Origin of the sequence: Pseudomonas iridis, from assembly GCF_017980685.1 — a bacterium.
In the GTDB taxonomy this organism is placed as follows: Bacteria; Pseudomonadota; Gammaproteobacteria; order Pseudomonadales; family Pseudomonadaceae; genus Aquipseudomonas; species Aquipseudomonas iridis.
The window spans coordinates 170,297-284,169 of sequence record NZ_JACXXO010000002.1 but is presented as its reverse complement, the minus strand read 5'-3'; the positions used below and the strand labels follow the sequence as shown (position 1 = coordinate 284,169).

Below are 113,873 nucleotides of genomic sequence, written 5' to 3'. Positions count from 1 at the left end.
AATTCGCCGACCGCGCCCGTGGCCTGGTGGTCAAGTTGCAGGCCGGCGACGCCGAGTGCCTGGCGCTGTGGACCAGGTTCAAGGACATCTCGCTGTCGCACTGCCAGAAGATCTACGAACTGCTCAACGTCAAACTGACCATGGCCGACGTGATGGGCGAAAGCGCCTACAACGACGACCTGATCAATGTGGTCAACGACCTGAAAGCGGCCGGCATGCTGGTCGAGAGCAACGGCGCCCAGTGCGTGTTCCTCGACGAGTTCAAGAACGCCGACGGCGACCCGCTGCCGGTGATCATCGTCAAGGCTGACGGCGGCTACCTGTACGCCACCACTGACCTGGCAGCCGTGCGCTATCGCAGCGGCAAACTGAAAGCCGACCGCGCGCTGTACTTCGTCGATCAGCGTCAGGCGCTGCACTTCCAGCAAGTGTTTGCCGTGGCACGCAAGGCCGGTTTCGTGACCCATCCGATGGAAATGGAGCACATGGGTTTCGGCACCATGAACGGCGCCGATGGCCGTCCGTTCAAGACCCGTGACGGCGGCACCGTGAAGCTGATCGATCTGCTGACCGAAGCTCAGGACCGCGCCTACAACCTGGTGAAGGAGAAGAACCCGGAGCTTGCCGAAGACGAGCTGCGCAACATCGCCAAGGTCGTCGGCATCGGTGCGGTGAAATACGCCGACCTGTCCAAACACCGCACCAGCGACTACAGCTTCAACTTCGATTTGATGCTCAACTTCGAAGGCAACACCGCGCCATACCTGCTGTACGCCTACACCCGTGTGGCCGGTGTATTCCGCAAACTGGGCAAGGACTTCAGCGAAGTCGACGGCCAGATCGTCCTCGAAGCGGCACACGAACATGAGCTCGCAGCCAAGCTGGCGCAGTTCGGCGAAGTGCTGAACAACGTGTCCGATAAAGGTACGCCGCACATTCTTTGCACCTACCTGTACGACGTCGCCGGCCTGTTCTCGAGCTTCTACGAGAACTGCCCGATCCTCACCGCCGAAACCCCGGCCCAGATGCAGAGCCGTCTGCGTCTGGCCGCGTTGACCGGTCGCACCCTCAAGCAAGGCCTGGAGCTGTTGGGTCTGGAAACTCTGGAGCGTATGTAAGTTGGCTGCCAAGAAAAAACCTGCCCCCAAACGTGGCGCCAGCCGTTACCAGGCGCCTGCGAAGCAGCCGATCCCGGGATGGCTGTGGATGGCCATCGGCCTGACGGTCGGTGCGTTCATCGTGTTCCTGATGAAGCTGGAGCCTGGCAAAGGCAGCGACACGGTCAAGCGCGAGAAGGTCGAGCAACAGCAGAAAGCGAAAATCGCCGAAGCCAACAAGACCCCGCCGAGCCCGACGCAACCGGTGAAGCCGAAGTACGACTTCTACACCCTGCTGCCGGAATCGGAAGTGATCGTGCCGGCGGACGCCGTACCGGAGAAAACCCTGCCGACGCCTCAAGTGCCGACCACACCGGTCACCCCGGCGGAAGCCGCAAAAATCGACACTGCGCGGGCTCAGGCAGCACTGGCGGGCATTACCCCGCCGCCGGCACCTCCGGTGAAAGCAGCGCCGGTGACCAAATTCTTCCTCCAGGCCGGTTCGTTCCGCAAAGAGGCGGATGCGGACAAGGTTCGGGCGCAGATCATTTTGCTCGGCCAGGCGGTGGCGGTTGAGTCGGGTACGGTGAAAGATGAGACCTGGTATCGCGTACTGGTGGGCCCGTTCAGCAACCGTGAGCAGTTGACCACGGCGCAAAAACAACTGGCCGGCAGCGGCTTCAGCAACCTGTTGTTACAACAACGCCAGAGCCGCTGATTTCCTCCCACACGGGCGCCACAAATCCCCTGTAGGAGCTGCCGAAGGCTGCGATCTTTTGATTTTGTTTCAGATCAAGATCAAAAGATCGCAGCCTTCGGCAGCTCCTACAGGGGGTCGCCGTTCGTCCCTCCACGCCCTCCCCGGTTGAAATCCTCTCCACCACCCCCATATGAATGGGCATAGGCATTTTCGCCCCGCTGCGTGGAGACTCTTCCCTTGACCACCATCGTTTCAGTCCGCCGCCACGGCAAAGTCGTCATGGGCGGCGACGGCCAGGTTTCTCTCGGCAACACCGTGATGAAAGGCAACGCAAAGAAAGTTCGTCGCCTGTACCACGGCCAGGTCATCGCGGGTTTTGCCGGCGCCACCGCCGACGCCTTCACCCTGTTTGAACGCTTCGAAGGCCAGCTCGAGAAACATCAGGGCCACCTGATCCGCGCCGCTGTCGAACTCGCCAAAGAATGGCGCACCGACCGTTCCCTCAGCCGCCTCGAAGCCATGCTCGCGGTCGCCAACAAGGATGCATCCCTGATCATCACCGGCAACGGTGACGTGGTCGAACCGGAAAACGGCCTGATCGCCATGGGCTCCGGTGGCGGTTACGCCCAGGCTGCGGCCAGCGCGCTGCTGAAAAAGACCGATCTGTCGGCTCGCGAAATCGTCGAAACCGCACTTGGTATCGCCGCCGACATCTGTGTATTCACCAACCACACTCAGACTATTGAGGAGCAGGATCTCGCTGAAGAAGCCTGACTCGGCCCTGTGCCACGGCTTTTTTCTGCTTGAGGACCGCCAAAAATTATGTCCATGACTCCCCGCGAAATCGTCCACGAACTCAACCGCCACATCATCGGCCAGGACGATGCCAAGCGCGCCGTCGCGATTGCCCTGCGCAACCGCTGGCGCCGCATGCAGCTGCCTGAAGAGCTGCGCGTTGAAGTGACCCCGAAGAACATCCTGATGATCGGCCCGACCGGTGTCGGTAAAACCGAGATCGCCCGTCGTCTGGCGAAACTGGCCAACGCGCCGTTCATCAAGGTCGAAGCGACCAAGTTCACCGAAGTCGGCTATGTTGGCCGTGACGTCGAGTCGATCATCCGTGATCTGGCCGATGCTGCGATCAAGATGCTGCGCGAACAGGAAATGTCCCGCGTTCGCCATCGCGCCGAGGACGCTGCCGAAGATCGCATCCTCGACGCACTGCTGCCGCCGGCCCGCATGGGCTTCAACAGCGATGAGTCGACGAGTCAGGATTCCAACACGCGTCAGCTGTTCCGCAAGCGTCTGCGCGAAGGTCAGCTGGACGACAAGGAAATCGAGATCGAAGTCGCCGAAGTGGCCGGCATCGAGATCGCCACGCCCCCGGGCATGGAAGAGATGACCAACCAGTTGCAAAGCCTGTTTGCCAACATGGGCAAGGGCAAGAAGAAGTCGCGCAAGCTCAAGGTCAAAGAAGCGTTGAAACTGGTGCGCGACGAAGAAGCCGGGCGTCTGGTCAACGAAGAAGAGTTGAAGGCCAAGGCCCTCGAAGCGGTCGAGCAGCACGGCATCGTGTTCATCGACGAGATCGACAAAGTGGCCAAGCGCGGTAATTCCGGCGGCGTCGACGTGTCCCGCGAGGGTGTGCAGCGCGACCTGCTGCCACTGATTGAAGGCTGCACCGTCAACACCAAACTGGGCATGGTCAAGACTGACCACATCCTGTTCATCGCGTCTGGCGCATTCCACCTGAGCAAGCCGAGCGATCTGGTACCGGAGCTGCAAGGTCGTCTGCCGATCCGCGTCGAACTCAAGGCCCTGAGCCCGGAAGACTTCGAACGCATCCTCAGCGAACCGCATGCCTCGCTGACCGAGCAATACTGCGCGCTGCTGAAAACCGAAGGCCTGAACATCGAGTTCCAGCCCGAAGGCATCAAGCGCATCGCCGAGATCGCCTGGCAGGTCAACGAGAAGACCGAGAACATCGGTGCTCGTCGTCTGCACACACTGCTCGAGCGCCTGCTGGAAGAGGTGTCGTTCAGTGCCGGCGATCTGGCCAGCAGTCACGATGACAAGGTGATCCTGATCGACGCTGAATACGTCAACAGCCACCTCGGCGAATTGGCGCAGAACGAAGACCTGTCCCGCTACATTCTGTAGAGCTGCAAGCTGCAAGCCGCGAGCGGCAAGCTGAGTTAAGCTTGCCGCTTGTAGCTTGCAGCTGAAGGCTTTCCCTATGATTCCTACCGACATCAAACTTCACAAAGCCTCGAAAACCCTGACGCTCACCTACGCGTCCGGCGAGGAGTTCACCCTGCCCGCGGAATTTCTGCGTGTGCATTCCCCCTCCGCCGAGGTCCAGGGCCACGGCAAACCGATCCTGCAATTCGGCAAGCTCAACGTCGGTCTGAGCAAGCTGGAACCGGCCGGTCACTACGCACTGAAACTGACCTTCGATGACGGCCACGACAGTGGCTTGTTCACTTGGGAATATCTCTATGAGCTGGGGCGACGTCATGACGCACTCTGGGCCGATTATCTGGCCGAGCTCAAAGCCGCTGGTAAAACCCGTGATCCGGACGAGTCAATCGTCAAGCTGATGCTCTAGTCCGAGGGTCCTGCTCTTTAGAGGGCATTTTCTAACTTCATCTGTTTGAATGCTCCGCTGTGGCGTCGAGGATCGGCCCGCTTGCGAAAAAAATTAAACTCGGGTAACCAATGGAGCTGGCAAGTTCCCTGCAGTGCTCTACGACTGTAAAGCAGCTATGCAGAATTAACGGTCACCCGAGCAGTAGTACCTGGCAATCGCTGTGGAACTGCACAGCAGATAGCCGGGTACTCGTCTCAGGACAATGGAGCGTCGTAGATGAGTAACAAGAATAACGATGACCTGAAGTACCAAGCCTCGGAAAACACCTTGGGGCTTAATCCCGTCGTTGGGCTGCGCGGAAAGGATCTGCTGGCCTCTGCTCGTATGGTGCTCAAACAGGCCATCAAACAACCGATCCATAGCGTCAGGCACGTCACTCATTTCGGCCTCGAACTGAAAAACGTGCTGTTTGGCAAATCCGAACTGCAACCGGCAGGCGATGACCGTCGCTTCGCTGATCCTGCGTGGAGCCAGAACCCGCTCTACAAACGTTATCTGCAAACCTATCTGGCGTGGCGCAAGGAACTCCATGCCTGGATCGACGACAGCAGCCTGTCGCCCAAAGACATCGCGCGTGGCCACTTCGTCATCAACCTGATGACCGAGGCCATGGCCCCGACGAATACCGCGGCCAACCCCGCAGCGGTCAAGCGCTTCTTCGAAACCGGTGGCAAAAGCCTGCTCGACGGCCTCTCCCATCTGGCCAAGGATCTGGTGCACAACGGCGGCATGCCGAGCCAGGTCAACATGGGCGCGTTCGAGGTCGGCAAGAGCCTGGGCGTGACTGAAGGCGCCGTGGTGTTTCGCAACGATGTGCTGGAGCTGATCCAGTACCGCCCGATCACCGAGCAAGTCCACGAGCGCCCACTGTTGGTGGTGCCGCCGCAGATCAACAAGTTTTACGTATTCGACCTGAGCCCGGACAAGAGCCTGGCGCGTTTCTGCCTGCGCAACAACGTACAGACCTTCATTGTCAGCTGGCGCAACCCGGCCAAGGCGCAGCGCGAGTGGGGCCTGTCGACGTACATTGATGCGCTGAAAGAGGCGGTCGACGTGGTCACCGCGATCACCGGCAGCAAAGACATCAACATGCTCGGCGCCTGCTCCGGCGGCATCACCTGCACCGCCCTGCTCGGCCACTATGCGGCGCTCGGCCAGAACAAGGTCAATGCCCTGACCCTGCTGGTCAGCGTGCTCGACACCACGCTCGACAGCGACGTCGCCCTGTTCGTCGACGAACAGACCCTGGAGACCGCCAAGCGCCATTCGTATCAGGCCGGGGTGCTCGAGGGCAAAGACATGGCCAAGGTCTTCGCGTGGATGCGCCCCAACGACCTGATCTGGAACTACTGGGTCAATAACTACCTGCTCGGCAACGAGCCGCCGGTGTTCGACATCCTGTTCTGGAACAACGACACCACACGGTTGCCGGCAGCGTTCCACGGCGACCTGATCGAGATGTTCAAAAACAATCCACTGATTCGTGCCAATGCACTGGAAGTGTGCGGCACACCGATCGACCTCAAGCAGGTCACCGCCGATATCTATTCGCTGGCCGGCACCAATGACCACATCACCCCGTGGAAGTCTTGCTACAAGTCGGCGCAATTGTTTGGTGGCAAAGTGGAGTTCGTGTTGTCGAGCAGCGGCCATATCCAAAGCATTCTGAACCCGCCGGGCAACCCGAAATCCCGATACATGACCGGCGAAGAGATGGCCGCAAATGCCGAAGACTGGCAAGAGAACTCGACCAAGCACACGGATTCCTGGTGGCTGCATTGGCAGGCGTGGCAGGCCGAGCGGGCGGGCAACCTGAAAAAGGCCCCGACCAAACTGGGCAACAAGGCTTACCCGGCGGGCGAAGCATCGCCGGGCACTTACGTACATGAAAGATAGCGGCAAGCCACAGGCTACAAGCCGCAAGCTGAGCAAGTTCTGCTTGAAGCTTGCGGCTTGTAGCTGCTCCACTCTAACCCGAAGGGCCTGACGCATGCCGCAACCGTTCATATTCCGTACCGTCGAGCTGGATGGCCAGACCCTCCGCACGGCGGTACGCCCCGGCAAGCCTCACTTGACGCCCTTGCTGATTTTCAACGGCATTGGCGCCAACCTGGAGCTGGTGTTTCCTTTTGTCGCGGCGCTGGACCCGGATCTGGAAGTGATCGCCTTCGACGTGCCCGGTGTCGGCGGCTCCTCGACGCCCAATCGGCCATACCGTTTTCCTGGCCTGGCCAAACTGACGTCGCGGATGCTCGATTACCTCGACTACGGTCAGGTCAATGTGATCGGCGTGTCGTGGGGCGGCGCGCTCGCGCAGCAATTCGCCTACGACTACCCCGAGCGCTGCAAGAAACTGGTGCTCGCGGCGACCGCTGCCGGTGCCGTGATGGTGCCGGGCAAACCGAAGGTGCTGTGGATGATGGCCAGCCCCAGGCGCTACATCCAGCCGTCGCATGTGATCCGCATCGCGCCGATGATCTACGGCGGCTCGTTTCGCCGCGACCCGACGCTGGCTGCCAGCCATGCCGCGAAAGTGCGTTCGGCGGGCAAGCTCGGTTACTACTGGCAACTGTTCGCCGGCCTTGGCTGGACCAGCATTCACTGGCTGCACAAGATCAATCAACCGACGCTGGTGCTGGCCGGCGACGACGATCCACTGATCCCGTTGGTCAATATGCGCATGCTCGCCTGGCGAATTCCCAACGCCCAGTTGCACATCATCGATGACGGCCATCTGTTCCTGATTACCCGTGCCGAAGCTGTGGCACCGATCATCATGAAATTCCTCCAGGAGGAACGTCAGCGAGCGGTGATGCACCCGCACCCGTCACCGTTGGGAGGCTGATCGCTGCGGCAGGCTTTATGCAGGGCTTTACACAGAGTGCGCAGCAGGACGCCGCGCAGGCAGCAATCCATAACAGCGTCTATGGTGTTCTGGTTCGGTGAGTTTGTTTTTGGCCTGAAGACGAAGGAGTGTTGAGTCATGCGCGACAAACCAGCGACGGGCGTAGTGCCAAGTCCGGCCGTGTTCATCAACGCACAAAGTGCGATCACCGGTTTGCGCGGTCGGGATCTGATCTCGACGCTGCGCAGCGTCGCCGCCCATGGTCTGCGCAACCCGGTCCACAGCGCCAGGCACGCCCTGAAACTGGGTGGTCAACTCGGTCGCGTGCTGCTAGGCGAGACCCTGCACCCCACCAATCCGCAGGACAGCCGTTTTGCCGATCCGGCGTGGAGCCTCAATCCGTTTTATCGACGCAGTCTGCAGGCGTATCTGGCCTGGCAGAAGCAGGTCAAGAGCTGGATCGACGACAGCAACATGAACCCGGAGGACCGCGCCCGCGCCCACTTCGCCTTCACCCTGCTCAACGACGCCGTGGCGCCCTCCAACACCCTGCTCAACCCGCTGGCGATCAAGGAGCTGTTCAACTCCGGCGGCAACAGTCTGGTGCGCGGCCTCAGTCATTTGTTCGACGATCTGCTGCACAACGATGGCCTGCCACGGCAGGTGACCCGTCAGGCTTTCGAAGTCGGTAAAACGGTTGCCACCACACCCGGCTCGGTGGTGTTTCGCAACGAGATGCTCGAGCTTATCCAGTACAAGCCGATGAGCGAAAAACAGTACGCCAAGCCGCTGCTGGTGGTGCCGCCGCAAATCAACAAATACTACATTTTCGACCTCAGCCCGCAGAACAGCTTCGTGCAGTACGCCCTGAAGAACGGCCTGCAGACTTTCATGATCAGCTGGCGCAACCCGGATGTGCGCCACCGCGAGTGGGGCTTGTCGACGTATGTCGAGGCCGTGGAAGAAGCGATGAACGTGTGCCGGGCGATCACCGGCGCCCGCGAGGTCAACCTGATGGGCGCCTGCGCCGGCGGCCTGACCATCGCCGCACTGCAAGGTCATTTGCAGGCCAAGCGGCAATTGCGCCGCATCTCCAGCGCCACCTACCTGGTCAGCCAGCTCGACAGTCAGATCGAAACCCCGGCCACGCTGTTTGCCGATGAGCAGACCCTCGAAGCCGCCAAGCGTCGCTCCTATCAAAAAGGCGTGCTGGATGGTCGCGACATGGCCAAGGTGTTCGCCTGGATGCGCCCGAACGATTTGATCTGGAGTTACTTCGTCAACAATTACCTGTTGGGCAAGGAGCCGCCAGCCTTCGACATTCTCTACTGGAACAACGACAACACACGTCTGCCGGCAGCCTTGCACGGCGACCTGCTGGATTTCTTCAAACACAACCCGCTGACCCACCCGGGCGGGCTGGAAGTGTGCGGCACGCCGATTGACCTGCAGAAAGTCACGGTCGACAGCTTCAGCGTCGCCGGCATGAACGACCACATCACGCCATGGGATGCGGTGTATCGCTCGACCCTGTTACTGGGTGGCGACCGGCGTTTCGTGCTGTCCAACAGCGGCCATGTGCAGAGCATTCTCAACCCGCCCAGCAACCCGAAAGCCGCGTATGTCGAGAACGGCAAAATGAGCAGTGATCCACGCGCCTGGTACTACGACGCCAAACACGTCGACGGCAGTTGGTGGCCGAAGTGGCTGGAATGGATTCAGCAGCGCTCGGGCGCCCAGCACGAAACCCAGATGACCCTCGGCAACCCGAACTACCCACCGATGGAGGCAGCACCCGGTACTTACGTGCGTGTGCGCTGACGCTTAATCGAACTTTTCTAAGAAGACTGGATGAAAACCCGCGACCGGATTCTCGAATGTGCTCTGCAATTGTTCAACGAAAAGGGCGAGCCGAACGTTTCCACCATGGAAGTTGCCAACGAAATGGGGATCAGCCCCGGCAACCTCTACTACCACTTTCACGGCAAGGAACCGCTGATACTCGGGCTGTTCGATCGCTTCCAGAATGAACTGGCACCGCTGCTGGATCCACCGCCGGACGTCGAACTGGCGCCGGAGGATTACTGGCTGTTTTTGCATTTGATCGTCGAGCGGCTGGCGCAGTACCGGTTCCTGTTTCAGGACCTGTCGAACCTGGCGGGGCGATTGCCGAAACTGGCGAAGGGCATTCGTCATCTGCTCAATGCGTTGAAGCGCACGCTGGCGTCGTTGCTGGCGCGGTTGAAGGCTTCGGGGCAGTTGGTCAGTGATACCCAGGCGCTGGGGCAACTGGTGGAACAGATCACCATGACGTTGCTGTTTTCGCTGGATTATCAGCGGATTCTGGATCGCGAAGGCGAGGTTCGCTTGGTCGTGTACCAGATCATGATGCTGGTGGCGCCGCATTTGCTGCCGCCGGTGAAGGTGGCGACGGAGCGGATGGCTTTGCAGTATCTGGAAGATCATGACTGACATCAAAAGCCCCTCACCCTAGCCCTCTCCCGGAGGGAGAGGGGACTGATCGGGTAATGCTTGAGATTTACGCCGACCTGATAGTGCGTTTCCGAATCCGTAATCGATAAGGTCTTTCAGGTCGATGTATAGCGAAAGACACCTCGGTCGGCCCCCTCTCCCTCCGGGAGAGGGCTGGGGTGAGGGTCAGCTTTAAAAACGCACAAACAAAAACGCCCGACCTTCACAGGCCGGGCGTTTTTTTTTGCCCTGAAAAATCAGGACTGACTGGTTGGCGTCGACGGGGTCGATGCAGCAGTCGGGGTTGCAGCCGGGGTCGGTGCAGCGGCGGAGTTCGACGCGCTGGCCGGGGTTGCCGGGGTCGCAGGCTTGGCTGCTGGAGCGGCCGGTTTTGGCGCAGCGGCTTTCGGCGCGGCCGGTTTTTTCACTGCCGGCTTCTTCGCTGCAGCCGGTTTGGCTGCGGGCTTGGCGGCAGCGGTTTTCGCGGCTGGCTTGGCGGCTGCTTTTGCTGCAGGTTTGGCAACCGACTTGGCAGCGGTCTTGGCAGCAGCAACCGGTTTGGCCGCGGCTTTTGCGGCAGGTTTGGCGGCCGCCGTTTTCGCTACGGATTTAACCGCAGCCTTGGCTTTCGCCGCCGGTTTGGCAGCCGCTTTAGCCAATGGCTTGGCCGCGGTTTTGGCTGCTGGCTTGGCCGCTGCAGTTTTAGTTGCCGGTTTTGCCGCAGCGGTTTTCGCCGCCACAGGGCGCGCCTTCTCGCCGGTGAGTTTTTCGATCTGCTTGGTCAAGGTTTCAACCTTGCTGTGCAGGGCCTTGACCTCATTGCGGCTCGGTACGCCCAAGCGCGAAATCGCGCTGTTCAGGCGCTTGTCGAAAGCCCCTTCGAGCTCGTCCCACTTACCCAGCGCGCGATCTTTCACGCCGCTGATGCGCGACTTGGCAGAAGAAGCAGAATCCTTGGCGGCATCGACTTTTTTGCCGACTACAGACTTGGTGAGCTTCTCGGCTTTCTCGCCGTCTTTGACCAATGTATCGAAGAGCTTGCTGCCGTCAGTGTCGATCTTCGAGTACACGCCTAAACCAGCCAGCCAGATTTTGCGGGAGTAGTCTTCGACTTTCCCAATCCACGAGCTGCCTTCTTTATCGGTGTTCTTTTTACCAGCCATCCCGTTCTCCTTAAGATTTACGCGCGACGCGTTCGAGCAATGCCGTCAGCTCATCGAGCTTAGCAGAGAGTGTCTCAACGTCATGTTTAGACGGAATGCCGATACGATTCAAGGCGCTTGCTACACGGGTGTCGAATGCCTTCTCGACCTTGTCGAGCTGAACTTCGACGCGACCCTTGAAAGAACTGACTTCATCCCGGGCTTCGTCGATTTCGGCATTGGCCGCTTCGAGTTTTTCGGTGACGACCTTTTTGCCTTTCTTTTCAACAGTTTGGCCAGCCTTGATCAACTCTTGAAAGTACTCGCCGCCCTCTTGGCCAACCTTGGCGTAGGCACCCAGGCCTGCCAGCCAGATCTTGCGGGCATAGGATTTGACGTCGCTCAGAGCAGAAGTCGAAGCGTCGATTTTTTTCTTCAAAATTACTTTGGCCATGGTGCACCTCACGCGCAGAAGGTTTGAGGAACTGCCCGCGAAAGTGTCGGGCTCAGGCACAAAGTAAGGAGAAAAATTAGAAACGGCACCCTAACAACTGACATAAACAGCAGGGGCACCCCAAAACAATTGTGGGAGCGAGCCTGCTCGCGAATACGGCGTATCAGTCTTTGGTTGAGTCGACTGACACACCGCTTTCGCGAGCAGGCTCGCTCCCACAGGGGATCTCGGTTTATCGAAAAATCGCGATCAGACCAGCGCTTTATCGAGGGCTTTCTCAATCTCGGCTTTGATCATGCCGCTCATGGCCGACATCATCAGGCCCAGTTCCACGTCGACGCGGATCGAGTCATCGCCAACATGCACCGCGCCTTTGACACCCGAGCGCTTGAGATTCAATACGTCGCCCGACCATTGCGGCTCCAGGCCGTATTGTTCATTAAGCTTTTTGGCCAGCTTGTCGGCCTTCTCGCGGGCGGCTTCCTTGCCCAGGCTGTGGGCACGCTCAACACTGATTTTGGCCATTGGGTGGCTCCTTCTTTTTGAATACAGCTATGAATGCTTGTCGGTAAATCTTGACCGCGTCTGCGGCAAATCGTCCCGAAGGTTGCTCATCTTACCTTTAGCCATTCCAAGACAAAGCATGCCCTGGGGATTAGAATGTCGCGCATTCTCTTTTGGTGACAGCGATATGACTGATCAGCGCAAAGGCAGCGATGCCGAACCCACCACTCACTTCGGCTTCAAAAACGTTCCGGAAAGCCAGAAAGCGGAAAAAGTCGCTGAGGTGTTCCACTCCGTAGCCGCCAAGTACGACTTGATGAACGACCTTCTGTCGGGCGGCATGCACCGGTTGTGGAAGCGTTTCGCGATTGAGCTGTCGGGCGTGCGCAGCGGTAATCGCGTGCTCGACATCGCCGGCGGCACCGGTGACCTGACCAAAAAGTTTTCGCACCTCGTTGGCCCGACCGGCCAGGTGGTATTGGCCGACATCAACGAATCCATGCTCAAGGTCGGCCGTGACCGCCTGCTGGATCTGGGTGTGGCGGGCAACGTCGAATTCGTCCAGGCCGACGCAGAAAAACTGCCTTTCCCGGACAATCATTTCGACTGCGTCACGATCGCTTTCGGCCTGCGCAACGTGACGCACAAGGAAGACGCCCTGCGTTCGATGCTGCGCGTGCTCAAGCCCGGCGGTCGTCTGCTGGTGCTGGAATTCTCCAAGCCGACCAACGCGCTGATGTCCAAAGCCTACGACGCTTACTCGTTCGCCTTCATGCCGCTGATGGGCAAGCTGATCACCAACGACTCGGAAAGCTATCGTTACCTGGCCGAATCGATCCGTATGCACCCGAATCAGGAAACCCTGAAGTCGATGATGGTCGATGCCGGTTTCGACCGTGTGACCTATCACAACATGACCGCAGGCATCGTCGCCCTGCACCGCGGCATCAAGCCCTGATGCTGCTCACCGGGCTGCTCGCCAGCGTTGAACTCGGCCTGAACCGGGTGCTGCGTCTCGACAGCACGGCGCTGCCGCGGCTGGCGCATTTGACCGGCAAGGTGATTGCCGTCGATTGCCGCAGTCCGGCGCTGCAGCTGTTCATTCTGCCCAGCGACGAAGGCCTGATGCTGGCCTCGCACTGGGAAACCGGCGTCGATTGCACCCTGCGTGCGCCGGCGTCCAGCCTGCTGAAGCTGGCCCTGAGCAAAGACAAGACCGCGGTGCTGCATGCCCCGGAAGTCGAGCTCGATGGCGACAGCGGCGTGCTGCTGGAGCTGGCCGGCGTGTTGCAGGATCTTGAGCTGGACTGGGAGTACGAACTCTCGCGCTGGCTCGGGCCGGTTGCCACGCAACTGGTTGGCGGTCATCTGCGCAGCCGCGCGCGCTGGTATCAACAAGGATTTGCCAGCCTCAACCAGAACCTCGCCGAATACCTCGCCGAAGAATCGCGCACCCTCGTCGGGCAGCGCGAAGCCGAAGCGCGGTTCAGCGAACTGGACCGGATCAAACTTGATCTGGAACGTCTCGAGGCGCGTTTCGAGCGCCTTTCCCGATCCCTCGACCCAAGCGATAACGCATGAAGCTGCTCGCCGTCCGCCGTCTGCTGCGCATCCAGTCCGTCGTGATCCGCTACCGCCTCGATGACCTGCTGTTCGATCTGCCGCTGCCCTGGTTTCTCCTGGCGCTGCGTTATGTGCTGCCGTGGCGCTGGTTCCCGCGCAAGACGCTGGAGCTGAACCGAGGCGCGCGATTGCGTCTGGCGCTGCAGGATCTGGGGCCGATTTTCATCAAGTTCGGGCAGATTCTCTCGACCCGCCGCGACCTCTTGCCCGAAGACATCGCCGATGAGCTGATGCTTCTACAGGATCGCGTGCCGCCGTTCGACTCGCAGCTGTCGATCAAGCTGATCGAAGAGCAGCTCGGCAAGAAAATCAGCGAAGTGTTCAGCCGTTTCGACGTCCAGCCGCTGGCTTCGGCTTCGGTGGCACAGGTGCATGCCGCGCAGCTGAAAACCGGCGAAGAAGTGGTGGTCAAGGTGATCCGCCCGGGTCTGAAGCCAATCATCGCGCAAGATCTCGCATGGCTGTTCATCCTCGCCCGCGCGGCTGAAAAACTGTCAGCCGACGCGCGTCTGTTGCACCCGGTGGACGTGGTGCAGGACTACGAAAAAACCATCTACGACGAACTCGACCTGCTGCGCGAGGCCGCCAACGCCAGCCAGTTGAAGCGCAACTTCGAAGGTTCGCCGCTGCTCTACGTGCCGCAAGTCTATTGGGACTGGTGCCGGCCGAAAGTGCTGGTGATGGAGCGCATCTACGGCATTCAGGTGACCGATCTGGCGACCCTCGCCGATCAGCGCACCGACATGAAAATGCTCGCCGAACGCGGCGTGGAGATCTTCTTCACCCAGGTGTTCCGCGACAGTTTCTTCCACGCCGACATGCACCCGGGCAACATCTTCGTCAGCACCGTTAACCCGTGGAGCCCGCAGTACATCGCGATCGACTGCGGCATCGTCGGCAGCCTGACCCCGGAAGACCAGGATTATCTGGCACGCAACCTGTTCGCGTTCTTCAAGCGCGACTACCGCCGCGTGGCGCAGTTGCACATCGATTCGGGCTGGGTGCCGGCAGAAACCAAGCTCAACGAATTCGAAGCGGCGATCCGTACCGTGTGCGAACCGATCTTCGAAAAACCGTTAAAAGATATTTCATTCGGCCAGGTGCTGATGCGCCTTTTCCAGACGGCGCGGCGCTTCAACATGGAAGTGCAGCCGCAGTTGGTTTTGCTGCAAAAGACCTTGCTGAACATCGAAGGCCTCGGCCGTCAGCTCTATCCCGATCTGGATCTGTGGAACACCGCGCAGCCGTTCCTTGAGCGCTGGATGCGCGAGCGCGTCAGCCCGAAAACCTTGCTCAGCAACGTGCACAGCCAGTTCGAACAACTGCCGCACCTGGCAAACATGGCCCGCGATCTGCTCGAGCGCATGTCCCAGCCACACGCCTACGACCCACCGCCGCCGTGGCACAAACGCAAGGACGACTGGTTCCTGCGACTGCTCGGTTGTGCCCATCTGGCGGGCGGTGCGATTCTCGCCGCCGGCGGCCCGATGCTCGAATTGGCGCATTGGCCAGCGGGCATCATGGTGGCTGTCGGTTTGTATCTGGTCGTTCGCCGATAGCACGAATCAGCTGCAAGTTATAAGCTGCGAGCTGCAAGCCTGACGATACTGAAACACCGCAATCTGCTTTTACTTGCAGCTTGAAGCTCAAAGCTTTTACCTGCGTTTCGGGAATTGAAGATGAAAAACTGGCTGGACGAGATCAAATGGGACGCTGATGGCCTGGTGCCGGCGATTGCCCAGGATCACAAGACCGGACGCGTGCTGATGATGGCATGGATGAACCGCGAAGCGCTCGAGCTGACCGCCGCGGAAAACCGTGCAATCTACTGGTCACGTTCCCGTGGCAAGCTGTGGCGCAAGGGCGAAGAGTCCGGCCACGTACAGACCTTGCATGAAATGCGTCTGGACTGTGACGCCGACGTGATCATCCTGATGGTCGAACAGATCGGCGATATCGCTTGCCATACCGGCCGTCAAAGCTGCTTTTACCGCGTCTTCGAAAACGGCGACTGGAAAACGGTCGACCCGGTGCTCAAAGACCCGCACGCTATCTATTCCGCAGGACACAAACATGAGTGACACTCTGACGCGCCTCGCTCAGGTACTCGAAGAGCGCAAAGGCGCAGCCGCCGACAGCTCGTATGTGGCCAGCCTGTATCACAAGGGTCTGAACAAGATTCTGGAGAAAGTCGGCGAAGAGTCGGTCGAAACCATTATTGCCGCCAAGGACGCTGCCATCAGCGGCGACTGCAGTGATGTGATCTACGAGACGGCTGACCTGTGGTTCCACAGCATGGTCATGCTCGCCCAACTGGGGCAGCATCCGCAGGCTGTACTGGATGAACTGGATCGCCGCTTCGGCCTGTCCGGACACGTCGAGAAAGCCTCGCGTCCGTCCGCCTGAACAATTTTTAGAGAGGAACAGCAACATGGGCATTTTTGACTGGAAACACTGGATCGTCATTCTGGTTGTCGTGGTGCTGGTCTTCGGCACCAAGAAACTGAAAAACCTCGGCACCGACGTCGGCGAGTCGATCAAGGGCTTTCGCAAAGCCATGAACGACGACGAGAAGCCAAACGTCGATCCGACCGTGACGCCTGCGCAACCGGTACCACCGGTGCAGCCGCAAGCCACCGCTCAGGCCAACCCGCCGCACACCATCGATGTGCAGGCGCAGAAAGTCGAAGAGCCGATCCGCAAAGACGTGTGAGCACTGACTAATGTTTGGTATCAGCTTCTCTGAACTGCTGCTCGTCGGCCTCATCGCCTTGCTGGTGCTGGGCCCCGAACGCCTGCCGGGTGCTGCGCGCACCGCGGGCCTGTGGGTCGGCCGGCTGAAGCGCAGCTTCAACGCGATCAAACAGGAAGTTGAACGTGAAATCGGTGCCGACGAGATTCGTCGGCAACTGCACAACGAACATATTCTGTCGCTGGAGCAGGAAGCACGGAAAATCTTCAATCCGGCTCAGCAAGAGCCGACGCCGGTTGAAGTTGAACATGTCGGACAGCAGACGATTCATGCGCCAACCGCGCCCGCTGCACCTGTACCCGCTCCGGCACCGGCACCGGCAACTGCCACCGCTGTAGCGCCGAAAGATACCGTGCCCGCTACTGCGGAAACTTCGGTTGAACATGTATCTCCAACCGCCGCGCCGATCACACCTGCGCCTCACGACCCCACTCTGCCGCCGCGAGCCCCATGAGCGATCTCCCCGAAAACGACCAGCACATGCCGCTGGTATCGCACCTCACCGAGTTGCGCACCCGCCTGCTGCGTTGTGTGGCGGCGATCTTCATCATCTTCGCCGGGCTGTTCGCCTTCACCCAGCAGATCTACACGTTCGTCTCGACGCCGCTGCGCCAGTACCTGCCGGTCGGCGCGACGATGATCGCCACCGACGTGTCGTCGCCGTTCCTGACGCCACTGAAGCTGACGATGATGGTCTCGCTGTTCCTGGCGATCCCGGTGATCCTGCATCAGATCTGGGGCTTTATTGCGCCGGGCCTGTACAAGCATGAAAAGCGCATCGCGGTGCCGCTTCTGGTGTCGAGCATCATGCTGTTCTACACCGGCATGGCATTCGCCTATTACTTCGTGTTCCCGCTGATCTTCAAGTTCTTCGCTGCAGCCACCCCGGCCGGCGTGGAAATGATGACCGACATCGCCAGCTACCTCGATTTCGTCATGACGCTGTTCTTCGCCTTCGGCGTGGCGTTCGAAATCCCCGTGGCCGTGGTGCTGCTGGTGTGGATCGGCGTGGTCGACGTCGCCTACCTCAGGAAGATCCGCCCGTATGTGATTATCGGCTGCTTCGTGGTCGGCATGATCCTGACGCCGCCGGACATCTTCTCGCAGACCCTGCTGGCCGTGCCGATGTGGATGCTGTTTGAGATCGGCATCCTGTTCGGTGGCCTGATCAGCAAACGCGAACGCCCGGACGAAACCCCGGCCGACGATCACAACGACCAGCCGCCAGCGACCCAGGCATGAACCTGTTGTTGCTCGAGGAGGCCGACTTCATTGCGGCCGACCGTGTGGTGCTGCGCGATCGTCGCCTGACGCATATGCAGGAAGTCCATCGTTCGGAAGTCGGTGACAGCCTGCGCGTCGGGCGCATCAATGGGCTGATGGGTTCGGCTGAGCTGTTGCGGCTGGAGGCGGGTGAAGCGGAACTGCGCGTCAGCCTCGATCAGCCGCCGCCGGCCAAGTTGCCACTGACGTTGGTGCTGGCCCTGCCGCGCCCGAAGATGTTGCGACGCGTGTTTCAGACCGTGGCGACCATGGGCGTGTCGAAGGTGATTCTGGTCAACAGCTACCGCGTCGAGAAAAGCTTCTGGCAGACGCCGTTTCTTGAACCTGCAGCGATTCGCGAGCAATTGATCCTGGGCCTCGAGCAGGCGCGCGACACGGTGCTGCCAGAGATCGTCATCGAGAAGCGCTTCAAGCCTTTTGTCGAAGATCGACTGCCGATGATCACCGCAGGTACACTCGGCCTGGTTGGCCATCCCGGCAACTATCCGCCATGCCCTCGCGCCCTGAGCGTACCGGTGACCCTGGCCATTGGCCCGGAAGGTGGCTGGATCCCCTACGAAATCGACCTGCTGGCCAAGTCCGGCCTGCAACCGGTGCAACTCGGCGATCGTATCCTGCGCGTCGAAACCGCCGTGACCGCCCTCCTCGCCCGCCTCTTCTAAGCGCAACACCGATCCCCTGTAGGAGCTGCCGCAGGCTGCGATCTTTTGATGTTGTTTTAGAAGCAAGATCAAAAGATCGCAGCCTTCGGCAGCTCCTACATTTGCACCGTGCGGGGCCGTCGGATAAGTGGTGTTACAGATTGCCATCACTTGGCCGATACCCTCCCCATAAGTCCAATTAGTGGGTCGGGGAGTCGTCGCATGTACCGTTGGTTAGCCGAGAGTCTTGGAAACGTCAGCGTCAAACGCAAACTGGGAATCGGTTTCGGCCTGGTGCTGCTGCTGACGTTATTGATCACCTTCACCGGCTGGACCGGCATGAGCGGCATCATCAGCCGCGGCGACAAGCTCGGGTTCATCTCCAGCCTTAACGAGCTGACCAAGGATCTTCGACTGGCACGGGTGGACTATGAAGCGCGCCGTGGCGAACAAGGCCCGGGCACGGTAAACGAACTGCTGAGCAACCTCGACAGCGGTCTGCAAACCGCTCGCAGCCTGATCGAACAACCGTCCGATGCCGCCATGGTCGATCAGCAACTGGCCGCCGTTGCCGAGTATAAACGCGCCTTCGCCGATATGACCCAGGCCACCGTGCAGCGCGAAGATGCCCGAAGCAAGCTGGGCGCCAACGCCGACAACGCTGTAGCCAAAATCTCTGAAGTCGAAAAATCAATGCTGCAGGGTGACAGTGTTGCGCAGTTCAACAACGTGATCGAGCTGAGCAAACTGCTGCAACAGGCGCGCTATCAAGTGCGCGGCTACACCTATAGCGGCAAGGCCGAGGCGGAGCAACCGGCCTTGGATGCTATCGACAATGCCCTGAAAAAGCTTGAAAGCCTGCCTTCGCAACTGCCGGAGCAGCACATCGCCAACCTGCAACAGGCCACCGACTCGATCAAGGCCTATCGCGCGGCGGTCGCGCAGTTCCGCGACTCGCAGGTCACCAATGCCAAGTCGCTCGCGCGCATGTCCGCTCAAGGCGACATCCTGATCGACCTCAGCAAGAAGCTGACGGCTTCGCAAACTGTCGTGCGCGACACCGATGCCGCCCACGCCAAGAATATGTTGTTGATCGCCACCCTGCTGGCCTTGGCCTTCGGCTTGCTGGCCGCTTGGGCGATCACCCGGCAGATCATCATTCCGCTGAACCAGACCCTTAAAGTCGCGGAACGTGTAGCTGCCGGCGATCTGACCCACAATCTGGTCTCGCTGCGCCGCGACGAACTCGGCCAACTGCAACGCTCGATGCAGAGCATGACCCAGGGCCTGCGTGAGCTGATCGGCGGGATCAGCGAGGGCGTGACCCAGATCGCCAGCGCCGCTGAAGAACTGTCGGCGGTGACCGAGCAGACCAGCGCCGGGGTCAACAATCAAAAGATCGAGACCGATCAGGTTGCCACGGCCATGAACGAAATGACCGCCACCGTGCAAGAAGTCGCGCGTAACGCCGAAGAGGCCTCAGAAGCCGCCGTCGCCGCCGACCAACAGGCCCGCGAAGGCGACAAGGTGGTTGGCGAAGCAATCGCCCAGATCGAACGTCTGGCCGTTGAAGTCGGCAATTCCACCACAGCCATGGGCGAGCTCAAGCGCGAAAGCGACAAAATCGGCAGCGTGCTCGACGTGATCAAATCCGTGGCCCAGCAAACCAACCTGCTGGCGCTCAACGCCGCGATTGAAGCGGCGCGTGCCGGTGAAGCAGGACGTGGTTTCGCGGTGGTCGCCGATGAAGTGCGCAGCCTCGCGCAGCGCACTCAGAAGTCCACCGAAGAGATCGAAGAGCTGATCGTCGGCCTGCAAAACGGCACCCAGCAAGTAGCGACAATCATGGACAACAGCCGCACCCTCACCGACAGCAGCGTCGAGCTGACCCGCCGGGCCGGTGGCTCGCTGGAAAGCATCACGCGCACCGTCTCGGCGATTCAGGCGATGAACCAGCAGATTGCGGCGGCCGCTGAACAGCAGAGCGCCGTGGCCGAAGAGATCAACCGTAGCGTGCTGAATGTGCGGGACGTGTCGGATCAGACGTCGGCGGCAAGTGAGGAGACGGCGGCGTCCAGTGTTGAGCTGGCGCGGTTGGGCACTCATCTGCAGATGCTGGTCGGGCGCTTCAAGGTTTGAGGTGATTAAGTTGCCTCGGTTCGCTGAGGACCGAGGTGATGCTATCGCTGGCAAGCCAACTCCCACAGGTTTGTAGTCGATCACAAGGTGCGTGTTCAGCCGATTCACTGTGGAAGCTGGCTTGCCAGCGATGGCGTCCGAGAGGACGCCGAAGTTACAGGACCTGGCGTAGAAAAGCCTGAGCTCGCGGGTCCTTCGGCGCATCAAAGAACTCCGCTGGCGAGGCATCCTCCAGCAACTTGCCGTGATCGAAGAACAGCACCCGATCCGCCACTTCCCGGGCGAAACCCATTTCGTGGGTGACGCAGACCATGGTCATGCCTTCCACGGCCAGGTTCTTCATCACGTCCAGCACTTCGCCGACCATTTCCGGGTCGAGGGCCGATGTCGGCTCATCGAACAACATCACCTTCGGCTCCATCGCCAGCGCCCGGGCAATCGCCACGCGCTGCTGCTGACCGCCGGACAGGCGTGACGGAAACTCGTTGGCCTTCTGCGCGATGCCGACCTTTTCCAGCAATGCCATAGCCTTGGCTTCGCGCTCTTTCTTGCCACGCTTGCGCACGACTTTCTGTGCCAGACAGAGGTTTTCCAGCACGGTCATGTGCGGGAACAGATTGAAATGCTGGAACACCATGCCGACTTCGCGGCGGTAGGCGTTGACGTCGGTTTTCGGGTCGGCCAGTTGCAGACCGTCGATGCTCACCGAGCCGGAATCGAACTCTTCCAGGCCATTGAGACAACGCAGGAAGGTCGACTTGCCGGAACCGGACGGGCCGATCACTACCAGCACTTCGCCTTTGGCGACCGAGGTGCTGACGTTATCCACCGCGCGCACCACTTGCCCACGGGTGTCGAAGACTTTTACCAGATCGCGGACTTCAATCACTTTGCGCGAGCCTCCGCTCAAGCCGGCTGGCGATTTTCGACAGCGGCAGGTTGATCAACAGGTACAGACCGGCAACACAGAACAGAATCTCGAACGGCGAAAACGACGTGGTGATGACTTCACGGCCGCTTTTGAGCAGCTCGGTGATGGCGATCACCGACACCAGCGAGGTGTCCTTGACCAGACTGATGAACTGCCCGGCCAGCGGCGGCAGCACTCGCTTGAAAGCTTGCGGGAGCACGACGTGGCGCATCGACTGACCGGAACTCAGGCCGAGCGAACGCGCGGCTTCGTTCTGGCCCCGGGCAATCGACTGCACGCCGGAACGGATGATCTCGGCCACGTACGCGCCTGTGAACAGCGACAACGCGGCGATCCCGGCGAACTCCCGGGACAGGTTCATCACCGTGCCGATGAAGAAGTAGAAAATGAAAATCTGCACCAGCAGCGGTGTTCCGCGCACCAGTTCGACGTAGATGCTCGACAGGTCGCGCAGGGTCGGGTTGCTCGACAAGCGGCACAGCCCGGTAACCAGACCGATCACCAACCCGAGAATGCCGGACACCACCGACAACCAGAGCGTGGTCCACAGCCCCCATAACAGCGGCCCTGCCGCCCAATGCCGAGTAACACCCACGACGTCGCCTTCAGCCACATCGTCGCCCTGAGCGAATTGCAGGCTGTTCTCATCGACGGTCAGATGCTGTTCGTCACCTGCATCGTTGCGCAGGGTGACTTCAGCGCTGCTGCCTTTGCGCACCAGTTCAGTGACGGTGGAAATATCCGTGGCGCGCTGGGATTCTTCGGCTTGATAAGCGAAGTACTGCGGCACACGGTTCCAGCGCCATTCGTAGGACATCAGCGACGTGGCGTAATACAACGCACCGGCCAGACCGATCAGCACCAGCACGGTCAAGACGTGCCAGGGCCATTGGGCTTTTTTATGTTTCATTGCAGGTTCCGGAATTGGTGTTGCTTACAAGGCCCTCTTCGCGAGCAGGCTCGCTCCCACACTGGAATGAATTTCAAATGTGGGAGCGAGCCTGCTCGCGAAAGGGGCGACGCGGTCTGGCAGACCGGCGTTATTCCATGTCCTTGAGCCACTCGGTGCTCTTGAACCACTTGTCATGGATGCGATCGTAGGTGCCGTCTTCGTGGATCTGGTGCAGGAAGTTGTTGATGAAGTTGAGGCTGTCGTAGTCGCCCTTCTTCAGGCCGAAGGCCAGCGGCTCGTAGGTGAACGGCTTGTCGAGGAACACCAGTTTGCCTGCACCGACCTTGGTCACCGCCACGACGTTGTATGGCGCGTCGTAGATGAAGGCGTCGGCCTTGCCGTTGACCACGTCGAGCACGGCTTCCTGCTCGTTGTCGTAGCCGTGGTACTTGGCTTTGGAGATCAGCTTCTTGGCAACCATCTCACCGGTGGTGCCGAGCTTGGAGGTGATGCGGTAGTCGGCGGTGTTCAGGTCTTTATAGGACTTGATGGTGCCTTCCAGCTCCTTGCGGATCAGCAGGGTCTGGCCAACCACGATGAACGGGTCGCTGAAGTTCAGGCGCAGGTTGCGTTCTTGAGTCAGGGTCATGCCGCTGCCGATCATGTCGAACTTGTCGGTCATCAACGCCGGGATGATGCCGTCGTAACCGGTGGAGACCAGCTCCAGTTTGACGCCCATGGCCTTGGTCATGGCTTTGAGGATATCGACTTCGAAGCCAATGATTTCACCGCGCTTGTTGGTCATCTCGAACGGCATGTAAGTCGGATCCATGCCGACTTTCAAGGTGCCGCGCTTGACCGCGTCATCGATTGCGCCCGCGTGTGCCGCATTGACTGCAACCAGTGCCGTGACGCCGACCAGCAGCATCGAGAGATACTTCTTCATCTTCAAGTCCCCAAAACCATTGCGTTTGCGGCGCGAAAACCAACAGTGACGGGCAAAACAGCCCGGGCGCGCCAATTCGGGGACGGATGCTAACGCACTCGCTCTTTTGCACAAGGGTCAATGGGTGATTTGTTTGCCAATCAAGGGCGACCCTCACCCCGGGAGAGGGTTAGGGTGAGGGGCTTTTCAGCAGTCAAAAAAAACCCCGCTACATTAGCGGGGTTTCTTCATCAAGCCGGCTGAGCCTGCAATGCCACCGGTCGCAGCGGCAGCAACGGCGCATGCGGATCGGCTTTCACCGAGGCCCGCCATGCGTCCAGCCACTCGGCGTGACCTTCGGCCCAGACCTGCTCGTGCAGGCGTGCCAAGGCCACCGGGTCGCTCAGCAGTTGCAGGCGATCATGGTTGTTCAGCCCGGCAGGACCGACCTTGATCGCGTGACGCACACGCTCCTGACGCAGCCATTCAATCGGCTCGGCCTGACCGTGACGGGAGGTCGCCAGCGAGCACGCCAAGGCGTTCTGCTGCGGATCGACCACCGCGCGGACGAAGCCGTCGTTCAGTGCGTGCCAGCGATTTTCGTGGGTGTACTGATCGGTGGCCAGCAGTGCCTGTGGCGGATTGTATTCCTCAGGGATGAGAAACAGGCTCTCGTCACGGGACTTGAGGCCCAGACCGACACGGCTGGAAATCACCGACACCGGAATCGACAGCATCAACGAACCCACGATCGGCACCAGCCACCAGAGGAAGCTCGGGTTCAGCCAGATCACCAGCAAGGCCCAGAAGAAGCCCAACAGGGTCTGCGGACCGTGGCGTTTGACCGCCTCGCCCCATGGCGTGGAGTCGTCGTCACGCTGCGGCGAGTTCCAGGTCGCGGCCCAGCCGAGGAACGCGGCCAGAACGAAACGGGTGTGGAAAATCATCCGCACCGGCGCCAGCAGCATGGAGAACAACATCTCCAGCAGCATCGACAGGGTCACCTTGAACTTGCCACCGAACTCTTTCGCGCCCTTGGCCCAGATCAGGATGATGCTCAACAGTTTCGGCAGGAACAGCAGCACGATGGTTGTCGAGAACAGCGCGATCGCCTTCTCCGGGTGCCATTGTGGCCACAGTGGATAGAGCTGACGCGGTTCAAGGAAATACTGCGGCTCCATCAAGGTGTTTACCGCCAGCAGCGCAGTCGACAACACCAGGAAGAAGAACCACAACGGCGCCGACAGGTACGACATCACGCCCGTCAGGAATACCGCACGGTGTACCGGGTGCATGCCTTTGACCAGGAACAGACGGAAGTTCATCAGGTTGCCGTGGCACCAGCGACGGTCACGCTTGAGTTCGTCGAGCAGGTTGGGCGGCAACTCTTCGTAACTGCCCGGCAGGTCGTAGGCAATCCACACGCCCCAACCGGCACGACGCATCAGCGCGGCTTCAACAAAGTCGTGAGACAGGATCGCACCGGAGAACGCCCCTTTACCCGGCAACGGCGCCAAGGCGCAGTGGTCGATAAACGGCTTCATGCGGATGATCGCGTTGTGACCCCAGTAGTGGGATTCACCCAACTGCCAGAAGTGAAGGCCGGCAGTAAACAGCGGGCCGTACACACGGGTCGCGAACTGCTGCATGCGCGCATACAGAGTGTCCATCCCCGACGCACGCGGCGCGGTCTGGATGATCCCGGCGTCCGGCGTGGCTTCCATCAAGCGCACCAGACTGGTCAGGCACTCGCCGCTCATGACCGAGTCGGCGTCGAGGACGACCATGTACTTGTAGTCACCGCCCCAACGACGGCAGAAGTCGTCAAGGTTGCCACTCTTGCGTTTCACGCGACGACGACGGCGGCGGTAGAAGATCTTGCCGAAGCCCTTGGCTTCGCGGCAGACGTCCAGCCAGGCCTGTTGCTCGGCTACGCAGATGTCGGAGTCGTTACTGTCGCTGAGCACGAAGAAATCGAAACGATCCAGGTCACCGGTAGCGGCGACCGATTCGAACGTTGCACGCAAACCGGCGAATACACGCGGCACGTCTTCGTTGCAGATCGGCATTACCAGTGCGGTACGCGCTTCTTTGGCAATCGGCTCGTTGCCGGCACTTTTACCGGAGATACGGTATTTATCGTGACCGGTGAGCAACTCGAGGAAGCCCATCAGCGCGGTCCAGAAACCGGCCGAAACCCAGCAGAACAGAATCCCGAACAGAATCAGGATGCTGGTTTGCAGCGCATACGGCAGCACTTGCGTGGCGGTTTGCAGCAGTGGCTGATGCAGGACTTCTTCCAGATCAACGAACGACCAGCCTTGGTACGGCATGATGCCTTTCATGTACCAGCCGGCGACGATGGTCTGACCGAGCATCAGCACCAGCAAGATATAGCGACGGATCGAACCGACTGTGCGCCAGCGCGCCGCCGGCAGGACGTTCTCGTCCTTGGGCGGTTGCGGCGGGTTGGTGCGGCCAGTCAAGCGGCGCCAGCCGCGCACCAGAATATTGGTGCGCCACGGCTCCGGCACGACTTTGGTCCGACGGATCGGTGGCGTTGCCTTGAGGCTGACCCGACCGCTGGCGTCGAGCACCAGCATTTCCGCTTCTTCAAGCTCTTCAGCGGTGCTCAGTGTCAGGCGCTTGCCCACCGAAGCCTGGGCGGCTTCGGCAGGGGCGTCGAACGTCGAGGACGACAGGCGTTCATGCAACTCGCTGAACGACTGGCAGCCCGCGAGTTCCGCGCGCTGCTCGTCGGTCATCGGCAGATGCGCCAGGTACTCGGACAGAGTCTCTGGCTGTACTTGAGAGTTACTCATCGGCAGGCAACTGATAGCTCCAGGTCTCGGTCAGGACTTCTTCAGTCGGTGCCGATTCCGGTGTGGCTGTGGCCGCGTCCGCAGCGACTGGCTGCTTGGCGTCTTTGTTGGCCTTGTCCTTGGCATCTGCGGCTGGCTTGGCCTCAGCCAGTTTGGCCTCGGCTGCCTTGGCTTCTTTGTCGAGTTTCTCTTGTTGCTTGGCGGCAACCTTGTCGGCCTTGGCAACGGACGAGTTGGACGCCGGCACCGAAGACTTGGCCAGATCTGCCGTAACGATTGGCTGCACCAGAGCGGCACGCAGCTCGGTCGCCTTGCTCGCGTCCTTGATCTTCATGCGCAGGGTCAAACGCCAGCCCTTGGTTTCAGGGTTGTAGCGCACGTTGTTCTCGACCAGCTCGGCATTGTCGCCAACGCTGACCTGGCTGCGAACGTCCGCATCCGGGGCCAGAGCCGCCAGCGATGGACCTTCGAAGTCGACCAGATAAGCAACGCTGCCATCCGGCTGACGGATCAGGTTCGATTGCTTGACGTCACCGGTGGAGCGCAGAGTCTGCGCAACCCAGGCGCTGTCCGGCGCATGAATCGACGCTTCGTCCATGGTCCAGTGCATGCGATAGGCGAAGTCGAGTGGCTGACCTGGCTCCGGCAATTTTTCCGGGCTCCAGAACGCAACGATGTTGTCGTTGGTTTCGTCGGCGGTTGGAATCTCGACCAGATCGACGGTGCCTTTGCCCCAGTCGCCCTTCGGCTCGATCCAGGCGCTTGGGCGCTTGTCGTAGCGGTCGTCGAGGTCTTCGTAGTGGCTGAAGTCACGGCCACGTTGCAGCAAGCCAAAACCACGCAGGTTCTCGACGCCGAATTTGCTCACGGCCAGGTGTTTCGGGTTGTTCAGCGGACGCCAGATCCACTCGCCGTTGCCGGCATGGATCGACAGACCGCTGGAGTCGTGCAGTTCACGACGGTAGTTGAGGACTTTCGACGGCTGGTTGGCGCCGAACAGGAACATGCTGGTCAGCGGTGCGATGCCCAGTTTGCCAACCTTGTCACGCAGGAACATCTGCGCTTTGACGTCGACAACGGTGTCGCTGCCCGGGCGCAGGATCAGACGGTAGGCACCGGTAGCACGCGGCGAATCAAGCAAGGCGAAGATCACCAGGTGCTTGTCGCCCGGTTTCGGCTGCTGAATCCAGAACTCGCGAAAACGCGGGAATTCTTCACCCGACGGCAACGCGGTATCGATCGCCAGGCCGCGGGCCGACAGACCATAGGTGTGACCCTTGCCGACGACGCGGAAGTAGCTCGCACCGAGCATGGTCATGATTTCGTCTTGCTTGTCGGCCTTGTTGATCGGGTACAGCACACGGAAACCGGCATAACCCAGTTGCTCGGTGGCTTTGGGATCAAACTTCAGGTCGCCAAAATCGAAGCGAGTCGGGTCGTATTTGATCTCATCGACGCTGGTAGCGGTGATTTCGTTGATTTTCACCGGTGTATCGAAGTGCATACCCTGGTGATAGAAGGAGAGCTTGAACGGCGTCTTCTTATCAGCCCACTCAGCCTTTTCGGTGAGGAAGCGGATTTTCTGATAGTCCGCGAATTTCATGTCGCGGAATTCGTTCGGCAGGTTGCTGCGCGGGGCTTCGAACTTCTGCCCGGCCAGCTCTTTAGCCTTGGCCGACACATCGTCAAGATTGAACGCCCAAAGCTGACCGGCACTGAGCAGGCACAGGAGCGCCGAACCCGCTACCAGAGCACTTCGCATGCGTTTGGCAGACATTTTTGCTGCATTACAGGGACTAACAATCACGAGCAACCCTCGCCGAAAACAGATCAATAAACCAACGGCCAGATGAGGTGCCTGTGGGGTTTTGGGCTTCGAAAAGCCGACCTTCCAGCACACTCTTGCCAAGTTGGCGAGCATTGTTCCGACTCCGCTAGGGCAAAATGATTCCCCAATCGGATCCGGACAAGTCTCTACCTAAGTCAAAACGGACCAACGAACGCCGATCCCCGTAGCGCGCGATTATCTAGTAGCCCGCATGACAACGCATCAGGGGTAACAAAGTATTTATCGCGAAAAATGCCTGTTTTCAGTCGAAATGCCTTTAAAAGATGTTTCAAGCGCTTTCAGGTCTGTAACAGGAAGGTTACCGGGCCATCATTGACCAGATGCACCTGCATATCTGCGCCGAATCTACCTGATGCCACAGTGCCATGCATCAGTTTCGCTTTGCCTAATAGATAGTCGAACAATTCTTCGCCAAGGGCCGGAGGTGCAGCGGTCGAAAAACTCGGGCGCAACCCGCTTTTTGTGTCGGCAGCCAGGGTGAACTGAGAGACCAGCAGCAACCCACCGCCAACATCGGCGAGAGACAAGTTCATCTTGCCCTCGGCGTCGCTGAATACCCGATAGTTAAGCAGCTTATGCAGAAGTTTGTCGGCGCTGGCACGCGTGTCGTCGGGTTCTACCGCCACCAGCACCAACAAGCCTTGATCGACCGCGCCAACCACCTCGCCCGCCACTTCCACTCGCGCACCGCGTACGCGCTGTAAAAGCCCCTTCATGCTTCTTCGGGCGGCAGATCGAGCAGACGACGCGCCATATTGCCCGCCGCGCGCACCAGCGCATCAGTAATGCCCGGTTCGGATGCGGCGTGGCCGGCGTCGCGGATCACCTGCAACTCACTGTTCGGCCAGGCCTGGTGTAATTCCCAGGCGTTGTCGAGCGGGCAGATCACGTCGTAGCGACCGTGGATGATCACGCCCGGCAGATGAGCGATCTTGCCCATGTCACGAATCAACTGGTTCGGTTCAAGGAAAGCGTTGTTGGTGAAGTAGTGACATTCGATGCGCGCAATCGACAGCGCACGCTGCGGCTCGGAAAAGCGATCGACCACCAGAGGATTCGGCCGCAGCGTCGCGGTGCGCCCTTCCCAGGTCGACCAGGCCTTGGCTGCATGCATCTGGGCGATCTGGTCGTTACCGGTCAGGCGTTTGTGGAAGGCGCTGAGCAAGTCATCGCGCTCGTCCAGTGGGATAGGCGCGATGTAGTCCTGCCAGTAATCGGGGAACAGGCGGCTGGCGCCGGCCTGATAGAACCACTCGATTTCCTGCGGACGGCAAAGAAAGATCCCACGCAGGATCAGACCGTGAACACGCTCCGGGTGGGTTTGCGCGTAGGCCAGCGCCAGGGTCGAACCCCACGAACCGCCGAACAGCACCCATTTGTCGATGCCCAGGTGCTTGCGGATGCGCTCAAGATCGGCGACCAGATCCCAGGTGGTGTTGTTTTCGAGGCTGGCGTGTGGGGTCGAGCGTCCGCAGCCACGCTGGTCGAAGGTGACAATGCGGTAAATATTCGGATCGAAATAGCGACGGCTCTGGGCGTCGCAACCGGCGCCCGGACCACCATGGATGAACACGACCGGCAAGCCTTCCGGTGAGCCGCTTTCGTCGACGTACAGCGTATGGGTGTCATCGACAGCCAGATCGTGCCGGGCGTGAGGTTTGATCTGCGGAAACAAAGTCTGCATTGCGCGCTCCGTAAGGGGTCGAGGTCATCCCTGGGGGGACTTCTATTATTCTGCCGTTTGGCATCATAAACCCGATTTACGTCAATGAGCATGCCTGTGCGCTGTCGCCGCTTGTCAGCCATAAACCAAAGCGGTTTTGAGCCACACAGAAAACCTGTGGGAGCGAGCCTGCTCGCGAAAGTTGTGGGTCATGCAACATAGATGTTGCCTGACCGGCCGCCTTCGCGAGCAGGCTCGCTCCCACAACAAATTGTGTGATTACGTGCGGTAGCGGGATTCGCCCCACTTCAGCAAGCCCTGCAGCAATTCCTTGAGCACCACCTGCGTCGGCTCGGCCAGATCGGCGCGGTAGCGGAACGGTTCGAATTCTTCCATGTAGGTGCACTGCCCCAGTTCCAGTTGCACCGCGTGAATATTTTCGGCCGGGTTGCCGTAATGACGGGTGATGTGGCCGCCCTTGAAGCGCCCGTTCAGCACATGGCTGTAGTCGCTGTGGCGCGCGCAGATCGCCTCCAGTTGAGTCGCCAGCTGCGGATCGCAACTGGCGCCGTTGAAGGTGCCGAGGTTGAAGTCCGGCAGCTTGCCGTCAAACAGGTGCGGGATGATCGAACGAATCGAGTGCGCATCAAACAGCAGCGCATAGCCGAACTCGGCCTTCAGCCGTGCCAGCTCTTGCTGCAAAGTGCGGTGATACGGCGTCCAGATTTGCTCCAGATACGTCGCGCGCTCTTCTTTCGACGGCTCCAGCCCTTCCTTGAACAACGGGATGCCATCAAACAGCGTTGCCGGATACAGGCCGGTGGTGGCCCCGGCGTACAACGGTTTGTCGTCGGACGGCCGGTTCAGGTCGATGACGAAGCGCGAATACTCGGCCGCCAGGGTGCTGGCGCCCAGCGCTTCGGCAAAGTCGTACAGTTGCGGAATATGCCAGTCAGTGTCCGGCAGGCTTTGCGCGTCGCCGATCAGGCCGGCCTCGACCACCGGGGTCAGACGTATACCGGCATGGGGCATGCTGATCAGCAGCGGCACGCGACCTTGTTTGAAATTCAGAACCTTATCCACAACCGCTCTCCTACAGACTTGATTCAACGCCGTGACGCACGACGCGTTTGTCCAGATCGCCACCGAGCCAATACGCCAGATCCGCCGGGCGATCGATCTGCCAGGCGACGAAATCCGCGACCTTGCCAACTTCCAGCGAGCCGTGGGTGGCGGCCATGCCCAGCGCTTGCGCGGCATGAATAGTCGCACCAGCCAAAGCCTCTTCCGGGGTCATGCGGAAACAGGTGCAGGCCATGTTCAACATCAAACGCAGCGACAACGCAGGCGAGGTGCCCGGATTGAGGTCGCTGGCGATGGCGATTTTCACCTTGTGTTTGCGCAAGGCGTCCATCGGCGGCAACTGGGTTTCGCGCAGGAAGTAGAACGCGCCCGGCAGCAGCACCGCGACGGTGTCGGACGCGGCCATGGCGATGGCATCGGCTTCGTCCATGAACTCCAGGTGATCGGCGGACAACGCCTTATAACGCGCGGCGAGGCTGGAGCCGTGCAGCGACGACAATTGCTCGGCGTGCAACTTCACCGGCAGACCGAGTGTTTGCGCGGCGATGAAAACGCGCTCGACCTGCTCCGGCGAGAACGCCAGGTATTCGCAGAACGCGTCCACCGCATCGACCAGACCTTCGGCGGCCAGCGCAGGCAGCATGTCGGTGCAAATGTGATCGATGTAATCGTCGGCGCGATCCTTGTACTCCGGCGGCAACGCGTGAGCGGCCAGGCAGGTGCTGCGCACGCTGATCGGCAGCTCTTTTGCCAGACGACGGATGACCCGCAGGATCTTGCGTTCGTTGGCCAGATCGAGACCATAGCCGGACTTCATCTCTACCGTGGTCACGCCGTCGCGCATCAGGCTTTTCAGGCGTTTGGCGGCGCTGGCGAACAGCTCATCTTCCGACGCTTCACGCGTGGCGCGCACGGTGCTGGCGATGCCGCCACCGGCCGCTGCGATCTCGGCGTAGCTGACGCCTTGCAGACGTTTCTCGAACTCGCCGCTGCGATTGCCACCGAACACGGTGTGGGTGTGGCAATCGATCAGGCCGGGCGTGACCCACGCACCTTGCAGATCATTGACCGCCGGGTAGTCTCCAGAGGGCAATTGATTACGCGGGCCGATCCACTCGATGAGCGCACCGGACGTCACGATGGCGGCATCCTCGATGATCGAGTAGACGCCCTGCGCCATGGTTGCGACGTGGCAGTGTTGCCAGAGGGTTTTCATCCCTTAGTCTCCACAGTATTCAAAATCGATTTCGCGAGCAGGCTCGCTCCCACAGGGGTACGCATTCCGACTGTGGGAGCGAGCCTGCTCGCGAAGAGGTCATCAAAGGCTAGGCAGCAATTTCGCCGGCACCAGCTCGTTCAAACACCGCGAAGCCAGCAGCTCAGTCGCCGCATTGATGTCCGGCGCAAAGAAGCGGTCTTTCTCGTAAAACGGCACTTCCTTGCGCAGAATGGCCCGAGCCTGTTCCAGCTTCGCCGAGGTCTTCAGGCCATTGCGCAAATCCAGCCCCTGCACCGCCGCCAACCATTCCACGGCGAGAATCCCGCGAGTGTTCTCGGCCATTTCCCACAGACGCTTGCCGGCCGCTGGAGCCATTGAAACGTGGTCTTCCTGGTTGGCTGAAGTTGGCAGGCTGTCCACCGAATGCGGGTGGGACAACGCCTTGTTCTCACTGGCCAGTGCGGCCGCCGTCACCTGAGCGATCATGAAACCAGAGTTCACTCCGCCATTGGCCACGAGAAACGGCGGCAGTTGCGACATGTGCTTGTCCATCATCAGCGAGATGCGGCGTTCGCTCAGTGAGCCGATTTCAGCGATCGCCAGCGCCATGTTGTCAGCGGCCATGGCCACGGGTTCGGCGTGGAAGTTACCGCCGGAAATCACATCGCCTTCAGCGGCAAACACCAGCGGATTATCGGAGACGGCGTTGGCTTCAATCGCCAGCACTTCAGCAGCCTGGCGGAACTGGGTCAGGCAGGCGCCCATGACTTGCGGCTGGCAGCGCAGGGAGTACGGATCCTGGACCTTGTCGCAGTTCTGGTGCGAGTCGGAAACTTCGCTGCGCTCACCCAGCAAATCGCGGTAAGCAGCGGCCGCATCGATCTGGCCTTTCTGCCCGCGAGCCGCGTGGATGCGCGCATCGAACGGCGAGCGCGAACCGAGCACCGCTTCAACCGTCAGACCGCCCAGCGCGATGGCGCCCGCAAACAAATCCTCACCTTCAAACAGACCACGCAACGCAAAAGCAGTAGAAACCTGAGTACCGTTGAGCAACGCCAGACCTTCCTTCGCCGCCAGCGTCAGCGGCGTCAGGCCGGCGACTTTCAGCGCTTCGGTCGCTTCCATCCACTCGCCCTTGTAACGCGCCTTGCCTTCGCCAAGCAGCACCAGCGACATGTGCGCCAAAGGAGCCAGGTCGCCGGAAGCACCGACCGAACCTTTCAACGGAATGTGCGGATAGACCTCGGCATTGATCAGTGCAATGAGCGCATCGATCACAACGCGACGGATGCCGGAAAAACCACGGCTGAGGCTGTTGACCTTGAGCACCATTACCAACCGCACCAGCGCATCGCTGATCGGCGCGCCGACGCCGGCAGCGTGGGACAACACCAGCGAGCGCTGGAGGTTTTCCAGGTCTTCGCTGGCGATGCGGGTCGAGGCCAGCAGGCCGAAACCGGTATTGATGCCGTAGGCGGTACGATTTTCGGCGAGGATCTGCTCGACGCAGGCGACGCTGGCTTCAATCTGTTGCGAGGCGCTGTCGTCGAGGGTCAGCTTGATCGGGTTCTGATACACGTCACGCAGTTGGGCCAGGCTCAGTTGGCCGGGAATCAGGTTCAGCGCAGTCATTTTGTGCTCCTTTTGAGAGTTTATTGTTAACTCGCCAGACGCTCCGGAGATGTCCGTTGTCCGTCGCGTCTGCCCTTTTGGGGAGCCGCGCCTTGGCACGCTGGCGTAGATAGATTTTCAGTGCAGATTCGGTAATACGCGGTGCAGCAAATTCGAGTCTTTCAGAACACTCGCGGCGGCGGCGATATCCGGCGCCAGCCAGCGATCCTGATCATAAGCCGGGACCTTTTCGCGCAGCAGTCGCCACGCAACATCGGTGCCCGCGCCGAAACGTTGTTCCTTGAGGAATTCAAACGCCTGCGCTGCCAGCAGATATTCGATGGCGAGGATCTGCGTGCAGTTTTCCAGGGCGCGATGCAGTTTGAGCGCGGCGTTGGTGCCCATGCTCAAGTGGTCTTCCTGCAAACCTGAAGTGATGTAGTTGTCGAGCACCGCCGGTTGTGCCAATTGGCGGTTTTCCGCACACAGCGACGCGGCGACGTATTGCACGATCATCATCCCGGAGTTAACCCCCGGATTGGCCACCAGAAATGCCGGCAGACCGCTGACGTGAGGATTCACCAGGCGATCGAGACGACGCTCGGCAATCGAGCCGATTTCCGCCATGGCAATCGCCAGCAGATCTGCCGCCATTGCCACCGACTGACCGTGCGGGTTGGCTTGCGACATGACGCGGAATTCGTCCGGTGTGCCCAGCAGCAGCGGGTTATCGGTGCAGCCATTGAGTTCACTTTCGATCTGTTTGATCGCATGCTCCAGTTGATCGCGCGCGGCGCCGTGCACCTGCGGAATCGAACGGATGCTCAGCGCGTCCTGAGTGCGAATGCCTTTGCTCGATGCGATCACTTCACTGCCGTCGAGCAATGCACGCAGATTGACGCCAACCTGCTGCATCCCCGGATGCGGTTTCAGCGCAATGATCTCGGCATCGAACGCGGCGATCTGCCCGCGCTGCGCTTCGAAACTCATGGCGCCGATCACGTCGGCCCATTGCAGCAGACGCGTGGCGTCGGCGATGGCCAGGCAGCTGAGGCCAGTCATGCACGGCGTGCCGTTGACCAGACACAAACCGTCCTTCGCGCCGAGTTGCACCGGTTGCAGGCCCTCTTCGGCCAGCGCTTGTTGAGCAGAGGTGATTTGCCCGCGATAGCTGACGTTACCGACGCCCAGCAGCGCGATGCCGATGTGCGCCATGTGGGTCAGATAACCCACCGAGCCTTGCGACGGCACCTGCGGCGTGATGCCGCGATTGAGCAACGCCAGCAGCGCTTCGACCACCTGGCGATGGATGCCGGATTTGCCGTGGCTGTAGTTGTGGATCGCGGCACAGATGATCGCGCGGGTTTGTTCGTCAGCCAGCACCGGGCCGACGCCGCAGGCATGGCTGAGCAAAGTGTTGCGTGACAACTGGCTGAGCTGTTCGTCTTTCAGCGAGACGTTGGAGAGCCCGCCCAGGCCGGTGTTGACGCCATAAGCGCGCTCGCCGCTGGCAACAATGCGCTGGACGATGCCTTGCGCGTTTTCAATGCGCGCCCACGTGTCGCTCGACAGTTCGAGCGGCGCGCCGTGACGGGCGACGGCGACTACGTCTTGCCAGCGCAGGTGGGCGCCAGTGATCACGACTTTTTCAGCCTGGGACATCTTTAACCTCAACCGTAATATTGATGCAGCTTCACTGGCCCTATCGCTGGCAAGCCAGCTCCCACAGGATCTCCAGTGTTCACACAATCTCTGTAGGAACTGGGCCTGCCAGCCCCCACAGAGCCCCCAGTGTTCACACAATCTTTGTAAGACCTGGGTCTGCCAGCCCCTATAGAGTCCTCAGGGTTCACACATTCCCTGTGGGAGCTGGCTTGCCAGCGATGAGGCCAGTAATTGCACTGCAAAACCCAGATCAGACCACCGCAGCCCGCCGCTGCACGAACCGGTCAACATATTCATCCGCCGGCGAATGCAGGATCTCTCGCGGCGTACCAACCTGAATCAGCTTGCCGTCCTTGAGGATCGCAATGCGATTGCCGATACGTACCGCCTCGTCGAGGTCGTGGGTGATGAAGACGATGGTCTTGTGCAGGGTCTTTTGCAGTTCCAGCAACTGGTCCTGCATCTCGGCGCGGATCAGCGGATCCAGCGCGCTGAACGCTTCGTCCATCAGGATGATGTCGGTGTCCGCCGCCAAGGCGCGGGCCAGGCCCACACGCTGACGCATGCCGCCGGAGAGCTGATGCGGGTATTTGTTTTCGTAGCCTTTGAGGCCCACGGTGTTGATCCAGTGCTGCGCCCGCTCGGCGCACAGTTGCTTGCTCTCGCCGCGCACTTTCAGGCCGTAGGCGACGTTGTCGAGCACGCTCTTGTGCGGCAACAGGCCGAAGCTCTGGAAGACCATGCTGATCTTGTGCCGGCGAAATTCGCGCAGGGCTTCCATGTCGTATTGCAGGATGTCCACGCCGTCCACCAGGATCGCGCCACTGGTCGGGTCGATCAGGCGATTGAAGTGGCGCACCAGCGTCGATTTGCCGGAGCCGGACAGGCCCATGATCACGAAAATCTCGCCGGTGCCGATGCTCAGCGACAGGTCGTTGACTCCGACCACGCAGCCGGTTTCGTTCAGCACCTGATCCTTGGTCTTGCCCTGGCCCACCATGGCCAAGGCGTCCTTGGCGCGGTTGCCGAAAAACTTGAAGACGTTTTTGACTTCGATCTTGCTCACGGTTGCGTTGCTCATTTGCTCACCTCATGCCGTGGCCGACCGTATGCCTGAGTAATGCGGTCGATGACCACTGCGAGAATCACGATCGCCAGACCGGCCTCAAGCCCGCGCCCGACGTTGAGGGTCTGAATCCCCACCAGCACGTCTTCACCCAGGCCACGGGCGCCGATCATCGAGGCGATCACCACCATCGACAGGGCCATCATGGTGGTCTGGTTGATCCCGGCCATGATGCTCGGCAGGGCCAGCGGCAGTTGCACGCCAAACAGTTGCTGCCAGCGGTTGGCGCCGAACGCATTGATCGCTTCCATGACTTCGCCGTCGACCTGGCGGATGCCCAGATCGGTCAGGCGAATCAACGGTGGCGCGGCGTAGATCACGGTGGCGAAAATCGCCGGGACCTTGCCCAGACCGAACAGCATCAGCACCGGAATCAGGTACACGAAACTCGGCATGGTCTGCATGATGTCGAGCAGCGGCATCAGTACCGAACGCAGGCGATTGCTGCGCGCCGAGAGAATCCCCAGCGGAATGCCGATCAGCACCGATATGATCGTCGCCACCATCATCAGCGCCAGCGTCTGCATGAGTTTGTCCCACAGACCGACAGCGCCTACGAGGAACAAAAGACCGACGATTACTGCCGTGGTCACGACTTTGCGCGTTGCATGCCAGGCGACGACACCGACGATCGCCAGCATCAGCCACCAAGGCGCTGCACGCAGCAGGCCTTCGAGATTGACGATGGCCCACAGCAGGGTGTCCGAGATCTGGCGGAACACATCACCATAGTTGGTGACCAGCGAATCGACCCAACCGTTGACCCAGTCGGCGATGGAAAAGGTAAAGCTTTCGGGAAACATAAGCGGCTCTCAATCAGAAATCTCAATCAAGCGATGACGGCATATCTCCCGGCCTGCCTCACGGTTGGCCGGGAGGTATCGACCTACAGCGCCGCGTCGATTTTCTTGGCGGCGTCTTCACTGACCCACGCGTGCCAGACTTCAGGATGTTCCTTGAGGAAGATTTTCGCCAGTTTTGGCGACTCGATACGTTCCTTCGCCATGCGTCCCAGATTCTGGTTCAGCAGATCGATCGGCAGGTTGACCTTTTCCAGCACGGCCACCAGCTCCGGGGCCTGCTCGTGGAAAGTCCTGGACAGGCCGACCTTGATCGTCACGGTCTTGTCGACGCCCGGTTTTTCTTCCAGTTTGACCAGATCGACCTGACCCATCAGCGGGGTTGGCGACCAGTAGTAGAAGAGAATCGGCTCGCCACGTTTGTAGCTCGACAGCACCGCTGCATCCAGCGCCGGGCCGGTGCCTGGGCGGAAGTTGGTGTAGCTGTTTTCCAGGCCGTAGCTTTTGAGCATTTCGCTGTTGTCCAGCTCGCAGGTCCAGCCGGCCGGGCAGTTGTAGAAGCGGCCCTTGGCCGGCTCCTCAGCGTCTTTGAACACGGCGGAATACTTGGCCAGATCAGCAATGTTTTTCAGGTCTGGCGCTTTCGGTTCAAGCTTGCGCTTGGCGTCGCCTTCGATCACATAACGCGGCACGTACCAGCCTTCGATAGCGCCCACGACAGGTGCGCCGACACCGACGACCTTGCCGGCCTTCTCGGCCTTGTTCCAGACTTCGCTGCGGCCGACCCACTCTTCGGCAAACACTTGGATGTCGTTGCTGCTCAGGGCGTTTTCCATGGTGATGGAGTTGCCCGGCAGGCTGTCGGTCTTGCAGTCGTAGCCTTTCTCCAGCACCACTTGCATGACGTCGGTCAGCAGCATGCCGCTTTCCCAGTTCAGGCCGGCGAACTTCACCGGTTTGCCTGACTCGCACCAACCGGCGGCCTGGGTGGCACCGGCACTGGCGAGCAGGCCCATGGAAAGCAAAGTGGTCAGCAGGGTCTTGTTCGATTTCATTGTCGTGACGCTCCTAATCATGAATTGGGCTTACGGCAGTCAAGAGGCATCCAGCCCTGTCCACGTCCAATCAGGCCTGCGCCGCAATACGGTTGGCCCCGCTTTTTTCAGGTTGTGCATCGCTGTCCCGCTCGGTCGGCAGAATCAGGTGATCAGGTACGGCGCTGTGCCATTTTTTCGCACAGACGTAATACACGGCGGCGGGCACCACCAGACCGATGATCCAGGAGATATCCACATCACCCAGCGTCGCCACCAAGGGACCTGTGTAGAACTTGGTGGAGATAAACGGCAGCTGCACCAGCACGCCGAACACATAAACGCTGATACCGAGGATGTTCCAGCGACCATAGCGACCATTCGGATCGGCCAGCGCCGGCACGTCATAGCGCTCACGGGTGATGCAGTAGTAGTCCACCAGGTTGATCGCGCTCCATGGCGTGAAGAAGGCGAGCAGGAACAGGATGAAAGACTTGAACGCCCCGAGAAACGAATGCTGACCGAGCAATGCGATCAGGGTTGCCGCACCGACGATGAACAGCACGAACACAAGACGCTGCAGGCGGGACACCTTCAGGTGACCACGGAAACCGCTGATGATGGTCGCGATGCACATGAAGCTGCCGTAGGAGTTCAGCGTGGAAATGGTCACTTTGCCGAAGGCGATGCTGAAGTACAGTAGCGCAGCGGTGGCACCGGTACCGCCCAGACCTACGATGTAAGCCACTTCATGGCCGGCGAATTGACCGTTGGCCGAAGCTGCTGCGAACACGCCGAGGATCATCGCCGCTTGGGCGCCAATCACCGAGCCGGCGCCCGCGGCGAAGAAGGTTTTCACCGAGGAAGTGCTGCTCGGCAGGTAGCGCGAATAGTCAGCCACGTACGGGCCGAAAGCGATCTGCCAGGAGGCGGCGAGCGACACCGCCAGCAGGAAACTGCTCCAGCTGAAGTGGCGGATTTGCAGGAGTGCGCCGACGTCGGTCTGATTCATCAGACGCCAGAACAGAAAAACAAAAGCGATCACGCCGATGACGCTGGCGACACGGCCAATCCAGTGGATCACTCGATAACCGAGCACCGTGACCAACACGATGACACTGGCGAAAATCAGGATGCCGGCGCTGTCGCTGACACCAAACAACTGGCCCAGCGCCTGACCGGAAAGCACGGTTCCGGTGGCGGTAAAACCCAGGTACATCAAACACACCAGCACGATCGGGATAGCCGCGCCATACACACCGAACTGCACGCGGCTGGAGATCATTTGCGGCAAGCCCAGTTTGAGTCCTTGCGCAGCATGCAGCGCCATGACGCCACCGCCGAGCAGTTGCCCGATCAGCAGACCGATCAACGACCAGAACACATCACCGCCCAGCACCACGGCCAGGGCCCCGGTGACAATCGCGGTGATCTGCAGATTGGCACCCATCCACAGGGTGAACTGGCTGAACAGACGACCGTGTCTTTCCACTTCCGGGATGTAGTCGATCGAACGCCTTTCGATCAACGGTTTGTTGCCTGCACGATCGGTGTCAACAGCCATGATTCAACCTCTGTGGATTGTTAGATTCCCTGTAGGAGCTGCCGCATGCTGCTCCTACAGGGTTTTGCGTTTATTTACCGGTAATCATCGGCAGGTTCAGGCCCTGTTCCTTCGCGCAGTCGATGGCGATCTGGTAACCGGCGTCGGCGTGACGCATGACACCGGTGGCCGGGTCGTTATGCAGCACGCGGGCGATTCGCTCGGCCGCTTCGTCGGTGCCGTCGCAGACAATCACCATGCCCGAGTGCTGCGAGAAACCCATGCCGACGCCGCCGCCGTGGTGCAGGGAAACCCAGGTCGCGCCGCTCGCGGTGTTGAGCAGAGCGTTGAGCAATGGCCAGTCGGACACAGCGTCGGAACCGTCCTGCATCGATTCGGTTTCGCGGTTCGGGCTGGCGACCGAGCCGGAGTCGAGGTGGTCGCGACCGATCACGATCGGTGCGGACAATTCACCGCTGCGAACCATTTCGTTGAAGGCCAGACCGAGCTTGGCGCGCAGGCCCAGGCCAACCCAGCAGATACGTGCCGGCAGACCCTGGAAGCTGATGCGCTCGCGGGCCATGTCCAGCCAGTTGTGCAGGTGGGCGTCGTCCGGGATCAGCTCTTTGACCTTGGCGTCGGTTTTGTAGATGTCTTGCGGATCACCCGACAGCGCCGCCCAGCGGAACGGGCCGATGCCACGGCAGAACAGCGGACGGATGTAAGCCGGCACGAAACCCGGGAAGTCGAACGCGTTCTCGACGCCTTCTTCCTGCGCCATCTGACGGATGTTGTTGCCGTAGTCGAAGGTCGGAATGCCTTGCTTCTGGAATTCCAGCATCGCTCTGACGTGCACGGCCATCGACTGCTTGGCCGCTTTGATCACAGCGGCCGGTTCGGTCTTGGCACGGGCGCGGTATTCGTCCCAGGTCCAGCCGGCCGGCAGGTAGCCGTTGAGTGGATCGTGGGCGCTGGTCTGGTCGGTGACCATGTCCGGGCGCACGCCGCGCTTGACCAGTTCCGGCAGGATTTCCGCCGCGTTGCCCAGCAGGGCGATGGAGATCGCTTTGCCTTCTTTGGTGTATTTGGCGATGCGCGCCAGCGCGTCGTCGAGGTCAGTAGCTTGCTCGTCGACGTAACGGCTTTTCAGGCGGAAATCGATGCTGACCTGCTGGCATTCGATGTTCAGCGAGCAGGCGCCGGCCAGGGTCGCGGCCAGAGGCTGAGCGCCACCCATGCCGCCCAGACCGGCGGTCAGGACCCACTTGCCGGTGAGGTTGTCGTTGTAGTGCTGACGACCGGCCTCAACGAAGGTTTCGTAGGTGCCTTGAACGATGCCCTGGCTGCCGATGTAGATCCAGCTGCCGGCAGTCATCTGGCCGTACATGGCCAGGCCTTTGGCGTCGAGTTCGTTGAAGTGTTCCCAGCTCGCCCAGTGCGGTACGAGGTTGGAGTTGGCGATCAGGACGCGCGGGGCGTTGCTGTGGGTCTTGAACACGCCGACCGGCTTGCCGGATTGCACCAGCAGGGTCTCGTCGTCATTCAGGTTGGTCAGGCTCTCGACGATCTTGTCGTAGCACTCCCAGTTACGCGCGGCGCGACCGATGCCGCCATAAACCACCAGCTCTTTCGGGTTCTCGGCGACTTCCGGGTCGAGGTTGTTCATCAGCATGCGCAACGGCGCTTCGGTCAGCCAGCTCTTGGCGGTCAGCTTGTTGCCGCGGGCGGCACGGATTTCGACGTCACGGTGCTTTGTAGGTTTCTGGGTATTGTCAGTCACGAAAAAGACTCCTCAGCGATCAATTCAAACCAACCCTGGCAGTGGGCAAGCAGCCTGTGCGCATCAATGCGCGACAAGCGAATCAGTGGACGCTGCGGACTCATACGCATACGTCTTTACTTGTACATACAAGCATATGCAATCAAGCGGCCAACTTGGTGACGGGGTGTTCAAGAAAAATCGCTGACACGGCTGGAGATCGCCTGAATCAAGGGTTCTGGCGATGATGAAATTTTTCGAGAGAATGGTTTGGCGAGATCGAGGGATGTTACGTAAGTGGGGTTTTGCGCCACGCTGGGGCGTTCGGTAACAAGTTGGTGCGTGGTTGGGAACACCCCAAAAGCAAAAGATCGCAGCCTTCGGCAGCTCCTACAGGGTGTACATCAATCCCACTGTAGGAGCTGCCGAAGGCTGCGATCTTTTGAGGTTATTTGAATCAGCGCGCAGTCAGTTCGATCACGCAGCACGAGGCATTCAAGGCGACTTCAGCCAGCCCGTTGTTACCGTCCAATTGCAGGCAATCATGACGGCCAAGTTGTGCAGTCTTCTCACCGACCACAACTTCAAGCAACTCACTGACACTGAACACCAGCAACGTCCCCGCCGAACTGAAAAACCGTTGCTCGCCATCCAGCCACTGCAACCGCGCGCTGTAACGCTGCGGCGCATAGATCAGGTTGAAGTCGCGAATCGCCCCACCGAGCAAGGTGCAGGAAACCTGGCTCTCGCCGCTAAAGGCAAAGGGGTCGAGCGGTAACAGTGGCGGAGTATCGTCGCCGTCGACGCACAGGGTCATACCGTCACCCTGCAACACGGTAATCACCCGCTGGTAACCGGCAAAGCTCGAAAAACCGCCGGACTCGGCGATGTCGGCAATCGACAGACGCCAGCCGAAACCGTCGAGGCCAGCGCCAGCGTCACGGGTGATTTCTTCAGTGCTGCCGCCGCCGTTTTTCCACGGCATGCGCGGATAGCCTTCGGCACGTAGGACTTTCAGTGAACTCATTTATGCTCTCTATTTATGGAACCGACCTTCCAGACGATGACGGGAACCGGGGTGAATCAGGCGCGCAGCGGTCACCGGCTGACGGCCCGACCACGTGCGACGGCGGATCAGCAGGCATGGCTCGCCTTTTTCGATCTGCAGCAATTTGCACTCGGACGCTTCGGCCAGGATTGCTTCGACCACATGCTCGCCCTCAGTCAGCGGCGCAACCTGGTTCAGATAGGCGTATGGCGTTTGCAGGGTGAAGTCCTGCTTGAGGTATTCCGGGGCGACCAGCGCGTTGACGAAACGGTCTTCGATTTGCACCGCAATATCGTTCTCGTAATGCACGATCAGCGAGTGAAATACCTTTTGCCCTTCGCGCATGTCCAGCGCCAGTGCGCGCTCGGAACCGGCAGCCTCTTCTTCGAGGGTGATGACCTGGCAGGTGTGGCGATGACCGCGGGAGGCGATTTCATCGGCGATGTTATGCACTTCAAACAGCGCGGACTGGCTCTTCGGCTCGGCGACGAAGGTGCCGACGCCTTGCATACGCACCAGCAGGCCGTCGGCGGTCATCTCGCGCAGCGCGCGATTGATGGTCATGCGGCTGAAACCGAGCTGATTGACCAGTTCGCTCTCGGACGGCACGCGGTAGTGCGGCGGCCAGTTACCGCTGTCGATCTGCTGGGTGATCATCTGTTTGACGCGAGCGTACAAGGGCGCCGGACTATCGCCCATGTTCGCGGCCAACGGGGAAACTGGAGGCGGAGTCGGCACGGTGGATCCTTGTTCGTCGGTAGAGGTTGCTAGCTTGCCGGAGTTTACCGGGCAGGCAAACGTCTGTATATGTATATACAAATAACACACGATGGGGTGCTGAACCATGTCCGCCTTCTTTGCCGAACGCGCGCTGCTGCCTAACGGATGGGCCAATAATGTACGTCTTGAGGTCAGCGCCGATGGCCTGCTGACCCAAATCCAGGCCGATTCCACCGCAGATGGCGCCGAACGGTTGAGCGGTCCGTTGCTGCCGGGAATGCCCAACCTACACTCCCACGCTTTTCAGCGAGCGATGGCCGGCCTGGCGGAAGTTGCCGGCAATCCCAATGACAGTTTCTGGACCTGGCGCGACCTGATGTATCGCCTCGTCGGAAAAATCAGCCCGGATCAGCTCGGCGTGATCGCCCGTCAGCTGTACATCGAAATGCTCAAGGCCGGTTACACCTCGGTCGCTGAGTTTCACTATGTTCACCATGACAGCAATGGTCAGCCTTATGCCGATCCGGCGGAACTGGCGTTGCGCATCAGTCAGGCTGCCAGCGAAAGCGGCATCGGCTTGACCCTGCTACCGGTGCTCTACAGCCACGCCGGTTTCGGCGGCCAGACGCCAAACGACGGCCAGCGCCGATTTATCAACAGCACCGAAAACTACCTGAATCTGCAATCGCGTTTGCAGCCCTTGTTGGCGCAGCAAAAGGCGCAATCACTGGGTCTGTGTTTCCACTCGTTGCGCGCGGTGACCCCGCAGCAGATCAGCGAAGTCCTGGCGGCCAGTGACAAGCAATGCCCGGTGCACATTCACATCGCCGAACAACAGAAGGAAGTCGACGACTGCCTGAGCTGGAGCGGTCGCCGCCCGCTGCAATGGCTGTATGAAAACACTGAAGTCGATCAGCGCTGGTGCCTGGTCCACGCCACTCACGCCAACCCGGAAGAAGTCACGCTGATGGCCAAGAGTCGCGCCATCGCCGGCCTGTGCCTGACCACCGAAGCCAACCTGGGCGACGGGATTTTCCCGGCAGTGGATTTCATGGCTCAGGGCGGGCGCATGGGTATCGGCTCTGACAGCCATGTGTCGCTGAGCGTGGTCGAGGAATTGCGTTGGCTGGAATACGGCCAGCGTTTGCGTGATCAGCGGCGTAACCGTTTGTATGGCGCGGATCAGCCGATGGTCGGACGCACGTTGTACGACGCGGCGCTGGACGGCGGCGCTCAGGCATTGGGGCAGCCGATTGGTGCGCTGGAAGTCGGCAAGCGCGCTGACTGGATTGTGCTCGATGGCAACGATCCGTATCTGGCGACGGCGAGTGGGGACGGGATTTTGAATCGCTGGTTGTTTGCTGGCGGTGATCGTCAGGTGCGTGATGTGCTGGTCAATGGCCAGTGGGTTGTGCGTGATGGCCGGCATGCCGGCGAAGAGGACAGTGCGCGTGCCTTCATCCAGGTCCTGCGCGACCTCCTCGGCTGACACGAAACAAAAATGTGGGAGCGAGCCTGCTCGCGAAAGCGGTGTATCAGCAACATTTTCGTTAACTGACACGCCCTCTTCGCGAGCAGGCTCGTTCCCACATTTGATTTGTGGTGGTGTTTAGTTTGAGGTCTTGGCCATCTGCCGATCCGACGCGCGCCAGATCAACCGCGTCGTGTCGTAACCCTGCTGGCGGGCCTTGCTCAACAGTTCTTCGCGCACCACACCGTTGACGGTCGGCGTGCGCGACAGCAGCCACAGGTACTTGCGACTCGGGTCGCCGACGATGGCGGTCTTGTAGTCATCGCTGACGTACAGCACCCAGTATTCGCCCTTCGCCACACCCGGAATCAGTCGCGAGAACCAGTTATCGAATTCGACCCACAACTTGTCGGTCTTGCCCGGCACCTGTGGATAAGCCGTGCCCCTGGCTTCTTCCCACTGCCAGTCCGGGGTCAGGCAGCGATTGAGCACCGCAACGTTGCCGTCAGACTTGAGGGTGTAGCGGGCTTCGGATTGCGCGCAATTGCGCTGGAAGTACATCGGCAAGCGCGCCAGCTCGTACCAGGTCCCCTGATAACGCTTGAGGTTGACGCCGTCGACGGTTTTCGGCGCCAACGAATCCACGCCGGAAGTGGCGCAGCCGGCCAGTACCAGGCCGGCAAAAAGGACAAATAATAACCGCTTCATTTTTCTTCTCCGTGGGCGCGAAGCCCCGGTTTACTTCAGGCCTTGGCCGGAAAACATCAGCACTTTGTCACCGGCGTATTGCACGCTGATAAAGCTGTTCTTGTCGCCCCAGGTGCAACTGGACATGCCGAGCGCGCCCGAGCAGTCAGTCGGTTTGCCGAGCAGGGTCTCCACTTCAGCCTTGGCCATGCCAGCCGAGAGCTTCGCGTAGTTTTCCTGATTGACCTTGCTGCATGCGGCCAAGAGCACGCAAAACGACAGAAGGGCGATAGATCGCAGCGACATTGTGTAACTCCTGGAACGAGGGGGATGGCAGGGTGCCAACCAGAAGCTTAGAAGAGAAAACCGTCATCTGGTTCCGTACACAAAAGGCTATTTATTAGCCCGCCCGTCTGACTTTTACCTTTAAATCAGTCACTTTCCAGGGCTATTGAGCATTTCGTCGCATTTAAGCAAAGCCGCCTAATCTTTGGCGCACGGCGGTCGAAATAAATGGCAGCGCAAAGCCCGATAGTGTGGCAAATTGCCGCCCTTTCTTGACCAGCCCCTTCGCGGTAGTTCATTCGATGACCAGAAACATGAAATTCAGCCACAAAATCTTGTTGGCTGCCGCCCTCGTGGTGGCCGTTGCGTTCGCCTGTTTCATTTTCTTCAACGACTATCGACAACGCGAAGCGCTGAGCAGCAGCACCGAGTCGACCATGCAGGAACTCGGCAGCCTGACCACCAGCAACATCCAGACCTGGCTGGAAAGCCGCATTCAACTGCTGCAGTCGCTGTCCCAACAGGTCGCGGTTGACGGCAACGCCCCCGCCAGCCTGAAACGCATCATCGACTTGCCCGCCTACACCGGCAATTTCCAGCTCAGCTACTTCGGCGGTACTGACGGCGTGATGTTCTCCGTGCCCGCAGGCAACCGCGCGCCGGATTACGATCCGCGCGCCCGTGGCTGGTACAAAGCAGCCAACAGCGCACAGCAGACCATCGTCACCGAACCGTACATTGCCGCCTCGTCGGGCAAACTGGTGATCACCGTTGCCACCCCGGTGCAGCGCCAGGGCCAGATGCTCGGCGTGGCCGGTGCCGACATCGACCTGACCAGCGTCAGCGCGATCATCAACTCGCTGAACTTCGGCGGCCACGGCCACGCGTTCATCGTCAGTGCCGATGGCAAAATCCTGATTCATCCGGACAGCAAACTGGTGCTCAAGACCCTGGCCGAGGCTTACCCCAACGGCGCACCGAAAGTCAGCCCGGGCCTGAAAGAAGTCGAATTCAACGGCAAGACCCAGCTGGTCTCCTTCACCCGCGTCAACGGCGTACCGTCGGCCGACTGGTACGTGGCGCTGGTCCTGGACAAAGACACCGCATTCTCGATGCTCAGCGAATTCCGCACCTCGGCGCTGATCGCCATGGTCATTGCCGTGGTGATCATCATCTTCCTGCTCGGCATGCTGATCCGCGTGCTGATGCAACCGCTGCTGACCATGGGCCGCGCCATGCACGATATCGCCGAAGGAGAAGGCGACCTGACCAAACGTCTGGTCATCCACGGCAACGACGAATTCGGCGCGCTGGGCACATCGTTCAACCGTTTCGTGGAGCGTATCCATACCTCGATCCGCGAAGTGTCCTCGGCAACCGGCCAGGTCAACGAAGTCGCCCTGCGCGTGGTCGCAGCCTCGAACTCGTCGATGTACAACTCCGATCAACAGGCGACTCGCACCAACAGTGTGGCCGCAGCGATCAACCAACTCGGCGCTGCGGCGCAGGAGATCGCCCAAAACGCCGCCCTCGCCTCGCAGCATTCCAGCGAAGCGCGCAGTCTGGCGGTCGACGGTCAGCAGGTGGTGGATAGAACCATCCACGCGATGCAACAGCTCTCGGCGAAGATCAGCGATTCGTGCGGCAACATCGAAACCCTGAACAGCAACACCGTGAACATCGGCCAGATTCTGGAAGTGATCACCAGCATCTCCCAGCAAACCAACCTGCTGGCACTGAACGCCGCGATCGAAGCGGCGCGTGCCGGTGAAGCCGGTCGTGGTTTCGCCGTGGTCGCTGACGAAGTGCGTAACCTCGCGCACCGTACTCAGGATTCCGCGCAGCAAGTGCAGAAGATGATCGAAGAACTGCAAGTCGGCGCGCGTCAGGCGGTCAGCATCATGACCGAGAGCCAGCGCGAGAGCGAAAGCAGCGTCGGCATCGCCAACCAGGCCGGAGAACGCCTGGGCAGCGTGACCCAGCGAATCGGCGAGATCGACGGGATGAACCAGTCGGTCGCAACGGCGACTGAAGAGCAGACTGCTGTGGTTGAGTCGATCAACGTTGATATCAACGAGATCAACACACTGAATCAGGAAGGTGTGGAGAACTTGCAGGCGACGTTGCGGGCTTGCTCGGATCTGGAGCAGCAGGCGGCGCGGTTGAAGCAGTTGGTGGGTAGCTTCAGGATCTGAAGATCAAGGGCTTTACCCCCTCACCCCAGCCCTCTCCCCCAGGGGGGCGAGGGGGAAAGGGAGCCGATTTTCATGCTGTTCAAACCTGAGTTCGACTGGATTCTTTCAGGTCGATGTCGTAATGCCAGGCTACTCGGTCAGTCCCCTCTCCCTCCGGGAGAGGGTTAGGGTGAGGGTAAGCTTCTAGAACCGCGACCCAGGCCCCGAAAGAAACTCGAGTTCCTCAGCCGTAGACTCCCGCCCCAACACCGCATTGCGATGCGGAAACCTTCCAAACCGCGCAATCACCTTCTGATGCCGCTCGGCATAATCCAGATTGTCGGCAAACACTGCCCGCTCCGCTTCCGGCTGTTCAGCCACCAGTTCGATGAATCTGGAAACCGCCTCGTTCTGCACCGCGAGGTTTTCGCAGTGTTCGAACACCAGATAAATGAACACTCGCTGAATGGGCTTTAACTGCCGATCAAAATCCGCAGCAATGCCTTGCGCGACGAGCTTCTGCGCACGCAAATCACCGGAGAACGCTTTGGGCGAGTCGCGAAAGATCATTCGCGGCAGTTGATCGAGCAGCAGCACCACCGCCAGCCAACCTTCGGGACGTTGCGTCCACTCGGTCAATTCGCCAGCCAGGGCCTGATCGACAAAGACCCCGAAACGCGTCTGCGCTTCGAGGTCTTGGCTGTCACGCTTACCGAACCACAACTTGCCCTTGTCAGCCGATATCTCATTCGGTGATTCGGCATTTCCGAACCACCAATCGAGCAACGGCTGCCAGGGCGCGTTCATGGTTTATTCCTTGTGGTAAGCCGTAGCGCGTGCGACTTCTTCTTTCGAGCCCAGGAACACCGCTACACGCTGGTGCAGCCCGTCCGGCTGAATGTCGAGGATGCGCTGGTGACCGTCGGTGGACGCGCCGCCCGCCTGTTCCACGAGGAACGACATCGGGTTGGCTTCGTACATCAGACGCAGTTTGCCAGGCTTGGATGGCTCGCGGCTGTCGCGTGGGTACATGAACAGACCGCCACGGGTCAGGATGCGATGCACGTCGGCAACCATCGCCGCGACCCAACGCATGTTGTAGTTCTTTTTCAGCGGACCTTCTTCGCCGGCCAGCAACTCGCCAACATAACGTTGTACCGGAGCTTCCCAGTGACGCTGGTTGGACATGTTGATGGCGAATTCCTGGGTCGATTCAGGAATGGTGATGTCTTCGTGGGTCAGCACGAAGCTGCCCATTTCGCGGTCCAGGGTGAAGCCTTTGACGCCGTGGCCCAAGGTCAGCACCAGCATGGTCTGCGGGCCATAGATCGCGTAGCCGGCAGCAACCTGCTGAGTGCCTGGCTGCAGGAAAGCCTTTTCGTTCAGCGGCTCGTTCTGGGTCAGGTATTCGTTCGGGCAACGCAGCACCGAGAAGATCGTGCCGACCGGCGCGTTGATGTCGATGTTCGACGAACCGTCCAACGGGTCGAATACCAACAGGTACGCGCCTTTCGGGTATTTGCCCGGGATCTGGTAGGCATTGTCCATTTCTTCGGACGCCATGCCGGCCAGGTGACCGCCCCATTCGTTGGCTTCGAGCAGGATCTCGTTGGAGATCACGTCGAGCTTCTTCTGCACTTCGCCTTGCACGTTTTCAGTGCCCATGCTGCCCAGAACACCACCCAGGGCGCCTTTGGACACGGCGTGGCTGATTTCTTTACAGGCGCGCGCCACCACTTCGATCAGGAAACGCAGATCGGCAGGAGTGTTGTTGCTACGGGTCTGCTCAATCAAATAGCGACTCAGGGTAACGCGGGACATGGACGGCTCCGGTGGAATGGGGGGCTAAAAACCCGCGCAGTTTACAGGGAGTCTGAAAACGTAGCGAGCGAAGACGCCCGGTAACGTGCGTCGGGGCGCAATTGCCTGTATCAGACGTGAATGGGTGCAGAGAGTTCAGGTAGCGGGTTTAGCGTAGTTGGAAATGGGATGGGTGGTGGTGCTCGTATGGCGGCCGGTTGAGCATTTTTGTCGACTTATCGCAAGCTTTCGCGAGCAGGCTCGCTCCCACAGGGGATCTCGAGCGAACACAAATTTCGTACCACCGAAGATCAACTGTGGGAGCGAGCCTGCTCGCGAATGGCGCGCAGCGCCGGCCATTCTCAGGAATTGGTCGGCGGCTTGCGCAACAGGCTGAACGCCATCGCCCCAAGAAACACCACACTCAGCAACAACACCGCCCACAGCCCGATCTTCTTCCAATGGGTCCCAGCCACGGCAGCTGTGGTCGCGGTCGATGACTGGGTAGCCACCACATCCCCCTGAACCATCGCCTTGCCCAATGTCGCCAGTTTCTCCGGTTTGAAATCCGGTATCAGCGTCGTCAACGGCAGATTCGCCGTTTTCACATTCGGATTCCCCAACGCCAGACTGTACGGGCCCTCCCCGCGCGCAAGGAAGATCACCTGCGTCGCCCGCACTGCGTATTTCAGGCTCGGCACCTGTTCACCCAAACCGCCGCCGCGCTCATCCACGGTCAGTTTCAACTGCTGCACGGTTTGCCCGTACAGCTGCAATTCGTTCTGCACCACGTCCTGAGCATTCTGCGTCAGGCGATAGAGCAGACCGCTGCTCAACATCTGCCACGGCAGGCTGCTCTCGCGTCGGCCCGCCAAGGTTACCGGCGCCAGACTGTTCGATTGCTTCAGCTCGACCTGGACCCGCTCGACATTCAGCCCCATCGGCAACTGCCAGGTGTATTCGCCGGGTTTGCTGCTACTGCCCGCCAACGCTTGCGACCAGACCAACGGCAGCGGCACGTTACGCGGGTCGCTGCTTTTCAGCTGGGCCGAGGTCAGGATCGGTGCCGAATTCGGCGATTCCCAGAGCAGTCGCAGATAACGCGCCGATTGCCCCGGCAAAGTCACTTCATGCTGCTCGATCCGCTCATCGGAAAAGGTCAGCCGCGCCACCTGCCCCTCGCCCCACGGCTGCCAACGCTGCAAGTCGTCACTGGCCTCGATGCTGAAACGCTGGAAGCCATCGCGCTCGCTGGTCCAGTCGAGGATCAACTGCTGCAACGGTGCCTTGATCGCACTGGCATCGAGCAACCAGCCGCGCAGCACTTCTTCACCCGCCTCCAACTGACTGGATGGCTGCACCTCAACCAGCGTGCCGTTGGTGGTGGATTGCACCCGGACGTTGGGGGCGCGCTCCGTGGCGTCGGCGGCGTTGTACAGCGGGAACCACTTCACCTCGTGCAACTGGCCGTCGTCGCGGGTTTTCGCCGATTCGCGGGCCAAGGCGTAGGCCTGTGGTTCGCCGGCAGCGTTGAATACACGCAAGTCACTGAGATCGGTCTGGCGCGCCTGCAATTGCGCGCTCAGCGGCAATTCCAGGCGATACCACGGCCCATCGCCCGTCACCGACAGCGGCACCTGCGTGGCGAAGTCCGCCGGTTTTTCCTGAGCGCCGGCAACCATCACCACGCCCAACGCCAACCACCCCAGATTCAGCATGCGACTCAAGATGCAACTCCTTCGGTTTCCGGGGCTGGCTTTTGCGCCGCCGGGTCAGCTTCGATGCGTTTGGGTGGCAGCGGCGCGAAGTAGCCCACCACCAACAGCAATACGCCAACGCCGATAAACGAGACGATCCGGGCGAGGCCGCCACGGTTGCTCAGTTCGACAAAAATCAGTTTGGCCACCACCAGCGCAATCAGCGCTGCACCGATCAGCCAGACTTCGCGACGATGACGCAGGTGTCCGCCGATCATCAGTCCCAGCGCCATCAGCGTCCAGACGATGGACAACCCGGCCTGCACCAGCATAGAAGCGAGCAGTTGATCGAGTTCGAATGGAATGCCGGCCCAGTGGTGCGCAGCGCGGGTCACCAACGCGGTGCAGAAAGCGAACAGTGAAACCCCGGCGACCAGTTGCGTGGCGTAATCGGCGTAGTCCTGACGGATCGACAGCTGCGAAACTGCGCTGCGTGACCAGACGTAAACGCCGAACAAGGCGAACAGCAAACCCAGTTCCAGCGGATTGAGCAGCGGCACGTACGGCAATGGGTCCGCGTTGCCATCGCTGACCCCGTTGGCCAGCCAGAACCACGCAAGCATCAACACTGCCAAAGGCGCGGCGGCATACAGACGATATTCGCGGGCGAACGCCGCCACCGGCCAAGGCCAGTTGCGCGGTGCTGCCGCCAGCAACAGATACAGACTCGGCAGAAGCGCCCAACCCAACCAGCGCCAGGCGTTGTATTGCTCGGACAACAGGAGCAAGCCGTAGCGCAGCTCCAACGCGAGCACGCCGATCAGCAGCCAGCAACCGAGCACATGGGCGGTGCTCAAGGCTCGTGCCGGCAGCGTTGGCGCCAAACGGCGCAAGCTGAAGAAGTGCACAGCGAACACCAACGTCCACGCCACCCAGCCGAAGTCTGCCGCCGGGTGATAACGCGAGTGCCAGGCCGCCAGCAACACCAAGCCTGCCGCGGGGATCAGCAGCGTGCAAAGCAAGCCCAGCGCCGGCCACTTCAAGCGCAGCGACAGCAGCGTCCACAACAGAACACTCAACGCCGCCACCAACAGCAGTAACGTACCTTGCAGAGTCACCGGTGCAAAACGCAGCACCTCACTGACCCACGCCAACGCCCACCAACCAGCGCCCCATACCAGCAAGACTTGGGACAGACGCTGCAAACTCAGCGCATCAAATGCTGAAGCGTGATTGCCCCGTTGCAGGCGCCAGGCACCGATCATCGCCGCCAGCCCCAGCACCAGCGGCGTCCAGAACCCGCCATGGGCCAACGGCTTCAGACCTTCGCCAGACAACGGTCCGAGCAACTCGGGGCCGGCGAGCAAGAACGCCGCGCCACCGATCACCTGCAACAGCAGTCCGAAGACAAAACTCACACGCTGTTGGAGGTACAGGCTCAGCCAGATAATCAGCAAACCGCTGGCGGCCCACACCGCACTCGCCGTTTGCCACGGCAGGACAAACAACACCGCCAGATTGATCAGCACCAGACCGGCCAGCAGCACCACCGACAAACCGCGCAACAGGCGTACGTCGCCGCGCACCATTTCGTCGCGAGCGGCCAAAAGCATGCCGGCGATCAGCGCCAGGCCGATCAAGGATGCGCTGAGCAGACCACTCCAGCCGGCGCTGAATACCGCCGCCGAATCGTCGCCAGCGCCCTGCAGCCGCAGCAGGAACAACGCACCGCCGAGCAATTGCACGCCGAACGCGGTAAACAGGAACGTGCGCGATTGCAGCCGCAGGCCTACAAACAAGGTCGCCAGACCGGCCAACGCCCAACTGATCGCCGTGCCCTGAATGAAGAAGAACAACGGCGCCAGCAGATAAAGGAACGTCAGGCCCAGGCACGCCAATACCGGCAACCCCTGGCGCTCCCAGGGCGAAGCCTGCTCCGGCGTGGCTTTGCGCAGTTGATAGAAGCTGAACAACAGCGCCGCGCCGAGCATCAACGCGCCCAGTGGAGCACCATCGAGCAGGCTGCTTTCGCCGATATTCAATTGGCTGAGAAACGCCAGCGCAGAACCGAACTGCAGCAACAACGCAAAGGCCCGGGCGAACGGTCGATGCTGACGCAAGCCCAGCCAGAAAATCCCTGCGCCCTCCACCGCCCATGCCGCCGACGTCCAGCGTGCATCAAGGCCCAGCGGAATCGCCAGACTGGCGAAAATCACCCCAAGTGCCAGACAGGTTTCGCCCAGCAGTACCGCGCGCCCGCCCATCAACACCTTGGCCAGGCCCATGTAAATCATGCCCAGCGCCAGGGCACTGAATGCGGCGGCGAACTCAAGATGCTGGACCAGCGCAAACTGCAACCCGAAGCCCACGATTGGCGGGCCGAACAGCATCGTTCCGTCAACGTAATCGCCCTTGCGCGCCGACCAGTGCAGCAGCGCCTCGCGATCACCGTCCGCAGGAGCGTCAGGCATATCGAGCAATTTACGCCGGGCAAACAGCAGGCCGATGGCGAGGTACATCAGGAAGAACAGAATCAGGAATGGCTCGGTGCTCCACAGCAGTTCCGGCGCGTACGAGCGCAGGCCCCAGGCGAAGCCAATGCCGAAGGTGCCGACGAAACCGATCAGGTTGAGCAGGCGCCAGGCCTTGAACCAGGCGATGGCGAGAATGCCGGCATTAAGCAGCGCGAAATAACTGAACAGTGCGACATGGTTGCCGGCGCCGGTCGAGGTCAGGATCGGTGCGGCGAAACCACCCAGCGCAGCCGCGGCCGCCAGGCCCAACGCATCTTGCGTGATGGCGAGGATCGCCGAGAACACCGTGACCGCCACCAGCAAACCCAGCGCGGCGGACGGATCAAGCAGCGGATGCAATCGCATCGCCGCAAACACCGTCAGGTACAGCACCGCGATCCCGGTGCCTTGCAACATCAATGCGTAGCCGTTGTTACGCTGGCGCAGCCACCAGCCCAGCGCCAGCAGACCCAATGCCGCGGCCGCGACCCCGGCGTAACGCAATTCGATTGGCACCACCATGCCTTCGGTGGCGTAACGCAGCAGAAACGCCAGACCGAAAAACAACAGCACCACGCCGACACGCAGCACGGTGTTGCCACCGAACAACCAATTGCGTGCAGCGCTGATGCCGCGCTCGACAAGGTTCGGGCCACGGGGTTCGGCGGGTTGCTTGGGTTCGGTAGTGACGGCGTCCAGACGCCAGACATCGTCCGGCAATGGTTGACCGGCTTCGCTGGCGACGGCGGATATTGGCTCAAGTTCGGGCGGCAGTTCCCAAACCAGTTCGGGTGCCGGGGCGTCTTCGACGATGTCGACAGGCTCACTGACCGGTTCAACGCCTGGCGGTGTCACCGCATGAGAAGGCGAGCCTTCCAGCAGAAACAGACGCTGCGCAACGCCTTGCAAAGCCTCCCTGACCTGTTCAAGTTGGTGCTGTTGCTCGGTCATCTGCGTGCCCAGGCGCGCGATGCGGATCGTCTGAGCAATCGCCAGACCCAGCAGCGCACCCAACAGCGCATCACTGAGCGACTCGTCGAGCAGCCAGCCGAGCACCAGCCCGATCAACATGAACATCCATTGCATGGTCGATATCCCTAAGCGGCCCACAGGGGGCGAGTCCGGCAATTGCATCAGTCTAGGCACAAACCTTGTGGGAGCGAGCCTGCTCGCGAAAGCGTTGTCACATTCAACAGAAATGTTGACTGACAAACCGCTTTCGCGAGCAGGCTCGCTCCCACAGTGGCTATGTTGTGCCTGAACCAGCACTGACCGGCGCTCAGTATATCGATCCGGCCCAACAACCGTTGGGCCTTGCGTACATTTTGTTGCGGAAAGTTACTCCAGCGCCTTCCAGATATCCGTGGCGTACTCGCGGATTGTCCGGTCGGACGAGAACCAGCCCATCCGCGATGTATTCAACACCGCCGAACGCCACCAGTTATCAGCGTCATGCCAATGCGCTTCGACACGCTTCTGCGCCTCCCAGTAGGAGTCGAAGTCGGCGCAGACCAGGAAGCGGTCGTAGTCCACCAGCGAATCGATCAGCCCGGTATAGCGCGAAGTGTCATCCGGCGAGAACACGCCGCTGCGGATCGCTTGCAACACATCGTTGAGGCGATGGGACTCCGCGATGTCCGGCGCAGCGCTGAACTCATGGTTCTGTTTGCGTGCTTCAACCTGCTGGGCGCTGAGGCCGAAGATGAACATGTGCTCGGCGCCAATGCGCTCGCACATCTCCACGTTGGCTCCATCGAGGGTGCCGATCGTCAGCGCACCGTTGAGGCCGAACTTCATGTTACTGGTGCCCGACGCCTCGAAACCGGCCGTGGAAATCTGCTCCGAAAGGTCCGCCGCCGGAATAATGCTCTCCGCGAGGCTGACGTTGTAGTTAGGCAGGAACACCACTTTCAACAGGCCACGCACGGTCGGATCGTTGTTCACCACCCGGGCGATGTCGTTGGTCAGCTTGATGATCAACTTGGCCTGGTGATAACTCGCCGCCGCCTTACCGGCGAAGATCTTCACGCGCGGCACCCAGTCGACTTCCGGCTCAGCGCGAATCGCCTGATACAATGCCACGGTGTGAAGCAGATTGAGCAACTGGCGTTTGTACTCGTGGATCCGTTTGACCTGCACGTCGAACATCGCCGCCGGATTGACCGCGACCCCCAGCCGTTCATGAATCAGATGGGCCAAGGCTTTTTTGCTGTGCAGACGTTGTTCGGCGAAGGCTTTGCGGAACGCGGGTTTCTCGGCGAATGGCTCCAGGTCCAGCAGACGTTCTTCAGGGTTGTCGAGCAGGTCCGGGCCGAGGGCATCAACCAGCATCGACGTCAGCTCGGAGTTGGCCTGGTACAGCCAGCGGCGGAAGGTGATGCCGTTGGTTTTGTTGTTGATCCGCTCCGGGTAAAGCTTGTGCAGCTCGGAGAATACGGTTTTGCGCATCAGTTGCGTGTGCAACCCGGACACGCCGTTGACGCTGTGCGAACCGAGAAACGCGAGGTTGCCCATGCGCACCCGACGACCGTTGTCCTCTTCAATCAACGACACCGCGCGCAGCACGTCGAAGTCATGAATGCCCTTGGCGCGCAGCGAATCGATGTGCTGGGCGTTGATCAGGTAAATGATCTGCATATGCCGTGGCAGCATGCGTTCCATCAAACCGACCGGCCAGGTTTCCAGCGCTTCGGGCAGCAAAGTGTGGTTGGTGTACGAGAGCGTATCGACCGTCACTTGCCACGCCGCATCCCATGCCACGTCGTAGACGTCGACCAATTGGCGCATCAGTTCGGCGACGGCAATCGAGGGGTGCGTGTCGTTGAGCTGGATGGCAGCGTGATCGCCCAGGGTCAGCACCGAGGTGTGCGTGTTGCGATGGCGACGCAGCAAATCCTGCAACGAAGCGGCGACAAAGAAGTATTCCTGACGCAGGCGCAGTTCCTGCCCGGCCTCCGTGCTGTCCGCCGGATAGAGCACGCGGGAAATACTTTCGGCACGGGCCACTTCGGCGACGGCGCCCAGGTGGTCACCAGCGTTGAAACGTTCCAGGTGCAGATCTTCCATCGCCCGCGCACGCCACAGGCGCAAGGTATTGACGCTCGCCCCGCGCCAACCGACTACCGGTGTGTCGTAGGCAATTGCGCGGACGGTCTCGGCGGGTGACCAGACTTGCCTGGATTGGCCGCTGGCATCGATGACGGTTTCCACACTGCCACCGAAGCCGATGGGGTAGGCGACTTCCGGACGCTCGAACTCCCACGGGTTGCCGAAATCCAGCCAGTGCTCGGTCTGCTCCTGCTGCCAGCCATCGACGATGGCCTGGCGGAACAAACCGTGCTCATAACGAATACCGTAACCGTGGCCAGCAATGCCGAGGGTCGACATGCTTTCCATGAAGCACGCCGCCAGTCTGCCGAGGCCACCGTTGCCAAGCGCTGCGTCGGGCTCCAGCAGGCGGATGCGCTCAAGATCGACGCCGAGTTCGGTCAGGGCTTCACGCGCCACATCGAGCAGGCCAAGGTTGCTCAGGCTGTCGTAGAGCAAGCGGCCGATGAGGAATTCCAGCGAGAGGTAATACACCCGCTTCTGACCTTTGCGGTAGATCTGCCGGGTGTGGTCCATCCAGTGCTCGACCATGTGATCACGCGCGGCCAACGCAATGGCTTCGAACCAGTCATGGTCGAAGGCGTGATCAGGGTCTTTGCCCACCGCGTAGGTGAGTTTGGTCAAGACGGCGTCGCGGAATGCGGCCACCTCTGCTTCGCGAACTAGTGGTTCTTGAGTCATTGATACGACCTCGGGCGAGCGGGGAATTGTCTGAGCCTAGACGGTCTGACCGACGGCGGAGGCTCTGGTTCGGCAGTATTTCCTGAGACAGTGAGATGGCCCGGCATTACCCTGGCGGATGAGCTAATGAATGCAGGGGCCGTGCCGAATTGTTCGGCAAAATGCCTGCATGCAGAAAAAATCTGGCGAAAGGTTGTTCAAAAATCCACCAGTCCCGGTATGATCGCGCGCCCTGATGCACATGCCTGGTAACTCCCGATGATGAAGCCCAACCTGATTGCCGCCGCCGAGATCGATCGTCTCGATACGTGGGCCAAATATACGGCCCCGATGTGTGGCTCTTGTATCTCCAGCTGCTGCACGCTGCCGGTCGAGGTCAAGATCAAGGATCTGGTGCGCATCGGCGTGGTCGACGAGTTCGAACTGGGCGATCCGCCGAAGAACATCGCCAAGCGTTTGCAAAAGGAAGGCCTGGTTGAACGCTTCAACCAGAAGTCGGGCATCTTCACCCTCCAGCGCATGAGCAACAACGATTGCTACTACCTGGATCGTAAGAGCCGCCTATGCACCATTTATGACAAGCGCCCGGACACTTGCCGCAACCACCCGAAGATTGGCCCACGGCCGGGGTATTGCGCGTACAAGCCGAAGGAAGTCGTGCGCGAGCAGAATTTTCGGGCGATCGAGAAGTTCTGATATTTGCGCAGGGTTTTAGATCCAGCCCCTCACCCCAGCCCTCTCCCGAGGGAGAGGGAGCCGACCGAGTTGTCTTGCGCCGTACATCGACCTGAAACACCCGGTCGGTTATGGATTCGGTACAGCCCGATCAGGTCGGCGTATCGCTAAAGCATCCCCCGATCAGCCCCCGATCCAGTCCCCTCTCCCTCTGGGAGAGGGCTAGGGTGAGGGGCTCTTGATCTTCTGCACAAACCCCAGACAAACAAAAACGCCCCCGGTCTCGCGACCGGGGGCGTTTTCATTAAGCCTGAACTAAATACTTAGATCTTGGCTTTCTTGGCAGCGCGGGTACGCTCGCTTTCGTCCAGGATCTTCTTGCGAAGACGGATGGACTTAGGAGTAACTTCGCACAGCTCGTCTTCCTGGATGTATTCCAGAGCCTGTTCCAGAGTGAACTTCACTGGTGGAACCAGAGCGATGGTTTCGTCTTTACCCGAAGCACGCATGTTGTCGAGCTTCTTGCCTTTGGTTGGGTTGATACCCAGGTCGTTGTCGCGGCTGTTCTGGCCGACGATTTGACCGGTGTAGATCTCTTGACCGTGTTCAACGAACAGCTTGCCACGCGCCTGCAGGGTTTCCAGGGAGTAGGTCAGAGCCTTGCCGGTTTCAACCGAAACCAGAACGCCGTTCTGACGGCCGGACATGTGGCCCGACTTGACGGTGTCGTAGCGATCGAAGATCGAGGTCAGGATGCCAGCACCGTTGGTCAGGGTCAGGAACTGGTTACGGAAACCAATCAGACCACGAGCAGGGATGTTGTATTCCAGACGCACACGGCCTTTGCCATCCGGCACCATGTTGCTCAGGTCGCCCTTACGCAGGCCCATCTCTTCCATCACTTTGCCCTGAGCTTCTTCAGGGATGTCGATGGTCACGTTTTCGAACGGCTCTTGCTTGACGCCGTCTACTTCACGAATGATCACTTCCGGACGGCCCAGGGCCAGTTCGAAGCCTTCGCGACGCATGGTTTCGATCAGTACCGAGAGGTGCAGCTCACCACGGCCGGAAACCTTGAACTTGTCAGCGGTGTCGCCTTCTTCAACGCGCAGAGCAACGTTGTACAGCAGCTCTTTGTCCAGACGGTCCTTGATGTTACGGGACGTCACGAACTTGCCTTCTTTACCGCAGAATGGCGAGTCGTTTACCTGGAAGGTCATCGAAACGGTTGGCTCGTCGACGGTCAGAGGCTTCATCGCCTCGACAGTGTCCGGGTGGCACAGGGTGTCGGAGATGAACAGCGAGTCCATACCGCTGACGCAAACGATATCGCCTGCGAAAGCTTCTTCAACGTCGATACGGTGCAGACCGTGGTGACCCATCAGCTTCAGGATACGACCGTTACGCTTCTTGCCGTCGGCACCGATAGCAACAACCGGAGTGTTCGGCTTGACGCTACCACGAGCGATACGGCCAACGCCGATAACACCCAGGAAGCTGTTGTAGTCCAGTGCCGAGATTTGCATCTGGAACGGACCTTCACGGTCAACTTTTGGCGCTGGAACGTGGTCGACTACCGCTTGGTACAGCGGGGTCATGTCTTCAGCCATGTCGGTGTGATCCAGACCGGCAATGCCGTTCAGGGCCGAGGCGTAAACAACCTGGAAGTCCAGTTGTTCTTCGGTAGCACCGAGGTTGTCGAACAGGTCGAAGATCTGGTCCAGAACCCAGTCCGGACGCGCGCCAGGACGGTCAACCTTGTTGATGACCACGATCGGACGCAGGCCGGCTTCGAAAGCCTTCTTGGTCACGAAACGGGTTTGCGGCATAGGGCCGTCTTGGGCGTCAACCAGCAGCAGAACGGAGTCAACCATCGACATTACACGTTCAACTTCGCCGCCGAAGTCGGCGTGGCCCGGGGTGTCCACGATGTTGATGTGGTAGCCGTTCCAGTTGATGGCGGTGTTTTTCGCCAGAATGGTAATACCGCGCTCTTTTTCCTGGTCGTTGGAGTCCATCACGCGCTCGTCGTTGAGCTCGTTGCGCTCCAGAGTGCCGGATTGACGCAGGAGTTTGTCTACCAGGGTGGTTTTACCATGGTCAACGTGGGCAATAATGGCGATGTTGCGTAGATTTTCGATCACTTGTGTATCTCGATCAGAGGATTCGGTTTGCTGACAAGTCTTGGCAGCGATTAGCAGTAGTGTCCGGCATGGCCGTTACAGCTTGACGGCGGTGTCGGGGGGCCGGTGACGCAGGCCACAGGCAAACAGCCCCGGGCACTTAGCTCGGTCGATAAACGCGCACATTGGCATGCCCCTCACTGAGCAAATGGTGGGCATGCAGGCGACTCATCACGCCTTTGTCGCAATACAGCAGGTACTGGCGAGTAGGGTCCAGTTCCTTGAAACGTGCGTTCACTGCATAGAACGGCATCGTCTGTACCTCTATGCCGGCAAGCTCCAGCGGTTCATCTTCAGCGGCATCCGGGTGACGGATGTCGATGACGATCTGACCGGCCAGCGCTTCACCGACTTCTTCAATTTGCAAGTCCTGGCCCAATTCATCGATGACTCGATCAATGGCGACCAGTTTGGCGTTGGCGAGCGCACGCTCGAGCACCGCCATGTCGAATTCTTTCTCTTCGTGTTCAACGCGGCCACGCTTGGCGGCAGTCTTCGGATTGACCGAGATGACCCCGCAGTACTCCGGCATGTGCCGGGCAAAATCGGCAGTGCCGATTTCGTTGGCCGTGTCGATGATGTCCTGTTTGTGCGCAACGATCAGCGGGCGCAGCACCAGCTTGTCGGTCACGCAGTCGATCACCGACAGGTTCGGCAGCGTCTGGCTCGATACCTGGGAGATCGCTTCGCCGGTGACGAGCGCATCGATGCTCAGGCGGTCGGCGATGACAGAGGACGCGCGCAACATCATACGCTTCAATACGACGCCCATATGACTGTTATCGACTTTGCCGAGAATTTCGCTCAACACTTCTTCGAACGGCACACTGACAAATAGCACGCGTTGCGAGCTGCCGTACTTCTTCCAGATGAAGTGCGCGACTTCCATCACGCCCAATTCGTGGGCACGACCGCCCAGATTGAAGAAGCAGAAGTGCGCCATCAGGCCGCGGCGCATGATCTGGTAGGCCGCAACGGTGGAGTCAAAGCCGCCGGACATCAATACCAGCGTCTGCTCCAAAGCGCCGAGCGGGTAACCGCCGATGCCGTTGTGCTGGCTGTGGATGACAAACAACCGTTTGTCGCGAATTTCCATTCGGACTTCGATTTCCGGCTTTTTCAGGTCGATTCCGGCGGCGCCGCACTCACGGCGCAGCTTGCTGCCGACGTATTTTTCAACGTCCATCGAGCTGAACGTGTGCTTGCCTGCACGTTTGCAGCGCACCGAGAAAACCTTGCCCGCCAGCGCATCGCCGTAGTGCTGTCTGCACTTCTCGGTGATGTCGTCGAAGTCGCCCAGCGGGTACTCGTCGATCTGCAAAAAGTGTGCGATGCCCGGCATGCACGTCAGGCGTTCGCCCATCTCTTTAAGGGCTTTGGCGTCGGTAACACGGGTTTCCAGTTCGAGGTTGTCCCACACACCGTTCACCACCACAGCCGGGTCCAGATCGCGGAGCACGGCGCGGATGTTTTTGGCCAACTGGCGGATGAATTTCGTCCGGACAGGTCGACTCTTGATGGTGATCTCGGGGAAGACTTTTACGATTAGTTTCATGAAAACAGCGCGCGCAGGGCCAGCCGAAAAAGGGGGGCGCGGATTATAGCGGAAATTGCTCAAGGTTTAACCAGTTAATGTGCAGAAGGTTTTGCATGCACCAAAACGGGTCATTTTCAGATCAAGGCGCTACATTAGAGGGCGATAATTTCTGAATTAAGAGGTTTTGCACCTTAATAAGCGTGAATATGGGGCATAAAACCCATGCTGGGGCACTGGCATGCAATTTGCTCCCTTGTGAGGCAGGTTGCCTTGGCAGAGTATTCGCGCCGGCATCACCACTATTAAGGGCATCCACTACCCGCCCTAATTCACCCGGAGGACACTATGTCGAAGTCGGTTCAACTCATCAAAGATCATGACGTCAAGTGGATTGATCTGCGCTTCACGGACACCAAAGGCACTCAGCACCACGTGACCATGCCGGCTCGCGATGCGCTGGAAGACGACTTCTTCGAAGTCGGCAAGATGTTCGACGGTTCCTCCATCGCTGGCTGGAAAGGCATCGAAGCCTCCGACATGATTCTGCTGCCGGACGACGAAACTGCCGTTCTCGACCCGTTCACCGAAGACGCCACCCTGATCCTGGTGTGCGACATCATCGAACCGTCGACCATGCAAGGCTACGATCGCGACCCGCGCGCCATTGCTCACCGCGCCGAGGAATACCTGAAGACCACCGGTATCGGTGACACCGTCTTCGCCGGCCCAGAGCCAGAATTCTTCATCTTCGACGAAGTGAAATTCAAGTCGGACATCTCCGGCTCGATGTTCAAGATCTACTCCGAGCAAGGTTCCTGGATGTCCGACCAGGACATCGAAGGCGGCAACAAGGGTCACCGTCCAGGCATCAAGGGTGGCTACTTCCCGGTTCCGCCGTTCGACCACGACCACGAAATCCGTACTGCCATGTGCAACGCACTGGAAGAAATGGGCCAGACCGTTGAAGTTCACCACCACGAAGTGGCGACTGCCGGTCAGAACGAAATCGGTGTCAAGTTCAACACCCTGGTGAAGAAAGCTGACGAAGTTCAGACTCTGAAATACGTTGTACACAACGTTGCCGACGCTTACGGCCGCACCGCTACCTTCATGCCGAAGCCGCTGTACGGCGACAACGGTTCGGGTATGCACGTACACATGTCCATCTCCAAAGATGGCAAGAACACCTTCGCTGGCGAAGGCTATGCCGGCCTGTCCGAAACCGCTCTGTACTTCATCGGCGGCATCATCAAGCACGGTAAGGCACTGAACGGCTTCACCAACCCGGCCACCAACTCCTACAAGCGTCTGGTGCCAGGCTTCGAAGCGCCGGTAATGCTGGCCTACTCGGCTCGCAACCGTTCCGCGTCGATCCGTATTCCTTACGTCAACAGCCCTAAAGGCCGTCGTATCGAAGCACGTTTCCCGGACCCGGCTGCCAACCCGTACCTGGCTTTCGCAGCACTGCTGATGGCCGGCCTGGACGGTATCCAGAACAAGATCCACCCAGGCGATGCCGCTGACAAAAACCTGTACGACCTGCCGCCTGAAGAGGCCAAAGAGATCCCACAAGTTTGCGGCAGCCTGAAAGAAGCCCTGGAAGAGCTGGACAAGGGCCGTGCGTTCCTGACCAAGGGCGGCGTGTTCTCCGACGACTTCATCGACGCTTACATCGCGCTGAAATCCGAAGAAGAAATCAAGGTCCGCACCTTCGTACACCCACTGGAATATGAGCTGTACTACAGCTGCTGATCCGGTAGCGCCGCGCTACGCGGCGTGACAAAAAGAGGCCTCCTTCGGGAGGCCTTTTTTATTGCAGATCAAAAAACCCCTCCCCCTAACCCTCTCCCGGAGGGAGCGGGGACTGACCGGGGTGACTGGGTGTTCTACGCTGACCTGCGACTCCACTACCAAGCCTACGGACAGGATGGTCTTTCAGGTCGATGTAACCCGAGAGATCAACACCGTCGGTCCCCTCTCCCACCGGGAGAGGGTTAGGGTGAGGGCATTACCAGATATGTACCAAGTTGGGCCAACCGCCGGGACTGGCCTATGCTGCACCCCATCGTTTCCAATCCGGTCGATTTCATGAGTCGCACCTATCTCTACCTTCTCCTGTTGTTCGCTCTGCCCGCCCACGCGCAGATCTACAAATACACCGACGCCAACGGCCACACGGTTTACAGCGATCATTCGCCGGACGGCGTCGACGCGCAGCCGGTGGAGTTGCCGCCGCTCAACCGTGTCGAATCGCAATCGCCGAGCACGCCGCCAGCGGTCGAGACGGACAATCGCCAGCCTGAGCGCAACGCTTATCAGGTGCTGGAACTGGCCGGCCTGCCCACTGAAGAAGCCCTACGCGTCAACAACGGCACCTTCACTGTCAATGTGCTGATCAAGCCGCGCCTGCAACCGCCGCATCAATTAAGACTGGTGTTGGACGACGAGCCTTACGGGCAGCCGAGCAACGTGCCAATCCTGCAACTGGTGAATGTCGATCGCGGCAAACATCGTCTGGCCGTGCAGGTGATCGACGGCGAAACGATCGTCCAGCAGAGCCCGCCAGTAGTTTTCACCGTGCAACGGGTGCACAAGCCATGATCCGCGCATGGCTGATCGCCGCGCTGGCCATGACAGCGCTGCACGCCTCGGCCGAGGTGTTCACTTATATCGATGCGCAGGGCAATCGTGTCTACACCGATCAGCCACGCGGCAACGCCAAGCGGGTGCCGCTGGCCACCAGTAATCGCATGCCGGCTACCCCCACGGCTGTGCCGATGACCACCGCGAAAAAATCGCCGGAACAACCACCGTTCCATTACGACATGCTGCGCGTTCTGGTGCCCGAGCCCGACGCGACCATTCGCAGCAGTGCCGGTGAGCTGATCGTCAGCGTCACCAGCGAGCCCGGCTTGCAAAAGGGCCATCTGTATCGCTTGCTGCTGGACGGCAAAGCCACCGGCGAACCCGGCGTCAGCCCGGTTTTTCCGCTGAGCAATATCGACCGTGGCAGCCATAGCCTCTCGGTAGAAATTCTTGATGCGCAGGGCCGCACCGTCGAGCGCACCGCCAACCAGCCCTTCCACATGCTGCGCATCTCGCTTGCGCAAAAGCGCCAGGTCAAGCCCTGCGTTACTGAGGACTACGGCGTGCGCCCCGAGTGTCCGCTGAAAGACAAACCCGAAGAGCCTAAAAATCCCTTCCTGCGTTTTTTCTAACGCCATTCAGCTTTGCGCACTATATTGGTGCAATAGGCTGCACCGTACTCACATTCCATCCCATTTTGGTTCGAAACTTCCCGTTCCGGCTGGCATAACGCCACGCAAACGAGCGTCAAACGCCCGTTTCAGGGGTTGAACGCTTCTTTTCGGAGCCTTGGTTTGGTTTTTGCATTTTCTATCTAAACACGCTTGTTTCTTGCGCACGCTCCGCCCCCAAAAGAGGCCTTGATGACTATTAGCGACGCAATCCCACGCTTGCTGCTCGATAACCTGACCACCGCCACCATCTTGCTCGATGCCGAATTGCGCCTCGAGTACATGAACCCGGCAGCGGAGATGCTGCTGGCCATCAGCGGTCAGCGCAGCCATGGGCAGTTCATCAGTGAGCTGTTCACCGAGTCCGCCGAGGCGCTCAATTCGTTGCGCCAGGCCGTGGAACAGGCGCACCCGTTCACCAAGCGCGAAGCCATGCTCACCGCCCTCACCGGTCAGACCCTGACGGTGGATTACGCGGTGACGCCGATCCTCAACAACGGCGCGACCCTGCTCCTGCTGGAAGTCCACCCGCGTGATCGCCTGCTGCGGATCACCAAGGAAGAGGCGCAGCTGTCGAAGCAGGAAACCAGCAAGATGCTGGTGCGCGGCCTCGCCCACGAGATCAAGAACCCGCTCGGCGGCATCCGTGGCGCTGCGCAATTGCTGGCCCGCGAGCTGCCGGAAGAAAGCCTGCGCGATTACACCAACGTGATCATTGAAGAGGCCGATCGCCTGCGCAATCTGGTCGACCGCATGCTGGGTTCGAACAAACTGCCGTCGTTGGCCATGTGCAACGTTCACGAGGTGCTCGAGCGCGTCTGCCATCTGGTCGAAGCGGAGAGCCAGGGCTGCATCACCTTGGTGCGCGATTACGACCCGAGCATTCCCGACGTGTTGATCGACCGCGAGCAAATGATTCAGGCCGTGCTGAACATCGTGCGCAATGCGATGCAGGCGATCAGCAGCCAGAACGAGCTGCGTCTGGGCCGCATCAGCTTGCGTACCCGGACCATGCGCCAGTTCACCATCGGCCACGTCCGCCATCGTCTGGTGACCAAGATCGAGATCATCGACAACGGCCCGGGCATTCCGGCGGAACTGCAGGAAACCATTTTCTTTCCCATGGTCAGCGGCCGCCCGGACGGTACCGGGCTGGGCCTGGCCATCACCCAGAACATCATCAGCCAGCACCAGGGCCTGATCGAATGTGACAGCCATCCAGGCCACACCACGTTCTCGATCTTTCTGCCACTGGAACAAGGAGCCACATCGACATGAGCCGTAGTGAAACCGTGTGGATCGTCGATGACGACCGTTCTATCCGTTGGGTTCTGGAAAAAGCCCTGCAGCAAGAAGGCATGACCACCCAGAGCTTCGATAGCGCCGATGGCGTGATGAGTCGCCTGGCCCGTCAACAGCCGGACGTGATCATCTCCGACATCCGCATGCCGGGCGCCAGCGGCCTGGACCTGTTGGCGCGGATTCGTGAGCAGCACCCACGGCTGCCGGTCATCATCATGACCGCTCACTCCGATCTGGACAGCGCTGTCGCCTCCTATCAGGGCGGTGCGTTCGAGTACCTGCCAAAGCCGTTCGACGTTGATGAGGCGGTGTCGCTGGTCAAGCGCGCCAATCAGCATGCGCAAGAACAGCAAGGCCTGCAGGTCGTGCCAGCACTGACCCGCACGCCTGAAATCATCGGCGAAGCGCCGGCGATGCAGGAAGTGTTTCGTGCCATCGGCCGTTTGAGTCATTCCAACATCACCGTGCTGATCAACGGCGAATCCGGTACCGGTAAAGAACTGGTGGCCCACGCTCTGCACCGTCACAGCCCGCGTGCGGCCTCGCCGTTCATCGCGCTGAATATGGCGGCGATCCCCAAGGACCTGATGGAGTCCGAGCTGTTCGGCCACGAGAAAGGCGCGTTCACCGGCGCGGCCAACCTGCGTCGCGGGCGCTTCGAACAGGCCGATGGCGGCACGCTGTTCCTCGATGAAATCGGCGACATGCCAGCCGATACTCAAACCCGTTTGCTACGGGTTCTTGCCGATGGCGAGTTCTATCGCGTTGGCGGCCATGTGCCGGTCAAGGTTGACGTGCGGATCATCGCCGCGACTCACCAGAATCTGGAAACCCTGGTGCACGCCGGGAAATTCCGTGAGGACTTGTTCCACCGCCTCAACGTGATCCGTATCCACATTCCTCGCCTGTCGGATCGTCGCGAAGACATCCCGACGCTGGCCCGGCACTTCCTCAGCCGCGCTGCGCAGGAACTGGCCGTGGAGCCGAAGTTGCTGAAAAGCGAGACTGAGGAATATCTGAAGAACCTGCCGTGGGGCGGCAACGTGCGCCAGCTGGAGAACACCTGCCGCTGGATCACGGTCATGGCGTCCGGGCGCGAAGTGCACATCAGCGACTTGCCGCCAGAGTTGCTCAACCTGCCGCAGGATTCGGCGCCAGTGACCAACTGGGAGCAAGCACTGCGCCAGTGGGCCGATCAGGCGTTGGCGCGTGGCCAGTCGAACCTGCTCGACAGCGCGGTACCGGCGTTTGAGCGGATCATGATAGAGACGGCTCTGAAGCACACCGCCGGGCGTCGTCGTGATGCCGCGGTCTTGCTGGGTTGGGGGCGAAATACCCTGACGCGCAAGATCAAGGAATTGGGGATGAAGGTTGATGGCGGGGATGATGATGAGGGGGATGAGGGGTAAAAACCTCGTTCGCTTGAGGCCGTATGTGTACTCAAAATCTCTCCCCCTCACCCCAGCCCTCTCCCGAGGGAGAGGGAGCCGATTCATGTCGCTTCCAAATGTGAGTTCGACTAGGACATTCAGGTCGGCGTGTCTCTTTAGACACGCCCTCGGTCAGTCCCCTCTCCCTCCGGGAGAGGGGAGGGCAATTCAACTTGTGCACCACCGTAAGGCACTTTGACCCGCAATCGAGCATATCCGGCGGTTGACTAGCCAAATCAAAACCACTGCAAAACTTCAACTTCGAAAACACGAAAGCCCCGTAATCTGGGGCTTTCGCGTTTCCGACAGCATCTTTTGTTTCAAAAAATTAAAACCTGGCACACCTCCTGCAATAACTCTTACAGGTGATTCGTTTCACCACCCGTTTCGGGGACCTTGGTACAGGCAGGCCGGGGATTCCCCTCTTTACATCGGGCTCGCACCGCAATGCGACGAGCTCACCCTTTTGGGATCCTTGGTACAGGCAGGCCGGGGGTTCCCTCTTTACACCGGGCGTTTCGCTCAAGCGAAAGTCCACCCCGTTTTGGGAACCCTGATACAGGCAGGTCAGGGATTCCCGCTTTTATTGCTCTTGCAGGTGAATCTCCAGCCGCCAGCGGTCATCGACTTCGCTGCCGGCCCAATCTCCCTGCAGCGGCCGCGCCGCCAGCACCGTCAGCAACAACCCGCCATCACTCATTCGCGTACGCCAATTCACATCTTTGCCATTGAGCTTGAGCTGGCCTTTCTGCGCCCGTCCATCAGCCTGAAACAACAGCGCCACCGTGCCGTCGATGATCTCGCCGTGCAGTTTCGGTTCGTTGTTGAACCACAACACCAACCCGCTTTCAGTCACTTCGACCTGCTGCAATACGCTCGGATCTGGCGTGGTCAGGCGGCCAATCATCAAACCGATCATCAAACCGACAATCGCCAACGAACCGATCACCCGCGGGAATAGTTTCGAACGCGAGTCCGCTAGCGGCGTAGAATGCGCGTCATCTTTACCTTCGGAGCCGTGCATGTTTCACGTCATCCTTTTTCAACCAGAAATTCCACCGAATACCGGCAACGTTATCAGGCTGTGCGCCAACAGCGGCTGCCACCTGCATTTGATCGAACCGCTGGGCTTCGAGATGGACGATAAGCGCCTGCGGCGGGCCGGTCTGGACTACCACGAATACGCCACGCTGCAACGCCACGCCGACCTCGCCAGTTGCCTGGAAAGCTTAGGCAATCCACGCCTGTTCGCGTTCACCACCAAGGGTTCGCGGCCGTTTCATGATGCTGCGTTCGTGCCGGGCGATGCGTTCATCTTCGGCCCGGAAAGCCGAGGCCTGCCACCAGAAGTGCTCGACGCCCTGCCGGCCGAACAGCGCCTGCGCCTGCCGATGCGTGAAGGCTGCCGCAGCCTGAACCTGTCCAACACCGTGGCGGTGGCCGTGTATGAGGCGTGGCGGCAGAACGACTTCAAGTAACACTGCAAAACAAATGTGGGAGCGAGCCTGCTCGCGATTACGGCGTGTCAGTCAACATTGATGTCTCTGACAGACCGCTATCGCGAGCAGGCTCGCTCCCACATGGGGTGTTGCTGAACCGTCTTATTGAACGGTTGGCGTCTCGCCGCTTTCCTGCATGCGCTGCAGCTCTTGCGCGTACAGGGCATCGAAGTTCACCGGAGCCAGCATCAGCGCCGGGAACGAACCGCGGGTTACCAGGCTGTCCAGGGTCTCGCGAGCGTACGGGAACAGGATGTTCGGGCAGAACGCACCCAGGGTGTGGCTCATCGAAGCCGCGTCCAGGTTCTTGATCAGGAAGATACCGGCCTGTTGCACTTCAGCGATGAAGGCTACTTCTTCACCGTTTTTCACGGTGACAGACAGGGTCAGCACGACTTCGTAGAAATCGCCTTCCAGTTCTTTCTGACGAGTGTTCAGATCCAGACCGACCGCCGGGTCCCACTGCTGGCGAAAGATCGCCGGGCTTTTCGGGGCTTCGAAGGACAAGTCGCGTACGTAGATGCGCTGCAAGGAGAATTGCGGTGCGGTTTCTTCTTCGCTGGCTGCAGTGTTCTGTTGGTCAGTCATCTCAGATCCTTTCTGATCTTGGGTCTTTTAGGGAGTGCTGTACGTGGGTGCAGCCGTTCAGGCCTTGAGCAGCGCGTCGAGCTTGCCGGCGCGCTCCAGGGCGAATAAATCGTCACAGCCGCCGACGTGCTTGCTGCCGATCCAGATCTGCGGCACGGACGTGCGTCCGGCTTTCTGGGCCATTTCGGCACGCACCTGCGGCTTGCCATCGACCTTGATCTCTTTGAAGGCCACGCCTTTGTTCTCGAGCAGGTACTTGGCTCGCGAGCAGTAAGGGCAGTAATCGCTGGAGTAGACGATGACTTCGCTCATGTCACTTCACCAACGGCAGGTTGTCGCCTTTCCAGCTGGAGATCCCGCCGGACAGCTTGGCGGCGGTGAAGCCGGATTTCATCAGTTCGCGGGCATGAGTGCCAGCGGTCTGGCCCAGGGCATCGACCAGAATGATGGTCTTGGCCTTGTGTTTTTCCAGCTCGGCGACGCGTGCGGCCAATTTGTCCTGAGGAATATTCACCGCGCCAACAATGTGGCCGGCAGCGAAATCCTTGGCTGTGCGAATGTCTACCACCACGCCCGCGTCTTTGTTGACCAGTGCGGTCAGCTCACCGGTGCTCAGGCTTTTACCGCCGCCCTGCATCGTGTGCGCCAGCAGCAGAGCCAGCAGTACGACGAAGATACCGACAAGAATGTAGTGGTTAGTGGCAAATTCAATCAGGTGAGCAACCATCGAAGGAGGTTCCAGGGCGTTAAAATGTCGGCCAGTATACACAGCCACTATGGTGGGCCAAACCCCGTCCGGCGGTGACGCGGTCGGAACTTCGCTTTAAACTCCAACTCCCTTTTCCATCGCCCTCTTCTTTATTAGCCACGAGTGGATTCCATGACTACCACGCCTAAACCTTTGGTCCTGATCATTCTCGACGGCTTCGGTCACAGCGACAGCCCCGAATCCAATGCCGTTTTTGCGGCGAAGAAGCCTGTGCTGGATCGCCTGACGGCCAACCAGCCGAACGGCTTGATCTCGGGCAGCGGCATGGACGTCGGTCTGCCGGACGGCCAGATGGGCAACTCCGAAGTCGGCCACATGAACCTCGGCGCCGGTCGCGTGGTGTATCAGGACTTCACCCGCGTGACCAAATCGATCCGCGACGGCGAGTTCTTCGAGAACCCGACCATCTGCGCCGCTGTGGATAAAGCCGTGGCTGCCGGCAAAGCCGTGCACTTCATGGGCCTGCTGTCGGATGGCGGCGTGCACAGTCATCAGGATCACCTGATCGCCATGGCCGAACTGGCCTTCAAGCGCGGCGCCGAAAAAATCTATCTGCACGCTTTCCTCGACGGCCGCGACACGCCGCCCAAAAGCGCTGCTTCGTCGATCGAACTGCTCGATGCGACGTTCCAGGCACTCGGCAAGGGCCGCATCGCCAGCATCGTCGGCCGCTACTTCGCCATGGACCGTGACAACCGCTGGGATCGCGTGGCCCAGGCGTACAACCTGATCGTCGACGGCAACGGCGAATTCAACGCTGCCACCGCCCAGCAAGCGCTGGAAGCGGCATACGCCCGTGGCGAGAGCGACGAATTCGTCAAAGCCACCACCATCGGTGAGCCGGTCAAAGTCGAAGACGGTGACGCCGTGGTGTTCATGAACTTCCGCGCCGACCGCGCCCGCGAGCTGACCCGCGTATTCGTCGAAGACGATTTCAAGGACTTCGAGCGCGCGCGTCAGCCAAAACTGGCCGGTTTCGTCATGCTGACCCAGTACGCCGCGAGCATTCCTGCACCGTCGGCGTTCGCGGCGGGCAGCCTGGAAAATGTGCTGGGCGACTATCTGGCAAAAAACGGCAAAACCCAGCTGCGCATCGCTGAAACCGAGAAATACGCCCACGTGACGTTCTTCTTTTCCGGCGGCCGGGAAGAACCGTTCCCTGGCGAAGAACGCATCCTGATCCCGTCGCCGAAAGTCGCCACTTACGACTTGCAGCCGGAAATGAGCGCGCCGGAAGTGACCGACCGTATTGTCGACGCCATCGAAAACCAGCGCTACGACGTGATCGTGGTCAACTACGCCAACGGCGACATGGTCGGCCACAGCGGCGTGTTCGAAGCGGCAGTGAAAGCGGTTGAATGCCTGGACACCTGCGTCGGGCGCATCGTCGAAGCACTGGACAAGGTGGGCGGCGAAGCGCTGATCACCGCTGACCACGGCAACGTCGAAAAAATGGCCGATGAAGAAACTCACCAGGCGCACACCGCACACACCACCGAGCCGGTGCCGTTCATTTACGTCGGCAAGCGTGACCTCAAGGTCCGTGAAGGCGGCGTGCTGGCGGATGTGGCACCGACCATGCTCAAGTTGCTGGGCCTGGAAAAACCGTTGGAAATGACCGGGACTTCGATTCTGGTTTAATCCGCGGTCTCAAAACACCGCTCAACCCTGTGGGAGTTGGCTTGCCAGCGATAGCAATCTGACAGCCAACAACTCTGTTGAATGTTCAGACGCCATCGCTGACAAGCGAGCTCCCACAGGGGTTTATGGGGTTTTCGAAATGGAATTAAGCCTGTCCGGCGCTCCAGTTATCACACAGCCCCAATTGGGCGTTTTTTTTGCAGCCTCGGGCGGGCATACTAGGCCGTCCATTACCCTGGTGCCGCCCGCCCCTATGCTTCGCGTCCTGATTGCCCTCGCTCTGACCTGCCTGCTCCAACCGGCCTTCGCTGACGAGCGCGCGCAAACCCAACAGCAGTTGGACGCCACGCGTCAGGACATTGCCGAGCTGAAAAAACTGCTGAGCAAGGTTCAGGAAGAAAAGTCCGGCGTGCAGAAACAGCTCAAGGGCACTGAGACCGAGCTGGGCAAGCTGCAGAAGCAGGTCGATGCGCTGCAGAAAGAACTGCAGAAAAGCGAATCCGAGCTGCAACGACTCGATGCAGAGAAAAAAAAACTCCAGAGCGCGCGCACTGAACAGCAACGACTGATCGCCATTCAGGCCCGTGCGGCCTATCAGAACGGCCGTCAGGAGTACCTCAAGCTGCTGCTCAACCAGCAGAATCCCGAGAAGTTCGCCCGCACCCTCACCTATTACGATTACCTGAGCCAGGCTCGCCTGGAGCAGCTGAAAAACTTCAACGAAACCCTGCGCCAACTGGCTAATGTCGAAAAAGACATCGGCTTGCAGCAAGCGCAATTGCTGGTACAGAAAAGCGACCTCGACACCCAGCGCGACGAACTCGAAAAAGTTCGCAAGGAGCGCCAGCAAGTGCTGGCCAAGCTCAACGAGGACGTCAAGGCTCGCGACCAGAAACTCGCCGCCCGCGAGCAGGATCAGGCAGACCTGTCTAAAGTCCTCAAGACCATTGAAGAAACCCTGGCCCGTCAGGCCCGAGAGGCAGAAGAAGCGCGAAAAAAAGCGCTGATCGCCCAGCAGGAAGCGGAAAAAAAGCGTTTGCGTGAGGCGCAAGCCCACGCGGATGCAGAATCGGACACCAGCGACGCCCCACGAAAACCGGTCAAATCGTCTCCCGGCGCACTGGTTTCCAGCAGTGGCGAAACCTTTGGCGGGGCTTTTGCGGCAACCCGGGGAAAACTTCCATGGCCGGTTGATGGTCGACTGCTGGCACGCTTCGGTGAACGCCGTGGCGATGACGCCCGCACCAAGTGGGATGGCGTGATGATCAGCGCCTCCGCCGGCAGCCAGGTGCATGCCGTACACGGTGGGCGCGTGGTGTTTGCCGATTGGCTGCGGGGCGCCGGGTTGCTGGTGATCCTCGATCACGGCAATGGTTTTCTGAGTCTTTACGGTCACAACCAGACACTGCTCAAGTCGGCGGGTGACGTGGTTAAAGCCGGTGAGTCCATCTCCACTGTCGGTAACAGTGGCGGTCAGGACACATCAGCGCTGTATTTTGCAATTCGTCAGCAGGGTCACCCGAGTGATCCGGCGCAATGGTGCCGCGCGCAAGGATAGGCGTTGAGTCACCAACATTAGGAGTTCGTTCGACATGCTGCATTTGTCCCGCCTTACCTCGCTGGCCCTGACGATCGCCCTGGTGATCGGCGCGCCTTTGGCGTTTGCCGCTCAACCGGCTCCGGCCGTCGCTCCGGCAGGCACAGCTGCGACCTCCAAGGCCCCGTTGCCGCTGGAAGAGTTGCGCACCTTTGCCGAGGTCATGGACCGGATCAAAGCCGCATACGTCGAGCCGGTGGACGACAAGACCCTGCTGGAAAACGCGATCAAGGGCATGCTCAGCAACCTTGATCCGCACTCGGCTTACCTGGGCCCTGAAGACTTCACCGAATTGCAGGAAAGCACCAGCGGCGAGTTCGGCGGCCTGGGCATTGAAGTCGGCGCCGAAGACGGTTTTATCAAGGTTGTCTCGCCAATCGATGACACGCCTGCGTCGAAGGCTGGCATTCAGGCTGGCGACTTCATCGTCAAGATCAACGGTCAGCCGACTCGCGGCCAGACCATGACCGAAGCCGTGGACAAGATGCGCGGCAAGATCGGCCAGAAAATCACCCTGACCCTGGTACGCGACGGTGGCCCGCCATTCGACGTGACCCTGGCGCGCGCCGTGATTCAGGTGAAGAGCGTCAAGTCGCAGCTGCTGGAGTCGGGCTACGGCTATATCCGCATCACTCAGTTCCAGGTCAAGACCGGCGATGAGGTCTCCAAGGCCCTGGCGAAGATGCGCAAGGACAATGGCAAGAAGCTCAACGGCATCGTTCTCGACCTGCGCAACAACCCGGGTGGCGTGTTGCAGGCCGCGGTGGAAGTGGTCGACCACTTCATCACCAAAGGTCTGATCGTCTACACCAAAGGCCGTATCGCCAACTCCGAGCTGCGTTTCTCTGCTACCGGCAAAGACGAAAGCGAAGCAGTGCCGATGGTCGTGCTGATCAACGGTGGCAGCGCCTCGGCGTCGGAAATTGTCGCCGGTGCTCTGCAGGACCAGAAACGCGCTGTGGTCATGGGCACCACCAGTTTCGGCAAAGGTTCGGTACAGACCGTGCTGCCGCTGAACAACGACCGCGCACTGAAGATCACCACCGCGCTGTACTTCACGCCCAATGGCCGCTCGATCCAGGCCCAGGGCATCGTCCCGGACATCGAAGTGCGCAAAGCCAAGATCACCAGCGAGGCGGACAGCGAATACTTCAAGGAAGCAGATCTGCAGGGCCATTTGGGCAACGGCAACGGCGGCGCCGACAAACCGAGCGGTTCCGCAGGCAAGGCCAAGGCCATGCCGCAGGATGACGATTACCAACTGGCCCAGGCCCTGAGCCTGCTCAAAGGCCTGAGCATTACGTCCGGCCGCTGAGGATGTCTTTGCGTTTCGTCTTCGTTCTGCTGTGCTGTCTGGCGGGTGCTGCTCAGGCACAACCCGCCGGCTCTACGCCTCACAAAGCCTACCTGACACTGATCATCGACGACCTGGGGCAAAGCCTGCCCCGGGATCGCCGCGTGCTGGCCCTGCCCGGCCCGGTGACCGCGGCGATCATGCCCGACACGCCCCACGCCACCGAATTCGCCCGTGAAGCCCATCGGGCCGGCAAGATCGTCATCTTGCACATGCCCATGGATCCGGCGACCGGCCCGTACGCCTGGCATCCCGAACTGCCCATCGACGAACTCGAAAAGCGTCTGAACGCCGCGTTCAAAATGGTCCCGTACACCGCGGGCATCAATAACCACATGGGCAGCCGAATGACGGCGCAACCGGAGGCAATGGCCTGGTTGATGGGTGAGTTGCAGCGTCGTCACAAGTTCTTCGTCGACAGCCGCACCAGTGCGCAGACCGTGGCCGCGCAGCAAGCGCAGAAGATCGATCTGGCGAGTGTTTCGCGCGATGTTTTTCTCGATGACGAGCGCACCGAGGCGGCGATCTTCACCCAGTTGCAGACTGCGATCAGCCTCGCGCGCAAACAGGGTTCAGCGGTAATGATCGGCCATCCTTATCCACAAACGCTGGCCGTGCTGGAGCGAGAGCTGCCCAAGCTCAAGGCTCAAGGCGTTGAGTGGATCGACATCAAACAAATGATCAGCGTGCGCAGCAATCGCGCAATGGCCGGCCATGGCAAGGACGGTCTCTACCGGTAACAGCCTGTTGCGTCAGGCAATAGATAGTTACCACCATTCACTTCTCGCACTTCCGGATAGTGAGACCTGCAACAGGTCGCGACTCCCTTGAGTCGCTGTTCAACTATCAGGAGTGACCATGACTATTTACGACAACGCTCAAGTATCCGACTGGCAGAGGGAACCCATCAGGGTCGACAACCTGCTGATCAACTTTACGACCGAGTTCCTGGGTATCTGGGACACCTACGGCTCCAGCGCGGAACCGGCGTCTTTCTGGCGCCCGACCCCGGCGGCCGATGTGCTGCCCGGCTACTTTCCATTGGGTGACGTCGTCCATCCGGGCCGTGACAACATCAACAACAAGAAAGTCGTGGCGGTGGTGTGCGAGGCGAGCACACCGGCGGCCGACCCCGAAAAAGGCAAGGCCCTGAGCGCACCGACCGACTTCGAGCTGATCTGGAAAGACTCAGGCTCCGGCGCGACCAAGAACGGCTCCGTCTGGCGCCCTCTCCCGCCGCAAGGTTACGTCGCGCTGGGTTCGGTGTGTTCCAACAGCCACGAAAAACCTTCTCGCAATGCCGTTCGCTGCGTACGGGCCGACCTTGTCAGCGCGTCAGCCACATGCGATCTGATCTGGAATGACAAAGGCAGTGGTGCGCGGCAGAGCATCAGCACGTGGAGCGCCGCGCCACCGGTGGCCGCTTCCGGGGAAATGCACCTGGCGCCCGGCACGTTCGCCGGAGTCAGCGGTTACACGTTGCCGGCGAATTTTCTGGTGTATTCGTTACGTCTGCACCTTGCGGTTCAGGTCAATCCAAAACCGACAGCACCCGTGCTTCTCGGGGTAACGCCTGAGCCCTTGCAAGCGCCTGAGCAGCCGACCTACACCGCCAGGCTGCCCTGGTTCGCCGTCAAGGATCCCTTGTTCACTCCACTGGAGCAGCGAGACCACTCGCCCTTCTATCAACTGGAGCGCACGGATCACTATGTGCTCGTCGGCCATGGTCACAACAGCGGGCAAGACAGTACGACATTCCGATGGTCAGCCCAGCGCGCGCAACGCACCCGAGGTCAATGGGCGTTCTCGACACTGACCTCCATCGAATTTGGCGTGCAGTGGGGCGCGCAGGCATCCAGTCCGTTTCTGTTTTCGGCACGGCTCAGCCATGAGTTGACGCAATGCGAAATGCCCAACAATGAATGGCTCGACACCTCTGCGATCGACGTCGTAGCGGTAGTGGACAGCCATAAGGCCGTGGCGGTTTATCTGATTCAGAGTGACTACAGTCTTGTGCGCGCAGACGGTACGCCGGTGACCACTACGTTCAGTTATACCGACGGTCGCAGCCTGCACATCAGCCAATACACACCGGGGACGCCTGCCAGCACTGTTGCTGCGGCGCCGGAAGCGCAAGTGCCAGAGGTCGCGGACATCCACGAGACGGACAACGACAGCGCCACCCCGCTGGCGGAAACGGCGCTGGAGGAGGTTACAGATACCGCGCCATGATTTCGTCCACTACACCTTCTTTGCGCAGTTGATCGAGCGCGTCCTGCAGCCTGGCGACGACGTCATCGGAGACGTCCTTGTTCAACGCCAGATATAACTCGGCGCTATTGAAGCGCAGCACCGTTTTCAGCCCCGTCACACCCTCCTGCCGCGCGAGGTAACGCCCGGCAGGATCTCCCGTTGCCCACAGATCAATCTGTCCGCTGACCAGCTTCCTGGCGTTGTCCTGATCGCGCAGCACGACCACGGGCTTCAAGCCTTGCTTGGTCAGCGTCTCGGCAATCGCGTCGCCTTTGTAGGCGCCGATTTTGTACTTGCGCGCGTCATTGAGGGTTTCGAGGGTGATCTTGCTATCAGCCTTGGCCAACAGGATCCAGTCGTCGGGGCCGATCGGACCGACCCACTTGAAGAGTTTTTCACGATCCGGCAGACGCGCCATCACGAAGGCACCGTAACCGGGATTCTCCAGCGCCAGTTTGTACACCCGCTCCCAAGGGAAGCGCAGGGTCAGGCTGTAAGTGAGGCCGGCACGCTGGAACATCTCGTGCACGATATCGGTGGCGATACCGTTGATGTTCTCGCCTTGAGCGAAGTTCTTGCCGTTCTTCGCCATGTTGTACGGCGGGAAGTTTTCGGTGAGGAGCACCAGATCGGTGTCGGGATTGTTTTCGGCCCTGACACTGTTGATGAGCAACAAAGAAGCACTGGCGAGAACAAGAAGCAGGCGTTTGATCATGTCGGGCTACCGAAATCCATGGCGTGCCCAAGAGTGCCTTGGGCACGCCATGCTGTCCACTGGCCTGTACCGTTTAACGCATCACAATCCCGCGATGAGCCATATAGGCCTTGGCTTCCTGCACGGTGTATTCGCCGAAGTGGAAAATACTCGCCGCCAACACTGCGCTGGCGTGGCCTTCAAGGATGCCGTCGGCCAAGTGCTGCAAGTTGCCGACACCACCGGAAGCGATCACTGGAATGCCTAGTGCATCGCTGATGGCGCGGGTCACGCCGAGGTCGAAACCGTTTTTCATGCCGTCCTGATCCATGCTGGTCAGCAGGATCTCACCGGCACCCAGGCCTTCCATTTTCTTCGCCCACTCGACCGCGTCCAAACCGGTCGGCTTGCGCCCACCGTGGGTGAAGATTTCCCAGCGCGGGGTTTCGCCCGGGCCCGACACCTTCTTCGCATCGATGGCGACGACGATGCACTGCGAGCCGAAATGCTGCGCGGCTTCGCCAACGAATTCAGGGTTGAACACGGCTGCGGTGTTGATCGACACTTTGTCCGCGCCGGCATTGAGCAGGTTGCGGATGTCTTGCACGGTGCGCACGCCACCGCCAACGGTCAGCGGGATGAAAACCTGACTGGCCATGCGCTCGACTGTATGCAGCGTGGTGTCGCGGCCATCGACGCTGGCGGTGATATCGAGAAAGGTAATCTCGTCGGCGCCCTGCTCGTCATAACGACGGGCGATTTCCACCGGGTCACCGGCGTCGCGGATGTTCTCGAACTTCACACCTTTGACGACCCGGCCGTTGTCCACGTCCAGGCAAGGGATGATGCGTTTGGCCAGAGCCATGGGCTTAATCTCCGATTAAGAGTTGCAAGCTTGGAGCTTCAAGCTGCAAGAAAGAGCAGAACATTACCGCGCTTCTAACTTGCAGCTCGCAGCTTGCAACTTGAAGCTGCTTTTATCTGGTCGCGTAGCCATCACAGAAAGATTGAGCCTCTGCAACATCCAAAGTGCCCTCATAGATCGCCCGGCCGGTGATGGCGCCGATGATGCCCGGCGCCCTGGCGTCGAGCAGCGACTTGATGTCACCGAGGTTGTGGATACCGCCGGAAGCGATCACCGGGATCTTCGTTGCCGCAGCCAGCGCAGCGGTGAACGGTACGTTGCAGCCCTGCATCATGCCGTCTTTGGCGATGTCGGTATAAACGATCGAAGACACGCCGTCGGCTTCAAACTGCTTGGCCAGATCAATGACCTGCACGGTGCTGATTTCAGCCCAGCCGTCAGTGGCGACGAAACCGTCCTTGGCGTCGAGGCCGACGATGATCTTGCCCGGAAACGCGCGGCAGGCCTCAGCAACGAAGGCCGGATCTTTCACGGCTTTGGTGCCGATGATCACGTAGCTCACACCAGCCTTGACGTAGTGCTCGATGGTTTCCAGCGAGCGAATGCCGCCGCCGATCTGGATCGGCAGGTTCGGATAGCGTTTGGCGATGGCGGTAACCACTTCGCCGTTGACCGGCTGGCCTTCGAAGGCGCCGTTCAGGTCGACCAGATGCAGACGACGGCAGCCGCCCTCCACCCACTTGGCAGCCATGCTCACCGGGTCATCGGAGAACACCGTGGAATCTTCCATGCGGCCCTGGCGCAGACGAACGCAGGCACCGTCTTTAAGATCGATAGCAGGAATAATTAGCATGCTTTTCCTTCGTCAAAGAGCTGCAAGCTGCAAGCTTTAAGCTGCAAGCGCGCACGTGTGTCTGATTCTTGCAGCTGACAGCTTGAAGCTAGCAGCTGCTCCTAATTTTTTTCGAGCGCCCACAGGTCGCTTTCGATGCTTTCAAACCGCTCTTTGAGGTGGGTCTGCACATCGAAAATCGCCCTGTTGTAATAGTGCGGAGCAATTTCGCGGGTAAACAGCTCAAGAATTTCTGCCGCTTCGAACGAACCCAGGTCCAGCTCGAAACGATCCTCCATGAACCGCTTGATCTTGTGATTGGCCTCGTTCTCCTGTTCGGGAGTGAGGGTCAGGATCGGCGGTCTGGACTTCTTGGCAGCCATTTACCAGCGACCGTCCCACGCAGCGAAGTTCTGCAGCAATTGCAGGCCATGGGTATGGCTCTTCTCCGGGTGAAACTGCACGGCGAAACGCGAGCCATCGGCCAGCGCTGCAGCGAAATCGACACCGTAATGACCGCCGCCCACCACCTGCCGCGCGTTGGCGGCGGCAATGTAGTAGCTGTGCACGAAATAGAAACGCGCCATGTCCGGAATGTCGTGCCACAGCGGGTGACTGACCTTCTGCTTCACCTCGTTCCAGCCCATGTGCGGGACTTTCAGGTGTTCGCCGTCTTCATGCAGGTCTTTGCCGAAGAACTTCACCGCGCCCGGGAACAGGCCGATGCAGTCGACGCCGTCGTTCTCTTCGCTGGTATCGAGCAGGGCTTGCATGCCGACACAGATGCCGAGGAACGGACGATCCTGGCTGACTTCACGCACCAGCGAATCAAACCCGAGGCGACGGATCTCCGCCATGCAATCGCGAATCGCGCCGACCCCCGGAAACACCACACGGTCAGCTTCGCGGATCACGTCCGCATCGCTGGTGATCAACACTTTACCGGCGCCGACGTGCTCGAGGGCCTTGGCCACCGAGTGCAGGTTACCCATGCCGTAATCGATAACTGCAACCGTCTGCATTACAGAACGCCTTTGGTCGATGGCATCTGCCCGGCCATGCGCTCGTCGAGCTCCACAGCCATGCGCAGCGCGCGGCCGAAAGCCTTGAACACGGTTTCGATCTGGTGGTGAGTGTTGGCGCCACGCAGGTTGTCGATGTGCATGCTGACCAGCGCGTGGTTGACGAAGCCCTGGAAGAATTCCTGGAACAGGTCAACGTCGAAGCCGCCAACGGTGGCGCGGGTGTACGGCACGTGCATTTGCAGGCCCGGACGACCGGAGAAATCGATCACCACGCGCGACAGCGCTTCATCGAGCGGCACATAGGCGTGGCCGTAGCGACGGATGCCTTTTTTATCGCCGATGGCTTTGGCGAAAGCCTGGCCGAGGGTGATACCGACGTCTTCCACCGTATGGTGGTCGTCGATATGCAGATCGCCCTTGCATTCAATATCCAGGTCGATCAACCCGTGACGGGCGATCTGATCCAGCATGTGCTCAAGAAAAGGAACACCGATATCGAATCGGGCCTTTCCGGTGCCATCAAGGTTGATCGAGGCTTTGATCTGGGTTTCCAGAGTGTCGCGCTCGACAGAAGCCTTACGTTCGGCCATCACCAGCTCCGCAAAATCATTGGGCGAAAAAGGCAGCCATTATAGGCACGCGGGCGCGAAACAGAAACACGAGAGGTGATATGACTGACGGAGTGAATCCGGGGGTGTCGCGGGTAGACATGTGCATACAAGTTACCGGGCTCACCACAAAAACAAGTGTGGGAGCGAGCCTGCTCGCGAAAGCGGTAGATCAGCCAACATTTATGTCGACTGACACTCCGTCTTCGCGAGCAGGCTCGCTCCCACCGTTTTCGCGCTTATGCAGCTAACAACTTAGTTAAACAGTACCGCCGTTTTCTGCAGGGTCACCCACACACCCCACGCCAACGGAATACCCACCACCAGCCACGCAGCGACGGCCAACGGCTTGCTGCCCGGTGCCGCTTTCCATTCCAGAACGGTGGTCGCATCGGCACCTTTGTCATGGCCCAGCGCCTGTTCGGCAGCCAGTTCGGCGTCGGTCATGAAGTACTTGTCAGCCACCGGGCGCACCAGCAGGTTGCACATGAAGCCCAGCACCAGCAGACCGGCGAGGATATACAGCGTGATGTCATAAGCGGCAGCGCGTTCAACGCCGATGCTCAGTTGATACTCACGCAGGTAGTTCACCAGCACCGGACCAAGCACACCGGCTGCCGCCCAAGCGGTCAACAGACGACCGTGGATCGCGCCAACCATCTGCGTCCCGAACGGGTCGGCCAGATACGCCGGAACCGTGGCAAAACCACCGCCGTACATCGACAGGATGATGCAGAACGCCGCCACGAACAGCGCAACGTTGCCCAGGTGACCCAGGTTCGGGATCAGCGCGTACAGGGCAAAACCCAGCGCAAAGAACACGAAGTAAGTGTTTTTACGGCCCAGGTAGTCCGAGAACGATGCCCAGAAGAAGCGGCCACCAATATTGAACAGGCTCAGCAGACCGGTGAAACCGGCAGCAATCGCGGCGATGGAAGCCAGTTGCCCGGCATCCAGCTGGCCGAACGGCAGGTCAACACCAATCAATTTGCCGCCGAACACTTCCTGCAACAATGGCGAAGCCATGCCAAGGATGCCGATACCGGCAGACACGTTCAGGCACAGCACCAGCCACACCAGACGGAATTGCGGGGTTTTCCACGCCACATTCACGTGTACGTGACGATGAGTGATCATCGCGTTCGCGGCTTTTTTCGCCGGAGCGGTCCAGCCTTCAGGCTTCCAGCCGGTTGGCGGGACGCGGTAGGACAGTGCCCCGCCGATCATGAACACGAAGTAGATCGCGGCCATCACCAGGAAGCTCTGCCACACGCCGACGCTCGTTGGCGAAGCGAAGTGGCCCATCAGCGCTGCGGCCAGCGGTGCACCGACCATCGCGCCACCACCGAAGCCCATAATCGCCATGCCGGTCGCCATGCCGCGCTTGTCCGGGAACCACTTGATCAGGGTCGACACCGGCGAGATGTAGCCCAGGCCCAGACCGATACCACCGATCACGCCGGAACCGATCCACATCAACCAGATCTGGTGGGTATAAATCCCCAGCGCCGAAATCAGCAGACCGCCGCACCAGCACAGAGCCGATACAACACCAGCCTTACGTGGCCCGGCGTGTTCCAGCCAGCCACCCCAGATCGCTGCCGAGCAGCCGAGGAAGATGAAGAACAGGGTGTAGATCCAGCCGAGCATCGAGATCGGCCAGTCGCATTGCGACGAGAAAACTTGTGCGATGAAGCTCATGTCCGGCGCGCAAGCCACCGGAGCAGTAACGCCCAGCGCCTTGGACAACGGCAACCAGAACACCGAAAAGCCGTAGGCCATGCCGATGCACAGGTGAATGGCCAGAGCGGCCGGTGGAACCAGCCAACGGTTGAAACCGGGCTTGGCGATGATGCGTTCCTTGGACAGGAACGCGGGCTGATCGGCTTTGAAGCCGTCCGCCGTGATGCTCGTGCTCATTGTGTATCCCCCAATTATTAGTATGGTTCGCCAGCCACTGTTCACCCCCGACCTTATGCACGCAGGCATGACCGTTTTTTTGAGTGAAGCTCCTTGAAGGCGCGACGTTAAGTCGCAGAAGGACGGACGAACCGGCGAAGGTTACCATTAGCACGTGACAGAAAAACCAAACTGATATCACCTTTTTTCTGTCACCTGATCTTATCTGTGCGGGGAACCCACATCGCATCCGTTGTCGAAGCGCTACAAGCGGCGAGTCAACGACCTAGTCAGGACGCCTCAGCAGTGAAGACTGATGCAGCGCTATACTCCCCGGCTAAATTACGAATTCGACTAATTACAAGGACTCGCCCATGAAAGCGTTCGGCAAAATCCTGGGTCTGGTACTTCTCGGGCTGTTGCTGATCATTGTGGCGGCAGGCTTTGCCCTGACCCACCTCTTCGATCCCAACGACTATAAAGACGAGATCCGCCAGATAGCCCGCGACAAGGCCCACATCGAGCTGACGCTCAATGGCGATATCGGCTGGAGCCTGTTCCCGTGGCTCGGCCTGGAATTGCACGAAGCCAGCGTCGCCACCCTGGCCAAACCCGCCGATCCGTTTGCCGATTTGCAGATGCTCGGCCTGTCCGTGCGCGTGCTGCCGCTGTTGCGCCGCGAAGTGCAGATGAGCGATGTGCGCGTCGAAGGTCTCAACCTGCGCCTCAACCGTGACAAGAACGGCCATGGCAACTGGGAAGATATCGGCAAGGCGCCAGTCGCGCCTGGCGCCACGCCGCCAGCAACCACCCCAGGCCAACCCGCCAGCGAGCCCACTGTAGCGGTGGAAAAACCGGCGCAGCCGATCCGCCTCGACATCGACAGCCTGACCGTCAACAACGCCCGCGTTGAGTACACCGATGAACTGAGCGGCAAGCAGTTCAGCGCCGAGAGCATTCAGTTGAGCACCGGCCCGGTGCACGACTCGACCAACATCCCGATCAAGGCCACGGCATTTCTCGGCACCAATCAACCGGTGCTGCGCGTGCGCACCGAACTCAACGGCGAGCTGCGCTTCGAGCGCGCCCTGCAACGCTACAAATTCGAAGACATGAAGCTCTCTGGCGAAGTGGCGGGCGATCCGCTGCAAGGCAAGACCATGACCTTCTCCGCCCAAGGGCAAATATTGCTTGATAAAGCCGCGAACGTCGCCGAATGGACCGGGATCAAGATCTCCGCCAACCAATTGCGCGCCTTGGGTGAACTGAAAGCCAATGACCTCGACAAGACCCCGCAGATAACTGGGGGAATCTCGATCGCCCAGTTCGATCTGGCGAAATTCGTCGACAGCATCGGCCAGAAACTTCCGGCCATGGCCGAAGGCAGCCTGAGCAAAGTCGAACTGGTCAGCCGCATTGCGGCCACACCGACCAGCGTCGCGTTCGACAACATCAACCTGAAACTCGACGACAGCAGCTTCAGCGGGCGCATCGCCGTCGAAGACTTCGCCAAGCAATCGTTGCGGGCGACCCTCAAGGCAGACACCTTCAACGTCGACCGTTACCTGCCGCCGAAATCGGAAAAGGCCAACAGCGCCACGCAAACCCGTCAGGCCGAAATCGCCAGCACCGAAGCCAATGCCATCGCCGGTGCGGGCTCTACACCGCTGCCAGACAAGCCGAGCAAAACCGCCTGGAGCACCGAGCGCCTGCTGCCGGTTGAACGCCTGGCCAAGCTCGATGTGGACGCCGACCTGACTTTCGGCCAACTGACCCTCGACAAACTGCCGATCCAGAATGCCGCGCTCAAAGCCACCGGCCAGGGCGGCCTGCTGACCCTCGGCAATCTCAGCGGCGAGCTGTACAACGGCGGCTTCGAAGCCAAAGGCACCCTCGACGTGCGCCCAAGCGCCCCGGTGCTCAACCTGCAGACCAAAATCAACCGGGTGCCAGCGGAAAAAATCCTCGAAAGCCAAGGCAAAAAACCGCCCGTCACAGGTTTGGTGACGCTCACCAGCAACCTCACCGGCAGCGGCAACAGCCAACAGGCGCTGATCGACAGCCTCAACGGCAACGCCAGTTTCGTCATCAACAACGGCGTGCTGCTCAACGCCAACCTTGAGCAGCAACTGTGCAAAGGCATCGCCACCCTCAATCGCAAATCACTCAGCGGCGAGCCACGGGGCAAGGACACTCCGTTCCAGGAACTCAAGGGCAACCTGACCTTCCGTAACGGTATCGCCAGCAACCCGGACCTCAAGGTTCGTATTCCGGGCATGACCGTCAACGGTGACGGCGACATCGATTTGCGGGTGCTGGGCATGGACTACCGCGTCGGCATCATCGTCGAAGGCGACACCAGTGCCATGCCGGATCCGGCCTGTCAGGTCGGCGACAAATTCGTCGGCATCGAGTGGCCACTGCGTTGCCGTGGTCCGCTGGAACTGGGCGCCAAGGCGTGTCGTCTGGATAACGAACGCATGGGCCAGGTCGCGAGCAAACTGGCCGGCGACAAACTCAGCGAGAAGATCGACGAGAAACTTGGCGACAAAGTCAGCCCGGAACTGAAAAACGCATTGAAGGGGCTGTTCAAGCGATGAGAGCGGAGCAGTTTTCAGAGGCGGTGCTGGATTGGTTCGACCGCCATGGCCGTCACGATTTGCCTTGGCAGCAGGACATCAACCCGTATCGGGTGTGGGTGTCGGAAATCATGTTGCAGCAGACTCAGGTCAGCACTGTGCTCAACTACTTCGACCGCTTCATGGCCGCGCTGCCAACGGTCGAAGCACTGGCCGAAGCGCCGGAAGACGAAGTGCTGCACCTGTGGACCGGGCTGGGTTACTACACCCGCGCACGCAATCTGCAGAAAACCGCGAAGATCGTCGTCAGCCAGTACGCTGGCGAGTTTCCGCGCGATGTGGAGAAGCTGGTGGAGCTGCCGGGTATCGGCCTGTCCACCGCTGGCGCCATCGCGAGCATCAGCATGGGCCTGCGCGCGCCGATCCTCGATGGCAACGTCAAACGCGTTCTGGCGCGTTTTACCGCGCAAGAGGGCTACCCCGGCGAGCCGAAGGTCGCCAAACAGCTGTGGGCCAACGCGGAGCGCTTTACGCCGCACGATCGGGTCAACGCCTACACACAGGCAATGATGGATCTCGGCGCCACGCTGTGCACCCGCAGCAAGCCAAGCTGCCTGCTGTGTCCGCTGGAGCGTGGCTGCGAAGCCCACCTGCTCGGCCTGGAGACGCGCTATCCGATTCCCAAGCCGCGCAAAGCCATCCCGCAGAAACGCACGCTGATGCCGATGCTCGCCAATGGCAAGGGCGCGATTCTGCTTTATCGCCGCCCCTCGACGGGTTTGTGGGGCGGTTTGTGGAGCCTGCCGGAGCTCGATGACTTCGACGACCTGCAACATCTCGCCGATCAGCACTCGCTGGCACTGGGCGAGCAGCAGGCGTTGCCAAGCCTCGTCCACACCTTCAGCCACTTCCAATTGTCCATCGAACCCTGGCTGGTTCAGGTACAGGAGGCCAGCCATCACGTGGCCGAGGCCGACTGGCTCTGGTATAACCTCGCCACCCCGCCGCGCCTGGGCCTCGCCGCCCCGGTCAAGACCTTGCTCGAACGCGCGGCCGCCGTATTGAATGCAGGAGAGTCAGCATGACCCGCACCATCATGTGCCGTAAGTACAAAGAAGAACTGCCCGCTCTGGAACGCGCCCCTTTCCCGGGCGCAAAAGGTCAGGATATTTTCGACCACGTCTCGGCCAAGGCCTGGGCCGACTGGCAGAAACACCAGACCCTGCTGATCAACGAAAAACGTCTGAACATGATGAACGCCGAAGATCGCAAATATCTTCAGGGCGAAATGGACAAGTACTTCTCCGGCGAGGAATACGCCAAGGCCGAAGGCTACGTTCCGCCTGCGGAGTAACCCCGCAAAATCGGGGGTCGGATCGTAAGCGACGGAATTAATTTAAGAAATTTTAAAAAAGTCGTTGACGAGAATCCGAAAAACCCTTTTAATGCGCCCCGTTGCCCAGATAGCTCAGTCGGTAGAGCAGGGGATTGAAAATCCCCGTGTCGGCGGTTCGATTCCGTCTCTGGGCACCAAATACCGAAAACCCTGAATCGCAAGATTCAGGGTTTTTTTATGCCTGCGATTTGACGAGGGCTGTTGCCGCCCCAAGGATTCGCGATACCTTGGCCGCCCCTTACGGAAGAGGGTCACCCCCGCGATGAACCAGAAACGAACCCGCATCCCCCTGCCCCATCCGCCGCCCTATCGCCCAAGCCGGGTGACTTACTGGCTGACCGTTCTCGTTGCCGTGCTGATGGCCTTCGCCATCAGTGCATCGATCTGGATGCTGATCGACAGCTGGGGCACTGGCTCCATCACCACCAACAATCGCGGCCCGCGCAGCACCTACACCCTGGCCCTGCAACCTCGGCGGTTCTGGATTGAGTTTGTGTGGCAGAGCATAGGCACTGTTTTTTTGCTGGTGATCGGGGTGTTCGGGTTATGGGCATATCGCAAAGCGCAGGAGTCTGTGGAAAAACCCAAGGGCAAGCGCACAAAGCGATAAACCAGGGCTGCTTTCAGAGGGCGTTGACGTAATCGACTGGCAGCAAGACCGTGTCCACTGCAGCATCTACCGGCAGGGACACCACCGTGATCAGCGGGCAGACGATCATGATGTAACAGATGACGGCATGGGGCATGCCGTCTCCCCCTCTCACGCCAAGCAAGTGCAAGTTGCCATCAACACCTTTGTAGTAAGGCTCTGCAGAGTCACCGTTCAATCGCCCGATCATCGTTCCACAACCGGCCAGCATCAACATCAGGCCCACCACTGAGCCAATACGCAAAATCCTTTTCAAACCAGCGCGTCCTTAATCACCAAACATGAGGCGCGGGATTGTACCCGCGTCTCAACTTTGCAATCACACTGATCGCTATCCCGCTTCATTCCAGTGGAACACCAGATTGCGCCGTTATGACGACTGCCGGGCTGTTGCAGAGCACAACAGTTACCTTTTGCTTGATCAAAAGCGCGAGGGCCGCGTTCTAGAAAGATTTGAACTTGGCGCTCGTACGAAATGGACTACAGACCGAAGCCACCTGAAACGCTTTCACCAGCAACTTCCTGCAACAACGATCCCGTCTTCCTGCTGACTTCACAGCCTCGCCCGACATCCCTGGCCAGCGACTGCCGGCATGCTTGCGCTCCTTTTTCCAATGACGTGGAAGACCCGATGAGCAAGCTTGAACCTGCTGACATGCAAGATCCGAAAATCGATTCATTGCTGGGCGATCTTGGCGAACTGATCCGCCAGGCACGGCAAAAAGTACTGCGTGTGGTCGATACGATTCAGGTTCAGACCTGCTGGCAGATTGGCCGGCATATTGTTGAGTTTGAACAGGAAGGAACCAAACGAGCGGGATACGGCAAGCAACTGTTGGCCCTGTTATCGCACGAACTGAAGGCGCAGTTCGGCAAAGGCTTTGATGAGCGAAATCTGCGTTACATGCGCAGCTTTTATCAGCTTTTCCCAATTTGGAACGCAGTGCGTTCCGAATTGAGCTGGACCCACTATCGCAGGTTGCTCAGGGTCGAAAGTGAAAAGGCTCGCCAGTGGTATATGGACGAATGCGCCACCCTCAACTGGTCGAGCCGCGCCTTGGATCGCCAGATCAATACGCTCTACTACGAGCGCCTGCTAATGAGTCGGGACAAGGCAGGCGTAATAGAGGAAGCTACCACCAACATCGCCGCACTGAACTGCAATCCACGCGAGTTCATCCGCGACCCCGTCATTCTCGAATTTCTCGGCCTGCCATCTCCGGGCAAGGTCAATGAAACGGGGCTTGAGCAAGCGCTCATTGATCACTTGCAAAGTTTTCTGCTCGAACTCGGCAAAGGTTTCTCGTTTGTCGCCCGCCAGCAACGAATCAGTACCGATGGCGTAGACCTGTACATCGATCTGGTGTTTTACAACTATCTACTCAAATGTTTTGTGATCATTGACCTTAAGCGCGGCAAGCTCAGCGCACGCGATGTCGGGCAAATGGACATGTACGTACGCATGTACGACGAGCTCAAGCGAAGTGAAGGCGACAAACCGACAGTCGGAATCATCTTGTGCGCAGAAAATAGCGAATCTGTCGCGCGCTACTCAATACTCAAAGGCAATGAGCAGCTGTTCGCCAGCAGCTACAAAACAGTGCTACCAAGCGAGGAGGAACTTCGCGCAGAGCTAAATCGAGAACAGGCATTGATCGAGGATCGCTTGCTTACCGAATCTATCGAGTAAGCACTGCAGATTGTCCCTTTAAGGTGCTGCGACTATCGTGGGCAGCATCCCGCAAAGGTCGAGCACCATGAGCTGTCAGGACACGCCCCCATTGCAAGCTGCGCAGCGCAAGCCGCCATTGGCTGCCGAGCTTCAAGGTGATCCGCTCAAGGAAACAGCCGCCGACGGTTTTGCCCTTGGTGGTTTTACCTGGCGTCATGCCCTGCCCGATATCCAGCGTCCGGTGGTAATCATCAACGCCGCCACATCGGTGCGCTGCCGTCATTACTCGCGTTTCGCTGCCTATCTGTTCGCCAATGGCTTCGACGTCATCACCTACGATTACCGTGGCATCGGAGAATCTCGACCCGGTTCGATCAAAGGCCTTAACGCCTCATGGACAGACTGGGGCGCGCTGGATTTCGAGGCGATGCTCCGGCGCGCACAACGGGAATTCCCCGGGCAGCCAATCGATGTTGTCGGCCACAGTTTTGGTGGCTGCGCGGCTGGCCTCAGTGAGTCGGGACAGGTCATCCGACGGCTGGTCACCGTCGGCGCGCAGTTCGCCTACTGGCGCGATTACACGCCTGAACAGCGCTGGCGGATGTTCGGCAAATGGCATCTGCTGATGCCGCTGTTAACGCTGTTCTGCGGCTACTTCCCCGGCAAACGTCTCGGCTGGCTGGAAGACACACCGGCAGGCGTAGTGCGCGACTGGAGCACGCCCACTGCGCGTTACGAACGTCGTCCAAGCGGCAGAGCGATGTTGGCGAGAACAGGCCAACTGCCCTTTGCCAACGTCCGCGCACAGACCTTGGCGATCAGCATCAGCGACGACCCTTACGGCACGATTGCAGCCATCGAGCGCCTGCTCAGCTACTTCAGCCATGCGCCAAAAACCCACCTGCGCATCGCCCCGCAGGACATCGGCGAGCAACAAGTCGGACATTTCGCCTTTTTTCGCAGCGCATACCAAGCCACACTATGGCCCATCGCTCTGAACTGGCTGCAAACCGGCAAACTGGCCCCCGACACACCGGGGCGGGAAGTACCGCGCAGCTGAGCCTCATTCAACGCACGACGGAACACACCATGGCCTCCGCCAACAAGCAGCAAAAACGCGCCGCCCGGGCCAAAACCAAGGCCAAGCAGAACCGCACCAAACGCGCCGAGGCGCCGGTCGAGCTGGACCCGAACGATGACCGCATCGACTTTGAATCGGTGGACCTGACCGAGCTGTTCAAGAAAATGATCGACGCCGAGAAGATCAGTCAGCAAGCGATGTGCACCGCATTCCTCGAAGACCCGCTGCTGGAACTGGTCTACGAGCAGGAGGGCGAAGAAGGCTCCATGGATTTCATCCTCGCAGCGCTGATCGAGTATCGCCAGTGGTCGCAGGAAACCGACGAGGCCGGCGCGCTGGCGTGGATCGAATCCCCCGCGTTCCAGGCCGACTATGTGGCGGCGTCCGACGCCATCGCTGCACAAACCCAACAGAAGAACTGAGTCCCCATGGCATCCCTGAACAAGCAACAAAAACGCGCCAAACGCGCCAAGGCCAAAGCCAAGCAAATCCGTATGGTGGGCCGCAAGCCGCTGGATCAGGACGAAGACCTCGGCCACCTCGCCGAGCCGATCCCGGAATACACCTTGGCAATGTTCAGCAAAATGCGCGACGCCGAAGCCGTCAGCCGCAACGACATGCTGCTGACACTGCTGCGCGAACTGGCGTTCATCATCATCGATCACCCTGATCTGCTGGACATGGAAAACGCCGAAAACGAAGGCATGGCCGCCACCCACCTGGCCGCCGACATGTTGATCGACTACCGCATGTGGGCCGACGGCATGACGATCGAAGCCGCCCAGGCCTGGCTGAGCGAGCCGCAGTTCATCACCGACTTCGGGATTGCGCTGGATACGTATGCCAAGTCAGTGGAATTGCAGGAAGAAAAGAGCGAGTAATCCGAGCTCACAAACAAAAACGGCCGCTAGTCATCACTGACAGCGGCCGTTTTGTATTACGCGCTACGGATCAGTTCAACACCACCGCACCACGTTTTTCCTGCTTGCGACGGCGTGACACCAGCAGACCGGTCGCCACTACCATCAGGCTCAGCAGGCCGGTGGCGAGAATTTCCACGCGGTGCGCTTCCTGGAACAACATGATGGTCAGGGCCGCGACGATGAAGATGATCACCGCATAGGTCAGGCCCGGGAACAGCCACATGCTGAATTCGATTTTCTCGCCACGCGCCATGCGCTGTTTGCGCATCCGCAGTTGCGAGAACGCGATCACCAGATACACCAGCAGTGCGATCGCACCGGAGCTGGCCAGCAGAAATTCGAACACGGCAGCCGGAGCCACGTAGTTGGCGAATGTGCAGAGGAACGCGGCGCCAGTGGACAACATCACCGCCCAGTAAGGCGTACCGCTTTTGTTGGTGCGAGTCGACATGGCCGGTGCGTCACCGCGCTTGCCGAGGGAGAAGAGCATGCGCGATGAGGTATAGAGCGCCGAGTTCAGGCAGCTGGTTACAGCGACCAGAACCACGATATCGACGATCATTTTCGCGTTCGGGATGCCCATGCGCTCCAGTACGGTCTGGTAGGAGCCGAGGTTGGCCAGCATAGGATCGTTCCATGGCACCAGCGCCACGACGATGAAGATCGACACGAGGTAGAACAGGCCGATCCGCCAGATCACCGAGTTGGTGGCCTTGGAGATCTGCTTGCCCGGGTCCTTCGATTCCGCGGCCGCGATGGTCACGATTTCGGTCCCCATGAACGAGAACATGGTGGTCAGAATCGCGCCCAACACCGCACCCATACCGTTTGGCAGGAAGCCGCCGCTGTCGAACAAGTGCGAAACGCCGCTGACCTGGCTGTTCGGCAGGTAGCCGAAAATTGCCGCAAGGCCGAGCCCGATGAACCCGATGATCGCCAGCACTTTAACCAGCGCAAACCAGAATTCGAACTCGCCGTAGTTTTTCACGCTGAACAGGTTGGTCACGGTCAACAGCAGGGTGATGACCAGCGCAAACGCCCAGATGCCTACATCGGGGAACCACGCGTGCAGGATGGTCGCGGCGGCATTGGCTTCCAGCGGAATCACCAACACCCAGAACCACCAGTACAACCAGCCGATGGTGAAGCCGGCCCAGTGCCCGATGGCACGGTCGGCATACGTCGAGAAAGAGCCGGTGTCGGGCGAAGCAACCGCCATTTCGCCGAGCATTCGCATCACCAGCACCACCAGGGTACCGGCGGCTGCATAGGCCAGCAGCACTGCAGGACCTGCGGCGGCGATGGCGTGGCCGGAGCCAACGAACAGACCGGCGCCGATAACACCGGCGATCGACAACATGGTCACATGACGCGGTTTGAGCCCCTGTTCGAGGCCGTTGGAGCTTGGGGTACTGCTCATCGAAACTACCTTTGCAAGGAAAGCGATTGCGTCCGGCCCGTCCGGAATTTCATTTTCGTAAAAAGAAACCAACGGGGCGTTCCTTATTCTGCACGCAATAATTGCGCCAAAATATTTCAAACTCTTTCGGGCCGGGGCTTTGCGCGCGACCGGACAGTCATCGCAAGTCATTGGATTTAATGGCAATCCGCCAGAGCGTTACCTTGCGACTCACTTTGAAGACGAATTCGCGCACCAGAAACACACTGAAAAAGTGTGGGATGCACAATAAAAGGGCGAATCGGGAACGTTCGGCCGGATAGCGCTTCCAACACCCCGCCAAAGCTGGCAACATCGCGCCTTTTTTTACGCGACACCCACGCGATTGCACGTTCAAACACCCGTTCGGTTGTTGATGGGGCGACAGTCTGCTGTGCTGATGCGACAACCCGCCACATGCCACCCGTTTACCGCTCTTAGCGCTGTTGGCTGCCATTGAAACGCTATGCTAGCTTGGCCGCCTCGCCAGGAAGGCCATCCAACAGCAGGAGCGCAACATATATGAGGAACGCACATGGCTGAGGCCACGCCCGCGCTTGAAATCCGCAACTTGCACAAACGCTACGGACAGCTTGAGGTGCTCAAAGGCATCTCGCTGACCGCCCGCGACGGCGATGTGATCTCGATCCTGGGTTCCTCCGGTTCCGGCAAGTCCACGTTCCTGCGTTGCATCAATCTGTTGGAAAACCCGCACCAGGGCCAGATCCTGGTGGCCGGCGAAGAACTCAAGCTCAAGGCTGCCAAGAATGGCGAACTGGTTGCCGCCGACGGCAAACAGATCAACCGCCTGCGCTCCGAGATTGGTTTTGTGTTTCAAAACTTTAATCTGTGGCCGCACATGAGCGTGCTCGACAACATCATCGAAGCCCCGCGCCGCGTGCTCGGCCAGAGCAAGGCCGAAGCCATCGAAGTCGCCGAAGCACTGCTGGCCAAGGTCGGCATCGCCGACAAGCGCCACGCCTACCCGGCGCAACTGTCCGGTGGTCAGCAGCAACGCGCGGCCATCGCGCGCACGTTGGCGATGCAACCGAAGGTGATCCTGTTCGACGAGCCCACCTCCGCCCTTGACCCGGAAATGGTTCAGGAAGTACTTAGTGTCATCCGCGCATTGGCCGAAGAAGGCCGCACCATGCTGCTCGTGACCCACGAAATGGGCTTCGCCCGTCAGGTCTCCAGCGAAGTGGTGTTCCTTCATCAAGGCTTGATAGAAGAGCAAGGATCGCCACAGCAGGTGTTCGAAAACCCGCTTTCGGCGCGCTGCAAACAATTCATGTCCAGCAACCGCTAACGGAGCAACATGCATGCAGAACTATAAAAAGGTCTTCCTGGCTGCGGCCGTCTCGCTGGCGTTCAGCGCCGGTGCCATGGCCGAAACCCTGAAGATGGGCATCGAAGCGGCTTACCCGCCGTTCAACAATAAAGACGCCAGTGGCAACGTGGTCGGCTTCGACAAAGACATCGGCGACGCCCTGTGCGCCAAGATGAAAGTCGAGTGCACCGTCGTAACTTCCGATTGGGACGGCATCATCCCGTCGCTGAACGCGAAGAAATTCGACTTCCTGATCTCGTCTTTGTCGATCACCGAAGAGCGCAAAGGCGCGGTGGACTTCACCGACCCGTACTACTCGAACAAGCTGCAGTTCATCGCACCGAAAAACGTCGACTTCAAAACCGACAAGGACTCGCTCAAAGGCAAGACCATCGGTACGCAGCGTGCCACGCTGGCCGGCACCTGGCTGGAAGATACCTACGCTGATGACATCAAGGTCAGCCTCTATGACACCCAGGAAAACGCCTACCTCGACCTGACCTCCGGTCGCGTCGACGCCATCCTCGCCGACAAGTACGCCAACTATGACTGGCTGAAAAGCGACGCCGGCAAGAACTACGAGTTCAAAGGCGACCCGGTCGTGGAAAGCGACAAGATCGGCATTGCTGTGCGCAAGGGCGATCCACTGCGCGAGAAGCTGAACGCTGCACTGAAGGAAATCGTCGCTGACGGTACCTACAAGAAGATCAACGACAAGTACTTCCCGTTCAGCATCTACTGATCCTGACCTGCGGAACCGGCGCCGTGATGCAACGGCGCCGGCTCCCGACCTTGCCTGCCGCGATTTGAAAAGAAATCCATGATTATCGACCTTTACGGATTCGGCCCGGCGCTCGCCGCTGGCGCGCTGATGACCGTCAAACTGGCTCTCTCGGCCCTGTGCCTGGGTCTGGTGCTCGGTCTGCTCGGCGCCTTGGCCAAGACTTCCCCGTACAAGCCGCTGCAATGGCTTGGCGGCTTTTATTCAACCCTGGTGCGCGGCGTCCCGGAATTGCTCTGGGTACTGTTGATCTACTTCGGTACGGTCAACCTGATGCGCGCGCTCGGCGAGTTTTTCGGCAATCCCGATCTCTCACTCAGCGCCTTCGCCGCCGGCGTCATCGCGCTCGGCCTGTGTTTCGGCGCCTACGCCACGGAAGTGTTTCGTGGCGCAATCCTCGCCATTCCCAAAGGTCACCGTGAGGCCGGCGTGGCCCTGGGCCTGTCGAAATGGCGGATTTTCACCAAGCTGATCATGCCGCAGATGTGGCGCATCGCCCTGCCGGGCCTGGGCAACCTGTTCATGATCCTGATGAAAGACACCGCGCTGGTGTCGGTGATCGGCCTGGAAGAAATCATGCGTCATGCACAGATCGGCGTGACCATGTCTAAGCAGCCGTTCACGTTCTATATGGTTGCAGCGCTCATGTATCTCGGCCTGACGGTAGTGGCGATGACCGGCATGCACTTCCTGGAAAAACGCGCCGCCCGCGGCTTTGCGAGGAGCGCTCAATGAACTGGGAAGTCATCATCAAGTGGCTGCCAAAACTGGCGCAGGGCGCGACCCTGACCCTGGAACTGGTGGCCATCGCCGTGATTGCCGGCCTGTTGCTGGCAATCCCGCTGGGCATCGCCCGCTCTTCGAAGCTGTGGTACGTGCGTGCGTTGCCCTACGCCTACATCTTCTTTTTCCGCGGCACACCGTTGCTTGTTCAGCTGTTCCTGGTCTATTACGGCCTGGCGCAGTTCGATGCTGTGCGTAACAGCCCAATGTGGCCGTACCTGCGCGATCCGTTCTGGTGCGCAACGGTAACCATGACCCTGCACACCGCGGCGTACATCGCCGAGATCCTGCGCGGCGCGATTCAGGCGATCCCTCCGGGTGAGATCGAAGCGGCGCGTGCACTGGGCATGTCCAAGCCCAAAGCGATGTTCTACATCATCCTGCCGCGTGCAGCGCGCATCGGCCTGCCGGCGTACAGCAACGAAGTGATATTGATGCTCAAGGCCAGCGCCTTGGCCAGCACCGTCACCCTGCTGGAACTGACCGGCATGGCCCGCACGATCATTGCCCGCACCTATCTGCCTGTGGAAATCTTCTTCGCCGCTGGCGTGTTCTATCTGGTAATGGCTTACGTGCTGGTGCGCGGCTTCAAGCTGCTGGAGCGCTGGCTGCGCGTCGATGCCTGCCAAGGGCGCTGAAACTTCCCACGTGCTGACGGGCGAGGACTTACTCGCCCGCTTCACGGCACTGGATACTTTTCTGACAGCGCATCAGGCGTTATGGAAACCTCGACCGTTCACACATTTGCAACTTCCCTGGGAAGCGGCCTACCCGGAGCTGGCCTCATGGCTACGCGGGCGGTCGCTGCAAGATGCGGAAAATGCGCACAACCACCCTGCCAATCTTGCCGATGCGCCGGAGCCGTTCGCTTCATTGGCGGCGTTGTCGGCTGAATTGAGCGCGGTCGGAGAGTTGCCCGGGCATGCGCTGGAAGCTGCAAGCCAGCGCTTGAATGTGGATGTACCGGGGCGTAAATGGCAGCAGATCGAGGCGTTCGGCAGTCGACTGTCCTTCGCATCGCAACCGACGCATTGGCTGGACTGGTGCTCCGGCAAGGGACACTTGGGGCGGCGCCTGCTGAGCACCGGGCAACAACTGACGTGCGTTGAATACGATCCGGCACTGGTTGCCAGTGGTCAGGCGCTGAGCCAGCGTCATCAATTAAACGCGCAGCATGTTGAACAGAATGTTCTGGCGGCAGATGCTTCAGCCGTATTGAACGCACGTCACACTCCGGTTGCCCTCCACGCCTGCGGCGATCTGCATGTGCGACTGATGCAATTGGCCAGCGCCGCCGGTTGCCGACAAATGGCAATCGCCCCGTGCTGCTACAACCGGATCAATCGCACGGAATACCAGGCGTTATCCTTGGCCGCCTCGGGATCGCTCCTACGGCTCTCGCTAGAAGATCTGGCGCTGCCGATGAGCGAAACCGTCACCGCCGGAGCCAGAGTCCGACGCCAACGCGACACCTCCATGGCAAGACGCCTTGCCTTTGACTTGCTGCAACGGCAACTGAACGGGATCGACCAATACCTGCCAACCCCTTCGCTACCCAGCGCCTGGCTGGAAAAACCCTTCGCCGATTACTGCCGCGATCTGGCAGCGCTCAAAGAGTTATCCACAATCGATCCGCAGGATTGGCCAGCGTTGGAGGCGGCCGGTTGGCAGCGGTTAGCCGAAGTTCGCAACCTGGAATTACTTCGCGGATTATTCCGACGACCATTGGAGCTTTGGCTGAATCTGGATCGAGCACTTTTCCTCGCTGAACAGGGATACATCGTGCGCCTTGGAACCTTCTGCGATGCGCCACTCACACCGCGCAATCTCCTGCTGCTCGCCGAACGTGCTTAAAACACTCCAGCCTGTGGATAACTCTGTTGATGAAATTTTTGTGGATCCAATATCCACGGCTGTTTCGAAGCCTTAACACTGCTGGTCATTTTTTGTTCACATGAATAAAAAACCAGTAAAACAGGGATTTGCGAACAAAATGAGAACGCGTCCACAAATACTCGCACTTGAGCGCGGGCATACCGCTCAGTTGTGCATAAGCTTCCATTCAAAACGGCATAAATCACCTAATACGAGGCAGATCTGCAGAAAAAGTCCCCGTCTCAGGCGAGCAATACAAACCTTGAAAGTGCCTGTTTTCAAGGGTGAAAACCCAGAGATTTCGCCTTCGTTGAGCTTGATCCTGCACCGACGTAAAAATAGTCTGAATTCAGGGGTTTACAGATTTAACCCAATCGCTATAATCGTCGCCCACACGCCGGTATAGCTCAGTTGGTAGAGCAACTGACTTGTAATCAGTAGGTCCCGGGTTCGACTCCTGGTGCCGGCACCATATAAATCAAAGGCTTGCAGCGATGCAGGCCTTTGTTTTTTCCGCTACACGTAACAAGCCACGTAACAAAGCGGGTTGGGCGCCTCTGATTGAGGTCCGCCAGGACCTGTTCTACGGGCGTCGGCTATACAACGCTGAAGTGCGCTTAACAGAGCAGGACAGCAACAGCCGCAGGTCGCGCACCCACCCCCTCCTAGGAGCCAATCCTAAAATCCGTGGGGGCCTGAAAAAATAGCGATATCTGTAATATGCCTGCCGAAAAATGTCTGCAACCCTTGCAGGCCGTGGCTTTCAACGATTCCGGAAAAGGCGATATCGAAGCGATACATTGGCGATATTGTTACCTTTCTAAATAGCTATATTTACATTCTTTAAAACCCAATGAATCCGGGGGTTTGAGGAAAATATTACGTTTCATATCGCTTGATATTACTTCGCCATGTAATACCGGAAAGCCACGGAAATCGTGGCCTGCAGTGCACCTCGATGGGTCGTATAGCCAATATCGCTGTTTTCAGAATTACCCCCCTCGCTCTGAGAACAAATCTCATCAAAACCCTGTTTTTAACGCCTCCAAAATGGCGAGCGAATGCAGCAGCGCATGTGCAGCCCCGTGAAAACTGGTTTCACCCCAAATATCGGCTGCAGGCCACGGCTGGCCTGATGCACACCGCGTAGCGTCCTGCCCGGATTGATTGCATTACACCGGTACTTTCTGATCGATCACGATTTTGAAAATGCACCGAAACACCCGTTTTCGTATTTTTCGCCCAATGAATCCGGGGGTGTCAGCCTTTGGCCGTTTTCACCTGGTCGGTGTGCCGCTGTGCAACCGCGCTTCATTTCCTCGCAAAACCTTTCACAAAATGAAAAGGCCAATCACCTGCAGAGGCCCACGGGCGGCGCGGGCTGCAGCCGGGTTTGCACTACCCGGCGAATTGCACAAAAAAATCACGCAAAGCCCGTCGGCGGGAGGGGGATAAGTGCTTTTTCCGAAGTTTTTTTATTCTGGCGGATATTTTCTTGCGAATGAATCTCATCGCTCAAAACCACATTTCATCGCCCGCCCGTGGAGAAATATCCCTCTGTGGTTATACTGTGCATCCGTACAGTATTTTTAAAGATGGAATGAGGCCGAGCCTATGGACATCGCAACCATCGAACGAACCGCTGCGATCGCCACATGGACGGTCTTGCTGAACGACAACATCGCACTGCTTGCAAACCCTGGCGCTCAGCACAAAGTGCTGCTCAGGATGGCTAACGCCCTGCACCGATCGGACGTGATCAATCGTGATGACCTCAGCGACCTGCTAGAACAGGCTGACGGGGCATTGGCATACGCCGTTGAGGTAATACTGGAACTGCCGCAATGACTGCGGCGCACTCGAAGGGATTGAGGGTGGCGTATCTGAATTGCACACGATTATCCGAACAGCCACAAAAACGCTGCGACCGCCCGGTATAAATTCCCATACCAAAAAGTATCGGGTATGATTAGAGGGTGACGATACTAGACTTAAAAGATCAAAGAGAAAGCCCGCTTAATTGCGGGCTTTTTGCGTTTTGCGGTAAGGGGCTCCGAGCGTGATTAACTTCTCAGTGGCGCGCACCTTGCTGGCCATATGACATAATTCGAGGCCATAGACGCCTCTAACGGAAGGAATTACCGATGGTTGCAAAACTGAAACTTACATGTGACGGATGTGGAATCGAAGCGACATCCACCTATCCTGGGAATCTGACACTGAACACCGGTGCGATTAATCATGGAACACCCTGTCCGAAATGTGGGGGACAGCTCAGCGCACCAGGTGGTAAATACAAAGTGGACGAGAATGGTGTGCTCCAGCGGATCGGCGACTACGAGCCAACAGTGCCCACAGCTCTACACTAGAGATTCAGCGACCGAAAAAAAACCGCCTTAGTAGGGCGGTTTTTTATCTCACAAGCTCGGTTAATAACCGAACCTGTAATCCTCACAGGACGCTTCAACGTCCATCAGTTTATGTTTCGCGCATGGGCAACGCAACGGAGCGAAGCCTTAAAGCGTGACTGACCCCAGCGCTGCAGACAGCAGCGCAGCCTTGGCAGCGTCTGCAGTGAACGCGGCCGCATTGGTTGGCGGTGCGCCAAGCTGAGGGTGTCCGTGGGCTGCAATCTGGGTGTTCATCTGCTGCACCAGGTCGAGCAAATCCCCCAGCACTCGCAACACGTTGATCCCTTCCGATCCTATCCAAGTCTTGGGCGCCTGCAGCCGCTGGCTGATGTCGGTAACACTTTTGCGCACGCCCTTGATTTTTTCCTGCATATCGCCGCCCACGGAGGCGTTGTGCTTCCTGCTCACCACCAGGTTGTAATCCCGCCCGGTCGCCTGGTGCATGTCGTCCACTGATGCCAGTGAGGCGGTACCGCCTGAAAGAAGCTTGAGCGCGCCCAGGGCGTCGATCCGCTTGATCCCACCCACCTTCTCGGTCGAATGGTGTTCCACGTCCTGGTCATGGCTCTGATACTGCTCGCGGTTGCCCAGGGCTTCCACTTCGCGCTCCAGCGAGTGGTCGCGGATCTTGCCATCGGTCTGCCGTAGCCAGTTACCCTCCGCATCGGCGCGTTGCTGCACCGCATCACTGTGTTGCCACACCTGGTCACCCTTTGGCACCTTGGGCAGGCTCAGGCCGTGCGGCAGGATCGTCTGGATATAGGGCTTGTGCGGCAGGCCATAGGCGAAGCACACCACCACCTGGGTGCCTTCATGGGGAAAGGCAAACATGCCCATCTCATCGCCGCCCGAGGGCAGCGGCAACGGCACGCCGGACAGCAGGGGTAGTGCCGGATCCGGTTCACCGTCCGGGCCGAGTACTTCAATATCGACCGCGTAGCGTGGCCGAAAGTCGTCGCAAATGGAGGCGCCGGCGGGCGCGTCAGCGACCCCCACCACGCGGGCAAAGCGCGGCAGGTGGTAGCCACCGGTCAGTTCAGGGAATTGGCGTTCTACGCTGCGCTTGATTGCGTCGTCCATTTGATGGCCATCTGTGTGCCGGCAAGCGTGACACTGGTGATCCGCTCGCCCTGGTTAATTGTTGCACCTGGTCGTAGCCCGGGGAGAGCCGCGACCATTGCGCTTTGATTGCCCTGGTAGCCATCGAACAGACTGACCGGGAGTTGCAGCGGTGCTCGAGCACCAAAGAAGCTGTCGGCCCAGGAGCCGACGAATACTTCACCGTCGCCCTGCTGCTGCCAGATAAAATCGGCAATGCCGAACACTCGCGCCATGCTGTCCAGCGCCTGATATCCGGCCGCCAGGCTGTAGAAAAACGGGGCTTTCACCTTGGTGTATGGCTGATCCGGAACACGAAAGCGCAGGCCGGTCTTGCTGCTGATCTCGGTGAGCACGGCGCGCAGATCCACATGACGCAGGTTCAACGGCAACGGGCGGGCCAGGACAGCGGCGAGCTCACGGCAGAACACCACCTGCTCGATGCCATTCGCCGCGGTGCAGCGCTCGACATAGCCGATGAAGTGGCGCTGCAGCGCGGCTTCGTTGTAGCCGATGTCGAGCGTCACAAGGCCTTGCACCGAGGCCCCGGCCTGAATGGTGAACATCGCCCGCCCTGGGCTTTTGATCTCCAGGCGAACTTCGTCTTTCACCAGCGGCACCACGACGCCATTGATCTTCAGCACTTTGTGCAGCTTCATACTCATGGTGTGCCGCCCAGGTAGGAGTCCACTTTTTTCAGGACTGCTTCAAAGCCGGTCAGCTCTTGGGGCGCGCCGCTCGATCCATCGGCGCCGGTCCCGGCCACGCCGTCACCTGGTGCAGATTGCGACTTCACCGGGTTGCCGGCGCGTCGACTCTCGACTTTTTCCGGGTTCGAGAGCTTTTCCGACAGGGTGAACTGGACGATCCATTGCGCCAGGCTGTCGTCTTCGCGGGCGCTGACGCCGTCGGAAAACGTCACCTGACGGATGCCGAACGCCTCGGCGGTATCGTTGACGATCCGGTACGTCTTGAGCTGGCCACCGCCTTCGGTGCCTTCGGCCAGGCGCATCAGGGTGCGCAGGTTGCTCAGCTGCTTGTACGGGATCGTCAGCGCGACTGTCAGCGTCTTGGGCTTGAAGCCCTTGTGCGACTTTTCGGTGTTGCTGGTCTGCCCCGACATGTCGTCGCTTTCGATCTTGAGGTTGGCCGTCACCTTCATGCGGTTACCGATGATTTGTTGGCCATCGAGCAGCAGCGTCATAGGCCCACCAGTTCGCGAACAAAGCTCAGGCCCTGCAGGGATCCCACCAGCATGACTCCGGACGACAGCACCCATTCATGACCTGGGGCGCCGTCGCCCTCGAGCAGCTGCTTGCGCAGCTCGCCGGCATCACCTGGTCCCAGCAAACGCGCCTGCATGCTGGTGTCGGGCGTACCACCGGCCAGCAGGTCTTTCAGGGCATTGAGTTTCGAGTCCTGGCCCAGGGCTTGTTCGGCTTTGCGCTGGGCCAGTTCAGCTAAATCATCCAGCGGCGAACTGTCCGCCGCATAACTTTCCAGGCGGGCCAACTGGCCGTTGATCGAGGCGCTGGCCTCCTTGAGCACGGTGCAACGCTCCAGTGGTAGATCCCCCCAACGCGGCAGTGCGCCGACGCTGGGCAGTTCCCATTTCGAGGTATCCAGGTCGAACAGGTGCTGGGCACGGCGCTCGGCTTTCTGCAGTTCGGCGATCGGCATCAGCGCGTTGAATTTCGACAGCACACCGGCCATCTGGTCGAAGCGCGTGCCCAGGAACAGGATCACCAGGGCGTACTGCTCACCGGTCGGCCTGGCCGAGTCGGTGTTGTCCTCGAGCTTGTCCGCCAGGCGTTGCACCAGGTTGGGCGCTGACAGGAAGCGTTGATAGCCCGTGCCCTGTCCGACGCCGCTTTGAAACGGCGTCACCACCACGCACTTGGGGATCTCGCCAAACTGGCCGTCCAAGGCGGCGCGACCGTTGGCAATGACGCCCTTGACCGCTGCGCCAATCAAGCTCAGATCGGTGGTGACCTGATCCGCCAGGCTGGTCAGGCGCGCACCGGTGCTCGCCAGTTCGGCGCTGGCCATGTCCTTGGCCGCTCCCATCTGATCCATCCAGGCCGTCGCCTCGACCGGCCACTGCATGGTCACCGGCGCCCAGCTCATTCAGGCGCCTGCTCGGGCGTCATGACCTCGGCGTAAGCTTCCTGGTAGGCCGAAGCGAACATGCCAGGAATGTCGATCGCCTCGATGTCGTCCATGTTCGCGGCTTCGTTGATCGCCGTTTGAACGAGGCGCTCCCCACGGAAGCAACCGCGACCATGCGCCGCCACTGCCTTGGCGATCGGCGTAATCTGTTCGAGGTCCACCAGCTGCCAGCCATTTGCCCCCTTCCAGTCGGTGTCGGGAATCAACCCACCGTTCAACGTCACGTAAGCACTGTTCAGTTGCGCCTGACTTTCACGGTCTGTTTTGACCTGCATGCCCCCAGCCAGCTGAAGCCCCGCCACCTCGAACGCGAAACGGTGCGCGGCCAGCTCAGCGAGCATGACAGGCTGATTCAGGCCCACGACAATCTGCATCGCTTCCGCCTCGTTGGCTGCGGCAAATGTCGCGTTGTAAGGTGTATCGGTATTACTGACGAGCACACCGCCATTTGAAAACGATTCCAACTTGTACATGGCAGTTCCTTACGAAATAGACCATAGGTCGTTGAGGTAGGCTGAAACGTTAGCGCCGGCGAATACATAGATACTGTTGCCGATCGCCACTGCACTATGGTCGGTACGAACGTCGGCAGCTGGCGTTAGTTGTTTCCACGTAGAGGTATCAGGTTCGAAAACTTGCAGGTCGCGGTAACGACTATCAGCTCCGCCACTGTCGCCGCCGAACACATACATCTTGCCGAATAGAGCTACAGCAGTGTGACTGGATCGTGGGCCAGTAGCCGAGGTTAGTTGCGCCCAACTGTTGGTCGAGGGGGTATATACCCACAGGTCTCGAAGGTAATTACCACCGGCAATTCCGGCAAACACATACATCTTCCCGCTAATGGCGACGGCGGTGTGATTGAAGCGATTGGCACTGGCGGTTAATGTCGCCCAGGTATTGTTGACAGGGTTATAGACCCACAGAGTGCCCGTACCAACCTGATTGCTGCTAGCGCTGCTACCGCCGTAGACATACATCTTGCCGTCGATGACGACTGCGCTGTGGTTGTACCGGGCGTCCGGACCATCAGCCAGTTGTGACCAAGTATTTTTGACCGGATCGTAAACTTGCAGCGTTCTAAGCACACCGCCATTGTAACCCCCGAACACATACATTTTGCCGCCGATCTCCACGGCGCTATGGCAGTAGCGAGCCACAGTCGCCGATGCCAACTGCGACCATGAATTGCCTGCTTGGTTGTACTTCCATAGATCAGCCAGCACGTAAGAGGAACTACTGTATCCTCCAAAGACATACATGCTTCCGTCTATCGCTACTGCGGAATGGTATGCGCGTGTCGTAGCACCGCCATTAAGCTGTGCATAAGTACCGGCCAACTCTCCCGCTGTTTTAAATGCGATAACCGGCGACCATTCAGTTTCGCCGAGTGTTTCACCTTTGTATTTGACTCGGGTGTACGCCTGGATACGTGTAGCCAAAACAGTAGCCGGTTTGTAGCTGGTCAGATTGGTCGACACCCAACCGCTGTCATGCACCAGCCCTGTGCCATCTGGAGAAAGAAAGACCTGGAAGCGGCTTTGCAGATGGACGTCACTGCCCCCGTAAACGCTGAATGGATCACTGAGGATCGTCAAACCTGAGCTGACATCCTGCTGGCCATCGGTGGGAAACAGGATGGCGGGACGACGGATGTAGGTCGAAGCGGTGTTGAAAATCGTAGCGACCGGCGCGGCGGACTGTAACGAAACCCCGTTGTGAAAAGCCCGGGCGTAGTGCCGTTTACCGGGTGCCAGCGTGACGTTATGTTCACCGGGCCGCAGGCTCTCCAATTCCGTCGTGCTGGTAACGTCCAACACTAGCTGGGTGAATTCTTCGTCGGTCGCGATTTGCCAGTGGGTTGATACGTGGTGATCGAACCCCGTTGGGTAAACCTCGAACGCGGTGGTGATCAGCAAGGGGTCCAGGATGACTCCTGTCGCCAAATTGGCAGGGCTGGTGATACTCGGTGGCACAATGGCGGCAGCGCCCACCGGCAGGCGGAACGAGGCCTTGTTGCCATCGCGCAACACCTCGAGCGTCAGCAGGCCTTCTGCCGCGACCGTAGGAATGGTCAGCGTCACCTTGTCCGCATCGACGGCGACTGTGCCCAGGGTGGTCGATGCTGTGAATACGCTGAAACGGTTGTAATCGGTGATGGTGTAGGTGTTGACGCTGCCTGGATAAACCAGCACGGGGCCGTCAAGGCTGACCGCTGCCGGCGGCGTCCAGGTTTCCAGATCAACCTTCTTGGCCAACTCGGTTTTCAGTTCGGCCAGCTGCGTATTGATCGCGGTGAAGTCGGCGGTGAAGTCGAATTGCCAAGTGCTGGCCGGCACCGTGATCCCCGACAGCGACTGCGCGCCGTCATATTCCCAGACGATGTTGCGGGTCAGGTTGTTGCCGGCCTGCAGTGGCGGGATCTCGCGACGTTTCTGCTGCAGCGGGACATAAGCCGCAATGAGCAGCACGTTCTCGGCCGTCACCAGGCCCATCCAGTTGAAATCAAAGTCGCCGACGTCAGTGCCTAACATCAGGCTGTACACCACCTTGTTGGTGGCCAAATAGCCTTCACGGGTGACCGGCGTGGTATGCACGATCAGGTTGGCATCGGGCACGCCGGCGGCGCGGTCCACCGGCAGGGTGGTATCCAGCCCGGGCACTTTGGCCAGGATGAAGCGGGACACCTCAACGGTCTGGCGTGCGGCCTGTTTCTGCGAGATCAGGCTTTCGCCTGCAAGGGTAATGCTAGCCCCCATGGGGTAATTCCTTTTAGCGTGTAACCAGGGTGACCTGGTCGTTGTTGAACTCGGAGGTGGTCAGCGCCAGGCCGACCGTTTGGGTGTCGTTGAAACGGGCGACCATCGACAGGTGGTCGTTACCGAACTCGGAAGTGGCCAGGCGCATACCCACGCTTTGCGTGTCGTCGAACTTGGCGATCAGGGTCATTTGGTCGTTGCTGATCTCGTAGGCAGCCATCACCAGGCGAACCACGGAGGTGCTGACGAATTCGTAACGGCGGCAGGTGCGCCCGTACTGGTGAACGATCATGTCCAGCAGCGCTGGATTTTCCGAAAGCTGCGAATCACTCAGGTGCAGCTGGACGATGTCCCAGTCCCGATCGGGCAGGCGTTCTTCGATCCGCACATACCCGACGCCGAGGCGCTGCAGGATCCGCTGGAAGCCGATCACCGATCCGGCGTCGACCGCGTTGATAAAGGCGTATTTGACGCGCAGGCGGTACAGCGCCTCGGACTCGCCTCGAAAGCGGGTGATGTCGCGCTGCCAGGCGAGTAGATCCAGAATGGCCAGATGGCAGGTCTCAGCGTCCATCTGCAGCAGCGGCCAGCGCATCCAGCCCTCGACAGAATCCCACCAGGCCTGGGCGGTGGCCTTGAGCTTGGTGATCTCTGCGCCGTCCAGCCAGAACGGCAGTTCGAGCTTAATCATCGAACGTCACCTCCAGCGCCTGCAGCCGGGGAATGACCAGGTCAGAAATGATGTCCTCGTTGCCGAACTTCATCGACTCGATGCCGGGGAACTGTTCGTGCAGTTCCTCGATCAGGCGGCTGAAGGAAAAGCGCGACTGCGGCCAGGTCAGCGTCGGCGTGTAATCGCGCCCAGTGCTTTCCCGGAACGCTGCCCGCACAAACAGAGCGATATCGGCTAGCAAGGTGGCACGCTGCGTCACGGTCAGGTTCGCCACCGGCCACACCTGCAAGCTGACGTCGTGCAGGGTTTCGGGCATGACCATGACCAACATGGAATCGCCGTGGCCATGGTTGCCCTCGTCCATGATCTTGGCGTTGATCTGCTCCAGGTACGTGTCCGCCGGCACGCCCGCTTCGAACAATACGTAGGCATTGGCGCTGCCTGGGCCACGCGGTGCCCCATGTTCGAAGTACACACCATTGGCCGATACGCCCGGGAATGCCGCGATCAAGGCGCGATACACCGCGTCGGTGTGCCACTGATTGACCGCGCTGAACTGGTTGCGCACACGCAGGCGCAGCTGGTCGTCCGGCTCGGAATCCGAACCCGGCGTCGCCAGCCAGCCGTCGAGGTTGACCACCTGAACCACGCCCGGTACCGGCACCGGCAAGATCGCGTAATAGCCCGGAGCGAGGTTGTAGCCACTACCTGCGTCGACAGCCATAGCCGGAATTTGTAGTTGTGACTCGCCTTCGACAAAGCTGGCAGCCGCGGTGGTCACCAGTTCGTAAACGTGGCCATTGATAGAGGCTGACTGCACCCGCGTGCCGATAGGGACTTCGAATTCGCCCGCCGTCGTGGCGCGACTGAACAACAACGTGCCGATGGCCTTGGTCGGTGCTTTACGCTCGACGTTGACCGCCCAGGCCAGCATGTCGAGCCAGGCCTTTTCGGCAGTCTTGACGAAAAAATTCGGCAACACGGTGTCGCTGACAAAGGTCAGCAGCCACAGCACCGGCTTGGTCACCAGCGCGGTGATCACTCGCCAGAACGGCGAATAGGCGCTGGTGTTGGCCAGCTTGCTGCCTTGAGCGGTTACCTCGGCTTCCCAGGCGGCCTTCAGCGCGGCCTCGGTCGTCGGAATGCCCGAGTCAGCGAGCGCCTGTTTAAAATCGACGCTCACAGGGTCACCTCGACAGTGCCAAATTGCAGGGTGGTGGCGGTGACCAGGTACTGACCTGGTGCAAGCTCTTTGATCGACGCGGTGCCCGGTACCAGGCGCACGTCCGCTTCCACCAACAGCTCCAGCTGCTGGATGCAGTCACGCTGTTTCAGGCGGTTGCGCTCAGCCACCAACGTCACCAGCAGACCGCTTTCGCGGATCATGTGGCCGATGTCCTGGGCAATGCAGGCGCGATCCTCGACCGGCAGCGGCTGGCGTGACAGATCCAGTGCCAGGTCGTTATCCGTGATCAGCAGATCGATGTATTCGCTCATCCACCCACCGCCATGCTCATCATGTTTTCCACTTCCAACGGGGTCATAGGCTTGGCCGTGTTGATGTTGAGGGTCTCCACATGCGTGCCCTTGTTTTGGGTCTGGTTGTTGGTGTTCTGGATGCTGCGCAGCAGACCGCCCTGGGGCACGGCGGTCGGGCGCGTCGGGGAAAGGCTTCCGGTCGTTGCGCTCATGCGCTGGCGGGCTTGCTCGGCCTGTTCGGTCGGAGCCGGCGCCATGACCAGGGGCGGAACTACCGACAGGGCAGGACGCGACGCCAACGGCTGTTGGGCGACCTGCAGCGCCCGATCCACTGCCGGCGTGTTCGGTACCGGCGCTTCAATGCCGGGAATCTCCGGCGCTTTGGGCATCTCGCCAAAGGCCGCATCGATCTGCACGCCGGGGATCTTGTTCAACATCTCGATCAGGCCGTTGATCGCGTTCTTGAAGATCGCCACGATGCCGTCCCAGGCTGCGCTGGCCATACCGGTCCAGCCACCGATCGATCCGAACCAATCCGATAGCGCCTGCAGCTGGCTGGCGATCCACTTGAATGCTGTGGTGTTCATCAGAGCGCCGGTCCAGTCGTCCCAGTAGTAGATCGCGGCGCCGACGATCGCGACCAGGGCGACAATACCGGCGATGATCAGCCCCACCGGGTTGGCATACATGGCGGCGTTGACCAGCCAGATCGCGCCCTGCCAAAGCAACATGCCGACCTTGACCAGCCCCATCCAGGTGTAGAGCGCCGCCAGACCGAGGACAAAGCCTGCGATCAACACGGTGTGCACCAGGAACATGGCGATGCTGCGGAAACCCGTCCAGGTCAGGACTTTCCAGATGGTGACCAGCGATAGCCAGACCATTTTGGCCAGACCCACAGTGAAGGTCATCGCGGCCATGGCGGCGGTCAGGCCGAGGATCACCAGCACGGTGATGCCGATCACGCGGGTGATGTTGGGGAACAGCTGGGTCCAGCGGGTCAGCGTGCCGGCGATACCCACCAGTTTGCCCATCAGCGGGGCGAGCATTGGGATCAGCGCCTGGCCGAAAGCAATGCGTAACGCCTGGACGGCCGCGCCGAACTGCTGCCACGGATCCACCATGGCCTTGGCCATTTTCTCGGCACTCTCCAAGCCGCGGACTTTGCCCAACTGGTCGAGGCCGTTTTTGAATCGGTCGGTGTCCTTGGCCAGGGCGTTGATCACCCGTGCCCCTTCCCCGCCGAACGCCTCGGTCAGCTTGGTGCCAGCAGCGGCACTGGTCAGGTCGCCGAACTTGCCCTCGAGCTTGGCCAGAATGTCGGTCATCGGCATCAGCTGGCCGTTTTGCTCGGTGAATTTGATCTTGAGCTTGTCGGACGCTGCGCCGATGTTCTCGAAAAACGACTTGTACAAGCCGCCGGCGTCGCCGCCTTCCATGGTGCTGCTCAAAGTACCGATCACCGCGAACTGCTCAGCGATGTCGACGCCCGCCGTGGTGGCGAGCTGGCCCACTTCCTTGAACGCATCCTTGAGCTGTGCGCCGTCCGTGCGGAATAGCTGCGCCGCCAGTGCCGTCTGACCACCCAGCTTTTCGACCCACTGGCTTTTGCCCATGGCGTCGGCCGAGGTTTTGAACAGGTTGTACATGGTGCCGACGTAGGCGCCCATGGTCTCGGCGTCGGACTTGGTGGCCTTGGCCAACAGGTTGCTGGTGTTGGTGAAGGTCGCCAGCTGGTCGCCGGACAACCCCTTGATCGCGCCCGAGATGCTGTAGGCCGAGGCTACGAAGTCGCGGGCGTTCTCGCCGTAGTTCACTGAGAACTCCAGCGACTTTTGATTGAGGGCATTCAGCGCATCTTCGGCCACGCCCAGCGAGCGGACTTCGCCCAGGGCGCGGTTCATTTCCAGCGCCGGTTCCAGCGATTCGGTAATGGCCACACCCGCGCCCACCATGCCGGCCAGGCCTGCGCCCATCTTCATGATGTTCTGCTGGCCTTGGGTGGCCAGGTCGGTGAAGCTGGTTTTCACCTTGCCCAGGGGCGCGCTGACCTTGTCGGTCAGACTGAGGATGAAAGCCAAGCGTGCGCTGCGGTCAGCCATGGGGTTTTATCCGTTCAGCGCAAAGGCGATGCCGTTAGCCACGGCGATCTCCATGCGTCTCCAGTGTTCGTCCTCCAGCCACTTGGCCATCCCCATGTTTTCGATCGTGGGTTCGGTACCAGGTAGCCAGCGGGTAGTCAGGGCCAGCAACTGGCCCAGGCTGTCTTCGGTTAAGCCGTCAGCGTGGCTGAGGACTTTTTTACGATGATGTCGATGTCCGGCGAGTACTCTTCAAGCAGCGCACCGGCCAGCTCCATCACCGTCACCGGGTTGGCCAGCAAGGGCTTCAGCGTGGCGCGTTCTTCCTGCTTGACGGTGCCCATCAGCAGGTTGTTGGCCGGAGCCACCTTGTTCGCCTGGGTGGTGGCGTTGAAGTACTTGGTCACAACCTGGGGGGTCATCTGGAAGGTGAACTCCTGGTCGCCGATTTCCAGGGTGATGTCGCGGTTTACGTCAGTCATTGGAGAGTCCGTCTGTAAGGGTTTTGGTGGATGTTGATCAGGGATTGGCGGGCATGCGTTGGCACACCTGCCGGGTGTAGTCCTGCAGTCCGAGGACCATCTGCCGGGTTAGGGCGAGCTGATCTCGGAGGGTGAAATAATCCGGTCGAGCGTCTGCTGCGAGTTCGGCGGATCCAGCATCAGCCACGCTGCCGGTGCCGGTGCCGGTGGCACCAGGTACTGCGGTGGCGGTGGAGCAACTGGCTTTGATGAGCAGCCGCTTATCGCGAGCAGCAACAGCAAACTGCAAAGCCTTATTGGTCTCGCGTTCATGGTTCAGCTCCAGGGTGTGTTTCAGGTCGTTGGCATCACGGGCAGCCAGCATTTCGCCGGAGATCCGCGCCGCTTCGCGCAGGCCGTCGCGCTCGGTGGTGACAGTGCCCAGATTGAGCACAGCGGCATCACGCTCTCCCCGGGCGTAGTCGCGCTGGTCTGCGACGTAGTCAAAAAGGATGTAAGCGGCGAGGCTGGCCAGCAGCAGGAACAGGGCAAGGCGCGGCAGTGAGATGGTCATTTAAGGCAAAGCTCCATTTCAGCGATCCGGCGGTTGTGCAGCCCTTGAACGAACTGCTTGCGACCGCTGGGCAAAGTCACGTACGACCAGACTGGCGAGCCGTCCGGCGCGTAGGCCAGCGCCCTGCAGCCTTCAGCGATGCGACCGGAGTTGATCAGGCCCACGGCCCGACTGGCGCACGTGCTCGGCGTCCCAACGTTGTGGCCATGGCTGCTCAGCGCATCGAAGGCGTTCTGCCCGATCGCCTGATTCGTCAGGCAATCCGCCAGGGCTAGCTGCCCTTTCGAAACCACCAGGCTTTCCACCTCGGCGCAGCGGGCGTCGGACCAGTAATCACCCACTACGACCGGCACCGGGCTGGTGTAACGGGTGATGCCCTTGCACACGGTCGGCAGGCCACGGGCCAGCGGATCGGCATACACGACGTTCTGTCCGGTGCCTTCCCACTTACCCAGGAACGAAGTGAACGTGGTGCTGACCAGCACCAGGGCGCCGATGGCGATCTTGTGGCGCAGGTTCATCCCTTCACCTTCCAATCGCGCAACATCTGCCGGTACTTGGGAACCAGGAGCAGGATCTGCAGCACCATGTAGAAGGCCGTCAGCATGTAAGCCACCGCCGACCAATCAACGGCGCCGGTCACACCGGTGGCAGCTACGCCGATCGCGGGTGACGCTTTTGCCAACGCAATGGCGGTGTCCTGGGCGGCTTGATTCGCGCTCATCGCCGAACCTCCCGTTCAAAAATTGACTGGCACGGGACGCAACGGGTCATGCCGCCGAGCGCTTGGCGCGCTGCAGGAATCTCGTTGTCGCAGTCCTCGCAATGGGTGAGGCTTGGCCCGATCGGCCGCTTGCGCGCAAGCACGGCCTTGATGGCCTGCTCGCGCTGCCGAAGCTCAAGCGCCTGGGCGCGGTCGAACGGGCACACCATCAGGTCAGGCCCTCAATTTCAGCAGCGGACAGGTACGGCACGCCGTTGATCTTGATGAAGTCCGGACTGGTGACGTCGAACGGGATCTTGTGTTTGTTCTTCTCGCCGCCTTTCGGGTCGAGGCTCAACAGGCTGGAGATCCGCACCTTGCAACCGAACGCTTCGATGCGCAGTTCCTCGTCGCCCGCCTTGGCGAAAAACACGATGTCGAACGGTTCCAGCTCGCGAAAACTGCCGGCGCTCTTGGCCTGCTCGATCAGCAGGTTGAAGTTGGTGGTGTCCAGCTCCAGTTCACCCGCTGCGGCCACGTCACCATCGACGTGCCCGTTCGGCACACCCTTGGTCTGGGCCACGGTGCTGTTGTCGGTGATGTCGATGGTGCCGCTCTCAACGTGAACGAGCAGATCGCCCAGGTTCACATCGAAGTTCTTGCCGCCAATCTTTGCAGCCATGCGGGGTTACTCCGTTTCAGTGGTCGAAAGGTCCAGCGCGATGTTCGCGGTCAGGTCTTTCGGGCAGTTAAGGGGGCGCAACTTGATGTAGGCCTCTACGGCCGTTTTGCTCTTCCAGGTCAAGACGATGTCGCCGTCCTTGGGCTGCTCGATCTCGCCCGGGAACACCTGGCCAGCGAACTTTGTGGACTTGGCCATGGCACGCAGCGGGGCCATCAGCGCACTGATGTTCACTGCCATGCTGTTGGCCGAGTTGTTCAAGCGGCGATCAGCAACACGGCGAATCAGCAAAGGCCGTACAGCGCGGGCGGCCTTGTCGGTGATACGCAGGTATTCAATGACCTTGAAGTCGCTGTCGGGGCTGTCGAGCATGTTGCCGTCGCCGAAGAACACGCCCGGGTAACCGACATAAGTCTGGGTGACCGTGAAGCGCGCAGCGTCCAGCGTTGAACGGGTGGCCGACTGCAATGGCACGCCTTCGGAGTCGACTGGGGTAGCGCCAAGGCCAAGCACCGCACCGGTGGCCACACGCATTGGGCTGTCCGCAACACTCACGGAGGCGTCGGCCAAACGACCGGCCAACACGCCCTGGTCATTGCCATGCATGAGCGGCACACACATGACTCGAGGCGCGGCGAGATCGAGCACCAGAGCTTTCTGAGCCAGCGCGTATTGCGCCCAGGTCTGAGTCGCGGCATCGATGCCAACCGAGGCAGCAATGAAGAACGCCCGGCAGGCATAGGTATTGAGGACCAGCACCGCCGCGTCGTTCATTGCGGAGAGTTCAGCAGCAGCTGTCACCGGCGTGGTGACCACGACTGCTTCAAACTCATAACCGGTTTGTAGGGCCTTGGTCAGA

At 59.8% G+C, this 113,873-nt stretch carries 106 protein-coding genes, 2 tRNA genes and 4 pseudogenes (2 of these 112 running past the window's edge); 51 read left to right on the top strand and 61 right to left on the bottom strand.

The genetic code is table 11. The annotated features are described in order from the left end of the window. The 9 genes from argS to IEQ42_RS06220 all read left to right on the top strand — a co-directional run. Window positions 1-1,118, top strand: partial view of an arginine--tRNA ligase gene (gene argS / locus IEQ42_RS06260; protein WP_210702915.1) — the 3' portion only. 619 nt of this gene lie to the left of the window's left edge; the window shows 1,118 of its 1,737 coding nt (coding positions 620-1,737); its start codon lies beyond the left edge, outside the window; it ends in the stop codon at window positions 1,116-1,118. Between the two features lies 1 nt (window position 1,119). Next, window positions 1,120-1,815, top strand: a complete 696-nt coding sequence (locus tag IEQ42_RS06255; RefSeq protein WP_150593934.1) for an SPOR domain-containing protein — start codon at window positions 1,120-1,122, stop codon at window positions 1,813-1,815. 219 nt (window positions 1,816-2,034) lie between these two features. After that, entirely contained in the window at window positions 2,035-2,571 is a 537-nt protein-coding gene (gene hslV / locus IEQ42_RS06250; RefSeq protein ID WP_003220875.1) for an ATP-dependent protease subunit HslV, read from the top strand. Window positions 2,572-2,619: 48 nt separating this feature from the next. Further along, a complete protein-coding gene (gene hslU / locus IEQ42_RS06245) occupies window positions 2,620-3,957 on the top strand; it encodes an ATP-dependent protease ATPase subunit HslU (protein WP_042557256.1) in 1,338 nt (445 codons plus the stop codon). A 76-nt stretch (window positions 3,958-4,033) separates the two neighbouring features. Beyond that, window positions 4,034-4,405 (top strand): gamma-butyrobetaine hydroxylase family protein, encoded by a 372-nt coding sequence (locus IEQ42_RS06240; protein WP_150593932.1) that lies wholly within the window; start codon window positions 4,034-4,036, stop codon window positions 4,403-4,405. Between the two features lie 258 nt (window positions 4,406-4,663). Next, window positions 4,664-6,343, top strand: coding sequence for a class II poly(R)-hydroxyalkanoic acid synthase (gene phaC, locus IEQ42_RS06235; protein ID WP_210702914.1), 1,680 nt, complete (start codon window positions 4,664-4,666; stop codon window positions 6,341-6,343). Window positions 6,344-6,437: 94 nt separating this feature from the next. Beyond that, complete coding sequence (gene phaZ, locus IEQ42_RS06230) at window positions 6,438-7,292, top strand: poly(3-hydroxyalkanoate) depolymerase (RefSeq protein ID WP_042557253.1); 855 nt, start codon at window positions 6,438-6,440, stop codon at window positions 7,290-7,292. Between the two features lie 138 nt (window positions 7,293-7,430). Next, a complete protein-coding gene (gene phaC, locus IEQ42_RS06225) occupies window positions 7,431-9,113 on the top strand; it encodes a class II poly(R)-hydroxyalkanoic acid synthase (protein WP_210702913.1) in 1,683 nt (560 codons plus the stop codon). A 30-nt stretch (window positions 9,114-9,143) separates the two neighbouring features. Next, complete coding sequence (locus IEQ42_RS06220) at window positions 9,144-9,764, top strand: TetR/AcrR family transcriptional regulator (protein ID WP_042557251.1); 621 nt, start codon at window positions 9,144-9,146, stop codon at window positions 9,762-9,764. A 257-nt stretch (window positions 9,765-10,021) separates the two neighbouring features. Here the strand turns inward: IEQ42_RS06220 and IEQ42_RS06215 are convergent, their stop codons facing one another. From IEQ42_RS06215 to IEQ42_RS06205, 3 genes are all read right to left on the bottom strand, one after another. Then, window positions 10,022-10,927, bottom strand: a complete 906-nt coding sequence (locus IEQ42_RS06215; RefSeq protein ID WP_210702912.1) for a phasin family protein — start codon at window positions 10,925-10,927, stop codon at window positions 10,022-10,024. Between the two features lie 10 nt (window positions 10,928-10,937). Then, complete coding sequence (locus IEQ42_RS06210; RefSeq protein WP_047299389.1) at window positions 10,938-11,360, bottom strand: phasin family protein; 423 nt, start codon at window positions 11,358-11,360, stop codon at window positions 10,938-10,940. A 249-nt stretch (window positions 11,361-11,609) separates the two neighbouring features. Further along, entirely contained in the window at window positions 11,610-11,885 is a 276-nt protein-coding gene (locus IEQ42_RS06205) for a polyhydroxyalkanoic acid system family protein (RefSeq protein ID WP_042557248.1), read from the bottom strand. A 166-nt stretch (window positions 11,886-12,051) separates the two neighbouring features. Between IEQ42_RS06205 and ubiE the strand changes: the two genes are divergently transcribed. The 11 genes and pseudogenes from ubiE to IEQ42_RS27635 all read left to right on the top strand — a co-directional run bounded on the left by ubiE (window position 12,052) and on the right by IEQ42_RS27635 (window position 20,303). Further along, the gene (gene ubiE / locus IEQ42_RS06200; protein ID WP_008080626.1) at window positions 12,052-12,822 is read left to right on the top strand and encodes a bifunctional demethylmenaquinone methyltransferase/2-methoxy-6-polyprenyl-1,4-benzoquinol methylase UbiE; all 771 of its coding nucleotides are present in this window, start codon (window positions 12,052-12,054) and stop codon (window positions 12,820-12,822) included. Then, window positions 12,822-13,445 (top strand): ubiquinone biosynthesis accessory factor UbiJ, encoded by a 624-nt coding sequence (locus IEQ42_RS06195; RefSeq protein ID WP_042557247.1) that lies wholly within the window; start codon window positions 12,822-12,824, stop codon window positions 13,443-13,445. Before ubiE ends, IEQ42_RS06195 begins: the two co-directional genes overlap by 1 nt. Next, window positions 13,442-15,046 (top strand): ubiquinone biosynthesis regulatory protein kinase UbiB, encoded by a 1,605-nt coding sequence (ubiB, locus tag IEQ42_RS06190; protein ID WP_210702911.1) that lies wholly within the window; start codon window positions 13,442-13,444, stop codon window positions 15,044-15,046. The genes IEQ42_RS06195 and ubiB overlap by 4 nt, the downstream gene beginning before the upstream one ends. 120 nt (window positions 15,047-15,166) lie before the next feature. Further along, the gene (gene hisI / locus IEQ42_RS06185) at window positions 15,167-15,568 is read left to right on the top strand and encodes a phosphoribosyl-AMP cyclohydrolase (protein ID WP_007909357.1); all 402 of its coding nucleotides are present in this window, start codon (window positions 15,167-15,169) and stop codon (window positions 15,566-15,568) included. After that, entirely contained in the window at window positions 15,561-15,893 is a 333-nt protein-coding gene (locus IEQ42_RS06180; RefSeq protein ID WP_003220849.1) for a phosphoribosyl-ATP diphosphatase, read from the top strand. Before hisI ends, IEQ42_RS06180 begins: the two co-directional genes overlap by 8 nt. A 25-nt stretch (window positions 15,894-15,918) precedes the next feature. Then, window positions 15,919-16,200, top strand: a complete 282-nt coding sequence (locus IEQ42_RS06175) for a twin-arginine translocase TatA/TatE family subunit (protein ID WP_042557245.1) — start codon at window positions 15,919-15,921, stop codon at window positions 16,198-16,200. 10 nt (window positions 16,201-16,210) lie between these two features. After that, complete coding sequence (gene tatB, locus IEQ42_RS06170; protein WP_210702910.1) at window positions 16,211-16,693, top strand: Sec-independent protein translocase protein TatB; 483 nt, start codon at window positions 16,211-16,213, stop codon at window positions 16,691-16,693. After that, a complete protein-coding gene (gene tatC / locus IEQ42_RS06165; RefSeq protein ID WP_150604819.1) occupies window positions 16,690-17,481 on the top strand; it encodes a twin-arginine translocase subunit TatC in 792 nt (263 codons plus the stop codon). The genes tatB and tatC overlap by 4 nt, the downstream gene beginning before the upstream one ends. Next, on the top strand, window positions 17,478-18,185 hold the full coding sequence (locus IEQ42_RS06160; RefSeq protein WP_210702909.1) for a 16S rRNA (uracil(1498)-N(3))-methyltransferase: 708 nt from the start codon (window positions 17,478-17,480) through the stop codon (window positions 18,183-18,185). Before tatC ends, IEQ42_RS06160 begins: the two co-directional genes overlap by 4 nt. A gap of 201 nt (window positions 18,186-18,386) precedes the next feature. Beyond that, window positions 18,387-19,448: pseudogene (locus IEQ42_RS27640) on the top strand (methyl-accepting chemotaxis protein); the annotation flags it as partial. Then, window positions 19,431-20,303, top strand: a complete 873-nt coding sequence (locus IEQ42_RS27635; RefSeq protein ID WP_395593817.1) for a methyl-accepting chemotaxis protein — start codon at window positions 19,431-19,433, stop codon at window positions 20,301-20,303. The pseudogene IEQ42_RS27640 and the gene IEQ42_RS27635, both read left to right, overlap by 18 nt. Before the next feature lie 154 nt (window positions 20,304-20,457). On the opposite strand, the gene IEQ42_RS06150 is transcribed toward IEQ42_RS27635, so the two are convergent. From IEQ42_RS06150 to hutC, 18 genes and pseudogenes are all read right to left on the bottom strand, one after another. After that, window positions 20,458-21,192: an amino acid ABC transporter ATP-binding protein gene (locus IEQ42_RS06150; protein ID WP_042557240.1), complete on the bottom strand. Its 735-nt coding sequence runs from the start codon at window positions 21,190-21,192 to the stop codon at window positions 20,458-20,460. Further along, window positions 21,185-22,144 (bottom strand): amino acid ABC transporter permease, encoded by a 960-nt coding sequence (locus tag IEQ42_RS06145; protein ID WP_210702907.1) that lies wholly within the window; start codon window positions 22,142-22,144, stop codon window positions 21,185-21,187. Before IEQ42_RS06145 ends, IEQ42_RS06150 begins: the two co-directional genes overlap by 8 nt. Before the next feature lie 130 nt (window positions 22,145-22,274). Next, a complete protein-coding gene (locus IEQ42_RS06140) occupies window positions 22,275-23,072 on the bottom strand; it encodes a transporter substrate-binding domain-containing protein (RefSeq protein WP_150603992.1) in 798 nt (265 codons plus the stop codon). 213 nt (window positions 23,073-23,285) lie between these two features. After that, window positions 23,286-25,873: pseudogene (mdoH, locus tag IEQ42_RS06135) on the bottom strand (glucans biosynthesis glucosyltransferase MdoH). Next, the gene (locus IEQ42_RS06130) at window positions 25,866-27,650 is read right to left on the bottom strand and encodes a glucan biosynthesis protein G (RefSeq protein WP_228731947.1); all 1,785 of its coding nucleotides are present in this window, start codon (window positions 27,648-27,650) and stop codon (window positions 25,866-25,868) included. Before IEQ42_RS06130 ends, mdoH begins: the two are co-directional and overlap by 8 nt. 350 nt (window positions 27,651-28,000) lie before the next feature. After that, window positions 28,001-28,438, bottom strand: a complete 438-nt coding sequence (gene dtd, locus IEQ42_RS06125) for a D-aminoacyl-tRNA deacylase (protein WP_210702904.1) — start codon at window positions 28,436-28,438, stop codon at window positions 28,001-28,003. Then, window positions 28,435-29,406, bottom strand: a complete 972-nt coding sequence (pip, locus tag IEQ42_RS06120) for a prolyl aminopeptidase (protein ID WP_210624062.1) — start codon at window positions 29,404-29,406, stop codon at window positions 28,435-28,437. Before pip ends, dtd begins: the two co-directional genes overlap by 4 nt. 258 nt (window positions 29,407-29,664) lie before the next feature. Further along, the gene (hutG, locus tag IEQ42_RS06115) at window positions 29,665-30,468 is read right to left on the bottom strand and encodes an N-formylglutamate deformylase (protein ID WP_210702903.1); all 804 of its coding nucleotides are present in this window, start codon (window positions 30,466-30,468) and stop codon (window positions 29,665-29,667) included. A 10-nt stretch (window positions 30,469-30,478) separates the two neighbouring features. Beyond that, the gene (hutI, locus tag IEQ42_RS06110) at window positions 30,479-31,684 is read right to left on the bottom strand and encodes an imidazolonepropionase (protein WP_210702902.1); all 1,206 of its coding nucleotides are present in this window, start codon (window positions 31,682-31,684) and stop codon (window positions 30,479-30,481) included. Between the two features lie 102 nt (window positions 31,685-31,786). Next, window positions 31,787-33,319 (bottom strand): histidine ammonia-lyase, encoded by a 1,533-nt coding sequence (hutH, locus tag IEQ42_RS06105; RefSeq protein ID WP_210702901.1) that lies wholly within the window; start codon window positions 33,317-33,319, stop codon window positions 31,787-31,789. 117 nt (window positions 33,320-33,436) lie between these two features. Further along, on the bottom strand, window positions 33,437-34,960 hold the full coding sequence (hutH, locus tag IEQ42_RS06100; RefSeq protein WP_210702900.1) for a histidine ammonia-lyase: 1,524 nt from the start codon (window positions 34,958-34,960) through the stop codon (window positions 33,437-33,439). Between the two features lie 253 nt (window positions 34,961-35,213). Continuing rightward, window positions 35,214-36,044, bottom strand: a complete 831-nt coding sequence (locus IEQ42_RS06095; protein ID WP_210702899.1) for a quaternary amine ABC transporter ATP-binding protein — start codon at window positions 36,042-36,044, stop codon at window positions 35,214-35,216. Next, window positions 36,041-36,892, bottom strand: coding sequence for an ABC transporter permease (locus tag IEQ42_RS06090; RefSeq protein ID WP_042557230.1), 852 nt, complete (start codon window positions 36,890-36,892; stop codon window positions 36,041-36,043). Before IEQ42_RS06090 ends, IEQ42_RS06095 begins: the two co-directional genes overlap by 4 nt. 83 nt (window positions 36,893-36,975) lie before the next feature. Continuing rightward, window positions 36,976-37,944, bottom strand: coding sequence for an ABC transporter substrate-binding protein (locus tag IEQ42_RS06085; RefSeq protein ID WP_210702898.1), 969 nt, complete (start codon window positions 37,942-37,944; stop codon window positions 36,976-36,978). A 70-nt stretch (window positions 37,945-38,014) separates the two neighbouring features. Continuing rightward, on the bottom strand, window positions 38,015-39,487 hold the full coding sequence (locus IEQ42_RS06080; protein WP_210702897.1) for a purine-cytosine permease family protein: 1,473 nt from the start codon (window positions 39,485-39,487) through the stop codon (window positions 38,015-38,017). A 70-nt stretch (window positions 39,488-39,557) separates the two neighbouring features. Then, window positions 39,558-41,246, bottom strand: a complete 1,689-nt coding sequence (hutU, locus tag IEQ42_RS06075) for a urocanate hydratase (protein WP_210702896.1) — start codon at window positions 41,244-41,246, stop codon at window positions 39,558-39,560. Window positions 41,247-41,682: 436 nt separating this feature from the next. After that, window positions 41,683-42,252 (bottom strand): HutD/Ves family protein, encoded by a 570-nt coding sequence (locus tag IEQ42_RS06070; protein WP_210702895.1) that lies wholly within the window; start codon window positions 42,250-42,252, stop codon window positions 41,683-41,685. A 9-nt stretch (window positions 42,253-42,261) separates the two neighbouring features. Beyond that, window positions 42,262-42,972, bottom strand: a complete 711-nt coding sequence (gene hutC, locus IEQ42_RS06065) for a histidine utilization repressor (RefSeq protein ID WP_192886501.1) — start codon at window positions 42,970-42,972, stop codon at window positions 42,262-42,264. A gap of 145 nt (window positions 42,973-43,117) precedes the next feature. Between hutC and IEQ42_RS06060 the strand changes: the two genes are divergently transcribed. Continuing rightward, window positions 43,118-44,482: a formimidoylglutamate deiminase gene (locus IEQ42_RS06060; protein ID WP_210702894.1), complete on the top strand. Its 1,365-nt coding sequence runs from the start codon at window positions 43,118-43,120 to the stop codon at window positions 44,480-44,482. Between the two features lie 120 nt (window positions 44,483-44,602). On the opposite strand, the gene IEQ42_RS06055 is transcribed toward IEQ42_RS06060, so the two are convergent. Next, the gene (locus IEQ42_RS06055) at window positions 44,603-45,172 is read right to left on the bottom strand and encodes a lipocalin family protein (RefSeq protein ID WP_210702893.1); all 570 of its coding nucleotides are present in this window, start codon (window positions 45,170-45,172) and stop codon (window positions 44,603-44,605) included. 30 nt (window positions 45,173-45,202) lie between these two features. Next, window positions 45,203-45,457, bottom strand: a complete 255-nt coding sequence (locus IEQ42_RS06050; protein ID WP_042557222.1) for a lipoprotein — start codon at window positions 45,455-45,457, stop codon at window positions 45,203-45,205. A 281-nt stretch (window positions 45,458-45,738) separates the two neighbouring features. On the opposite strand from IEQ42_RS06050, the pseudogene IEQ42_RS27630 reads away from it, so the two are divergent. Together IEQ42_RS27630 and IEQ42_RS27625 are read left to right on the top strand one after the other, a co-directional pair. Next, a pseudogene (locus IEQ42_RS27630) lies at window positions 45,739-46,773 on the top strand (cache domain-containing sensor histidine kinase); the annotation flags it as partial. Window positions 46,774-46,866: 93 nt separating this feature from the next. Next, window positions 46,867-47,631, top strand: coding sequence for a methyl-accepting chemotaxis protein (locus IEQ42_RS27625; protein ID WP_390896384.1), 765 nt, complete (start codon window positions 46,867-46,869; stop codon window positions 47,629-47,631). 183 nt (window positions 47,632-47,814) lie between these two features. Here IEQ42_RS27625 and IEQ42_RS06040 read toward each other — a convergent pair whose 3' ends face one another. From IEQ42_RS06040 to IEQ42_RS06020, 5 genes are all read right to left on the bottom strand, one after another. Further along, window positions 47,815-48,417, bottom strand: coding sequence for a DUF924 family protein (locus IEQ42_RS06040; protein WP_210702891.1), 603 nt, complete (start codon window positions 48,415-48,417; stop codon window positions 47,815-47,817). A gap of 3 nt (window positions 48,418-48,420) precedes the next feature. Next, the gene (locus tag IEQ42_RS06035; RefSeq protein ID WP_042557219.1) at window positions 48,421-49,431 is read right to left on the bottom strand and encodes a class 1 fructose-bisphosphatase; all 1,011 of its coding nucleotides are present in this window, start codon (window positions 49,429-49,431) and stop codon (window positions 48,421-48,423) included. A 341-nt stretch (window positions 49,432-49,772) separates the two neighbouring features. Then, window positions 49,773-51,137 carry a DUF3999 domain-containing protein gene (locus IEQ42_RS06030; protein WP_210702890.1) on the bottom strand — a complete coding sequence of 455 codons (1,365 nt, stop codon included), beginning with the start codon at window positions 51,135-51,137 and terminating at the stop codon, window positions 49,773-49,775. Further along, complete coding sequence (locus tag IEQ42_RS06025; RefSeq protein ID WP_210702889.1) at window positions 51,134-54,706, bottom strand: DUF2339 domain-containing protein; 3,573 nt, start codon at window positions 54,704-54,706, stop codon at window positions 51,134-51,136. Before IEQ42_RS06025 ends, IEQ42_RS06030 begins: the two co-directional genes overlap by 4 nt. Before the next feature lie 252 nt (window positions 54,707-54,958). Further along, on the bottom strand, window positions 54,959-57,409 hold the full coding sequence (locus IEQ42_RS06020; RefSeq protein WP_210702888.1) for a glycogen/starch/alpha-glucan phosphorylase: 2,451 nt from the start codon (window positions 57,407-57,409) through the stop codon (window positions 54,959-54,961). Between the two features lie 258 nt (window positions 57,410-57,667). Here IEQ42_RS06020 and IEQ42_RS06015 point away from each other — a divergent pair, with 258 nt between their 5' ends. Beyond that, window positions 57,668-58,105 (top strand): YkgJ family cysteine cluster protein, encoded by a 438-nt coding sequence (locus IEQ42_RS06015; protein WP_042557215.1) that lies wholly within the window; start codon window positions 57,668-57,670, stop codon window positions 58,103-58,105. Window positions 58,106-58,407: 302 nt separating this feature from the next. Here the strand turns inward: IEQ42_RS06015 and typA are convergent, their stop codons facing one another. Then, window positions 58,408-60,228, bottom strand: coding sequence for a translational GTPase TypA (gene typA / locus IEQ42_RS06010; RefSeq protein WP_042557214.1), 1,821 nt, complete (start codon window positions 60,226-60,228; stop codon window positions 58,408-58,410). 139 nt (window positions 60,229-60,367) lie between these two features. Then, a complete protein-coding gene (gene thiI / locus IEQ42_RS06005; protein ID WP_210702887.1) occupies window positions 60,368-61,822 on the bottom strand; it encodes a tRNA uracil 4-sulfurtransferase ThiI in 1,455 nt (484 codons plus the stop codon). Between the two features lie 327 nt (window positions 61,823-62,149). Between thiI and glnA the strand changes: the two genes are divergently transcribed. The 5 genes from glnA (at window position 62,150) to ntrC (ending at window position 67,772) form a co-directional block, all read left to right on the top strand. Beyond that, window positions 62,150-63,556 (top strand): glutamate--ammonia ligase, encoded by a 1,407-nt coding sequence (glnA, locus tag IEQ42_RS06000; RefSeq protein ID WP_042557212.1) that lies wholly within the window; start codon window positions 62,150-62,152, stop codon window positions 63,554-63,556. Between the two features lie 336 nt (window positions 63,557-63,892). Next, window positions 63,893-64,405, top strand: a complete 513-nt coding sequence (locus tag IEQ42_RS05995) for a DUF4124 domain-containing protein (protein WP_210703097.1) — start codon at window positions 63,893-63,895, stop codon at window positions 64,403-64,405. After that, on the top strand, window positions 64,402-65,022 hold the full coding sequence (locus IEQ42_RS05990) for a DUF4124 domain-containing protein (protein ID WP_210702886.1): 621 nt from the start codon (window positions 64,402-64,404) through the stop codon (window positions 65,020-65,022). The genes IEQ42_RS05995 and IEQ42_RS05990 overlap by 4 nt, the downstream gene beginning before the upstream one ends. A 231-nt stretch (window positions 65,023-65,253) precedes the next feature. After that, the gene (gene glnL / locus IEQ42_RS05985; protein WP_150593895.1) at window positions 65,254-66,339 is read left to right on the top strand and encodes a nitrogen regulation protein NR(II); all 1,086 of its coding nucleotides are present in this window, start codon (window positions 65,254-65,256) and stop codon (window positions 66,337-66,339) included. Next, complete coding sequence (gene ntrC / locus IEQ42_RS05980) at window positions 66,336-67,772, top strand: nitrogen regulation protein NR(I) (RefSeq protein ID WP_042557208.1); 1,437 nt, start codon at window positions 66,336-66,338, stop codon at window positions 67,770-67,772. The genes glnL and ntrC overlap by 4 nt, the downstream gene beginning before the upstream one ends. A gap of 604 nt (window positions 67,773-68,376) precedes the next feature. Here ntrC and IEQ42_RS05975 read toward each other — a convergent pair. After that, the gene (locus IEQ42_RS05975) at window positions 68,377-68,817 is read right to left on the bottom strand and encodes a hypothetical protein (protein ID WP_210702885.1); all 441 of its coding nucleotides are present in this window, start codon (window positions 68,815-68,817) and stop codon (window positions 68,377-68,379) included. Between IEQ42_RS05975 and IEQ42_RS05970 the strand changes: the two genes are divergently transcribed. After that, a complete protein-coding gene (locus IEQ42_RS05970) occupies window positions 68,816-69,271 on the top strand; it encodes a tRNA (cytidine(34)-2'-O)-methyltransferase (RefSeq protein ID WP_003220777.1) in 456 nt (151 codons plus the stop codon). The two genes, IEQ42_RS05975 and IEQ42_RS05970, sit on opposite strands and share 2 nt — an antisense overlap. A gap of 123 nt (window positions 69,272-69,394) precedes the next feature. On the opposite strand, the gene secB is transcribed toward IEQ42_RS05970, so the two are convergent. From secB to IEQ42_RS05955, 3 genes are read right to left on the bottom strand one after another with little or no spacing between them, the layout of a single operon-like run. Next, entirely contained in the window at window positions 69,395-69,880 is a 486-nt protein-coding gene (gene secB / locus IEQ42_RS05965; RefSeq protein WP_042557206.1) for a protein-export chaperone SecB, read from the bottom strand. A 57-nt stretch (window positions 69,881-69,937) separates the two neighbouring features. Then, window positions 69,938-70,192, bottom strand: coding sequence for a glutaredoxin 3 (gene grxC / locus IEQ42_RS05960; RefSeq protein ID WP_042557205.1), 255 nt, complete (start codon window positions 70,190-70,192; stop codon window positions 69,938-69,940). A gap of 1 nt (window position 70,193) precedes the next feature. Continuing rightward, the gene (locus IEQ42_RS05955; RefSeq protein ID WP_042557204.1) at window positions 70,194-70,607 is read right to left on the bottom strand and encodes a rhodanese-like domain-containing protein; all 414 of its coding nucleotides are present in this window, start codon (window positions 70,605-70,607) and stop codon (window positions 70,194-70,196) included. A 153-nt stretch (window positions 70,608-70,760) separates the two neighbouring features. On the opposite strand from IEQ42_RS05955, the gene gpmI reads away from it, so the two are divergent. From gpmI to IEQ42_RS05930, 5 genes are all read left to right on the top strand, one after another. Continuing rightward, a complete protein-coding gene (gene gpmI / locus IEQ42_RS05950; RefSeq protein WP_210702884.1) occupies window positions 70,761-72,290 on the top strand; it encodes a 2,3-bisphosphoglycerate-independent phosphoglycerate mutase in 1,530 nt (509 codons plus the stop codon). A gap of 253 nt (window positions 72,291-72,543) precedes the next feature. Continuing rightward, window positions 72,544-73,848, top strand: a complete 1,305-nt coding sequence (locus IEQ42_RS05945; RefSeq protein WP_210702883.1) for a murein hydrolase activator EnvC family protein — start codon at window positions 72,544-72,546, stop codon at window positions 73,846-73,848. Window positions 73,849-73,882: 34 nt separating this feature from the next. After that, complete coding sequence (locus IEQ42_RS05940; protein WP_200613984.1) at window positions 73,883-75,202, top strand: S41 family peptidase; 1,320 nt, start codon at window positions 73,883-73,885, stop codon at window positions 75,200-75,202. Between the two features lie 2 nt (window positions 75,203-75,204). Then, window positions 75,205-75,981: a divergent polysaccharide deacetylase family protein gene (locus IEQ42_RS05935; protein WP_210702882.1), complete on the top strand. Its 777-nt coding sequence runs from the start codon at window positions 75,205-75,207 to the stop codon at window positions 75,979-75,981. Window positions 75,982-76,099: 118 nt separating this feature from the next. Further along, entirely contained in the window at window positions 76,100-77,473 is a 1,374-nt protein-coding gene (locus IEQ42_RS05930) for a Vps62-related protein (RefSeq protein WP_210702881.1), read from the top strand. Here the strand turns inward: IEQ42_RS05930 and IEQ42_RS05925 are convergent. From IEQ42_RS05925 to IEQ42_RS05895, 7 genes are all read right to left on the bottom strand, one after another. After that, window positions 77,454-78,209: a substrate-binding periplasmic protein gene (locus IEQ42_RS05925; protein ID WP_210702880.1), complete on the bottom strand. Its 756-nt coding sequence runs from the start codon at window positions 78,207-78,209 to the stop codon at window positions 77,454-77,456. The genes IEQ42_RS05930 and IEQ42_RS05925 overlap by 20 nt on opposite strands. A gap of 73 nt (window positions 78,210-78,282) precedes the next feature. Beyond that, window positions 78,283-79,053, bottom strand: a complete 771-nt coding sequence (gene hisF, locus IEQ42_RS05920) for an imidazole glycerol phosphate synthase subunit HisF (protein WP_007897430.1) — start codon at window positions 79,051-79,053, stop codon at window positions 78,283-78,285. A gap of 112 nt (window positions 79,054-79,165) precedes the next feature. After that, complete coding sequence (hisA, locus tag IEQ42_RS05915; protein ID WP_210702879.1) at window positions 79,166-79,906, bottom strand: 1-(5-phosphoribosyl)-5-[(5-phosphoribosylamino)methylideneamino]imidazole-4-carboxamide isomerase; 741 nt, start codon at window positions 79,904-79,906, stop codon at window positions 79,166-79,168. A 101-nt stretch (window positions 79,907-80,007) separates the two neighbouring features. After that, on the bottom strand, window positions 80,008-80,268 hold the full coding sequence (locus IEQ42_RS05910; RefSeq protein ID WP_150593884.1) for a DUF2164 domain-containing protein: 261 nt from the start codon (window positions 80,266-80,268) through the stop codon (window positions 80,008-80,010). Then, window positions 80,269-80,907: an imidazole glycerol phosphate synthase subunit HisH gene (hisH, locus tag IEQ42_RS05905; protein ID WP_025110934.1), complete on the bottom strand. Its 639-nt coding sequence runs from the start codon at window positions 80,905-80,907 to the stop codon at window positions 80,269-80,271. After that, window positions 80,907-81,500: an imidazoleglycerol-phosphate dehydratase HisB gene (gene hisB / locus IEQ42_RS05900; RefSeq protein ID WP_210702878.1), complete on the bottom strand. Its 594-nt coding sequence runs from the start codon at window positions 81,498-81,500 to the stop codon at window positions 80,907-80,909. Before hisB ends, hisH begins: the two co-directional genes overlap by 1 nt. A 273-nt stretch (window positions 81,501-81,773) precedes the next feature. Further along, window positions 81,774-83,438 carry an OFA family MFS transporter gene (locus IEQ42_RS05895; protein ID WP_210702877.1) on the bottom strand — a complete coding sequence of 555 codons (1,665 nt, stop codon included), beginning with the start codon at window positions 83,436-83,438 and terminating at the stop codon, window positions 81,774-81,776. A 353-nt stretch (window positions 83,439-83,791) separates the two neighbouring features. Between IEQ42_RS05895 and IEQ42_RS05890 the strand changes: the two genes are divergently transcribed. From IEQ42_RS05890 to IEQ42_RS05870, 5 genes are all read left to right on the top strand, one after another. Next, on the top strand, window positions 83,792-86,017 hold the full coding sequence (locus IEQ42_RS05890) for an AsmA family protein (RefSeq protein WP_210702876.1): 2,226 nt from the start codon (window positions 83,792-83,794) through the stop codon (window positions 86,015-86,017). Then, complete coding sequence (mutY, locus tag IEQ42_RS05885) at window positions 86,014-87,081, top strand: A/G-specific adenine glycosylase (protein WP_210702875.1); 1,068 nt, start codon at window positions 86,014-86,016, stop codon at window positions 87,079-87,081. Before IEQ42_RS05890 ends, mutY begins: the two co-directional genes overlap by 4 nt. After that, window positions 87,078-87,350, top strand: coding sequence for an oxidative damage protection protein (locus tag IEQ42_RS05880; protein WP_008024947.1), 273 nt, complete (start codon window positions 87,078-87,080; stop codon window positions 87,348-87,350). Before mutY ends, IEQ42_RS05880 begins: the two co-directional genes overlap by 4 nt. Window positions 87,351-87,453: 103 nt before the next feature. Next, a tRNA-Phe gene (locus IEQ42_RS05875) sits at window positions 87,454-87,529 on the top strand. Window positions 87,530-87,654: 125 nt separating this feature from the next. Next, a complete protein-coding gene (locus IEQ42_RS05870; RefSeq protein ID WP_210702874.1) occupies window positions 87,655-88,002 on the top strand; it encodes a hypothetical protein in 348 nt (115 codons plus the stop codon). 13 nt (window positions 88,003-88,015) lie between these two features. On the opposite strand, the gene IEQ42_RS05865 is transcribed toward IEQ42_RS05870, so the two are convergent. Next, window positions 88,016-88,297, bottom strand: a complete 282-nt coding sequence (locus IEQ42_RS05865; RefSeq protein ID WP_042557190.1) for a YceK/YidQ family lipoprotein — start codon at window positions 88,295-88,297, stop codon at window positions 88,016-88,018. A gap of 375 nt (window positions 88,298-88,672) precedes the next feature. Here IEQ42_RS05865 and IEQ42_RS05860 point away from each other — a divergent pair, with 375 nt between their 5' ends. The 4 genes from IEQ42_RS05860 to IEQ42_RS05845 all read left to right on the top strand — a co-directional run bounded on the left by IEQ42_RS05860 (window position 88,673) and on the right by IEQ42_RS05845 (window position 91,675). Then, window positions 88,673-89,731 (top strand): PDDEXK nuclease domain-containing protein, encoded by a 1,059-nt coding sequence (locus IEQ42_RS05860; protein ID WP_210702873.1) that lies wholly within the window; start codon window positions 88,673-88,675, stop codon window positions 89,729-89,731. 67 nt (window positions 89,732-89,798) lie between these two features. Next, window positions 89,799-90,773 carry an alpha/beta hydrolase family protein gene (locus IEQ42_RS05855; protein WP_210702872.1) on the top strand — a complete coding sequence of 325 codons (975 nt, stop codon included), beginning with the start codon at window positions 89,799-89,801 and terminating at the stop codon, window positions 90,771-90,773. Between the two features lie 29 nt (window positions 90,774-90,802). Next, the gene (locus tag IEQ42_RS05850; protein ID WP_042557187.1) at window positions 90,803-91,216 is read left to right on the top strand and encodes a hypothetical protein; all 414 of its coding nucleotides are present in this window, start codon (window positions 90,803-90,805) and stop codon (window positions 91,214-91,216) included. Window positions 91,217-91,222: 6 nt separating this feature from the next. After that, window positions 91,223-91,675, top strand: coding sequence for a hypothetical protein (locus IEQ42_RS05845; RefSeq protein ID WP_210702871.1), 453 nt, complete (start codon window positions 91,223-91,225; stop codon window positions 91,673-91,675). Between the two features lie 70 nt (window positions 91,676-91,745). Here the strand turns inward: IEQ42_RS05845 and gabP are convergent, their stop codons facing one another. Next, window positions 91,746-93,137 carry a GABA permease gene (gene gabP / locus IEQ42_RS05840; protein ID WP_210554359.1) on the bottom strand — a complete coding sequence of 464 codons (1,392 nt, stop codon included), beginning with the start codon at window positions 93,135-93,137 and terminating at the stop codon, window positions 91,746-91,748. Between the two features lie 553 nt (window positions 93,138-93,690). Between gabP and IEQ42_RS05835 the strand changes: the two genes are divergently transcribed. From IEQ42_RS05835 to IEQ42_RS05805, 7 genes are all read left to right on the top strand, one after another. Then, the gene (locus tag IEQ42_RS05835; RefSeq protein WP_042557182.1) at window positions 93,691-94,464 is read left to right on the top strand and encodes an ABC transporter ATP-binding protein; all 774 of its coding nucleotides are present in this window, start codon (window positions 93,691-93,693) and stop codon (window positions 94,462-94,464) included. Window positions 94,465-94,477: 13 nt separating this feature from the next. Further along, window positions 94,478-95,227 (top strand): ABC transporter substrate-binding protein, encoded by a 750-nt coding sequence (locus IEQ42_RS05830; RefSeq protein WP_042557181.1) that lies wholly within the window; start codon window positions 94,478-94,480, stop codon window positions 95,225-95,227. Between the two features lie 78 nt (window positions 95,228-95,305). Further along, complete coding sequence (locus IEQ42_RS05825; protein ID WP_210702870.1) at window positions 95,306-96,001, top strand: ABC transporter permease; 696 nt, start codon at window positions 95,306-95,308, stop codon at window positions 95,999-96,001. Beyond that, window positions 95,998-96,687, top strand: coding sequence for an ABC transporter permease (locus IEQ42_RS05820; protein ID WP_047299330.1), 690 nt, complete (start codon window positions 95,998-96,000; stop codon window positions 96,685-96,687). The genes IEQ42_RS05825 and IEQ42_RS05820 overlap by 4 nt, the downstream gene beginning before the upstream one ends. Continuing rightward, window positions 96,668-97,903: a methyltransferase gene (locus IEQ42_RS05815; RefSeq protein ID WP_210702869.1), complete on the top strand. Its 1,236-nt coding sequence runs from the start codon at window positions 96,668-96,670 to the stop codon at window positions 97,901-97,903. Before IEQ42_RS05820 ends, IEQ42_RS05815 begins: the two co-directional genes overlap by 20 nt. 417 nt (window positions 97,904-98,320) lie before the next feature. Then, a tRNA-Thr gene (locus tag IEQ42_RS05810) sits at window positions 98,321-98,396 on the top strand. A gap of 1,142 nt (window positions 98,397-99,538) precedes the next feature. Continuing rightward, window positions 99,539-99,772, top strand: a complete 234-nt coding sequence (locus IEQ42_RS05805) for a hypothetical protein (RefSeq protein ID WP_210702868.1) — start codon at window positions 99,539-99,541, stop codon at window positions 99,770-99,772. A 668-nt stretch (window positions 99,773-100,440) separates the two neighbouring features. Here IEQ42_RS05805 and IEQ42_RS05800 read toward each other — a convergent pair. The 18 genes and pseudogenes from IEQ42_RS05800 to IEQ42_RS05720 form a co-directional block, all read right to left on the bottom strand. Next, on the bottom strand, window positions 100,441-101,415 hold the full coding sequence (locus IEQ42_RS05800) for a hypothetical protein (protein ID WP_210702867.1): 975 nt from the start codon (window positions 101,413-101,415) through the stop codon (window positions 100,441-100,443). Next, complete coding sequence (locus tag IEQ42_RS05795) at window positions 101,388-102,098, bottom strand: hypothetical protein (protein ID WP_210702866.1); 711 nt, start codon at window positions 102,096-102,098, stop codon at window positions 101,388-101,390. Before IEQ42_RS05795 ends, IEQ42_RS05800 begins: the two co-directional genes overlap by 28 nt. Then, a complete protein-coding gene (locus IEQ42_RS05790) occupies window positions 102,095-102,637 on the bottom strand; it encodes a baseplate complex protein (RefSeq protein ID WP_210702865.1) in 543 nt (180 codons plus the stop codon). The genes IEQ42_RS05795 and IEQ42_RS05790 overlap by 4 nt, the downstream gene beginning before the upstream one ends. Further along, window positions 102,634-103,560, bottom strand: a complete 927-nt coding sequence (locus IEQ42_RS05785; protein WP_210702864.1) for a hypothetical protein — start codon at window positions 103,558-103,560, stop codon at window positions 102,634-102,636. The genes IEQ42_RS05790 and IEQ42_RS05785 overlap by 4 nt, the downstream gene beginning before the upstream one ends. Further along, on the bottom strand, window positions 103,557-104,075 hold the full coding sequence (locus tag IEQ42_RS05780) for a DUF4376 domain-containing protein (RefSeq protein ID WP_210702863.1): 519 nt from the start codon (window positions 104,073-104,075) through the stop codon (window positions 103,557-103,559). The genes IEQ42_RS05785 and IEQ42_RS05780 overlap by 4 nt, the downstream gene beginning before the upstream one ends. 9 nt (window positions 104,076-104,084) lie before the next feature. Further along, window positions 104,085-106,361 (bottom strand): Kelch repeat-containing protein, encoded by a 2,277-nt coding sequence (locus tag IEQ42_RS05775; protein WP_210702862.1) that lies wholly within the window; start codon window positions 106,359-106,361, stop codon window positions 104,085-104,087. A 175-nt stretch (window positions 106,362-106,536) separates the two neighbouring features. Further along, window positions 106,537-107,052 (bottom strand): annotated as a pseudogene (locus IEQ42_RS05770) (phage tail protein); the annotation flags it as partial. Continuing rightward, window positions 107,045-108,217, bottom strand: coding sequence for a baseplate J/gp47 family protein (locus tag IEQ42_RS05765; RefSeq protein WP_210702860.1), 1,173 nt, complete (start codon window positions 108,215-108,217; stop codon window positions 107,045-107,047). The gene IEQ42_RS05765 and the pseudogene IEQ42_RS05770, both read right to left, overlap by 8 nt. Beyond that, window positions 108,214-108,531 (bottom strand): DUF2590 family protein, encoded by a 318-nt coding sequence (locus IEQ42_RS05760; RefSeq protein ID WP_210702859.1) that lies wholly within the window; start codon window positions 108,529-108,531, stop codon window positions 108,214-108,216. The genes IEQ42_RS05765 and IEQ42_RS05760 overlap by 4 nt, the downstream gene beginning before the upstream one ends. Continuing rightward, complete coding sequence (locus IEQ42_RS05755; protein ID WP_210702858.1) at window positions 108,528-110,615, bottom strand: phage tail tape measure protein; 2,088 nt, start codon at window positions 110,613-110,615, stop codon at window positions 108,528-108,530. The genes IEQ42_RS05760 and IEQ42_RS05755 overlap by 4 nt, the downstream gene beginning before the upstream one ends. Before the next feature lie 6 nt (window positions 110,616-110,621). Then, complete coding sequence (locus IEQ42_RS27620; RefSeq protein ID WP_414704675.1) at window positions 110,622-110,765, bottom strand: DUF6890 family protein; 144 nt, start codon at window positions 110,763-110,765, stop codon at window positions 110,622-110,624. A 20-nt stretch (window positions 110,766-110,785) separates the two neighbouring features. After that, the gene (locus tag IEQ42_RS05750) at window positions 110,786-111,076 is read right to left on the bottom strand and encodes a putative phage tail assembly chaperone (protein ID WP_210702857.1); all 291 of its coding nucleotides are present in this window, start codon (window positions 111,074-111,076) and stop codon (window positions 110,786-110,788) included. Window positions 111,077-111,113: 37 nt separating this feature from the next. Further along, window positions 111,114-111,629, bottom strand: coding sequence for a lysis system i-spanin subunit Rz (locus tag IEQ42_RS05745; RefSeq protein WP_210702856.1), 516 nt, complete (start codon window positions 111,627-111,629; stop codon window positions 111,114-111,116). Then, entirely contained in the window at window positions 111,626-112,150 is a 525-nt protein-coding gene (locus IEQ42_RS05740; RefSeq protein ID WP_210702855.1) for a lysozyme, read from the bottom strand. The genes IEQ42_RS05745 and IEQ42_RS05740 overlap by 4 nt, the downstream gene beginning before the upstream one ends. Then, window positions 112,147-112,353, bottom strand: a complete 207-nt coding sequence (locus IEQ42_RS05735; protein ID WP_169880197.1) for a hypothetical protein — start codon at window positions 112,351-112,353, stop codon at window positions 112,147-112,149. Before IEQ42_RS05735 ends, IEQ42_RS05740 begins: the two co-directional genes overlap by 4 nt. Beyond that, window positions 112,350-112,562, bottom strand: coding sequence for a TraR/DksA family transcriptional regulator (locus IEQ42_RS05730; protein ID WP_120266632.1), 213 nt, complete (start codon window positions 112,560-112,562; stop codon window positions 112,350-112,352). Before IEQ42_RS05730 ends, IEQ42_RS05735 begins: the two co-directional genes overlap by 4 nt. After that, entirely contained in the window at window positions 112,562-113,014 is a 453-nt protein-coding gene (locus IEQ42_RS05725; protein WP_210702854.1) for a phage protein, read from the bottom strand. The genes IEQ42_RS05730 and IEQ42_RS05725 overlap by 1 nt, the downstream gene beginning before the upstream one ends. Window positions 113,015-113,020: 6 nt before the next feature. After that, on the bottom strand, window positions 113,021-113,873 hold the 3' portion of the coding sequence (locus tag IEQ42_RS05720; protein ID WP_210702853.1) for a DUF2586 domain-containing protein. It continues 266 nt past the right edge of the window; the window shows 853 of its 1,119 coding nt (coding positions 267-1,119); its start codon lies beyond the right edge, outside the window — the gene reads right to left on this strand; its stop codon occupies window positions 113,021-113,023.

Bases quoted from the DNA above. Each gene is read 5' to 3' on its own strand.
- IEQ42_RS06050 (WP_042557222.1), bottom strand. From the start codon at position 45,457: ATGTCGCTGCGATCTATCGCCCTTCTGTCGTTTTGCGTGCTCTTGGCC.
- IEQ42_RS06175 (WP_042557245.1), top strand. From the start codon at position 15,919: ATGGGCATTTTTGACTGGAAACACTGGATCGTCATTCTGGTTGTCGTG.
- IEQ42_RS05925 (WP_210702880.1), bottom strand. From the start codon at position 78,209: ATGATCAAACGCCTGCTTCTTGTTCTCGCCAGTGCTTCTTTGTTGCTC.
- IEQ42_RS06210 (WP_047299389.1), bottom strand. From the start codon at position 11,360: ATGGCCAAAGTAATTTTGAAGAAAAAAATCGACGCTTCGACTTCTGCT.
- IEQ42_RS06025 (WP_210702889.1), bottom strand. From the start codon at position 54,706: ATGCAATGGATGTTCATGTTGATCGGGCTGGTGCTCGGCTGGCTGCTC.
- IEQ42_RS06240 (WP_150593932.1), top strand. From the start codon at position 4,034: ATGATTCCTACCGACATCAAACTTCACAAAGCCTCGAAAACCCTGACG.
- IEQ42_RS05760 (WP_210702859.1), bottom strand. From the start codon at position 108,531: ATGAGCGAATACATCGATCTGCTGATCACGGATAACGACCTGGCACTG.
- ubiE (WP_008080626.1), top strand. From the start codon at position 12,052: ATGACTGATCAGCGCAAAGGCAGCGATGCCGAACCCACCACTCACTTC.
- IEQ42_RS05935 (WP_210702882.1), top strand. From the start codon at position 75,205: ATGTCTTTGCGTTTCGTCTTCGTTCTGCTGTGCTGTCTGGCGGGTGCT.
- hslU (WP_042557256.1), top strand. From the start codon at position 2,620: ATGTCCATGACTCCCCGCGAAATCGTCCACGAACTCAACCGCCACATC.
- hisI (WP_007909357.1), top strand. From the start codon at position 15,167: ATGAAAAACTGGCTGGACGAGATCAAATGGGACGCTGATGGCCTGGTG.
- IEQ42_RS06145 (WP_210702907.1), bottom strand. From the start codon at position 22,144: ATGAAACATAAAAAAGCCCAATGGCCCTGGCACGTCTTGACCGTGCTG.
- IEQ42_RS05750 (WP_210702857.1), bottom strand. From the start codon at position 111,076: ATGACTGACGTAAACCGCGACATCACCCTGGAAATCGGCGACCAGGAG.
- IEQ42_RS05880 (WP_008024947.1), top strand. From the start codon at position 87,078: ATGACCCGCACCATCATGTGCCGTAAGTACAAAGAAGAACTGCCCGCT.
- IEQ42_RS05820 (WP_047299330.1), top strand. From the start codon at position 95,998: ATGAACTGGGAAGTCATCATCAAGTGGCTGCCAAAACTGGCGCAGGGC.
- IEQ42_RS05725 (WP_210702854.1), bottom strand. From the start codon at position 113,014: ATGGCTGCAAAGATTGGCGGCAAGAACTTCGATGTGAACCTGGGCGAT.
- gpmI (WP_210702884.1), top strand. From the start codon at position 70,761: ATGACTACCACGCCTAAACCTTTGGTCCTGATCATTCTCGACGGCTTC.
- IEQ42_RS05755 (WP_210702858.1), bottom strand. From the start codon at position 110,615: ATGGCTGACCGCAGCGCACGCTTGGCTTTCATCCTCAGTCTGACCGAC.
- hisA (WP_210702879.1), bottom strand. From the start codon at position 79,906: ATGCTAATTATTCCTGCTATCGATCTTAAAGACGGTGCCTGCGTTCGT.
- IEQ42_RS06020 (WP_210702888.1), bottom strand. From the start codon at position 57,409: ATGACTCAAGAACCACTAGTTCGCGAAGCAGAGGTGGCCGCATTCCGC.
- IEQ42_RS05740 (WP_210702855.1), bottom strand. From the start codon at position 112,150: ATGAACCTGCGCCACAAGATCGCCATCGGCGCCCTGGTGCTGGTCAGC.
- IEQ42_RS05910 (WP_150593884.1), bottom strand. From the start codon at position 80,268: ATGGCTGCCAAGAAGTCCAGACCGCCGATCCTGACCCTCACTCCCGAA.
- hutH (WP_210702900.1), bottom strand. From the start codon at position 34,960: ATGTCCCAGGCTGAAAAAGTCGTGATCACTGGCGCCCACCTGCGCTGG.
- IEQ42_RS05800 (WP_210702867.1), bottom strand. From the start codon at position 101,415: ATGGACGACGCAATCAAGCGCAGCGTAGAACGCCAATTCCCTGAACTG.
- ubiB (WP_210702911.1), top strand. From the start codon at position 13,442: ATGAAGCTGCTCGCCGTCCGCCGTCTGCTGCGCATCCAGTCCGTCGTG.
- tatB (WP_210702910.1), top strand. From the start codon at position 16,211: ATGTTTGGTATCAGCTTCTCTGAACTGCTGCTCGTCGGCCTCATCGCC.
- tatC (WP_150604819.1), top strand. From the start codon at position 16,690: ATGAGCGATCTCCCCGAAAACGACCAGCACATGCCGCTGGTATCGCAC.
- IEQ42_RS05895 (WP_210702877.1), bottom strand. From the start codon at position 83,438: ATGAGCACGAGCATCACGGCGGACGGCTTCAAAGCCGATCAGCCCGCG.
- pip (WP_210624062.1), bottom strand. From the start codon at position 29,406: ATGCAGACTTTGTTTCCGCAGATCAAACCTCACGCCCGGCACGATCTG.
- IEQ42_RS05830 (WP_042557181.1), top strand. From the start codon at position 94,478: ATGCAGAACTATAAAAAGGTCTTCCTGGCTGCGGCCGTCTCGCTGGCG.
- IEQ42_RS05940 (WP_200613984.1), top strand. From the start codon at position 73,883: ATGCTGCATTTGTCCCGCCTTACCTCGCTGGCCCTGACGATCGCCCTG.
- hisB (WP_210702878.1), bottom strand. From the start codon at position 81,500: ATGGCCGAACGTAAGGCTTCTGTCGAGCGCGACACTCTGGAAACCCAG.
- IEQ42_RS06220 (WP_042557251.1), top strand. From the start codon at position 9,144: ATGAAAACCCGCGACCGGATTCTCGAATGTGCTCTGCAATTGTTCAAC.
- IEQ42_RS05955 (WP_042557204.1), bottom strand. From the start codon at position 70,607: ATGGTTGCTCACCTGATTGAATTTGCCACTAACCACTACATTCTTGTC.
- IEQ42_RS05930 (WP_210702881.1), top strand. From the start codon at position 76,100: ATGACTATTTACGACAACGCTCAAGTATCCGACTGGCAGAGGGAACCC.
- IEQ42_RS27625 (WP_390896384.1), top strand. From the start codon at position 46,867: ATGTACAACTCCGATCAACAGGCGACTCGCACCAACAGTGTGGCCGCA.
- IEQ42_RS06215 (WP_210702912.1), bottom strand. From the start codon at position 10,927: ATGGCTGGTAAAAAGAACACCGATAAAGAAGGCAGCTCGTGGATTGGG.
- IEQ42_RS05745 (WP_210702856.1), bottom strand. From the start codon at position 111,629: ATGACCATCTCACTGCCGCGCCTTGCCCTGTTCCTGCTGCTGGCCAGC.
- IEQ42_RS05945 (WP_210702883.1), top strand. From the start codon at position 72,544: ATGCTTCGCGTCCTGATTGCCCTCGCTCTGACCTGCCTGCTCCAACCG.
- IEQ42_RS05975 (WP_210702885.1), bottom strand. From the start codon at position 68,817: ATGCACGGCTCCGAAGGTAAAGATGACGCGCATTCTACGCCGCTAGCG.
- hutH (WP_210702901.1), bottom strand. From the start codon at position 33,319: ATGACTGCGCTGAACCTGATTCCCGGCCAACTGAGCCTGGCCCAACTG.
- IEQ42_RS05835 (WP_042557182.1), top strand. From the start codon at position 93,691: ATGGCTGAGGCCACGCCCGCGCTTGAAATCCGCAACTTGCACAAACGC.
- IEQ42_RS05995 (WP_210703097.1), top strand. From the start codon at position 63,893: ATGAGTCGCACCTATCTCTACCTTCTCCTGTTGTTCGCTCTGCCCGCC.
- IEQ42_RS06095 (WP_210702899.1), bottom strand. From the start codon at position 36,044: ATGAGCAACGCAACCGTGAGCAAGATCGAAGTCAAAAACGTCTTCAAG.
- IEQ42_RS06060 (WP_210702894.1), top strand. From the start codon at position 43,118: ATGTCCGCCTTCTTTGCCGAACGCGCGCTGCTGCCTAACGGATGGGCC.
- hisF (WP_007897430.1), bottom strand. From the start codon at position 79,053: ATGGCTCTGGCCAAACGCATCATCCCTTGCCTGGACGTGGACAACGGC.
- IEQ42_RS05855 (WP_210702872.1), top strand. From the start codon at position 89,799: ATGAGCTGTCAGGACACGCCCCCATTGCAAGCTGCGCAGCGCAAGCCG.
- phaC (WP_210702914.1), top strand. From the start codon at position 4,664: ATGAGTAACAAGAATAACGATGACCTGAAGTACCAAGCCTCGGAAAAC.
- phaZ (WP_042557253.1), top strand. From the start codon at position 6,438: ATGCCGCAACCGTTCATATTCCGTACCGTCGAGCTGGATGGCCAGACC.
- IEQ42_RS06055 (WP_210702893.1), bottom strand. From the start codon at position 45,172: ATGAAGCGGTTATTATTTGTCCTTTTTGCCGGCCTGGTACTGGCCGGC.
- IEQ42_RS06205 (WP_042557248.1), bottom strand. From the start codon at position 11,885: ATGGCCAAAATCAGTGTTGAGCGTGCCCACAGCCTGGGCAAGGAAGCC.
- hutC (WP_192886501.1), bottom strand. From the start codon at position 42,972: ATGGGCGATAGTCCGGCGCCCTTGTACGCTCGCGTCAAACAGATGATC.
- dtd (WP_210702904.1), bottom strand. From the start codon at position 28,438: ATGAAGGGGCTTTTACAGCGCGTACGCGGTGCGCGAGTGGAAGTGGCG.
- glnA (WP_042557212.1), top strand. From the start codon at position 62,150: ATGTCGAAGTCGGTTCAACTCATCAAAGATCATGACGTCAAGTGGATT.
- IEQ42_RS06090 (WP_042557230.1), bottom strand. From the start codon at position 36,892: ATGTTTCCCGAAAGCTTTACCTTTTCCATCGCCGACTGGGTCAACGGT.
- IEQ42_RS05825 (WP_210702870.1), top strand. From the start codon at position 95,306: ATGATTATCGACCTTTACGGATTCGGCCCGGCGCTCGCCGCTGGCGCG.
- IEQ42_RS06140 (WP_150603992.1), bottom strand. From the start codon at position 23,072: ATGAAGAAGTATCTCTCGATGCTGCTGGTCGGCGTCACGGCACTGGTT.
- IEQ42_RS05970 (WP_003220777.1), top strand. From the start codon at position 68,816: ATGTTTCACGTCATCCTTTTTCAACCAGAAATTCCACCGAATACCGGC.
- grxC (WP_042557205.1), bottom strand. From the start codon at position 70,192: ATGAGCGAAGTCATCGTCTACTCCAGCGATTACTGCCCTTACTGCTCG.
- IEQ42_RS05730 (WP_120266632.1), bottom strand. From the start codon at position 112,562: ATGGTGTGCCCGTTCGACCGCGCCCAGGCGCTTGAGCTTCGGCAGCGC.
- hutI (WP_210702902.1), bottom strand. From the start codon at position 31,684: ATGAAAACCCTCTGGCAACACTGCCACGTCGCAACCATGGCGCAGGGC.
- IEQ42_RS05890 (WP_210702876.1), top strand. From the start codon at position 83,792: ATGAAAGCGTTCGGCAAAATCCTGGGTCTGGTACTTCTCGGGCTGTTG.
- IEQ42_RS05815 (WP_210702869.1), top strand. From the start codon at position 96,668: ATGCCTGCCAAGGGCGCTGAAACTTCCCACGTGCTGACGGGCGAGGAC.
- hisH (WP_025110934.1), bottom strand. From the start codon at position 80,907: ATGCAGACGGTTGCAGTTATCGATTACGGCATGGGTAACCTGCACTCG.
- IEQ42_RS06130 (WP_228731947.1), bottom strand. From the start codon at position 27,650: ATGTCTGCCAAACGCATGCGAAGTGCTCTGGTAGCGGGTTCGGCGCTC.
- IEQ42_RS06035 (WP_042557219.1), bottom strand. From the start codon at position 49,431: ATGTCCCGCGTTACCCTGAGTCGCTATTTGATTGAGCAGACCCGTAGC.
- IEQ42_RS05735 (WP_169880197.1), bottom strand. From the start codon at position 112,353: ATGAGCGCGAATCAAGCCGCCCAGGACACCGCCATTGCGTTGGCAAAA.
- IEQ42_RS06085 (WP_210702898.1), bottom strand. From the start codon at position 37,944: ATGAAATCGAACAAGACCCTGCTGACCACTTTGCTTTCCATGGGCCTG.
- ntrC (WP_042557208.1), top strand. From the start codon at position 66,336: ATGAGCCGTAGTGAAACCGTGTGGATCGTCGATGACGACCGTTCTATC.
- IEQ42_RS05805 (WP_210702868.1), top strand. From the start codon at position 99,539: ATGGACATCGCAACCATCGAACGAACCGCTGCGATCGCCACATGGACG.
- IEQ42_RS05860 (WP_210702873.1), top strand. From the start codon at position 88,673: ATGAGCAAGCTTGAACCTGCTGACATGCAAGATCCGAAAATCGATTCA.
- thiI (WP_210702887.1), bottom strand. From the start codon at position 61,822: ATGAAACTAATCGTAAAAGTCTTCCCCGAGATCACCATCAAGAGTCGA.
- IEQ42_RS06080 (WP_210702897.1), bottom strand. From the start codon at position 39,487: ATGGCTGTTGACACCGATCGTGCAGGCAACAAACCGTTGATCGAAAGG.
- IEQ42_RS05790 (WP_210702865.1), bottom strand. From the start codon at position 102,637: ATGACGCTGCTGCTCGATGGCCAACAAATCATCGGTAACCGCATGAAG.
- IEQ42_RS05845 (WP_210702871.1), top strand. From the start codon at position 91,223: ATGGCATCCCTGAACAAGCAACAAAAACGCGCCAAACGCGCCAAGGCC.
- IEQ42_RS06180 (WP_003220849.1), top strand. From the start codon at position 15,561: ATGAGTGACACTCTGACGCGCCTCGCTCAGGTACTCGAAGAGCGCAAA.
- gabP (WP_210554359.1), bottom strand. From the start codon at position 93,137: ATGAGCAGTACCCCAAGCTCCAACGGCCTCGAACAGGGGCTCAAACCG.
- IEQ42_RS05850 (WP_042557187.1), top strand. From the start codon at position 90,803: ATGGCCTCCGCCAACAAGCAGCAAAAACGCGCCGCCCGGGCCAAAACC.
- IEQ42_RS05785 (WP_210702864.1), bottom strand. From the start codon at position 103,560: ATGAGCTGGGCGCCGGTGACCATGCAGTGGCCGGTCGAGGCGACGGCC.
- IEQ42_RS06160 (WP_210702909.1), top strand. From the start codon at position 17,478: ATGAACCTGTTGTTGCTCGAGGAGGCCGACTTCATTGCGGCCGACCGT.
- IEQ42_RS06040 (WP_210702891.1), bottom strand. From the start codon at position 48,417: ATGAACGCGCCCTGGCAGCCGTTGCTCGATTGGTGGTTCGGAAATGCC.
- IEQ42_RS06015 (WP_042557215.1), top strand. From the start codon at position 57,668: ATGATGAAGCCCAACCTGATTGCCGCCGCCGAGATCGATCGTCTCGAT.
- mutY (WP_210702875.1), top strand. From the start codon at position 86,014: ATGAGAGCGGAGCAGTTTTCAGAGGCGGTGCTGGATTGGTTCGACCGC.
- IEQ42_RS05990 (WP_210702886.1), top strand. From the start codon at position 64,402: ATGATCCGCGCATGGCTGATCGCCGCGCTGGCCATGACAGCGCTGCAC.
- IEQ42_RS05775 (WP_210702862.1), bottom strand. From the start codon at position 106,361: ATGGGGGCTAGCATTACCCTTGCAGGCGAAAGCCTGATCTCGCAGAAA.
- IEQ42_RS05780 (WP_210702863.1), bottom strand. From the start codon at position 104,075: ATGTACAAGTTGGAATCGTTTTCAAATGGCGGTGTGCTCGTCAGTAAT.
- secB (WP_042557206.1), bottom strand. From the start codon at position 69,880: ATGACTGACCAACAGAACACTGCAGCCAGCGAAGAAGAAACCGCACCG.
- IEQ42_RS06195 (WP_042557247.1), top strand. From the start codon at position 12,822: ATGCTGCTCACCGGGCTGCTCGCCAGCGTTGAACTCGGCCTGAACCGG.
- phaC (WP_210702913.1), top strand. From the start codon at position 7,431: ATGCGCGACAAACCAGCGACGGGCGTAGTGCCAAGTCCGGCCGTGTTC.
- IEQ42_RS27635 (WP_395593817.1), top strand. From the start codon at position 19,431: ATGCAGAGCATGACCCAGGGCCTGCGTGAGCTGATCGGCGGGATCAGC.
- IEQ42_RS05795 (WP_210702866.1), bottom strand. From the start codon at position 102,098: ATGAGTATGAAGCTGCACAAAGTGCTGAAGATCAATGGCGTCGTGGTG.
- glnL (WP_150593895.1), top strand. From the start codon at position 65,254: ATGACTATTAGCGACGCAATCCCACGCTTGCTGCTCGATAACCTGACC.
- IEQ42_RS06070 (WP_210702895.1), bottom strand. From the start codon at position 42,252: ATGAGTTCACTGAAAGTCCTACGTGCCGAAGGCTATCCGCGCATGCCG.
- IEQ42_RS05870 (WP_210702874.1), top strand. From the start codon at position 87,655: ATGAACCAGAAACGAACCCGCATCCCCCTGCCCCATCCGCCGCCCTAT.